Origin of the sequence: Mycobacterium sp. DL99 (assembly GCF_004762045.1) — a bacterium.
Taxonomy (GTDB): Bacteria; Actinomycetota; Actinomycetes; order Mycobacteriales; family Mycobacteriaceae; genus Mycobacterium.
Genome location: NZ_SJOM01000007.1, coordinates 5,416,228 through 5,528,040, shown reverse-complemented (window position 1 = coordinate 5,528,040; position 111,813 = coordinate 5,416,228). Strand labels below are relative to the sequence as shown.

General features: G+C 66.8%; 115 protein-coding genes, 1 tRNA gene and 1 pseudogene (1 of these 117 only partly in view). 63 read left to right on the top strand and 54 right to left on the bottom strand.

Going from position 1 to position 111,813, the window contains the following annotated elements:
* Window positions 1–909: the 5' end (the start) of an MMPL/RND family transporter gene (locus tag EYZ64_RS27000; RefSeq protein ID WP_135458378.1), read on the bottom strand. 1,995 nt of this gene lie to the left of the window's left edge; only the first 909 of its 2,904 coding nucleotides appear in the window; the start codon lies at window positions 907–909; the stop codon falls past the left edge of the window.
* On the bottom strand, window positions 906–1,331 hold the full coding sequence (locus EYZ64_RS26995; RefSeq protein ID WP_135458376.1) for an MmpS family transport accessory protein: 426 nt from the start codon (window positions 1,329–1,331) through the stop codon (window positions 906–908). Before EYZ64_RS26995 ends, EYZ64_RS27000 begins: the two co-directional genes overlap by 4 nt.
* A gap of 188 nt (window positions 1,332–1,519) precedes the next feature.
* Between EYZ64_RS26995 and EYZ64_RS26990 the strand changes: the two genes are divergently transcribed.
* Window positions 1,520–2,182, top strand: a complete 663-nt coding sequence (locus EYZ64_RS26990; RefSeq protein WP_135458374.1) for a TetR/AcrR family transcriptional regulator — start codon at window positions 1,520–1,522, stop codon at window positions 2,180–2,182.
* 57 nt (window positions 2,183–2,239) lie between these two features.
* Complete coding sequence (locus tag EYZ64_RS26985; protein WP_135458372.1) at window positions 2,240–3,100, top strand: GNAT family N-acetyltransferase; 861 nt, start codon at window positions 2,240–2,242, stop codon at window positions 3,098–3,100.
* Here the strand turns inward: EYZ64_RS26985 and EYZ64_RS26980 are convergent.
* The 3 genes from EYZ64_RS26980 to EYZ64_RS26970 form a co-directional block, all read right to left on the bottom strand.
* Window positions 3,094–3,708 carry a pyridoxamine 5'-phosphate oxidase family protein gene (locus EYZ64_RS26980; protein WP_135458370.1) on the bottom strand — a complete coding sequence of 205 codons (615 nt, stop codon included), beginning with the start codon at window positions 3,706–3,708 and terminating at the stop codon, window positions 3,094–3,096. The genes EYZ64_RS26985 and EYZ64_RS26980 overlap by 7 nt on opposite strands.
* 67 nt (window positions 3,709–3,775) lie before the next feature.
* Window positions 3,776–4,846 carry an o-succinylbenzoate--CoA ligase gene (gene menE / locus EYZ64_RS26975; RefSeq protein ID WP_210115703.1) on the bottom strand — a complete coding sequence of 357 codons (1,071 nt, stop codon included), beginning with the start codon at window positions 4,844–4,846 and terminating at the stop codon, window positions 3,776–3,778.
* A 65-nt stretch (window positions 4,847–4,911) separates the two neighbouring features.
* Window positions 4,912–5,274 carry a DUF3349 domain-containing protein gene (locus EYZ64_RS26970; protein ID WP_135458365.1) on the bottom strand — a complete coding sequence of 121 codons (363 nt, stop codon included), beginning with the start codon at window positions 5,272–5,274 and terminating at the stop codon, window positions 4,912–4,914.
* Between the two features lie 265 nt (window positions 5,275–5,539).
* On the opposite strand from EYZ64_RS26970, the gene EYZ64_RS26965 reads away from it, so the two are divergent.
* Genes EYZ64_RS26965 through EYZ64_RS26955 form a run of 3 tightly spaced genes read left to right on the top strand, consistent with a single transcriptional unit; the run spans window position 5,540 to window position 7,428 of the window.
* Entirely contained in the window at window positions 5,540–6,802 is a 1,263-nt protein-coding gene (locus EYZ64_RS26965; protein WP_135458363.1) for an inorganic phosphate transporter, read from the top strand.
* Between the two features lie 25 nt (window positions 6,803–6,827).
* Entirely contained in the window at window positions 6,828–7,112 is a 285-nt protein-coding gene (locus EYZ64_RS26960) for a hypothetical protein (RefSeq protein WP_135458361.1), read from the top strand.
* A gap of 7 nt (window positions 7,113–7,119) precedes the next feature.
* The gene (locus tag EYZ64_RS26955) at window positions 7,120–7,428 is read left to right on the top strand and encodes a DUF3349 domain-containing protein (protein ID WP_135458359.1); all 309 of its coding nucleotides are present in this window, start codon (window positions 7,120–7,122) and stop codon (window positions 7,426–7,428) included.
* A gap of 7 nt (window positions 7,429–7,435) precedes the next feature.
* Here the strand turns inward: EYZ64_RS26955 and EYZ64_RS26950 are convergent, their stop codons facing one another.
* From EYZ64_RS26950 to EYZ64_RS26935, 4 genes are all read right to left on the bottom strand, one after another.
* Entirely contained in the window at window positions 7,436–7,819 is a 384-nt protein-coding gene (locus tag EYZ64_RS26950) for a VOC family protein (protein ID WP_135458357.1), read from the bottom strand.
* A 47-nt stretch (window positions 7,820–7,866) separates the two neighbouring features.
* Window positions 7,867–8,706: a nucleotidyltransferase domain-containing protein gene (locus EYZ64_RS26945; RefSeq protein WP_135458356.1), complete on the bottom strand. Its 840-nt coding sequence runs from the start codon at window positions 8,704–8,706 to the stop codon at window positions 7,867–7,869.
* 104 nt (window positions 8,707–8,810) lie between these two features.
* Entirely contained in the window at window positions 8,811–9,278 is a 468-nt protein-coding gene (locus tag EYZ64_RS26940) for a GNAT family N-acetyltransferase (protein WP_353653695.1), read from the bottom strand.
* A gap of 127 nt (window positions 9,279–9,405) precedes the next feature.
* Window positions 9,406–10,782, bottom strand: coding sequence for a PucR family transcriptional regulator (locus EYZ64_RS26935; protein WP_135458354.1), 1,377 nt, complete (start codon window positions 10,780–10,782; stop codon window positions 9,406–9,408).
* Window positions 10,783–10,946: 164 nt separating this feature from the next.
* On the opposite strand from EYZ64_RS26935, the gene EYZ64_RS26930 reads away from it, so the two are divergent.
* The 5 genes from EYZ64_RS26930 to EYZ64_RS26910 all read left to right on the top strand — a co-directional run bounded on the left by EYZ64_RS26930 (window position 10,947) and on the right by EYZ64_RS26910 (window position 15,721).
* Window positions 10,947–12,443 carry an APC family permease gene (locus tag EYZ64_RS26930; protein ID WP_135458352.1) on the top strand — a complete coding sequence of 499 codons (1,497 nt, stop codon included), beginning with the start codon at window positions 10,947–10,949 and terminating at the stop codon, window positions 12,441–12,443.
* Window positions 12,436–13,134: an SDR family NAD(P)-dependent oxidoreductase gene (locus tag EYZ64_RS26925; RefSeq protein WP_135458350.1), complete on the top strand. Its 699-nt coding sequence runs from the start codon at window positions 12,436–12,438 to the stop codon at window positions 13,132–13,134. Before EYZ64_RS26930 ends, EYZ64_RS26925 begins: the two co-directional genes overlap by 8 nt.
* Window positions 13,131–13,892 carry an SDR family NAD(P)-dependent oxidoreductase gene (locus EYZ64_RS26920; RefSeq protein WP_135458348.1) on the top strand — a complete coding sequence of 254 codons (762 nt, stop codon included), beginning with the start codon at window positions 13,131–13,133 and terminating at the stop codon, window positions 13,890–13,892. The genes EYZ64_RS26925 and EYZ64_RS26920 overlap by 4 nt, the downstream gene beginning before the upstream one ends.
* Before the next feature lie 79 nt (window positions 13,893–13,971).
* Window positions 13,972–14,886: an agmatinase gene (gene speB, locus EYZ64_RS26915; RefSeq protein WP_450072078.1), complete on the top strand. Its 915-nt coding sequence runs from the start codon at window positions 13,972–13,974 to the stop codon at window positions 14,884–14,886.
* A complete protein-coding gene (locus EYZ64_RS26910) occupies window positions 14,879–15,721 on the top strand; it encodes a polysaccharide deacetylase family protein (RefSeq protein ID WP_135458344.1) in 843 nt (280 codons plus the stop codon). The genes speB and EYZ64_RS26910 overlap by 8 nt, the downstream gene beginning before the upstream one ends.
* On the opposite strand, the gene EYZ64_RS26905 is transcribed toward EYZ64_RS26910, so the two are convergent.
* Together EYZ64_RS26905 and EYZ64_RS26900 are read right to left on the bottom strand one after the other, a co-directional pair.
* Window positions 15,722–16,591, bottom strand: a complete 870-nt coding sequence (locus EYZ64_RS26905; protein ID WP_135458342.1) for an SDR family oxidoreductase — start codon at window positions 16,589–16,591, stop codon at window positions 15,722–15,724.
* Between the two features lie 127 nt (window positions 16,592–16,718).
* Window positions 16,719–17,714: an SDR family NAD(P)-dependent oxidoreductase gene (locus tag EYZ64_RS26900; RefSeq protein WP_135458340.1), complete on the bottom strand. Its 996-nt coding sequence runs from the start codon at window positions 17,712–17,714 to the stop codon at window positions 16,719–16,721.
* Window positions 17,715–17,787: 73 nt separating this feature from the next.
* Here EYZ64_RS26900 and EYZ64_RS26895 point away from each other — a divergent pair, with 73 nt between their 5' ends.
* Window positions 17,788–18,741 (top strand): AraC family transcriptional regulator, encoded by a 954-nt coding sequence (locus EYZ64_RS26895; protein ID WP_135458339.1) that lies wholly within the window; start codon window positions 17,788–17,790, stop codon window positions 18,739–18,741.
* On the top strand, window positions 18,738–19,232 hold the full coding sequence (locus EYZ64_RS26890; protein WP_135458336.1) for a pyridoxamine 5'-phosphate oxidase family protein: 495 nt from the start codon (window positions 18,738–18,740) through the stop codon (window positions 19,230–19,232). The genes EYZ64_RS26895 and EYZ64_RS26890 overlap by 4 nt, the downstream gene beginning before the upstream one ends.
* Before the next feature lie 69 nt (window positions 19,233–19,301).
* Here the strand turns inward: EYZ64_RS26890 and EYZ64_RS26885 are convergent, their stop codons facing one another.
* Complete coding sequence (locus EYZ64_RS26885; protein WP_135458334.1) at window positions 19,302–20,219, bottom strand: 1,4-dihydroxy-2-naphthoyl-CoA synthase; 918 nt, start codon at window positions 20,217–20,219, stop codon at window positions 19,302–19,304.
* A gap of 110 nt (window positions 20,220–20,329) precedes the next feature.
* Here EYZ64_RS26885 and EYZ64_RS26880 point away from each other — a divergent pair, with 110 nt between their 5' ends.
* On the top strand, window positions 20,330–20,608 hold the full coding sequence (locus EYZ64_RS26880) for a hypothetical protein (protein ID WP_135458332.1): 279 nt from the start codon (window positions 20,330–20,332) through the stop codon (window positions 20,606–20,608).
* A gap of 7 nt (window positions 20,609–20,615) precedes the next feature.
* Here the strand turns inward: EYZ64_RS26880 and EYZ64_RS26875 are convergent, their stop codons facing one another.
* From EYZ64_RS26875 to EYZ64_RS26855, 5 genes are all read right to left on the bottom strand, one after another.
* Complete coding sequence (locus EYZ64_RS26875; RefSeq protein WP_135458329.1) at window positions 20,616–21,059, bottom strand: nitroreductase family deazaflavin-dependent oxidoreductase; 444 nt, start codon at window positions 21,057–21,059, stop codon at window positions 20,616–20,618.
* 9 nt (window positions 21,060–21,068) lie between these two features.
* Window positions 21,069–21,758, bottom strand: coding sequence for an HAD family hydrolase (locus EYZ64_RS26870; protein WP_135458327.1), 690 nt, complete (start codon window positions 21,756–21,758; stop codon window positions 21,069–21,071).
* A 22-nt stretch (window positions 21,759–21,780) separates the two neighbouring features.
* A complete protein-coding gene (locus EYZ64_RS26865; protein WP_135460279.1) occupies window positions 21,781–23,007 on the bottom strand; it encodes an RNA polymerase sigma factor in 1,227 nt (408 codons plus the stop codon).
* A gap of 146 nt (window positions 23,008–23,153) precedes the next feature.
* Window positions 23,154–24,764 carry a fatty-acid--CoA ligase FadD8 gene (gene fadD8, locus EYZ64_RS26860; RefSeq protein WP_135458325.1) on the bottom strand — a complete coding sequence of 537 codons (1,611 nt, stop codon included), beginning with the start codon at window positions 24,762–24,764 and terminating at the stop codon, window positions 23,154–23,156.
* A gap of 207 nt (window positions 24,765–24,971) precedes the next feature.
* On the bottom strand, window positions 24,972–25,430 hold the full coding sequence (locus EYZ64_RS26855) for a YciI family protein (protein ID WP_135458323.1): 459 nt from the start codon (window positions 25,428–25,430) through the stop codon (window positions 24,972–24,974).
* Between the two features lie 166 nt (window positions 25,431–25,596).
* Here EYZ64_RS26855 and EYZ64_RS26850 point away from each other — a divergent pair, with 166 nt between their 5' ends.
* The 6 genes from EYZ64_RS26850 (at window position 25,597) to EYZ64_RS26825 (ending at window position 32,839) form a co-directional block, all read left to right on the top strand.
* A complete protein-coding gene (locus EYZ64_RS26850; RefSeq protein WP_135458321.1) occupies window positions 25,597–27,216 on the top strand; it encodes an amidohydrolase in 1,620 nt (539 codons plus the stop codon).
* A 29-nt stretch (window positions 27,217–27,245) separates the two neighbouring features.
* Window positions 27,246–28,811, top strand: a complete 1,566-nt coding sequence (locus EYZ64_RS26845; protein ID WP_135458319.1) for a long-chain-fatty-acid--CoA ligase — start codon at window positions 27,246–27,248, stop codon at window positions 28,809–28,811.
* A gap of 87 nt (window positions 28,812–28,898) precedes the next feature.
* On the top strand, window positions 28,899–29,861 hold the full coding sequence (locus EYZ64_RS26840; RefSeq protein ID WP_135458316.1) for an alpha/beta hydrolase: 963 nt from the start codon (window positions 28,899–28,901) through the stop codon (window positions 29,859–29,861).
* Window positions 29,862–29,884: 23 nt separating this feature from the next.
* A complete protein-coding gene (locus EYZ64_RS26835; protein ID WP_135458314.1) occupies window positions 29,885–30,856 on the top strand; it encodes an o-succinylbenzoate synthase in 972 nt (323 codons plus the stop codon).
* Window positions 30,857–30,901: 45 nt separating this feature from the next.
* A complete protein-coding gene (locus EYZ64_RS26830; protein ID WP_135458312.1) occupies window positions 30,902–32,047 on the top strand; it encodes an LLM class flavin-dependent oxidoreductase in 1,146 nt (381 codons plus the stop codon).
* Window positions 32,048–32,140: 93 nt separating this feature from the next.
* Window positions 32,141–32,839, top strand: coding sequence for an LLM class flavin-dependent oxidoreductase (locus tag EYZ64_RS26825; protein ID WP_286175151.1), 699 nt, complete (start codon window positions 32,141–32,143; stop codon window positions 32,837–32,839).
* Window positions 32,840–32,966: 127 nt separating this feature from the next.
* Here EYZ64_RS26825 and EYZ64_RS26820 read toward each other — a convergent pair whose 3' ends face one another.
* A complete protein-coding gene (locus tag EYZ64_RS26820; protein WP_135458309.1) occupies window positions 32,967–33,350 on the bottom strand; it encodes a type II toxin-antitoxin system HicB family antitoxin in 384 nt (127 codons plus the stop codon).
* A gap of 60 nt (window positions 33,351–33,410) precedes the next feature.
* Between EYZ64_RS26820 and EYZ64_RS26815 the strand changes: the two genes are divergently transcribed.
* From EYZ64_RS26815 to EYZ64_RS26795, 5 genes are all read left to right on the top strand, one after another.
* Window positions 33,411–34,406, top strand: a complete 996-nt coding sequence (locus EYZ64_RS26815) for a GlxA family transcriptional regulator (RefSeq protein ID WP_210115583.1) — start codon at window positions 33,411–33,413, stop codon at window positions 34,404–34,406.
* A gap of 12 nt (window positions 34,407–34,418) precedes the next feature.
* Window positions 34,419–35,144 (top strand): DJ-1/PfpI family protein, encoded by a 726-nt coding sequence (locus EYZ64_RS26810; RefSeq protein ID WP_135458306.1) that lies wholly within the window; start codon window positions 34,419–34,421, stop codon window positions 35,142–35,144.
* A gap of 62 nt (window positions 35,145–35,206) precedes the next feature.
* The gene (locus EYZ64_RS26805; protein WP_135458305.1) at window positions 35,207–36,007 is read left to right on the top strand and encodes an alpha/beta fold hydrolase; all 801 of its coding nucleotides are present in this window, start codon (window positions 35,207–35,209) and stop codon (window positions 36,005–36,007) included.
* Window positions 36,008–36,023: 16 nt separating this feature from the next.
* Window positions 36,024–37,661 (top strand): 2-succinyl-5-enolpyruvyl-6-hydroxy-3-cyclohexene-1-carboxylic-acid synthase, encoded by a 1,638-nt coding sequence (gene menD / locus EYZ64_RS26800; protein ID WP_167857983.1) that lies wholly within the window; start codon window positions 36,024–36,026, stop codon window positions 37,659–37,661.
* A gap of 32 nt (window positions 37,662–37,693) precedes the next feature.
* Window positions 37,694–38,179: a DUF3592 domain-containing protein gene (locus EYZ64_RS26795; protein WP_135460277.1), complete on the top strand. Its 486-nt coding sequence runs from the start codon at window positions 37,694–37,696 to the stop codon at window positions 38,177–38,179.
* Here EYZ64_RS26795 and EYZ64_RS26790 read toward each other — a convergent pair.
* Complete coding sequence (locus EYZ64_RS26790) at window positions 38,163–38,855, bottom strand: DsbA family protein (protein WP_286175150.1); 693 nt, start codon at window positions 38,853–38,855, stop codon at window positions 38,163–38,165. The two genes, EYZ64_RS26795 and EYZ64_RS26790, sit on opposite strands and share 17 nt — an antisense overlap.
* 89 nt (window positions 38,856–38,944) lie before the next feature.
* Here EYZ64_RS26790 and EYZ64_RS26785 point away from each other — a divergent pair, with 89 nt between their 5' ends.
* Complete coding sequence (locus tag EYZ64_RS26785) at window positions 38,945–40,072, top strand: glycosyltransferase family 4 protein (RefSeq protein ID WP_135458300.1); 1,128 nt, start codon at window positions 38,945–38,947, stop codon at window positions 40,070–40,072.
* Window positions 40,073–40,092: 20 nt separating this feature from the next.
* Here the strand turns inward: EYZ64_RS26785 and EYZ64_RS26780 are convergent, their stop codons facing one another.
* Complete coding sequence (locus EYZ64_RS26780) at window positions 40,093–40,917, bottom strand: SDR family oxidoreductase (RefSeq protein ID WP_135458298.1); 825 nt, start codon at window positions 40,915–40,917, stop codon at window positions 40,093–40,095.
* Between the two features lie 82 nt (window positions 40,918–40,999).
* Between EYZ64_RS26780 and EYZ64_RS26775 the strand changes: the two genes are divergently transcribed.
* Window positions 41,000–41,698 carry a demethylmenaquinone methyltransferase gene (locus EYZ64_RS26775; protein WP_135458296.1) on the top strand — a complete coding sequence of 233 codons (699 nt, stop codon included), beginning with the start codon at window positions 41,000–41,002 and terminating at the stop codon, window positions 41,696–41,698.
* Here the strand turns inward: EYZ64_RS26775 and EYZ64_RS26770 are convergent.
* Together EYZ64_RS26770 and EYZ64_RS26765 are read right to left on the bottom strand one after the other, a co-directional pair.
* Window positions 41,687–41,989 (bottom strand): hypothetical protein, encoded by a 303-nt coding sequence (locus EYZ64_RS26770; RefSeq protein ID WP_135458294.1) that lies wholly within the window; start codon window positions 41,987–41,989, stop codon window positions 41,687–41,689. The genes EYZ64_RS26775 and EYZ64_RS26770 overlap by 12 nt on opposite strands.
* Window positions 41,986–42,564: a hypothetical protein gene (locus EYZ64_RS26765; protein WP_135458292.1), complete on the bottom strand. Its 579-nt coding sequence runs from the start codon at window positions 42,562–42,564 to the stop codon at window positions 41,986–41,988. Before EYZ64_RS26765 ends, EYZ64_RS26770 begins: the two co-directional genes overlap by 4 nt.
* Before the next feature lie 230 nt (window positions 42,565–42,794).
* Here EYZ64_RS26765 and EYZ64_RS26760 point away from each other — a divergent pair, with 230 nt between their 5' ends.
* Entirely contained in the window at window positions 42,795–43,484 is a 690-nt protein-coding gene (locus EYZ64_RS26760) for a hypothetical protein (RefSeq protein WP_135458290.1), read from the top strand.
* 16 nt (window positions 43,485–43,500) lie between these two features.
* On the opposite strand, the gene EYZ64_RS26755 is transcribed toward EYZ64_RS26760, so the two are convergent.
* Genes EYZ64_RS26755 through EYZ64_RS26705 form a run of 11 tightly spaced genes read right to left on the bottom strand, consistent with a single transcriptional unit; the run spans window position 43,501 to window position 54,346 of the window.
* Window positions 43,501–44,172, bottom strand: a complete 672-nt coding sequence (locus EYZ64_RS26755; protein WP_135458288.1) for an oxygenase MpaB family protein — start codon at window positions 44,170–44,172, stop codon at window positions 43,501–43,503.
* A 32-nt stretch (window positions 44,173–44,204) separates the two neighbouring features.
* Complete coding sequence (locus EYZ64_RS26750) at window positions 44,205–45,110, bottom strand: oxygenase MpaB family protein (protein ID WP_135458286.1); 906 nt, start codon at window positions 45,108–45,110, stop codon at window positions 44,205–44,207.
* 38 nt (window positions 45,111–45,148) lie between these two features.
* On the bottom strand, window positions 45,149–45,766 hold the full coding sequence (locus tag EYZ64_RS26745) for an Rv1363c family protein (protein WP_135458284.1): 618 nt from the start codon (window positions 45,764–45,766) through the stop codon (window positions 45,149–45,151).
* Window positions 45,763–46,986 carry an MlaD family protein gene (locus EYZ64_RS26740; protein WP_135458282.1) on the bottom strand — a complete coding sequence of 408 codons (1,224 nt, stop codon included), beginning with the start codon at window positions 46,984–46,986 and terminating at the stop codon, window positions 45,763–45,765. The genes EYZ64_RS26745 and EYZ64_RS26740 overlap by 4 nt, the downstream gene beginning before the upstream one ends.
* A complete protein-coding gene (locus EYZ64_RS26735; protein ID WP_135458280.1) occupies window positions 46,983–48,038 on the bottom strand; it encodes an MlaD family protein in 1,056 nt (351 codons plus the stop codon). Before EYZ64_RS26735 ends, EYZ64_RS26740 begins: the two co-directional genes overlap by 4 nt.
* 6 nt (window positions 48,039–48,044) lie before the next feature.
* Window positions 48,045–49,157 (bottom strand): MCE family protein, encoded by a 1,113-nt coding sequence (locus EYZ64_RS26730; RefSeq protein WP_135458278.1) that lies wholly within the window; start codon window positions 49,155–49,157, stop codon window positions 48,045–48,047.
* Window positions 49,154–50,209 (bottom strand): MCE family protein, encoded by a 1,056-nt coding sequence (locus EYZ64_RS26725; RefSeq protein ID WP_135458275.1) that lies wholly within the window; start codon window positions 50,207–50,209, stop codon window positions 49,154–49,156. The genes EYZ64_RS26730 and EYZ64_RS26725 overlap by 4 nt, the downstream gene beginning before the upstream one ends.
* Window positions 50,210–51,262, bottom strand: coding sequence for an MlaD family protein (locus EYZ64_RS26720; RefSeq protein ID WP_135458273.1), 1,053 nt, complete (start codon window positions 51,260–51,262; stop codon window positions 50,210–50,212).
* Window positions 51,259–52,683, bottom strand: a complete 1,425-nt coding sequence (locus EYZ64_RS26715) for an MCE family protein (RefSeq protein WP_135458271.1) — start codon at window positions 52,681–52,683, stop codon at window positions 51,259–51,261. The genes EYZ64_RS26720 and EYZ64_RS26715 overlap by 4 nt, the downstream gene beginning before the upstream one ends.
* Entirely contained in the window at window positions 52,680–53,510 is an 831-nt protein-coding gene (locus EYZ64_RS26710) for an MlaE family ABC transporter permease (RefSeq protein ID WP_044519180.1), read from the bottom strand. The genes EYZ64_RS26715 and EYZ64_RS26710 overlap by 4 nt, the downstream gene beginning before the upstream one ends.
* A gap of 23 nt (window positions 53,511–53,533) precedes the next feature.
* A complete protein-coding gene (locus EYZ64_RS26705) occupies window positions 53,534–54,346 on the bottom strand; it encodes an MlaE family ABC transporter permease (RefSeq protein WP_135458269.1) in 813 nt (270 codons plus the stop codon).
* Between the two features lie 314 nt (window positions 54,347–54,660).
* Between EYZ64_RS26705 and EYZ64_RS26700 the strand changes: the two genes are divergently transcribed.
* From EYZ64_RS26700 to EYZ64_RS26685, 4 genes are all read left to right on the top strand, one after another.
* The gene (locus tag EYZ64_RS26700; protein WP_135458267.1) at window positions 54,661–56,445 is read left to right on the top strand and encodes a hydroxysqualene dehydroxylase; all 1,785 of its coding nucleotides are present in this window, start codon (window positions 54,661–54,663) and stop codon (window positions 56,443–56,445) included.
* A 44-nt stretch (window positions 56,446–56,489) separates the two neighbouring features.
* Window positions 56,490–57,431 carry a CobW family GTP-binding protein gene (locus tag EYZ64_RS26695; protein WP_167857982.1) on the top strand — a complete coding sequence of 314 codons (942 nt, stop codon included), beginning with the start codon at window positions 56,490–56,492 and terminating at the stop codon, window positions 57,429–57,431.
* Window positions 57,432–57,492: 61 nt separating this feature from the next.
* Entirely contained in the window at window positions 57,493–57,774 is a 282-nt protein-coding gene (gene ppnP / locus EYZ64_RS26690) for a pyrimidine/purine nucleoside phosphorylase (RefSeq protein ID WP_135458265.1), read from the top strand.
* A 134-nt stretch (window positions 57,775–57,908) separates the two neighbouring features.
* Window positions 57,909–58,391, top strand: a complete 483-nt coding sequence (locus EYZ64_RS26685; RefSeq protein ID WP_135458262.1) for a TspO/MBR family protein — start codon at window positions 57,909–57,911, stop codon at window positions 58,389–58,391.
* Between the two features lie 6 nt (window positions 58,392–58,397).
* Here the strand turns inward: EYZ64_RS26685 and menJ are convergent, their stop codons facing one another.
* The gene (gene menJ, locus EYZ64_RS26680) at window positions 58,398–59,618 is read right to left on the bottom strand and encodes a menaquinone reductase MenJ (protein WP_135458260.1); all 1,221 of its coding nucleotides are present in this window, start codon (window positions 59,616–59,618) and stop codon (window positions 58,398–58,400) included.
* Between the two features lie 21 nt (window positions 59,619–59,639).
* Here menJ and grcC1 point away from each other — a divergent pair, with 21 nt between their 5' ends.
* Window positions 59,640–60,647, top strand: coding sequence for a nonaprenyl/(2E,6E)-farnesyl/geranylgeranyl diphosphat synthase (gene grcC1, locus EYZ64_RS26675; RefSeq protein ID WP_167857981.1), 1,008 nt, complete (start codon window positions 59,640–59,642; stop codon window positions 60,645–60,647).
* Between the two features lie 74 nt (window positions 60,648–60,721).
* A complete protein-coding gene (gene htpX / locus EYZ64_RS26670; protein ID WP_135458258.1) occupies window positions 60,722–61,597 on the top strand; it encodes a zinc metalloprotease HtpX in 876 nt (291 codons plus the stop codon).
* Between the two features lie 64 nt (window positions 61,598–61,661).
* Here the strand turns inward: htpX and EYZ64_RS26665 are convergent, their stop codons facing one another.
* Window positions 61,662–63,827 (bottom strand): SulP family inorganic anion transporter, encoded by a 2,166-nt coding sequence (locus EYZ64_RS26665; protein ID WP_135458256.1) that lies wholly within the window; start codon window positions 63,825–63,827, stop codon window positions 61,662–61,664.
* A gap of 478 nt (window positions 63,828–64,305) precedes the next feature.
* On the opposite strand from EYZ64_RS26665, the gene EYZ64_RS26660 reads away from it, so the two are divergent.
* The 4 genes from EYZ64_RS26660 to EYZ64_RS26645 all read left to right on the top strand — a co-directional run bounded on the left by EYZ64_RS26660 (window position 64,306) and on the right by EYZ64_RS26645 (window position 67,610).
* Window positions 64,306–65,079, top strand: coding sequence for a response regulator transcription factor (locus EYZ64_RS26660; protein WP_135458254.1), 774 nt, complete (start codon window positions 64,306–64,308; stop codon window positions 65,077–65,079).
* Between the two features lie 7 nt (window positions 65,080–65,086).
* Window positions 65,087–66,604, top strand: coding sequence for a sensor histidine kinase (locus EYZ64_RS26655; RefSeq protein ID WP_135458253.1), 1,518 nt, complete (start codon window positions 65,087–65,089; stop codon window positions 66,602–66,604).
* A gap of 119 nt (window positions 66,605–66,723) precedes the next feature.
* Complete coding sequence (locus tag EYZ64_RS26650; protein ID WP_135458251.1) at window positions 66,724–67,044, top strand: hypothetical protein; 321 nt, start codon at window positions 66,724–66,726, stop codon at window positions 67,042–67,044.
* Window positions 67,045–67,094: 50 nt separating this feature from the next.
* Entirely contained in the window at window positions 67,095–67,610 is a 516-nt protein-coding gene (locus EYZ64_RS26645; protein ID WP_135458249.1) for a hypothetical protein, read from the top strand.
* A gap of 17 nt (window positions 67,611–67,627) precedes the next feature.
* On the opposite strand, the gene EYZ64_RS26640 is transcribed toward EYZ64_RS26645, so the two are convergent.
* Together EYZ64_RS26640 and EYZ64_RS26635 are read right to left on the bottom strand one after the other, a co-directional pair.
* The gene (locus tag EYZ64_RS26640) at window positions 67,628–69,067 is read right to left on the bottom strand and encodes an APC family permease (RefSeq protein ID WP_135458247.1); all 1,440 of its coding nucleotides are present in this window, start codon (window positions 69,065–69,067) and stop codon (window positions 67,628–67,630) included.
* Between the two features lie 18 nt (window positions 69,068–69,085).
* A complete protein-coding gene (locus EYZ64_RS26635; RefSeq protein WP_135458245.1) occupies window positions 69,086–70,231 on the bottom strand; it encodes a zinc-binding dehydrogenase in 1,146 nt (381 codons plus the stop codon).
* 153 nt (window positions 70,232–70,384) lie between these two features.
* Here EYZ64_RS26635 and EYZ64_RS26630 point away from each other — a divergent pair, with 153 nt between their 5' ends.
* Entirely contained in the window at window positions 70,385–70,954 is a 570-nt protein-coding gene (locus EYZ64_RS26630; protein WP_135458243.1) for a helix-turn-helix domain-containing protein, read from the top strand.
* A gap of 81 nt (window positions 70,955–71,035) precedes the next feature.
* Here the strand turns inward: EYZ64_RS26630 and EYZ64_RS26625 are convergent, their stop codons facing one another.
* Together EYZ64_RS26625 and EYZ64_RS26620 are read right to left on the bottom strand one after the other, a co-directional pair.
* On the bottom strand, window positions 71,036–72,061 hold the full coding sequence (locus EYZ64_RS26625; protein ID WP_135458241.1) for an NAD(P)H-dependent glycerol-3-phosphate dehydrogenase: 1,026 nt from the start codon (window positions 72,059–72,061) through the stop codon (window positions 71,036–71,038).
* 54 nt (window positions 72,062–72,115) lie between these two features.
* Window positions 72,116–73,327 (bottom strand): MFS transporter, encoded by a 1,212-nt coding sequence (locus tag EYZ64_RS26620; protein ID WP_135460273.1) that lies wholly within the window; start codon window positions 73,325–73,327, stop codon window positions 72,116–72,118.
* Window positions 73,328–73,426: 99 nt separating this feature from the next.
* Here EYZ64_RS26620 and EYZ64_RS26615 point away from each other — a divergent pair, with 99 nt between their 5' ends.
* From EYZ64_RS26615 to EYZ64_RS26545, 15 genes are all read left to right on the top strand, one after another.
* Window positions 73,427–73,756 carry an ArsR/SmtB family transcription factor gene (locus EYZ64_RS26615; RefSeq protein ID WP_135458239.1) on the top strand — a complete coding sequence of 110 codons (330 nt, stop codon included), beginning with the start codon at window positions 73,427–73,429 and terminating at the stop codon, window positions 73,754–73,756.
* 543 nt (window positions 73,757–74,299) lie between these two features.
* A complete protein-coding gene (locus tag EYZ64_RS26610) occupies window positions 74,300–75,169 on the top strand; it encodes an MlaE family ABC transporter permease (RefSeq protein WP_135458237.1) in 870 nt (289 codons plus the stop codon).
* A gap of 1 nt (window position 75,170) precedes the next feature.
* On the top strand, window positions 75,171–76,028 hold the full coding sequence (locus EYZ64_RS26605) for an ABC transporter permease (RefSeq protein ID WP_135458234.1): 858 nt from the start codon (window positions 75,171–75,173) through the stop codon (window positions 76,026–76,028).
* A complete protein-coding gene (locus EYZ64_RS26600) occupies window positions 76,029–77,468 on the top strand; it encodes an MlaD family protein (RefSeq protein ID WP_135458232.1) in 1,440 nt (479 codons plus the stop codon).
* A complete protein-coding gene (locus EYZ64_RS26595; RefSeq protein ID WP_135458231.1) occupies window positions 77,465–78,520 on the top strand; it encodes an MlaD family protein in 1,056 nt (351 codons plus the stop codon). Before EYZ64_RS26600 ends, EYZ64_RS26595 begins: the two co-directional genes overlap by 4 nt.
* Entirely contained in the window at window positions 78,513–79,586 is a 1,074-nt protein-coding gene (locus tag EYZ64_RS26590; RefSeq protein WP_135458229.1) for an MlaD family protein, read from the top strand. The genes EYZ64_RS26595 and EYZ64_RS26590 overlap by 8 nt, the downstream gene beginning before the upstream one ends.
* Entirely contained in the window at window positions 79,583–80,701 is a 1,119-nt protein-coding gene (locus tag EYZ64_RS26585; protein WP_135458227.1) for an MCE family protein, read from the top strand. The genes EYZ64_RS26590 and EYZ64_RS26585 overlap by 4 nt, the downstream gene beginning before the upstream one ends.
* Complete coding sequence (locus tag EYZ64_RS26580) at window positions 80,698–81,939, top strand: MCE family protein (RefSeq protein ID WP_135458225.1); 1,242 nt, start codon at window positions 80,698–80,700, stop codon at window positions 81,937–81,939. Before EYZ64_RS26585 ends, EYZ64_RS26580 begins: the two co-directional genes overlap by 4 nt.
* The gene (locus EYZ64_RS26575) at window positions 81,936–83,186 is read left to right on the top strand and encodes an MlaD family protein (protein ID WP_135458223.1); all 1,251 of its coding nucleotides are present in this window, start codon (window positions 81,936–81,938) and stop codon (window positions 83,184–83,186) included. The genes EYZ64_RS26580 and EYZ64_RS26575 overlap by 4 nt, the downstream gene beginning before the upstream one ends.
* Window positions 83,187–83,210: 24 nt before the next feature.
* Window positions 83,211–83,864: an Rv1363c family protein gene (locus tag EYZ64_RS26570; RefSeq protein WP_135458221.1), complete on the top strand. Its 654-nt coding sequence runs from the start codon at window positions 83,211–83,213 to the stop codon at window positions 83,862–83,864.
* A gap of 11 nt (window positions 83,865–83,875) precedes the next feature.
* Window positions 83,876–84,676 carry a DUF3298 domain-containing protein gene (locus tag EYZ64_RS26565; protein WP_167858182.1) on the top strand — a complete coding sequence of 267 codons (801 nt, stop codon included), beginning with the start codon at window positions 83,876–83,878 and terminating at the stop codon, window positions 84,674–84,676.
* Window positions 84,677–84,815: 139 nt separating this feature from the next.
* Window positions 84,816–85,847, top strand: coding sequence for an ABC transporter substrate-binding protein (locus EYZ64_RS26560; protein ID WP_286175339.1), 1,032 nt, complete (start codon window positions 84,816–84,818; stop codon window positions 85,845–85,847).
* A complete protein-coding gene (locus tag EYZ64_RS26555; RefSeq protein ID WP_135458217.1) occupies window positions 85,844–86,647 on the top strand; it encodes an ABC transporter ATP-binding protein in 804 nt (267 codons plus the stop codon). Before EYZ64_RS26560 ends, EYZ64_RS26555 begins: the two co-directional genes overlap by 4 nt.
* Window positions 86,640–87,497 (top strand): ABC transporter permease, encoded by an 858-nt coding sequence (locus tag EYZ64_RS26550; protein ID WP_286175147.1) that lies wholly within the window; start codon window positions 86,640–86,642, stop codon window positions 87,495–87,497. The genes EYZ64_RS26555 and EYZ64_RS26550 overlap by 8 nt, the downstream gene beginning before the upstream one ends.
* A gap of 14 nt (window positions 87,498–87,511) precedes the next feature.
* On the top strand, window positions 87,512–88,849 hold the full coding sequence (locus EYZ64_RS26545; RefSeq protein WP_135458215.1) for an LLM class flavin-dependent oxidoreductase: 1,338 nt from the start codon (window positions 87,512–87,514) through the stop codon (window positions 88,847–88,849).
* A 195-nt stretch (window positions 88,850–89,044) separates the two neighbouring features.
* Here EYZ64_RS26545 and EYZ64_RS26535 read toward each other — a convergent pair whose 3' ends face one another.
* Complete coding sequence (locus EYZ64_RS26535) at window positions 89,045–89,536, bottom strand: YajQ family cyclic di-GMP-binding protein (protein ID WP_135458213.1); 492 nt, start codon at window positions 89,534–89,536, stop codon at window positions 89,045–89,047.
* A gap of 109 nt (window positions 89,537–89,645) precedes the next feature.
* Here EYZ64_RS26535 and EYZ64_RS26530 point away from each other — a divergent pair.
* From EYZ64_RS26530 to EYZ64_RS26520, 3 genes are all read left to right on the top strand, one after another.
* Window positions 89,646–89,728, top strand: a tRNA-Tyr gene (locus EYZ64_RS26530).
* Window positions 89,729–90,044: 316 nt separating this feature from the next.
* Entirely contained in the window at window positions 90,045–90,629 is a 585-nt protein-coding gene (locus EYZ64_RS26525) for a HutD/Ves family protein (RefSeq protein WP_135458211.1), read from the top strand.
* Between the two features lie 48 nt (window positions 90,630–90,677).
* Entirely contained in the window at window positions 90,678–91,157 is a 480-nt protein-coding gene (locus EYZ64_RS26520; RefSeq protein WP_135458209.1) for a GNAT family N-acetyltransferase, read from the top strand.
* Here EYZ64_RS26520 and hutI read toward each other — a convergent pair.
* From hutI to hutU, 4 genes are read right to left on the bottom strand one after another with little or no spacing between them, the layout of a single operon-like run.
* Window positions 91,154–92,341: an imidazolonepropionase gene (hutI, locus tag EYZ64_RS26515; RefSeq protein ID WP_135458207.1), complete on the bottom strand. Its 1,188-nt coding sequence runs from the start codon at window positions 92,339–92,341 to the stop codon at window positions 91,154–91,156. The genes EYZ64_RS26520 and hutI overlap by 4 nt on opposite strands.
* Window positions 92,338–93,711 (bottom strand): formimidoylglutamate deiminase, encoded by a 1,374-nt coding sequence (locus tag EYZ64_RS26510; RefSeq protein ID WP_135458206.1) that lies wholly within the window; start codon window positions 93,709–93,711, stop codon window positions 92,338–92,340. Before EYZ64_RS26510 ends, hutI begins: the two co-directional genes overlap by 4 nt.
* Window positions 93,708–94,937 carry an allantoate amidohydrolase gene (locus EYZ64_RS26505; RefSeq protein WP_135458204.1) on the bottom strand — a complete coding sequence of 410 codons (1,230 nt, stop codon included), beginning with the start codon at window positions 94,935–94,937 and terminating at the stop codon, window positions 93,708–93,710. The genes EYZ64_RS26510 and EYZ64_RS26505 overlap by 4 nt, the downstream gene beginning before the upstream one ends.
* The gene (gene hutU / locus EYZ64_RS26500) at window positions 94,934–96,610 is read right to left on the bottom strand and encodes a urocanate hydratase (RefSeq protein ID WP_502703026.1); all 1,677 of its coding nucleotides are present in this window, start codon (window positions 96,608–96,610) and stop codon (window positions 94,934–94,936) included. The genes EYZ64_RS26505 and hutU overlap by 4 nt, the downstream gene beginning before the upstream one ends.
* A gap of 120 nt (window positions 96,611–96,730) precedes the next feature.
* Between hutU and EYZ64_RS26495 the strand changes: the two genes are divergently transcribed.
* Window positions 96,731–97,522, top strand: a complete 792-nt coding sequence (locus EYZ64_RS26495) for an IclR family transcriptional regulator (protein ID WP_135458199.1) — start codon at window positions 96,731–96,733, stop codon at window positions 97,520–97,522.
* 6 nt (window positions 97,523–97,528) lie between these two features.
* Here the strand turns inward: EYZ64_RS26495 and EYZ64_RS26490 are convergent, their stop codons facing one another.
* The 5 genes and pseudogenes from EYZ64_RS26490 to EYZ64_RS26470 all read right to left on the bottom strand — a co-directional run.
* Window positions 97,529–97,984: an acyl-CoA thioesterase gene (locus EYZ64_RS26490; protein WP_135460270.1), complete on the bottom strand. Its 456-nt coding sequence runs from the start codon at window positions 97,982–97,984 to the stop codon at window positions 97,529–97,531.
* A gap of 68 nt (window positions 97,985–98,052) precedes the next feature.
* The gene (locus EYZ64_RS26485; RefSeq protein WP_210115582.1) at window positions 98,053–99,303 is read right to left on the bottom strand and encodes an MFS transporter; all 1,251 of its coding nucleotides are present in this window, start codon (window positions 99,301–99,303) and stop codon (window positions 98,053–98,055) included.
* A gap of 26 nt (window positions 99,304–99,329) precedes the next feature.
* The gene (locus tag EYZ64_RS26480; RefSeq protein WP_135458195.1) at window positions 99,330–99,539 is read right to left on the bottom strand and encodes a hypothetical protein; all 210 of its coding nucleotides are present in this window, start codon (window positions 99,537–99,539) and stop codon (window positions 99,330–99,332) included.
* 56 nt (window positions 99,540–99,595) lie between these two features.
* Window positions 99,596–100,705, bottom strand: a complete 1,110-nt coding sequence (locus tag EYZ64_RS26475) for an aminotransferase class I/II-fold pyridoxal phosphate-dependent enzyme (protein WP_135458193.1) — start codon at window positions 100,703–100,705, stop codon at window positions 99,596–99,598.
* A gap of 116 nt (window positions 100,706–100,821) precedes the next feature.
* Window positions 100,822–101,457 (bottom strand): annotated as a pseudogene (locus tag EYZ64_RS26470) (carboxyl transferase domain-containing protein); the annotation flags it as partial.
* A gap of 26 nt (window positions 101,458–101,483) precedes the next feature.
* Between EYZ64_RS26470 and EYZ64_RS26465 the strand changes: the two are divergent.
* The 6 genes from EYZ64_RS26465 to EYZ64_RS26440 all read left to right on the top strand — a co-directional run bounded on the left by EYZ64_RS26465 (window position 101,484) and on the right by EYZ64_RS26440 (window position 108,203).
* Window positions 101,484–102,218, top strand: coding sequence for an enoyl-CoA hydratase (locus EYZ64_RS26465; RefSeq protein ID WP_135458191.1), 735 nt, complete (start codon window positions 101,484–101,486; stop codon window positions 102,216–102,218).
* A 1-nt stretch (window position 102,219) separates the two neighbouring features.
* Window positions 102,220–103,335 (top strand): MBL fold metallo-hydrolase, encoded by a 1,116-nt coding sequence (locus EYZ64_RS26460; protein WP_135458188.1) that lies wholly within the window; start codon window positions 102,220–102,222, stop codon window positions 103,333–103,335.
* An 86-nt stretch (window positions 103,336–103,421) separates the two neighbouring features.
* Window positions 103,422–104,981: a serine hydrolase gene (locus tag EYZ64_RS26455; RefSeq protein WP_286175338.1), complete on the top strand. Its 1,560-nt coding sequence runs from the start codon at window positions 103,422–103,424 to the stop codon at window positions 104,979–104,981.
* A gap of 28 nt (window positions 104,982–105,009) precedes the next feature.
* Window positions 105,010–107,502: a cation-translocating P-type ATPase gene (locus tag EYZ64_RS26450; protein ID WP_135458183.1), complete on the top strand. Its 2,493-nt coding sequence runs from the start codon at window positions 105,010–105,012 to the stop codon at window positions 107,500–107,502.
* A gap of 68 nt (window positions 107,503–107,570) precedes the next feature.
* Window positions 107,571–107,750 carry an antitoxin gene (locus EYZ64_RS26445; RefSeq protein ID WP_135458181.1) on the top strand — a complete coding sequence of 60 codons (180 nt, stop codon included), beginning with the start codon at window positions 107,571–107,573 and terminating at the stop codon, window positions 107,748–107,750.
* Window positions 107,751–107,753: 3 nt separating this feature from the next.
* Complete coding sequence (locus EYZ64_RS26440) at window positions 107,754–108,203, top strand: type II toxin-antitoxin system Rv0910 family toxin (RefSeq protein WP_135458179.1); 450 nt, start codon at window positions 107,754–107,756, stop codon at window positions 108,201–108,203.
* Window positions 108,204–108,274: 71 nt separating this feature from the next.
* Here EYZ64_RS26440 and frdD read toward each other — a convergent pair whose 3' ends face one another.
* The 5 genes from frdD to EYZ64_RS26415 are packed head-to-tail and all read right to left on the bottom strand — an operon-like array spanning window position 108,275 to window position 111,741.
* Window positions 108,275–108,634, bottom strand: a complete 360-nt coding sequence (gene frdD / locus EYZ64_RS26435; RefSeq protein WP_135458177.1) for a fumarate reductase subunit FrdD — start codon at window positions 108,632–108,634, stop codon at window positions 108,275–108,277.
* Window positions 108,631–109,005 carry a succinate dehydrogenase/fumarate reductase transmembrane subunit gene (locus EYZ64_RS26430; RefSeq protein WP_135458175.1) on the bottom strand — a complete coding sequence of 125 codons (375 nt, stop codon included), beginning with the start codon at window positions 109,003–109,005 and terminating at the stop codon, window positions 108,631–108,633. The genes frdD and EYZ64_RS26430 overlap by 4 nt, the downstream gene beginning before the upstream one ends.
* A complete protein-coding gene (locus EYZ64_RS26425) occupies window positions 109,002–109,745 on the bottom strand; it encodes a succinate dehydrogenase/fumarate reductase iron-sulfur subunit (protein ID WP_135458173.1) in 744 nt (247 codons plus the stop codon). The genes EYZ64_RS26430 and EYZ64_RS26425 overlap by 4 nt, the downstream gene beginning before the upstream one ends.
* 1 nt (window position 109,746) lies before the next feature.
* Complete coding sequence (gene frdA / locus EYZ64_RS26420; protein ID WP_135458171.1) at window positions 109,747–111,489, bottom strand: fumarate reductase (quinol) flavoprotein subunit; 1,743 nt, start codon at window positions 111,487–111,489, stop codon at window positions 109,747–109,749.
* 9 nt (window positions 111,490–111,498) lie between these two features.
* Window positions 111,499–111,741: a hypothetical protein gene (locus EYZ64_RS26415; RefSeq protein WP_135458169.1), complete on the bottom strand. Its 243-nt coding sequence runs from the start codon at window positions 111,739–111,741 to the stop codon at window positions 111,499–111,501.
* Window positions 111,742–111,813 lie beyond the last annotated feature (72 nt).

The window sequence follows — 111,813 nt, the reverse complement described above, 5'->3', positions numbered from 1 at the left end:
GTCGTAGTAGGCCGCTTCCTTGTCCTCGCCGGCTCTTCGTGCTTCCTGATATCGGCCGATCAGGAAGATCGCGTAGTCGGTGGCCGCGGCGATGGCCAGCGTCACCAGCATGTTGGTCGCGAACGTCGTGAGACCGAAGAAGTTCTGATAGCCCAGTAACGCGACGAGGCCACGGGCGCCGGACAATTCGAGCACGACCATCACCAGCACGATCAGCGTGGTGATGATCGACCGGTAGACGCCAAGCAGCATCACCGCGATGACACCGAAGGTGACGAGCTCGATCAGCTCCATGCTCTCGTCACCGACGATGTTCTGATCGGTGCTGGACGCCGCGGATCCGGTGACATACGCCTTCACACCGTCGGGTGCGGGGCTTTCGGTTGCGATGCGCCGCACCGCCTCGACCGACTCGTTGGCCAGCGTCTCGCCCTGGTCACCGGCGATGTAGACCTGCACGTAGGCGGCCTTGCCGTCGCGGCTCTGCGCGCCCTTGGCGGTCAGGGTGTCGCCCCAGAAGTCCTGCACATGCTGCACGTGGGTGGTATCCGCGCGCAGGTCGCGAACCATCTTGTCGTAGAAGACGTGCGCCTCGAGGCCCAGCGGCTTGTCGCCTTCGAGCACGACCATCACCGAGCTGCTGGTGTCGTACTCCTGGAACTTCTTGCCGACCTCTTTGATCGCGATCATCGACGGTGCGTCGTTGGGACTCATCGACACCGCGCGCATCTTTCCGACGACCTCGAGCTGAGGGACGACGGTGTTGAGCAGTGCGACGATCACGATCCACGCCAGGATGATCGGCAGGGCGAACGCTCGGATGAATCGCGGGAGCCGCGGGCGCGGAGGTGCCGCGTGGCGTCCCGTTGCGATGGCGTCGGTCGGGGCGTCGTCGGTCGGCGCGCTCATGCTGCCTTCACAAAGCAGAAGGTTTGTGCGTTCACTCCAGTAGCCGTTCTCTCTTCTTTGACCGCGTCATCGACGGTGACTCGGCAACTGATGCTGTGCCCGTCGCCTTGCGCCATGATGTTGGGCTGCACCGAGGGCAACGTGGTTTGCAGTGTCAAAGTCCATGGCAGCGGCACGGTTCCGGTGCGCTGGGGTTTGCCTTCAAGGTCCATGTAGTTGATGACGGCAGTGCCGCCCGTGCCGAAGATCTCGTACTTCACGAACTTGGGGTTGAAGTCCTCGGCGTTGTCCGACGTGGTTTCGGTGATGATGACCGGATGTGCGCCGAAGACTTTGCGGACGTTCATCACGATCAGCACGCCGGCCACCATGGCGATGACGATCAGTACGGGAAGCCATATCCGTCGGATTGCCTTGGTCATCGCGCCCGCCTTGGGGATCGGGCCGCGGCTGGCGGAGCGCTGACGGCTGTCATTGTGGGCCTCCCGACGTTCGATGCGTTCGCGACGACCTGTCAGTTAGGCGGCCTACGCAGTCCGAAGGGTAAAGTTAGTCGAACAAGTGGATAGGATCAATCCACTTATGACCCCGATCACTTAAGCTGAGAGATATGACCGAGGAAACACGTCGCGTGCTGCGTAGGGACGCAGAGCGCAACCGGCAGCGGGTGCTCGATGCCGCGCGGGAGCTGTTTGCCGAAAAAGGTCTTGAGGCGACGCTCAACGACGTGGCACATCACGCCAATGTCGGAGTCGGAACGGTGTATCGACGGTTCGCCACCAAAGAGGAGCTGCTCGAGGCGATCTTCGTGGACGGTATGGATCAACTCACCGCATTGGCTGAAATTGCACTGCAGCAAGAAGATTCATGGCAGGGGTTCTCGTGGTACGTCGAGAGCATGTGCAAGATCACGGCCACCGACCGCGGGTTGAGGGAGATCGCGTTCAGCAAATGCTATGGGGGCGATCGGGTCAAGGCCTGCCAGGAGCGGCTCGTCCCGGCGTTGACCAAACTTGTCGAGCGGGCGCAGAGCGACGGTTATCTGCGTCCGGAGGTGTCGTCCACGGACATGCCGCTCTTCGGGCTGCTGGCCGGCACCGTGAGTGAATACGCCGGGCATGTCGATGCCGACCTGTGGCGCCGGTATGTGGCCATTCTTTTGGACGGCATGCGTTACCACGACGACCAGGCACCGATTCCGGTGAAGGCGCTCGACAGCGATGAGCTCGATACGGCGATGCAGACGTGGGAACCCGCGGGGCCGCCCCGCTGACCGACGCCGGGGTTGGTACCCACGTTTCGGAAAAGCCTGTGCGGGCACAATATCGACGTGGCTACCAAAGGTGACTCAGACCAGGGCTCGGACCAATTGTTCTGCGGTGTCGATCTGGCCCGCCGCATCGAGAAGGCCGAGGCGGACCTGATCGCGGCGGCGACGCGCGCTGCCGGACACCGTGGCGCCGATGGGCTGCTCCTGCCCGTCGCCGGCGGGTACGCCTGTTTCGCCGAGGCGGAATCGCCCATGAACAAGGTGGTCGGCCTCGGCTTCGACGGGTTGCCCGATGAAGCGGTGCTGGGTGAGATCGAGCGCGCGTTCGCGGGCAGGGGCAGCTCCACGCGGGTGGAACTGTCCAACTTGGCCGACCCGGAGATCACCGAGTTGTTGTCCGGCCGCGGCTATCGCCTCGTCGAGTTCGAGAACGTGCTGGGCAGGCCGATTCACGACGAGCGCCCGCCGGCGTCAGACGTGCAGGTGCGCCGGGCCGACGATCTCGCCGCATGGGTGAACGTCGTGGTGGAGGGCTTCGCCCATCCCGATGCTGAGGGCCCCATCAGTCATGAGCAGTTCCCCGCTGACATCCTTGAGCGGGCCGAACGGGACATGGAAAAGGCCGGGGCCACCGCGTATATCGCGCTGTTGGACGGAGCGGTCGCCGGCGGCGGGATGATGCGACTGGCCGGTGGGGTCGCTCAGCTGGCCGGGGCCGCGACGGCGCCGGCCTACCGGCGCCGCGGGGTGCAGGCCGCGCTGCTGGCGGCTCGGCTGGCCGAGGCGGCCGACGCCGGATGCGAGATCGCCGTGGTGACAACGGCGCCCGGCTCGAAGTCCCAGCACAACGTGCAGCGCCGGGGCTTCCAGCTGCTTTACACGCGGGCGGTCCTGGTGAAACCGGCTGACGAAGTTCAGTAAAGGATCTTGCGCAGGTTGTCCTCGCTGTAATACGCGTCGAGTTCGGCCTGGCTCTGGTCGGGCTTGAACGCCTTGGCCATCTGTGCCACCGAGGGCACCGACGTCGGATTCCAGGTCTCGGGTTTCCATGTGTCGGAGCGCAGGAATGCCTTGGGGCAGTGGAAGAACACTTCTTCGACGGCGATCTCCAGCGCGAGGATCGGCCGCTTGCCGTCGACCACCATGTCCTCGAAATAGTCTGCATCGGAGAGGATCCGGGCGGTGCCGTTGATCCGCAGGGTGTCACCGCGGCCGGGGATGACGAACACCGTGCCCACGTGCGGGCGCTGCAGCACGTTGAGGAAACCGTCGACGCGCCGGTTGCCGGGCCGCTCCGGGATCGCGATCGTGGTGTCATCGATGATCTGGACGAAGCCCGGTGGGTCGCCCTTGGGGGAGACGTCGACGCGGCCGTGTGCATCGGTGGTCGCCACGAAGCCCAGCGGTGACTGCTTGAGCCAGACCTGCTGTGCTTCCGACAGTCGGTCCGTCACCTTCTTGGCGACGGCTGCGGTGGGTTGCCCGACGATGGCGCGCAGCTCATCCGCGGAGGTCACTTCTCGGCGCATGCCTCCATCATGCCCAAGCCGACAACTGAATTGTCTGACCAGGAATTCGCCGGCCGGCGCCCGGAGCTCAGCCGCCGTAGCGGGCGGCCAGCGTGCGCCGGTCGAGCTTGCCGATGCCGCGACGGGGCAACTCGTCGACGATGTGCACCTCCCGCGGGGCCGCGGTGGCATCAAGGGTCCGCGCCACATGGGCCCGCAACTCGGCCACATCGGGGACCGATGAACCCGGGGCCAGTACCAGTGCGGCGACCACGCGCTGGCCGAGCCGCTCGTCGGGGACCCCGAAGACCGCGCAGTCGGCGATCGCCGGATGGTCGGCCAGCGCCGATTCGACCAGTTGCGGCAGCACCGTCAACCCGCCGGTGCTGACCGCCTCATCGACCCGGCCCAGAACCCGCAACACGCCCGAATCATCCACGGTGCCAAGGTCATCGGTGCGGAACCACCCCGGCTCGGCGAAGGGGTCGGGGCTGATCGGGTTGCGATAGCCGCGGGCCACGGTGGCTCCGCCCAGCAGGATGCGGGAATTGTCGATACGCACCTTCACCCCGTCGAGTGCCACGCCGTCGTACACACAGCCGCCCGCGGTCTCGCTCATCCCGTAGGTGCGGACCACGTTCACCCCGGCCGACTCCGCGCGTTCGGCCACCCCAGCCGGCATCGGCCCGCCGCCGATCAGAACGGCGTCGAGCTGGGCCAGCGCGTCCGCGGCGGCCGGGTCACGCAAGGACTTGTCGAGCTGCACCGCCACCAGTGAGGCGTAACGACGTCCATTGCCCAGAGCCGCCACCGCAGAAGGCAATTCGGTCGGATCGAAGGACGCGGAGATGGTGACGGGCGTGGTGCCGGCCAGTGCACTGCGCACGAGGACCTGCAGACCCGCGATGTGATAGGCGGGCAGGGCGAGCAGCCACCGGCCGTCACCGCCCAGCCGGGCGTGCGTGGCCGCGGCGCTGGCCCGCAGCGCGTCGGCGGTCAGCAGCGCGCCTTTGGGCTCGCCAGTGGTGCCCGAGGTCGAGATCACCACTGCGACGTCGTCGTCGATGTCTTCTCCGGCGCGCAAATTGGTTGTCAACAAAGAACTCTGACGTTCGTCGTCGGCGGGGACGGGCAGGATCGCCGACCCGCGCCCGGTCAGGACGTCATCGAGGACCGCCGGCAAATCGTCCGTCGCGGGTCCGACGGTGACGGGGCGCAGGACGGCTATGCCGGGCCCCCTGACTCTTTCGGGTCGTCACCGTTCTGGCGGCCGGCGTCATCGGAGTCGATCGAGTCCTCGGCATCGCGCGGATCGTCCAACGGCCACCCCTTGGCCGCCAGTCGTTCCCGGACCCGTTCGACGTCTTCCGCGCGGGGCAGCTCGTCGGTGATCTGGGTGATGAGTACGCCGATGTCGATGTGATCGAAGTCACCGCGATCGATGAGATCCCGTGCGACGGCTTTGACTTCGTCGTTGGTGAGGCGCCGGGTCAGCAGCGCCAACAACGGCACCCGGTCTGGCCCAGGCACCCCCTCGGGGTACCCGGCGTTCAGCCAGGCCGCGATCTTCGCGAGAAATGCGTTCACTGTGCCTACTCCTGATGCACCCGAGCGAGGTTCCTCCGGACAAACGAGTTTGAGCCGGAAGACCGCATTGATGTTAGTGGTGCCAGCCGACTCTGGCTCGCAGTGAATTTATCGGCCGCTCGGGGATCGGCAAACCGCCCCGGCGAACAGCCCGGGGTGCGGAGATGAACACTCGGTGAACTCATTCGTAGCGTATTCGAATTCCCAGCTCAGCGAGGTGTTTCCGGCTGGTCAAAAACGCCAATGGTCCGACAGAATTACCGCCATGAGCGCTGAGCTGATCGTCCTGGTGCTGTTGATAGCAACTGCACTGGCTTTTGACTTCACAAACGGCTTTCACGACACCGGCAATGCCATGGCCACCTCGATCGCCACGGGGGCGTTGAAGCCGAAGACCGCTGTGATCCTGGCGGGTGTCCTCAACCTTGTCGGCGCGTTCCTCTCGGTCGAGGTGGCCGTCACGGTCACCACATCGGTGCTCAAGATCCAGGACAGCAAGACCGGGTCGCTGGTATCCGGCATCGATGCCTCGACGGGTCTCACGATCATCTTCGCCGGTCTGATCGGCGGCATCCTCTGGAACCTGCTGACCTGGCTCTTCGGTATTCCGTCCAGTTCGTCGCATGCGCTCTTCGGCGGGCTGATCGGCGCCGGGCTGGCAGCCATCGGCCTGTCCGGGGTCAACTGGTCCGGCGTGCTCCAGAAGGTGCTCATCCCCGCGATCGCGGCTCCCTTCATCGCCTGCCTCGTCGCCGCCACCGGAACCTGGCTCGTCTACCGCATCACTCGCAACGTGCTGAAGAAGCGTCGTGAGCAGGGCTTCCGCTGGGGCCAGATCGCCACCGCCTCGCTGGTCGCGCTCTCCCACGGAACCAACGACGCGCAGAAGACTATGGGCGTCATCGCGCTGGCCCTCATCACCACCGGCCACCTCACCGGGGACGTGAAGGAGAACGGCCTACCGATCTGGATCATCGCCTCTTGCGCGCTGGCCATCGGCCTCGGCACATACATCGGCGGCTGGCGCGTCATCCGCACGCTGGGCAAGGGCCTGGTCGAGATCGAATCCCCGCAGGGGCTTGCCGCTGAAGCATCCTCGGCTGCAATCATTTTGAGCTCCAGCGCGGCCGGCATGGCGCTCTCCACAACTCACGTCGCCACCGGCTCGATCCTCGGTAGCGGCGTCGGCAAGCCCGGCGCCGAGGTGCGCTGGGCCGTGGCCGGGCGCATGGCGATGGCTTGGTTGATCACCTTGCCCGCCGCCGGTCTCGTCGGCGCGCTGGCCTTCTGGCTGTCGCACGGTGTCGAGTCGCTCACCGGATCAGCGCTCGCCGGTGACGGCCTGATCTTCCTGGTCCTGGTCGCCCTGTCCGGGTACATGTGGTGGCGCGCCCAGCAGCAGAAGGTCGACCACAAGAACGTCAATGCCGATTGGGACGACTCCACCAACTCGGTGGTGCCGGCCGAGGTACGCGACGCCGCCACGCCCGCCAAGCCCGCCGCCACCGCCGACAAAGCCGCAGTCTGACCGGATCTAGCTAAGGAATCAGCTGATGATTTATGTGGACTCCATCTTCAAGGTGCTGGTTGTGGGGTTGATCCTCGGAGCCGGTCTGCCCGCGGTGTTCGCCACGGGCCTGGTGGCCTACTCGAACGGCGCCGGCGGTACACACGAGGACGGCACCGTCGTGGCGCCCAACCCCGCGCTGAAGGTCCTCGGTCTGGCGCTTTTCACCATCGTCGCCGCGGTGATCGTGATCGCGATCCTCTGGATCACCAAGACCACGATCATTCACCACTTCGGATTCAACCCCGTCCCCTTCATTCCGGGTAAGTGAGCTGAGCATGACCGAAACGACGAGCTTCCTGGACAACGTGCTGAGCTGGCTGCGGGCCGGCTATCCGGAGGGCGTGCCGCATAAGGATCAGTTCGCCTTGCTGGCGCTGCTGACCCGGTCGCTGACCGAGGACGAGGTGGTCCAGGCCGCCCACAACATCCTGCGGTCAAACAACGGGGACAGCCCGGTCACCGACGCCGAGATCCGTCTCGCGGTCCAGGACGTCATCGACAAGGAACCCAACCCCGAAGAGGTCAACCAGGTTGCCGCGCGGCTGGCCTCGGTGGGCTGGCCACTGTCGACACCGGTGCGCTGAATACGTTCTAGTCGCGGGTGTCCCGGCGCAGCGGATGGGTGTCGGGCACCTGGACGAAAATCAGGGTGATCCTGTCGGGATCGATCACGTGCATCTCGTGCAGACCCCATGGCTCTTGCGTCGCCGCCCGGGCGATCTTCACGCCCCGGCCTTCCAGCTCCGCCTGGGTGGCGTAGACGTCGCGCACCTGCAACCACAGCGCGCCGGGGAACACCCCGGATTCGGTCGGGCTGTGGTGACCGGCCAATTCGATCAGTGACTGCCCGGCGTAAAAGACTGTGCCCGCACCATATTCGCGGGCGATGGCCAGGCCGATCCCGTCGCGGTAGAACTCGACAGACTTCGGGTAGTCGACCGGCCGGATCAGCATCCGGCTGGCCAGGATTTCCATCTCCCTTGTCTACCACCGCGCGGTGTCACGACGAATCCGCGACACGGTCAGTCCTGGGATTGGTGCAGGTAGGCGCTCAGGGTCCGAGTTGCCAGCGCGTCGTCCAGGCCGAGCTCGAAGCGAGGTTTGTCAGCGTCGGTCGACCAAACTCGGTGGTCTTCCAGTAGCGAGACGGTGCCGAGCACCAGACGTTCGGCGGCAGCCGCGATGTCGTCGGTGTCCGAAGCCTCGCCCGAGAGGCCGAGGCAGCGCAGGAAATCCTCCCGATAACCCTGTGGGGCAACAGGAAATGACAGGGCGGCGTCGAGGGCTGCCCGGGCACTGGTTATCGGATCGGCAGGATGGCCGGGATTGACTGCCGCCAGTACCGAGGGGCAAAGAAGTGCGGCCGCTCGGGCTGCAAGCCGGACACCCAACTCGTCGCCGGCTCTGCGCGCATTGCGGAGCTTGCCAACGTCGGAAAAGAAGTCCTCCAGTTCGGGGTCCCCGGCGGGGCGGGGGAGTCCGGGCCCGCAATACCGTGCCGCCTCCTCCGGATCGTCCACCCAGAGCAATCGAAACACCTCAAGAGCAGCGAAACCGAACGACCATTCCGCCGGATCCTCGGCCTCATCCCACCATACGTCCCGAGAATGAACCGCGAGCGAAACATGGTGCAAGCGACCACCTTCGCTGTCGAACCATGCGGCATAACTGCTTTCGTCGGCTCCAGCCACCAGAACGTCCAGGTCGATATCGCTGTACGGGCCGGCGTCGCCGCGGACCAGGCTGCCCTTGAGGAGGATCGCCCGGGTGCCTGGGTAGTCGCGTCGAATGCGTTCGACCGCGCGCCCGAGGACAGCCTCGATTGCCGGATCGCACGAAGCGTGCTGGGCGGACTCGGGCATGGACAATTCCTATCAGAAACTGTTCGACCAAAGAGTTCGGCCAGGAGGCGCCGCGTCCAACGTCCTATCTCGACGGGCGACGCTCCCGTGTCGTGAAGGCGTCCTCACATCTCACGGCAGAACCGATGCATGCCGTCCTCGATGCCCTCGTGGCACCAGCCGATCGCGGGGAAGAATTCGACCGCTGTGGGATTGTCCACCTCGACGAACGCGATCCAACGTTTCGCCACCGGATGCCCAGCCCAGGCCACCGTCGCCGCGACTGCCTCACGCCCGATCCCCGAACGCCGAAGTTGAGGGTCAACCGCGAGGTCGGTGATCGCATGTTCGTCGCCCGACTGATCCCACACACATCCCACCAGCGCCGCGGGCCGCCCTTTGTGGTCCTCCAGGACGAGTTGCACCCCGTCGTGGTCGGAGAGAACGTGCTCCAGCCACTCTTCATCAATCGGCCCCAACCGGCGATCAAGCTCCGTGTCGCGAAACCAACCACATATCCAATGCCAATCCGAGCGCACCATCGGGCGTACGTGAAACCGATTCTCGTTGCGCTGAGCCGATTCCGGGTCCATCACACGCACCGATGACGCGGGCGCGGGCAACGACCACGTCGGGCGCGCTCACATCGTGTCGGCATTCGGTATCCCTCCATCACGTCGGCAACTTCCTCATCAGCTGTGGTCATCGGGCCCACGGGAGTCAGTCCGGTCGTCCGGGCATCCGCCGGGCGCGGTCGCTGGCGCGCAGTCCGATGGCGAACGCTGCCTGGTCTTCGAAGCTCATCGGGTTGCGCCCGGTGATCTCATGGATGCGGCCCAGCCGGTGACGCACCGTGTTGGTGTGCAGGAATAGTTCGCGGGCGGTGTCGATGAGTGACCCGTTGGTGGCCAGGAAGGTCCGAAGAGTCCGCACGTGCTGGGTGCCCCGGTCGTTGTCCAGGCGCTCGAGTGGGTCGATGAGTTGGTTCTTGAACGGGGCCAGCCGGCTCAGCGGCAAGCCCTCGAGCAGGCTGTCGAAGGTGCTCAGTTGATCGGGTCCGATGCTTCCGCCGTGCTGCTGGGCCAGGTCGAGGGCGATGCGGGCTTGAGTTATTGCCGCCCCCAGCTCGGCGAGCGGTACGGCTGCGGCGTGCCCCGAGGGCATCGAGAGTTCGGTGGCGGCCTGAGCGCGGGCGCCGGCCTCAAGAACCAGACAGATCTCGGGTGCGTCGCCGACCAGGGCATCGGGAAACGCCATCGACAGCACGGCGCCGGCCCCGGCCGGCCAGGCCGAGCAGGTCAGTTCGGGTGAGCTCAGCCCCGCCCAGTCCAACAGCTGATTGAGGGCGTCGGGCAGCAGCATGCGTCGCTCGATCAACGACAGCAGCTGTCCGACCCGTTCGCGGGTCAGCGCGGTTTCGATGTCGCGATCACCTTGGGCGGCCTGGGCGAATCGCGCGATCAGCTGCAGGACAGCGGTTTCGGGCGGGTCGCCGCTGCCCACCCAGGTCAAGGCGCCCAACCCGTCGACCACGGTGGTGGTGCCGGTGTCCTCGGGTGCCCCGTCAGGATCCAGCAGGAGGTAGCCGCTCAGCACCTCACCTGCTCGGTCCAACAGCTGCCTCACCGATTCGCGCCGTCGTTGTGACGAAAGTAGTTCGGGCATCAGCGAATTGGTGGCCCGTGCGACGGATATCTCACCGCCGACCTGGAAGTCGGCAACATAGCGGCTCACCGACGAGAACGGCACATTGGGAGGGGCGATGAGGATCGGCAGGCCGTCTCGGGCGGCCGAGGTGATCAGCGCGCCGGGGACCGTGTCGTGCACATCGCCGATGCCGAAGCACAGGCCGGCGGCCCCGGCCCGGGTCAACGACTCGACGAATGCCGCGCAGTCCTCGGCGGTCTGCAGGCTGATGCCCACCGTGCAGACCAGCTCGCCACCGTGCAGATACCGCGACGGGTCCCGCAACTCGGTGGTGTGCACCCAGCTGATCCGGCGGTCCAGGTCGCCGGTGGGTTCGTCGGGCGTGAGCAGCCCTCGGTGTGACTCAAGGAGATCGCGCAGTGTCGGGATGACGTCGCTGCGGTCCGACATGGGGTGAGCGTAACGCCGACGTCACATCCGTGCCGGCGGGCATTGTCGGATCCTCCAATGCCGTCGTGGGGCAACAGTGGGTTTGCAGCGTGTTCGCCGCGATCGCTTGGCGGTTGCACCACGGCGGCGTGATAGTTCCTGCAACCACGTCAGAGGGAGCACAGATGACTGCATCGCCGATCTCGGCGCCCGCGCACGACCCCGACGGACCCCATGTTCTACGGCGCGAATTCTCGCTGTGGTCAGCGTTTGCCTTCGCTTTCGCGTTCATCTCGCCGATCGTCGCGCTCTACGGAATCTTCGGTCTGGCACTGGCAGCGGCCGGCCCGAGCTTCTGGTGGGGCTTCGCGCTGGTGTTCGGCGGCCAGCTGCTGGTGGCCCTGGTCTTCGCGATGCTGGTGTCCCGCTGGCCGTTGGAAGGTTCCATATATCAGTGGTCGCGGCGGCTGCTGGGCACGTCCTACGGCTGGTTCGCCGGCTGGGTGTACATGTGGACGCTGGTGATCGCGATGGCGACGGTGGCGCTGGGCGCGGCCGGGTTCGTGGCCAACATCGCCGGGGTGGAATCTCCGTCCGGGGGCCTGCGGGCCGTCATCGCGCTGATGATTCTGCTCGGCGGGACTGCGATCAATCTGATCGGCCGCGGCGCGCTCAAGGTGTTCATGACCGCCAGCATCGTGGCCGAAGTGATCGGTTCCATCGGGCTGGGCACCTGGCTGCTGGTGTTCCATCGCAACAATTCGTTGTCGGTGCTGTTCGACGGAGGCGGTCCCGGGCTGGATACCTGGAGCTACCTGAGCGGGCCGTTCCTGATCGCGGTGGCCTTCATCGGGTTCTCGTTCGTCGGGTTCGAAAGCGCGGGCGCGATCGCCGAGGAGGTGCATGAGCCGCGGCGGGATCTGCCCAAGGCGGTGATCTTCTCGCTGGGGTTCATCGCGTTGGTGGTGGCCTACTCGAGCCTGGCGATCATCCTGGCGATCCCGGATCTCGATGCGGTGGTATCGGGTTCGGTGGCCGACCCGGTGTACGAAACTCTCACGGCGGCACTGGGACACGGCATCGCCAAACCGGTCGAGGTGCTCTTCGTGATCGGCTTCCTGGCCAGCTTCCTGGCCTTGCAGACTTCGGCCTCACGCGTGATCTGGGCCTACGCCCGTGACGGTGCACTGCCGGCCTCGGCCGCGCTGGCCCGGCTGCGCGGCAGGGCCCGGATCCCGGTGGTGGCGATCCTGGTCACCACGGTCGTCGGCGGGGCACTGTTCCTGCTCAGCACCGTGGCCGGCGACATCTATTCGCTCATGGTCAATTTCACCGCCGGTGGCTTCTATCTGGCCTTCCTGTTCCCGTTGATCGGGTTCGTGGTGGTGCTGGCCCGGCGCGGCTGGACGGACGGTGCGTTCAGCCTGGGCCGGGCCACGGTTCCCGTCGCGGCCGTGGCCGCGGTGTGGGCGATCCTGCAGACCCTCAACATCGCCTGGCCGAGGCCGGTTTTCGAGCAGCGCTACCTGGACTGGTCGGTGTGGATCGGGCTCGCGGTGCTGGGTGTGATCGGTCTGGGGATCCTGCTCAGTGTGCGCAAGCGGATCGTGAGCGCCGCGGCGATCGACGGGGCCGAGATCCTCGACGAGCGCGCCGACGTCAAGGCGGTGGCCGGTGACTGAGGCTCCTGTCGCCGTCGTCACGGGTGGCGCCAGCGGGATCGGTGCTGCCGTGGTCTCTGCTCTGCGCGACCGTGGCTACGTCATCGGAACGCTCGATCTGTCGGGCGCAACCGAGGCGGATCACGCTGTGGCAGCCGATGTTTCCGACGGCACCGCCGTCGCCGGCGCGGTCGCCGAGATCCGCGCCGAGCTCGGCCCGATCGCCGCGCTGGTGACCTCGGCCGGGTACTACGAGATGGCTCCGGTGAGCGAGATCAGCGCCCAGGCCTGGCAGCGCATGCTGCGGGTGCATGTGGGCGGGCTGTTCCACGCTGCCCGGGCCTGTCTGCCCGACATGCTCGATAAGGGCTCGGGTGCAGTGGTCGCGGTGGCCAGTGAACTTGCCGTCGGCGGCGGCGATCACGACGCCCACTACGCCGCGGCCAAAGGTGCCATCCTCGGTCTGGTGCGCAGCTTGGCCGCCGAGGTCGCCGATCGCGGTGTGCGGGTGAATGCGGTGGCTCCCGGGCCGACTGACACACCGCTTCTTGCCGATGATTCCCCTTGGCGCGCAGCAGATTATCTGGCCACTCTGCCGTTGCGGCGACTGGTCACCCCGGCCGAGGTGGCGCGTTGTGTGCAGTACCTGGTGTGCGATGCCACCTTCAGCGTCGGCGACGTCGTCAACGTGAATGCGGGAGCGGTGATATGAGCTCATTGCAGGGCCGGGCCGTGCTGGTCACCGGTGCGGCGCAGGGCATGGGTGCCGCCCACGCGCGCCGGCTGGCCGCGGCCGGAGCGAGGGTCGCGGTCAACGACATTCGTGGCGGTGCCGCGCTGGATGCGCTGGCTGCCGAGATCGGCGGCCTGGCTGTGCCCGGCGACGTCAGTGACCCGGCCACCTGTGTCGAGATCGCAGATGCGGTGGTGGCCGCGGCGGGCAGGCTCGACGTGCTGGTCGCCAATCATGCCTATATGACCATGGCTCCTCTGCTTCAGCACGACGAGGCGGACTGGTGGCGGGTCGTCGACACCAACCTGGGTGGCACCTTTCATCTGGTGCAGGCGGTGCTGCCGCACATGCGCCGGCTCGGTGCGGGGCGCATCGTCGTGATCTCCAGCGAATGGGGTGTCACCGGCTGGCCCGAGGCCACGGCCTACGCGGCGTCCAAGGCCGGGCTGATCTCGTTGGTCAAGACGCTGGGGCGGGAGTTGGCGCCGGAGGGGATCATCGTCAACGCGGTCGCGCCCGGAGTGACCGACACCCCGCAGCTGCAGGTCGACGCAGACTCCGCCGGAATCCCACTGACAGATATGCACAAGCGTTACGCCGAGTCGATTCCGTTGGGCCGCATCGGTTCCGTCGATGAGATCGCGGCCGCGGTGGGGTTCCTGGCCGACTTCGAGATGTCGGCGGTCGTCGGGCAGGTGATCGCCTGCAATGGCGGGGCGACCCGGACGAGGGCGTGACGCAGTGAGAGAAGGGAATCAGGTGGCAAGCCAGCCGTATGTGCGGTCGGAGACCGGAAATGTCGGTCAGGTCGATGCGATGGCGGTGCCGCGGTATGCGGGCATCGCCACCTTTGCCCGGCTGCCGCAACGCCACGAGGTCTCCGACTACGACATCGCGGTGGTCGGGGTGCCGTTCGACACCGGCGTCACCTACCGGCCGGGGGCCCGGTTCGGCCCGGCCGCGATCCGGCAGGCCTCGCGTCTGCTCAAGCCCTACCACCCGGCGCTGGACGTGAGCCCGTTCGCGCAGGCACAGGTGGTCGACGCCGGCGACATCGCGGCCAATCCGTTCGACATCGAGGCGGCGGTGGAGCAGGTGCGCGAGGGCATCGCCGACCTGCTGACCACACCGCGACAGCGGGTGGTGCTCCTCGGCGGGGACCACACCATCGCGCTGCCGGCACTGCAGGCGATGCATGCGGTCCACGGCCCGGTGGCGCTGGTGCACTTCGACGCCCACCTCGACACCTGGGACACCTACTTCGGTGCGCCCTGCACGCACGGCACCCCGTTCCGCCGGGCTTCCGAACAGGGCCTGATCGTCAAGGGCCACTCGGCGCACGTCGGGATCCGCGGCTCGCTCTACGACCGCGCCGACCTGCTCGACGACGAGTCATTGGGCTTCACGGTGGTCCACTGCCGCGATATCGACCGCATCGGTGTCGACGGGGTCATCGAGCGGATCCGCGACCGGGTGGGGGACCACCCGGTGTACGTTTCGATCGACATCGACGTGCTGGACCCGGCATTCGCGCCGGGCACGGGAACACCCGAGATCGGTGGAATGACGAGTCGTGAACTGGTGGCGGTGTTGCGGGCCATGCGCGGGTTGCAGATCGTCGGTGCCGACGTGGTGGAGGTCGCTCCGGCCTACGACAGCGGTGACGTCACCGCCGTGGCGGGGGCCAATCTGGCCTACGAGCTGGTTACGCTGATGGCTGACCATGGCTGAATTCTCTTGGCCGGAAGGCAAAACCGCGGCGGCGGCGTTCACGTTCGATGTGGATGCCGAGTCAGCCGTACTGTGGGGCAACGAGGGTGCCGCCGCGCGGATGAGCGTGATGTCCCACCAGGCCTACGGGCCGCTGGTGGGAATTCCCCGGATCCTGGAACTGCTGGAGCGCCACCAGATTCCGTCGACGTTCTTCGTCCCCGGTCACACCGCGCACCGGTACCCCGAGGCGGTGCGCGCGATCGTCGCAGCCGGGCACGAGATCGCCCACCACGGTTACCTGCACGAGCAACCGACTGCACTGACGCTGCAAGAGGAGATCGACGCGCTGGACCGCGGGCTGGAGGCGCTGGCCGAGGTGGCCGGCGTACGGCCGGCCGGCTACCGCGCGCCGATGTGGGACCTGTCCTGGCACACCCCGGCGCTGCTGGCCGAACGTGGATTCCTGTACGACTCCAGCCTCATGGACGCCGACTGCCCCTATGAGCTGGCCGTCGGTGACGGCTCGCTGGTCGAGATCCCGATCCAGTGGGCGCTCGACGACTGGGAGCAGTACTGCTATCTGCCCGACATCTCCGGATCCGGTCTGATCGAAAGCCCGCGCAAGGCAAGGGAACTCTGGCAGCTGGAGTTCGACGCGCTGCGCCGCGTGGGGGCCTGCTGGGTACTCACCAATCACCCCTTCCTCACCGGACGGGCTTCGCGGGCAGCCGAACTCGACGACCTCATGCGTTACGTGCTTGAGCACACCGATGTGTGGACCACCAACCTCGGGGCCATCGCCGAGCATGTGCGCTCACTCGGGCTCCAGCCGCGGAGCATCACCAAGCCGTGATCAGACGGGCTGGACCCGTTGCCGTTTCATCACGGCGTCGACCAGGCCGGGGGCCACGGTGTTGAGTGCCTTGGCGGTCACGGCCATGCGTGGGGCGATCTGCACCGGCCGGGTGCGGGCCGCGGTCAGCATCCAGTCGGCGGCCTCGGCCGCGGACAGTCCCGGCAGCCCGTCGTAGGCCCGGGTCGGGGCGATCATCGGGGTCTTCACCAACGGGTAGTACAGCGTCGTGGAATGCACGCCGACGGCGGCCCATTCGGTTTCGATGACCCGGCTCACCGCGGCCAGGGCGGCCTTGGAGGCGTTGTACACCGCGAACAGCGGCGAGGATTCGTTCATCACGCCCCAGGTGGCGACGTTGATGATGTGCCCGTCGCGGCGCTCGCGCATGCCCGGGGCCAAGCCGCGGATGAGCCGCAACGGCGAGTAGTAGTTGAGCGTCATGGTGCGCTCGACGTCGTGCCAGCGGTCCAGCGATTCGGCCAGCGGGCGCCGGATCGACCGGCCGGCGTTGTTGATCAGGATGTCGACACCGCCCAGATCGCGTTCCACGGTGGCGACCAGTTCGTCGATGGCGTCCATGTCGGACAGGTCCACCGCGTGGGCGCGGGCGTCGCCGCCCTTGGCGGTAATCCGCCCGACCAGGTCGTCGAGCAGTTCCTGCCGGCGGGCCACCGCGATGACGGTGGCTCCCTTCGCGGCGAACTTCTCGGCCGCGGCCTCACCGATGCCCGAAGAAGCACCGGTCAGCAGGATCCGCTTGCCGGCCACGTTGACATCGTCCCGGGCCTGCAGCCGCTCGGTCAGCGGCGGGCGCATGCTGGTCAACAGCAGCTGCTCGGAGATTCGGCGCAGCGGGTTCTTGCTCATGCCGTGAGTTTAGGAGACCTAGATTTTCCCCGGCGAGCGGACGTCGCGGCAGCCGTGACCTGGCATTCTCATGTACCGCTGCGTCTGCTCGCCGGGAAAAGTGTTCTGCGCGCCGTGAGCCGACGCGTCAGGCGGTCAATTTTTCACTGAGTTCCCACAGTCTCTGCGCGGATTCCGGGTCGACCGCGTACCGCGTGACGCCGACCGTCGTCTCCATCGGTCCGGCGGTGATGTCGAGCGTCAACGGTTCGGTGATGTCTTCCAGCGGTGCGACGTCGTTGTTCTGCAGGTACACGCCACCGAGGTCGTCGAGCCGCGGGCTGGTGGCTGCCCAAACGCTGGTCGACGCACCTTGTTCCGGAGTTTTGCGATCCCGTTCCGGATCGATCACCGGCTGTCCGTCGTCGTCGACCAGGCCCATGGCGCGCCAGCCGTCTTCCCCGAGCCACGGTGCGAGGTTGGTACTCACGATCCCACCGGGATGTAGTGCGTAACCGCGGATTCCTTCGCCGGCGAAGCGGCGGTCGAGTTCCACTGCGAACAACACATTGGCCGTCTTCGACTGGCCGTACGCCACCATGCCGTCGAACTCGCCGGTGTCGAAATGCGGGTCGTCCCAGTGGATGTCGGACAGATGGTGCCCCCAGGATGAAACCTCCACCACCCGGGCGCCCGAAGCTCCGCGCAATGCGGGGAGCAGACCCAGCGTCAGTTGGAAATGGCCGAGGTGATTGGTGGCGAACTGTGATTCGTAGCCGCGGGCGTCGCGAACCAGTTCACCGCCCATGATGCCGGCGTTGTTCACCAGGATGTGCAGTGGCTGACGTGAGTCGAGGTATCTGGCTGCGAACGTGTCGATTGATCGTGGGTCCATCAGGTCGAGCGGGTAGACCTCGACGCGGTCGATGCCGGCCAGCGCATGTGCCGCCCGTTCCGGGGAGCGCGCGCCGACCACCACCGAAGCTCCGGCCTGGCTCAGAGCCCGGGTGGTCTCGAGCCCGAGTCCGACATGACCGGCGGTGACGATGACGTTGCGTCCAGACAGGTCGATGCCTGCGAGCACGTCCGTTGCCGTCGAGGCGGCGGTGAATCCCGATCCGATGGGGCGTTGGTTCTGTGTCATGCCTCCACGATGTCTCCGCTAGGCCGGACTTTGAATGGTTGTGGGTCCACATTTTTTACGCGATAGTACGGATATGGTTCGTGATCAGCTCTCCGATGTCTTTGACCTCGTCGAGGTCCGTGGCCTGATTTCCGGGGGGTTCGCCGTGCGCGGAGACTGGCGAGCTCACGCGCCGATCAGGTATCCGCTCAAGTTGACCGCCGTGGTGTGCGGTCGTGTCCGGCTCATCACCGACGGCATGGATCAGCCCATCGAGTTGCTCGCCGGTGATGTGGCCATTCTCAACAGCCGCAAATGGGTCGCGTTGGAGGGTGGGCCGGGAACGGGGCCGCCGACCGAAATCGTCTTGCGCGAATCCGATCCGTTCGTGCGCGTCGACGGCGCCGATTGCGGCGACGCCGACGTGATCATCGGCGGGCACGTCGACGTCAACCCTGCCGGTGAGGCGCTGCTCCTGCATGCCCTGCCGCCGGTGGGACACGTCCGCGCCGCATCAGCACAGGCGGGCAGCCTGCACGGGCTGCTCGACCGACTGGTGGAGGAGGTGACCGGTGACCGGATAGGCGCGGCGTTCGCCATTCGCCAGCATGGCCAGCTGCTGCTGCTTGAGGTGCTACGGGCGTACATCGATCAGGGTGAACACCTGCCGCCGGGCTGGCTGCGGGTGCTGACAGATGAGCGATTGCGCCCCGCCCTTGCCGTGATGCATGACCAACCCGCGAAGTCCTGGCGGCTGGAGGAGCTGGCTCGTGCCGCAGCGATGTCACGGACATCGTTCGCTGAGCGGTTCCGTGCGGTGGCCGGGGTACCGCCGCTGACCTACCTGAACAACTGGCGAATGCTGCTGGCGCAGCGTGCCCTCCGCGATGACGACACCCGGGTCGGCGCACTGGCCGTCACACTGGGTTACTCCTCGGAAGGTGCGTTCTCCAACGCATTCAAACGCGAGGTGGGTATGTCTCCACTGCGCTACCGGGCGCACGTCCGCGATGAATCGGCGGCCGCTGACCGGTCGGTATCGGTATGACGATCACCGGCAAGCTTGACCAGCGCTTCAGCGAGGCGACCGAAGCGACGAGTTGGGAGTCCGCTGCGGCGGCCCTCGATGCCGCCGGGCTGTACTGGCTCACGACCGTGCGCGGTGACGGGCGACCGCACGTCACACCGTTGGTCGGTGTGTGGACCGACGGTGTGTTCGTGTTCTGCACCGGGTCCACCGAGCAGAAGGCCCGCAACCTTCAGGCCGGCGCGGGCGTCGTCGTCACCACCGGCACCAACGCGTGGAACGCGGGCCTCGACATCGTCGTCGAGGGCACCGCCGCACGGGTGACCGGCCTGCAGCGGCTGACCGCCCTGGCCGACACCTATCGGAGCAAGTACGGGGACGACTGGGATTTCGATTGCGACGACGAGGTTTTCGACCCGGACGGTGAGGCCGCGATCGTGTACCAGGTCACCCCGGCCAAGGTGCTCGCGTTCGCGAAGTCACCCCATGGCCAGACGGTTTTCCGCTTCTAGCCCTGCGTTCTAGCCCTGCGATTTGTGGAGTTTCAGCGGCGGTCAGCGCGGCTGAAACTCCACAACTCACTAGAAGTAGCGCGGGAAACCGCTCCAGTCCGGATCGCGCTTCTCCAGGAACGCGTCGCGGCCCTCGACGGCCTCGTCGGTCATGTAGGCCAGGCGGGTGGCCTCCCCGGCGAACACCTGCTGGCCCACCAGGCCGTCGTCGATCAGGTTGAACGAGAACTTGAGCATCCGGATCGCCTGGGGCGACTTGCCGTTGATCTCCGCGGCCCACTGCAGGCCGACGGACTCGAGCTCGGCATGGTCGACAACCTCGTTCACCGCGCCCATCTGGTACATGGTCTCGGCGTCGTAGGCGCGGCCCAGGAAGAAGATCTCGCGGGCGAACTTCTGCCCGGTCTGGCGGGCCAGGTAGGCGCTGCCGAACCCACCGTCGAAGCTGCCGACGTCGGCGTCGGTCTGCTTGAACCGGGCGTGCTGGCGGCTGGCCAGGGTCAGGTCGCAGGTGACGTGCAGGCTGTGCCCGCCGCCGGCCGCCCAACCGTTGACCAGGCAGATCACCACCTTCGGCATGAACCGGATGAGTCGCTGCACCTCGAGGATGTGCAGCCGCCCGGCCCGCGCCGGATCGACCGTCTCGGCGGTGTCTCCTGCCGCGTACTGGTAACCGGACCGGCCCCGGATGCGCTGGTCCCCGCCGGAGCAGAAGGCCCAGCCGCCGTCTTTTTGCGAGGGGCCGTTGCCGGTCAGCAGCACCACCCCGACGTCGGGGGACATCCGGGCGTGGTCGAGGACGCGGTACAGCTCGTCGACGGTGTGCGGCCGGAAGGCGTTGCGAACCTCGGGCCGGTCGAACGCGATCCGGACCGTGGGCTGCCGGGCGCCGTCGGCGACGTGGCGGTGGTACGTGATGTCGGTCAGATCGTCGAAGCCGGGCACCGGCTCCCAGACCGTCGGGTCGAACGGGTTGTCTGCACTCACGTGGTCGACTGTAGAGCGAGGGCGGCGGGAGGTTTCACAGGTACCGTCGCGGGGTACGAAACCCGGCGCGATGATGTGTACCGCGCACCACCAGATCAGAGGGGACCACGATGAAGCGCTCAGTGAGTGTGTTGTTGGCGGGATTGGCTACGGGCATGGTGCTCGTCGGATGCTCGCCCGCGATCACCGGTGGTGACACCAAGTGCAAGGACTTCATCGGGCAGGACGAGAAGACACAGAACGACGCGGTGGCCAAGATGCTCAAGGACGAAAAGGGCACCGATGCAGCGCAGCTGGAGATCACCGGAACCCGGTTGGCGGTGCAGACCTACTGCCAGACGGTCGGCAAGCAGGACTCCAAGATCAAGGAGGCCCCGCACCTGAGCTGAGCGCGGGCTAGATCGGGTCCAGCCGGAACACCGGGCATCGCCCGGCCAGGGCCTCGAACTCGTCGGGATTGGGCCCGGTCACCAGCCCGGCGTTGCGCATGAAACCCACACCGGTCGGCACCAGGATCGGGAACTGACGCAGCAGCGGCCGGGCCTGCTCGGCCGGGATCTCCACCAGCCGCACCCGCTGGTCACGGCGGCCGTGGTGCACGGTTGCCTCACCGGCGGCGCGGGCGTTGGCCGCCCAGTCGCCTTTCGGCAGCCCGCCGACGATGTAGCGGTGGCCGTCGATGGTCATCGGGGTGACCGGCGTCGAGCGGGGTTTACCGGACTTGCGGCCCGGCACCGTCAGCACCACAGGCCCCGTGCCGACGCCGAGCTTGTTCAGCCCGATCATCATCTTGTTGACGTACTTCAGCCACCACGGTGGCCGGATGCGATCGTCAGCCATGGCTCCACACTAGGCGCGGATGTCGACGCCCTGCAGGGCCGCGATCAGCCCGTCGGGCCGCTCTGTGGTGGGCAGTGGCTCGACCAGCGCGAACTGGCAACCCACTGCGCGGGCACCGCCGTCGGCCTCCTCGCTGTCACCGACCATCAGCGCGTCCTGAGCAGCCACACCCAGGCGGTCCAGCGCCGCGGTGAAGATTGCCGGGTCGGGCTTGACCGCACCGACTTCGAAGGACAGCACGAACTCGTCGACGTGCTCGGCCGTGCCGATCGCCGTGAACGCCGGACGTACGTCGAACGCGATGTTGGAGACGACGGCCGTCCGGATTCCCTGTGCATTCAGGTTTTTGAACACCCGCGCGGTGTCGGGATAGGCGGTCCAGCTGGCCGGATCGATCACCCGGTTGTACAGCGATTCGGCATGGTGGTCCGCCAATCCGGATTCCCGCAGCACATGCAGGTACGCCTCCCGGTGCAGGTGGGGTGCCAGGTCGCGGTTGGCCCAGGCCCGGTATTGCTCGTCGGTCATCGCCACGGACCGCCCGGTCGGGGCGGTGAGCCGGCGCATCAGTTCGGTTTGGACGTGGCCGTCGACCTCTTGTTCGTCGACGGCCATCCCGGCGAACCAGCTGTCCTGTTCCTCGAGGCGGAACAGAGTCCCGGAGAAGTCGAACAACACGGCCGACACCATGTCCGCCATCGTGCCATGAGGCGGGCAGGTATCAGCCGCGTTCGCGGATTGCCTTGTCCACCAGTACCTGTCGTTCGCGTTCGTTGTCAGTCAATTCGGCGGCCCGGTCGAACTGTTCGGCGGCGTCGAGGTTCCGGCCCAGTCGGGACAGCAGTTCGCCGCGGACGCTGGGCAGTAGATAGGAGCCGTCCAGACCCTCGATACCGTCGACGATCTCCCACGCCTCCTGCGGGCCCGAGCGCATCGCGACGGCCACCGCGCGGTTGAGCTGCACGACGGGGGAGGGCGTGATCTGCAGCAGGGCGTCGTAGAGCGCGACGATGCGGTTCCAGTCGGTGTCGGCTGCGGTCGGGGCCACCGCGTGGCATTCGGCGAGCGCGGCCTGCAGCGCATACGGGCCCCAACCCCGTTGCTGCCGTGCGGCACCGGAGCGCTGAAGGGCGGCGACGCCGCGTTGGATCTGCGCACGGTCCCAGCGGGCCCGGTTCTGGTCTTCCAGCAGGATGGGCCGGCCCTCGGCGTCGGTGCGGGCGGCAAAACGGGACGACTGGAACTCCATGAGCGCCACGAGGCCATGGACTTCGGGTTCGTCGGGCGCCAGTGCCGCCAGCACACGCCCCAATCTCACTGCTTCGGTGCACAATTCGTCACGGATCCAGCGCCGGCCGAAGGACGCGGAGTAGCCCTCGTTGTAGATCAGATAGATGACCGAGAGCACCGCCGACAGTCGCTGCGGGTATTCGTCGCGGGGCGGTACCTCGAAGGGTGGGTTGGCCTGGGCCAGAGCCTTTTTGGCCCGGGTGATGCGGGCGGCCGCAGTGGCGGTCGAGGTCAGGAAGGCCCGGGCGATCTCGTCGGTGCTCAGCCCGCCGACCATGCGTAGCGTCAGCGCGATCTGGGCCTCACGGGACAACACCGGGTGGGCGGCGATGAAGATCAGCCGCAGCACATCGTCGTCGATGCGGTCGGGGTCCCAGGCTTCCTCGACGTGTTCGGCCAGATCGCGGGCCAGCACGGCGTACTTGGCGTCGAGGTTCTCCGCGCGCCGCCAGTGATCGATGGCCTTGCGTTTGGCCACCGTGGTCAGCCAGGCGCCGGGATTGCGTGGCACACCGGTGTGGGGCCATTGCGTGAGCGCGTCGAGCAAGGCTTCGGATGCCAGATCCTCGGCCAGGGCGACATCACCGACCGCGCGGGTCAGGGTGGCCAGGATCTTGGCCGCTTCCATCCGCCACACCGCGTCGAGGGTGGCGTGCATGTCGGCAGCGGTTGCCGGGTCGTCGGGCACTCACCCATTCTGCCGAGCAGACGCGCGGGTACCCCAAATCGCGTGATTCCGGGTACCTACGCTGGGGGCCCCTCCCGCTTGCGGGGGACTGCTCGCGCAGGGAACGGCAGGGAGACTCAGCCGATCGCGCGGGCGGCGCCCTCCCAGAACTGAGCCCGGACGGCCTTCTTGTCGGGCTTGCCGAGTGCGGTCACCGGCACGGAGTCGACGACGATCACCTGCTTGGGCGATTGCACCGAGCCCTTGCGGTCCTTGACCGACGACTGGATCTCCGCGGTCACCTTGGCCACCGCCTCGTCGTCGGAGGCGGCGTCGGGCCGCAGCACGATCACCGCGGTCACGGCCTCGCCCCACTTCTCGTCGGGGGTGCCGATCACGCACACCTGCGCCACCGAGGGATGTTCGGCCACAACGTCTTCCACCTCACGCGGGAACACGTTGAATCCGCCGGTGACGATCATGTCCTTGACCCGGTCGACGATGAACCAGTAGCCGTCCTCGTCCTCGCGGGCCATGTCGCCGGTGTGCAGCCAGCCGTCCTTGAAGGTGTCGGCGGTGGCCTCGGGCAGCTTCCAGTAGCCGCCGGCCAGCAGTGGCCCGGACACACAGATCTCGCCGACCTCGCCCTGCGGCACGGGCTGGCCGGAAGCGTCCAGTAGCGCGGTCCGGGCGAACAGCGTGGGCCTGCCACAGGAGGTCAGCCGCTTCTCGTCGTGATCCTTCTTGCCCAGGTACGAGATCACCATCGGGGCCTCGGACTGGCCGTAGTACTGCGCGAAGATCGGCCCGAAGCGCTTGAGCGCCTCGGCCAGCCGCACCGGGTTCATCGCCGAGGCGCCGTAGTACACGGTCTCCAGCGAGGACAGGTCGCGGGTGTGCGAGTCCGGGTGGTCCATCAGCGCGTAGATCATCGACGGCACCAGCATGGTCGCGGTGATGCGCTGTTCCTCGATCACCCGCAGCACCTCGGCCGGGTCGAACTTGGTCAGCACCACCAGTTCGCCGCCCTTGACGATGGTCGGTGTGAAGAAGGCCGCGCCGGCATGCGACAGCGGGGTGCACATCAGGAAGCGCGGGTTCTCGGGCCACTCCCACTCGGCGAGCTGAATGGTCGTCATAGTGGAGATCGAGCGCACCGTGCCCATCACGCCCTTGGGCTTACCGGTGGTGCCGCCGGTGTAGGTCAGGCCGCCGACGTGCTCGGGAGCGAGTTCGGCGGCCACCAAGGGCGCCGGGGAGTACTTGGCGGCCTCGGCCGTGAGGTCGGAGACCGAGGCGCTGGAGGCGGCCAGGGCCTCGGGCACCGGTCCGATCGTCAGCACCTGCCGCAGCGACGGCACCTTCTCCAGCAACCCCAGGGCCCGCTCCACGAACGCCGGCGTGGGGTCGATGATGAGGGTCGTCACCTCGGCGTCGGACAGCACGTAGGCGTGATCGTCCAGCGAACCGAGAGGGTGTAGTGCGGTGCGACGGTACCCCTGGGTCTGGCCGGCGCCGATGATCATCAGCACCTCGGGGCGGTTCAGCGACAGCAGGCCGACGCCTTCGCCGGTGCCCGCGCCGAGCGCTTCGAAGGCCTGAATGTACTGGCTGATGCGTTCCGCGAGCTCGCCACCGGTCAGGGTGGTGTCGCCGAGGAACAGCACAGGCTTGTCCTTGTTGCGCTTGAGCGCGCCGACCGTGAGGTGGCCGGAATGGATGGGATGGTGCAGCAGCGCATCACTCATGGGGTCCAGATTAGAACGTGTTCCAGAAACCGTGGAGCCGATCCCCCGATGTCGGCGTAACACGAGGTCGCCGCGGAGCGATATACGGATCGAAATACAGGTAGCGCGCTACTCGTGTCGACCCTGTTGACGCTGCCTAATGTGACTGATTGTGGGGGTGGGAGCCAGGCCCCGGCGGGTTAGGGACCGCCGGGGCCTGTGCCCAGGTCAGCGGTTGGCGGCCTCGCGGGCCTGCTGGGCGAGCTTCTCTGCTAGTTCGGCCTTCCACTGGATCTCTTTCTGAACCCACTCGTTGTCCTGCGGAAACTCATCGGTTTCGCTGACCCGGCGGACCTCCAGCTTCACGCCGCAGCCCAGCGGGCACTTACGCGCCCACTGCTTGGCCTCCTCTTTGGAGGACACATCGAGCATCCAGAACCCGTTGAACAGCTCCTTGGCCTCGGTGTACGGCCCGTCGGTGACCACCGGGGGATCGGCATTGAAATCGACGACGAAGCCTTCGTCGGGGTCGGTCAATCCCTCGCCGGCCAGCAGTACGCCGGCCTTGATGAGCTCCTCGTTGTAGCGGCCCATCGACGCGATGATCTCGTTGAAGTCGATGTTCTGCTCGGCCATCGCAGTCTCGGCTTCGGGGGTGGACCGCATGATCAGCATGTAGCGCGACATTGTCTGTCTCCTTCTGGTGTCGGGAAGGGGCCCGTCCATTGTTCTTGAGTAGCCCTCGTTAGTACGTCGAACGGCACCCCGCGGAAATCGACAAGGCACCCAGAACTTTTTGAAGTTCTTTTGGGGACGCACCCGGGCAAACGTCACCACGCTCTAGCATCCGACCATGACCAGCCCCGCTGTGCCGGCCGATCTCGTCCTCTACGGAACCATCCTCACCGTCGACTCCGCGCGACCCACTGCCGAGGCGATCGCGGTGTCCGGCGGCCGCATCGTCGCGGTCGGGTCCCGGTCGGAGGTGGCTGCCTGGGTCGGCCCCGCGACCGACGTCCGCGAGGCCGACGGCTGCGTCATGCCGGGTTTCGTTGAGGCGCACGGTCATCCGTTGATGGAGGCGGTGGCTTTGTCAGGCCGCATCGTCGACATCCGTCCGGTCACGTTGGAGAACGCCGAGGCGGTGCTCGACGCGATCGGCGCGGAGGTGGCCAGACGCGGGGCCGAAGGTGCCTTCTTGAACGGCTGGGATCCGTTGCTGCAGCACGGATTGCCGGAGCCCACCCTGGCCTGGCTGGACACCACCGCCCCGGATACCCCGCTGGTGATCGTGCACAACTCGGGTCACAAGGCGTACTTCAACTCTGCGGCGGCGCGCCGCGCCGGACTGACGAAGAACACCCCGGACCCCAAGGGCGCCAAGTACGGGCGCGATGCCGACGGCAACCTCGACGGCACGGCCGAGGAGACCGGAGCGGTGTTCCCACTGCTGGGCGACGCCATCTCGGTGAGCGACTACCCGGCGATGCTGGCCGCCGAATGCGCCCGTCTGAACCGCGCCGGGCTGACGACCTGCTCGGAGATGGCGTTCGACCCGATGTTCCGGCCGCTGCTCGCGCAGCTGCACGACCAGTTGACGGTGCGGTTGCGTACCTACGAGATGTCCACCGCGGCCCTGCACACCGATGCCACCCCGTCCGAGGGGGACGACATCGTGCGCCAGGTCGGCATCAAGATCTGGGTCGACGGGTCGCCATGGGTCGGCAACATCGACCTGACGTTCCCGTACCTGGATACCGAGGCCACCCGGACCATCGGGGTGGTGCCCGGCTCCTGCGGGCACGCCAACTACACGAAAGAGCAACTCGCCGAGATCGTCGGCACGTTCTTTCCGCAGGGCTGGCAGTTGGCCTGCCACGTGCACGGCGACGCCGGGGTGGACACCATCCTCGACGTCTACGAAGAGGTTCTGCGGGCGCATCCCCGTGACGATCACCGGCTGCGGCTGGAACACGTCGGTGCCATCACGCCCGAGCAGTTGCAGCGTGCCCACGCCCTCGGAGTCACCTGCAGCCTGTTCGTCGACCACCTGCACTACTGGGGCGACGTGCTCGTCGACGGGTTGTTCGGGCCCGAACACGGCGGACGGTGGATGCCCGCCGGCTCCGCGGTGGCCACGGGCATGCGGATCTCCCTGCACAACGATCCGCCGGTCACCCCGGAGGAGCCGCTGCGCAACATCAGCGTGGCCGTCACGCGGACCGCGCCGAGCGGCCGCGTCCTGGCGCCCGAGGAGCGGCTGACCGTCGAGCAGGGGATCCGGGCGCAGACGATCGATGCGGCGTGGCAGTTGTTCGCCGACAACGTGATCGGTTCGCTCCAGGTCGGTAAGTACGCCGACCTGGTGATCGTGTCCGCGGACCCCCGTGAAACCGCCCCGGAGAGCATCGCGGACCTGGAGGTACAGGCCACGTTCCTGGCCGGGCGGCAGGTTTATCCGAAAGCTGGCTGACGGCTGGCGTGCCGTGGCACGCTCGGGGCATGTCAGATTTGCCGGCTCCGAAGTTTCTCGACGAACGTGTCGCCCACTGGGCAGTGACCAAACCTGACGAGGAGGCGGTCACGTATCTGGGCCGTACGTGGACCTGGTCGCAGTGGTACGACCGGGTCCAGCGGTTGGCCGGTGCGTTGAGTGCGTGGGGCGTCGGTCGTGGCGACGTGGTCGCGTTCCTCGACAAGAACCACCCGGCATGTGTCGAGATGACGCTGGCGGCCGCGTCACTCGGTGCGGCCAACGCCATCATCAACTTTCGGCTCGCCGCCGACGAGTTGGATTATGTGCTCAACGACTGCCGGGCGAAGGTACTGGTGGTCGGTGAGGAGCTCCGGGCGGGCATCGACGCGATCGCCGACCGCCTCACGTCCGTCGAGCACATCGTGACGGTGACCCCCGAGGGCGGTGACGGGGACGAGTATGAGGCGCTGCTCGCCGGTGCGTCGCCGGTCGGTCATGCACCGGACGTGCAGTCCGACGACGTGGCGATCGTCATGTATTCCTCGGGTACCACCGGCCGGCCCAAGGGCATTGCGCTCACCCACACCAACGTCATCGCCCACACCCTCAATGCGTTCGAGGGCTGGACGCTCGGCGACGGGGACAAGAGCCTGGTGGCCATGCCGCTGTTCCATGTCGGCGGGTCGTCGTACATGCAGTGGGGGCTGCACCACGGGGCGCCGAGTTACATGACGCGTGATGTTGACGGCATGGCGTTGGCCGGCGGAATTCTGGCCGGGGCGAACCGGACGTTCCTCGTGCCTGCGGTGCTGTCCAAAGTGTTCGATACCGGTGAGGACGCCGTGAAGCTGTTCGGTGCGCTGAAGACCTTTGCCTACGGTGCGTCGCCAATGCCGTTGCCGCTGTTGCGTTCTGCGTTGCAGGCGTGGCCCGAGACGGAGTTCATCCAGGTCTACGGGTTGACCGAGGTGTCCGGTGCGATCAGCCGATTGGGTCCGGACGATCATCGCGGCGCGACCGAAGCGCGGCTCATGAGTGCGGGCACCGTCGTCCCCGGCAGCGAGGTCAGGGTGGTGGACCCCGACACCGGTGCCGATGTGCCCGTCGGCGAACAGGGTGAATTGTGGTTCCGTTCACCGCAATTGATGAAGGGTTATCTCAACCGGCCGGACGCCACGGCGGAGTCGATCACGCCCGAGGGCTGGTTCCGCACGGGCGATATCGGCCGCGTGGACGACGGTGGGTACATCTTCGTCGAGGACCGGCTCAAGGACATGATCATCTCCGGTGGGGAGAACATCTACTCGATCGAGGTCGAGCGGGTGCTGGCCGAACATCCCGCGGTCACCGAGGTCGCGGTGATCGGCGTGCCCGACGAAAAATGGGGCGAGTCGGTGAAAGCCGTTGTGACACTGGACGGGGACGTCACCGAACGGGATCTGATCGCGTTCGCCCGGGAACATCTTGCGGCCTACAAGTGTCCCAAATCAGTGGATATCGTCGACGAATTGCCCCGAAATCCCACCGGCAAGATCCTCAAGAAAGACCTACGCAAGCCGTACTGGGAGGGCCGCGACCGCGCCACCGTGTAGGAATTGGCGCCCGATTTCTCTGTATTTCCCGTTCCGGGCGGAGTAGCTTCGGCTCCATACGTGTGCGTGGAGATGTGGGGTGCGGACATGGCACATGCGCATAGATTGAAGCGATTCGCTCGCGGGTTCGGGTTTCTGACTGCCCTGGCCATGGTGGTGACCGGCGGACTACTCGAGCCGCCACCGACGGCAAATGCCTGGTCAAGAGCGGGTTTACCGGTCGAGATGCTGACAGTGCCGTCAGGGGCGATGGGCCGCGATGTCAAAGTCCAGTTCCAGGGCGGCGGGTCTCACGCGGTCTATCTGTTGGACGGCTTGCGGGCCCGCGACGACTTCAGCGGGTGGGACATCGAGACTCCGGCATTCGAGTGGTTCTACCAATCCGGGCTGTCGGTGGTCATGCCGGTCGGCGGTATGTCGAGCTTCTACACCGACTGGTACCAGCCCGCCGCGGGCAACGGCGGGGTATGGACGTACAAGTGGGAGACGTTCCTGACCAGTGAGTTGCCGCAGTGGCTGGCGGCGAACAAGCATGTGTCCTCGTCGGGCAACGCTGTGGTCGGGCTGTCGATGTCGGGCAGCTCGGCGCTGATTCTCGCCGCGTACTACCCACAGCAGTTCCGCTATGCGGGGTCGTTGTCGGCGTTCCTGAATCCGTCGGCCGGCCCGTGGCCCGGGTTGATCGGGCTGGCGATGGGCGATTCCGGTGGTTTCTCGCCCACGGCCATGTGGGGCCCGCCCGGTGATCCGGCGTGGGCGCGCAACGATCCGACGCTGCAGGTGGGGCGACTGGTGGCGAACAACACTCGCATCTGGGTCTACTGCGGCTCGGGGACGCCGGGAGAGTTGGGCGGTAACGACGTCGCCTCGACCTTCCTGGAAAACACTGCGCTGCAGAGCAACTTCAACTTCCGCGATCAGTACGTCGCGGCGGGCGGGCACAACGCGGTGTTCAACTTCCCGCCCACCGGCACCCACACGTGGGGCTACTGGGGTGCGCAATTGAACCAGATGAAGCCCGACATCCAGCGGACATTGGGCGCCGGCTGACCGGTTTGGGCATCATTGACGGCGTGATTGACGCGACGCCGGCACTGGACGAGCTCCTGGAGCGTCTTCACGTCGTTTCCCTGCCGATGCGGGTTCGCTTCCGCGACATCACGGTTCGTGAGGTGGCGCTGATCGACGGCCCGGCCGGCTGGGGTGAGTTCGGCGCGTTCCCCGAATACGAGGCGCCGGAGGCGGCGGCCTGGCTGGCGGCCGGGATCGAGGCCGCGTACGGTCCGACGCCGGCGGTGTACCGCGACCGTGTCCCGATCAACGCCACCGTGCCTGCGGTGCCGGCCGGTCAGGTGCCCGAGGTTCTGGCGCGGTTTCCCGGAGCGCGCACGGCCAAGGTCAAGGTGGCCGAGCCGGGTCAGACGCTGGCCGACGACGTCGCGCGGGTCAACGCCGTGCGCGCACACGTTCCGGTGGTGCGGGTGGATGCGAATGCAGGCTGGACGCTGCGGGAGGCGGTGGCTGCCGCGACGGCGCTGACCGCCGACGGACCGCTGGAGTATCTGGAACAGCCGTGCGCGACGGTCGACGAGTTGGCCGCACTGCGCCGGCAGGTGGCGGTGCCGATCGCCGCTGACGAGTCGATCCGCAAGGCGTCTGACCCGCTGCGGGTGGTGCGGGCCCGCGCCGCTGACGTCGCGGTGCTCAAGGTGGCGCCGCTGGGTGGGGTGGCGCGGATGCTCGACATCGCCGCGCAGATCGATATCCCGATCGTGGTGTCCAGTGCACTGGATTCCGCGGTGGGCATTGCCCGGGGACTGTTGGCCGCCGCGGCGCTGCCCGAGTTGCGGCATGCCTGCGGGCTGGGCACGGGCGGACTTTTCGTGGAGGACGTCGCGGAGGCGCCCGCGCCGGTGGGCGGCTACCTGTCCGTCGGGGCGGTAGTGCCGGATCCTGCGCGGTTGTCTGCGCTGGCTGCGACGCCGCAGCGGCGGCAGTGGTGGATCGATCGGGTACGGGAGTGCTACCCGCTGATATTGGAGTAGGTCCCTACGCTAAGGAAACCGGCCCGCGCGTTCGACACTCGCTGAATGACTCGATTCCGCGTCGGCATCATGGATCCGACGATCGCCGCGCGTCCGGCGGTGGACACGTTCACCCGGGCCAATTACCTGAGTGCAGTGGCCGGGGGTGTGGACTCGTTCTGGGTACCCGACCACCTCAACGCGTTGTTCCCACGGACGCTGTGGCAACCGAAGTTCTGCGGCGGAGCCAAGTTACTGCCATCGGCCGATGCCTATCTGGAGCCGTGGACCATGCTGGGCAACCTCGCCGCCCGCAACCGGGTTGCACGTCTGCGGTTGGGAGTCGGGGTGACCGATACAGGGCGACGCAATCCGGCCGTCACTGCGCAGGCCGCCGCGACGATGAACCTGCTCACCAAGGGGCGGTTCATCCTCGGCATCGGCGCCGGGGAGCGTGAGGGCAACGAACCGTACGGCGTCGAGTGGGCGAGGCCGGTGGCTCGGTTCGAGGAGGCGATGGCCACGATCCGTGCCCTGTGGGAGTCGAACGGTGAACTGGTCAACCGTGATTCGCCGTTGTTCCCGCTGCACAACGCGATCTTCGATCTGCCCGCATATCGCGGACGCTGGCCCGAGATCTGGATCGCCGCGCATGGCCCGAGAATGCTGCGGGCCGCCGGACGGTACGCCGAGGGGTTCTTTCCCGCGTTCCCCCATGCGCCGCAGGAGTACGCGCAGCGCCTCGATGTCGTGCGGTCGGCGGCCTCCGACGCCGGGCGCGATCCGATGGTCATCACGCCTGCCCTCTGGATCATGGTCGTTCCGGGGCGCACGCCCGAGGACCTCGATGAGGCGCTGGAATCCGAGGTCATCAAGGCCGGCGCGTTGAACGCGCCCGACGACTTCTATGCCCGCCACGGCGCTCAGCATCCGCTGGGTGTCGGCTTCTCGGGTGCGCAGGACATCCTGCCGCAGGACTGGGATGAGGAGACGGCTCTGTCCTACATCAAGGCGGTTCCGACGTCGTTGCTTCGGGAGATGTACCTGTGCGGGACGGTGGACGAGGTTGTCGAGCAGGCGGCGGAGTGGCGCAATTGCGGTGTCCGGTATCTGGTGTTGGCGAATGTCGGGCCGCTGCAGCGCAAGCTCCGCAAGGGCCTGACGTCTCAGCTGCTGTACAGCCAGGTCGTCCGCAAGCTCAAGAAGCTCTGATCCCTATGGGCGGATTGCAGGTCGGCCTACTGGATTTGATCACCGCGAGCAAGCCGGCGCCGGACACCTTCACCCGTGCCAACTATCTGTCGGGTGGCCCGGTTCGAGGAGGCGCTGTGGAACTCGAACGGTGAACTGGTCAACCGTGATTCGCCATTCTTCCCGCTGCGCAACGCGATCTTCGATCTGCCGCCCTACCGGGGCAAATGGCCGCCGATCTGGGTGGCCGCGCACGGCCCCAGGATGTTGCGTATCGCCGGACGCTACGGCGACGGGTTCTTCCCGGCTTTCCCGTACTCGCCCCAGGACTATGCCCAGCGGTTGGACGTGGTGCGCGGGGCCGCGTCCGACGCGGGCCGTGACCCCATGGCCATCACCCCGGCGCTGTTGGTGATGGTGGTGGCGGCGCGCACCCGCGCCGAGGTCGACGACGCCCTGGAATCCGAAGTGATGCGGGCGGGCTGCCTCAGTGCGTCCGATGAGTACTTCGCGCAGCACGGCGCAGAGCACCCGTTGGGAGTGGGATTCTCCGGCGGGCAGGACATCCTGCCCCAGGACTGGGACGAGCAGACCGCGCTCTCGCACATCAAGGGCATCACGCCTGACCTGATGCGGGACATGGGGCTGATCGGCACGCCCGACGAGGTCCTGGACCGGGTTGCCGAGTGGCGGGAGTGCGGGGTGCGTCACCTGGTGCTGACCAATGGTGGCCTGATGCAGCGCAGCCTGCGGCGCGGAGCGGCGACGGTGCCGTCGTTCTACCGGGTGGTGCGCGGGATCAAGAAGCTGTAAGGCTCCGAGGCCACATCCGTCACACCAGTACCGCTCGGCCGCGTCACGTGTGCTCTCGAAATGTGGTACCGCCGGCGATACCAGGTTTCGAGATCGACTATGCCTTCGAGACCGGGCTCGACGGCGACTAGTACAGATCAGCCAGCGACACCGAAGGTCGACCGACAAGTTTCTGAACCACCCACTGGTTCAACGACACTCCCTGTTCGGCGGCCTCCACAACGAGCCTGGCGTGCAGCGACGGCGAGACCCGCGCCATGAACTTGCCGCTGTAGCGATGGTCGGTCAACGATTGCGGCGGGGTGTCGTCGGCGGCCCGAATCATCGCCAACTCTTCGGTGACCAACTTCTCGACGGCCGCAATCGCTTCGTGCGCCGTGAGGCCATTCGCCGACAGGTTGGGGAACTCAAGACACAACCCTTGGTACCAGCGATCCTCGTACGACCATTGAGCGCGGTACGTGTACTCCGTCATGCCGCCGATCATCGCGACGCCATCCGACAAGCTCATGTCCTGATTTGTGGGGTACAGGGCATAGACGCCATCGCCGAGGTCACGAACACTGGAGATGTGACGCGATCGGTGGTGATCCTGGGCTACCCCGGGGTGCAGGCCCTGGACCTGGCCGGGCCGTTCGACGTGTTCGCCACCGCCACGCTGGCCCTGGTCGGCCAGGGCCGATCCGACGACGGCTACGTCGTCACCCTGACCGCTGTGGACGGTCGGCCCGTCACCACGCTCACCGGGTTGGAGTTCGTCGCCGCGCCATTGCCTGACCCGCACGCTCCGATCGACACCATCGTCATCCCCGGCGGTATCGGGACCGACGCCGCCCGAGCCGACCCGGCAGTGGTCGACTGGATCAGCACCGCATCGCGCCACGCCCGCCGCGTCGTCAGTGTGTGCACCGGAGCGTTCCTGGCCGCTGAGGCCGGGTTGCTCGACGGCTGCGCCGCTACCACTCACTGGTCCTCGGCCCGTCGATTGGCCGATGAATTCCCTTCGGTGGCGGTAAATCCCGATCCGATCTTCGTGAGGAGCTCCGAGCGCGTGTGGACGGCGGCCGGCGTGACCGCAGGCATCGACCTGGCGTTGTCGCTGGTCGAGGACGACTACGGCACTGACATCGCCCAGACTGTCGCCCGGTACCTGGTGCTCTACCTTCGTCGGCCCGGCGGGCAGACTCAGTTCGCTGCGCCGGTGTGGATGCCACGGGCCAAGCGTGCTCCGATCCGCGAGGTGCAGGAATCCATCGAGGTCGAACCCGGTGGTGCGCACAGCATTTCCGATCTGGCCCGGCGCGCGGCGATGAGCCCCCGGCATTTCACCCGGGTGTTCACCGACGAGGTCGGTGAGGCGCCCGGTGCCTACGTGGAACGTATCCGCACCGATGCCGCGCGGCGTCAGCTCGAGGAATCCGATGACACCGTCACCGTCATCGCCGCCCGCTGTGGGTTCGGCACCGCCGAGACCATGCGGCGTAATTTCGTTCGGCGCCTTGGCATTTCGCCTGACCAGTACCGCAAGACTTCCGCGCACGCGAGGAGCGGAGATTTAACCGCCTGAAAGGAACAAACCATGCAGATCGCAATCGTGTTGTACCCCAGCTTCACCGCGCTCGATTTCATCGGGCCCTATGAGGTGCTGCGCAATCTGCCCGACACGGAAGTGCGGTTCGTCTGGCACGAGCCGGGCCCCGTCACCGCCGACTCCGGGGTGCTGATGGTGGGCGCCACCCACAGTTTCAACGAAACCCCTTCGCCCGATGTGGTGCTGGTGCCAGGCGGGCCGGGCACCACCATGGTGGCCCGCGACGAAAGGGTGCTCGACTGGGTGCGGCAGGTGTATCCGGGGACCACCTGGATGGCCTCGGTGTGCTCGGGTTCGGTGGTGCTGGCCGCGGCGGGCCTGCTGGATGGGAAGCGTGCCACCTCGCACTGGTCGGTGTTGAGCGCGCTGAAGCTGATGGGCGCCACCCCGGTGGGGGATCAGCGCATCGTGCGTGCCGACCCCGACGGGAAGGTGATCACGGCGGCGGGTGTCTCGGCGGGGATCGACCTGGCCATGTGGTTGGCCGGTCAGATCGGCGGCGAGGCGAAGGCCAAGGCCATTCAGCTGATGATCGAGTACGACCCGCAGCCGCCGTTCGACTCCGGGCACATGTCGAAGGCGAGCGCGGCCACCAAGGCCGGCGCCACCGCATTGCTGGGCAAGGACATGATCAAGCCCGAACCGCTCAAGGCCGGGGTGTTGCTGGCCTGGGATCAGGCGATCCGCAGGGTGCGGGGGCGCCGCAGCGCGTGAGCGCTGAGACGGCTGCAGCGCGTGAGCTGTTGCACTGACTGCCATCAAGTAGCGTCGGCCGGATGAACTTGGCTTATGACGAGCGAGGCAAGGGCGACCCGGTGCTGTTCATCGCCGGACGCGGGGGAGCCGGCCGCACCTGGCATCTGCATCAGGTCCCCGCGCTGCAGCGGGCCGGCTACCGCGTCATCACCTTCGACAACCGTGGGGTGGGCGCGACGGAGAACGCCCAGGGGTTCGGCACCGAGCAGATGGTGGCCGACACCGCCGAGCTGATCGAGAAGCTGGGTGCTGCTCCGGCGCACATCGTGGGTGTGTCGATGGGCTCGTTCATCGCTCAGGAACTGATGTTGGCCCGTCCCGAGCTGGTGCGATCGGCGGTGTTGATGGCCACCCGCGGCCGGCACGACCGGGCCCGCGAGTTCTTCCGTACCGCCGAACGCGACCTGGCGGCCTCGGGCGTTCAGCTGCCGCCGACGTTCGACGCCAAGCTCCGGATGATGGAGAGTTTCTCGCCCAAGACGCTCAACGACGACGTGCTGGTGCGCGACTGGAGTGAGATGTTCACCATGTGGCCCACCAAGCAGACACCGGGGCTGGTGGCCCAGTCCGACGCCGCTCCGGTGGGTAACCGGCTGCCGGCGTACCAGGCCATCACTGCGCCGGTGCTGGTCATCGGGTTCGCCGACGACGTGGTGCTGCCGCCGCACCTGAGTCGTGAGGTGGCCGACGCGATTCCCACAGCCCGTTACCTGGAGATCCCCGACACCGGCCATCTCGGCTTCATCGAGAGGCCCGACGCCGTCAACGCCGCGCTGCTCGAGTTCCTGGCCGGGCAGACCGGGCAGACCGGCCGGTACTGACGAATAAGGTGGAGTGGTGAACCCCTCGACGGCACAGGCGCGCGTAGTCGTCGACGAACTGATCCGCGGCGGTGTCCGCGATGTGGTGCTGTGCCCGGGCTCGCGGAATGCGCCGCTGGCGTTCGCGCTGTCCGACGCCGACCGTGCCGGCCGCATACGCCTTCACGTCCGCATCGACGAGCGCACGGCCGGGTACCTGGCCGTCGGTCTTGCAGTCGCCGAGCGGTCCCCGGTCTGCATCGCGATGACCTCGGGCACCGCGGTGGCGAACCTCGGCCCCGCGGTCGTCGAGGCCAACTACGCCCGGGTGCCGCTGATCGTGCTGAGCGCCAACCGGCCCTATGAAATGTTGGGCACCGGCGCCAACCAGACCTTTGAGCAATTGGGTTATTTCGGTACCCAGGTGCGGGCGAACATCAGTGTGGGTCTGGCGCCCGAACTCACCGGGGCGAAGCCGGGCGAACTCATTTCGCTCAACGCCCAGTGGCGCTCGGCGACCTGCCGGGTGCTTGCGGCGGCCACCGGATCGCGTACCGCCAACGCCGGGCCCGTGCAGTTCGACATCCCGCTGCGCGAGCCGCTGGTTCCCGACAGCGCGCACGGGGACGCGTCCTTCCCGCCGGGCCGCCCGGACGGCAAGCCCTGGACCTACACGCCGCCGGTGAGTTTCGACCAGCCGCTGGAGATCGACCTCACCCCGGACACCGTGGTGATCGCCGGCCATGGTGCCGGCGTCCACCCCAATCTGGCGGGGTTGCCGACGGTGGCCGAGCCCACCGCGCCGCTTCCGGAGAACCCGCTGCACCCGCTGGCGCTGCGCCTCGTGCACCCCAAACAGGTCATCATGCTGGGGCGTCCCACCCTGCACCGGCCGGTCTCGGCACTGCTGGCCGATCCGGCGGTGCCGGTCTACGCACTGACCACGGGCCCGCGCTGGCCCGACGTCTCGGGCAACTCGATGGCCACCGGCACCCGCGCGGTGACGACCGGCACCCCGGACCCGGCCTGGCTGAGCCGCTGCACCGAGCTCAACCAGCACGCCGTGGCGGCGGTGCGGCAGCAACTCGCGTCGCACCCGCTGACCACCGGTCTGCACGTGGCCGCGGTGGTCGCCGATGCGCTGCGCCCGGGGGATCAGCTGGTGCTCGGGGCGTCCAATCCGGTGCGCGACGCCGCCCTGGTCGGGCTGCGCACTGCGGGCGTCAAGGTGCGGTCCAACCGCGGTGTCGCCGGTATCGACGGCACGGTGTCGACGGCGATCGGTGCGGCGCTGGCGCACGATGGCCGGACCATTGCGCTGATCGGGGATCTGACCTTTGTGCACGACAGCTCGGGGCTGTTGGTCGGGCCCACCGAGCCGACGCCGCGCAACCTGACCATCGTGGTGTCCAACGACAACGGCGGCGGCATCTTCGAGCTGCTCGAACAGGGTGATCCACGGTTCGCCGACGTCTCGTCGCGAATCTTCGGTACCCCGCACGATGTGGATGTCGCGGCGTTGTGCCGCGCCTATCACGTGGACAGTCAGCAGGTGGAGGCTGACGCACTCGGCGCTGCGCTGGCCGAACCCTTCGACGGGATGCGGGTGCTGGAGGTGAAGGCCGACCGGTCGTCGCTGCGCGCCCTGCACGCGTCGATCAAGGCCGCCTTGTGAGGCCCGCGCAGATCGCGGCGCGTTTGCGGGCGATGGTGCAGCCGCTGATTCCGCACCTGTACGGCGAACCGGGCGAGACGCGGTCCCAGCGGATCATCCGCCGGGTGCGGATCGGCGTGGTGATCGCCGCGTGCCTGGTCACGTTGCAGTCGGTGCTGCTGGTGCTCGGCGCGTGGCGCAATGACCAGCAGATCGAGAGCAACATGGGCGTGGCCGCCGCCGAGGTGCTGAGTGCCGGACCGCGGCGCTCGACGATCGAGTTCGTCACGCCCGACCGCGTGACCTACCGTCCCGAGCTGGGCGTGCTGTATCCGTCCGAACTCGACACCGGGATGCGGATCTACGTCGAATACGACAAGAACAATCCCGATCTGGTGCGGGTCCGCGACCGCGATGCCTCGCTGTCGATCATCCCGGCCGGGTCGATCGCGGTGGTGGGCTGGTTGGTTGCGGCCGCGGCGCTGACGCTGCTGGCGTTCCTGCAGCGACGGCTGAGCCGGGTCAGCTCCGCGGCGTAGCCAGCAGTTTGGCCAGCCAGTCAGGGTCGCTGGTGTCGACAACCTGCTCGCCGACGAGGTCGTAGATCGCCGGGGTGGACACCTCATATTGGGTTTCGGTGAGCAGTTCGGCGTTGGCGTCGTTGAGCTGGTCGGCGTCGACGGCGTGCTCACCCGCGGCGATCTTTTCGGTCTGCTCGGCGCCGACCCCGCTGTCGGAGGCCATGGCGGCGATCTGGTCGTCGGTCGGGCCGGGCGAGCCCTCGGGTTCCTGGTGGCCCCACAGATCCTGCACGAATGCCTGGAATGCCGCCCCGGTGGTAGTCGGTCCCGCGGCCAGGAACAGAGCATTGGCCACGTGGGCCGAATACTCGGTGACCGAGCGGTCCAGGAAGGTCAGCGGCCGGTACGTCACCGCCAACTTGCCCTGACCGACGGCGTTGGCGATAGCGTCGCCGAACTCATGCTGCAGGTGTGCACATGCCGGGCACTGTGGTTCGGTGAAGAACTCGATCCGCGCGGGCGCATCCGGATAGCCGATCTGGACCCCCCAGCCGTCCTGGGTGATCGCGCTGCCGGGTTTGTCTCCGTTGGCCTGCGCGGTGCCGTCGACGAGCCGGGTGCAGCCCGTGGTGGACCCCGCAACGGACAAGGCCAGCACGGCCAGCATCGCTGCAGCAACGCGGGACAAACGCATGCCGCAACACTAGCCCCGCGCATCAGCTTTTAGCGTGTCGTATCCCCGGACGCTACCTAGGCGACAGGTGCCGCTGAGACCATTCCGGTGTGCGCGTTGCGATCGTTGCAGAGTCCTTCCTCCCGAATGTCAACGGCGTCACCAACTCGGTGCTTCGGGTGATCGAGCATCTCCGCCGCACCGGCCACGAGGTACTCGTCATCGCCCCGGACACTCCGCGGGGTCAGCCGCCCGCCGACCGCGTCCATGACGGTGTACGTGTGCACCGGGTGCCCTCACGGATGTTTCCCAAGGTGACCTCGCTGCCGCTGGGTGTGCCGCGGCCCCGGATAGTGAACGTGCTGCGCGGCTTCGACCCCGACGTCGTTCACCTCGCATCGCCGGCCCTGCTCGGCTGGGGCGGCGTACATGCCTCCCGCTACCTGGGGGTGCCGACGGTGGCGGTGTTCCAGACCGATGTCGCCGGTTTCGCCGAGAGCTACGGCGTCGGCGTCCTCTCGCGGGCCTCGTGGACGTGGACGCGGAGGCTGCACAGCAAGGCCGACCGCACGCTTGCCCCGTCCACCTCAGCGATGGAAAACCTTGAAGCCCACCGGATTCCCCGGGTTTTCAAGTGGGGGCGCGGGGTCGACATCACGGGTTTCGCGCCGTCGGCCCGCGATGAGCAACTGCGGGCGGCGTGGTCTCCCGAGGGCAGGCCGATCGTCGGGTTCGTCGGGCGGCTGGCGCCGGAGAAGCACGTGGAGCGGCTGGCCGCGCTGGCCGGGCGGGACGACCTTCAGCTGGTGGTGGTGGGCGACGGGGTGGACCGCGCCAAACTCCGAACAGTCTTGCCCACCGCCGTTTTCACCGGTGAACTGCACGGTGAGGCGCTGGCTGCGGCCTACGCCAGCATGGACGTCTTCGTCCACCCCGGTGAGCACGAGACGTTCTGCCAGGCCGTGCAGGAGGCGATGGCCTCCGGCCTGCCGGTGATCGCTCCCGATGCAGGCGGACCCAGGGACCTGGTGGCGCCGTACCGCACCGGGTTGTTGCTGCCCGTCGAGGAATTCGAGTCCGCCCTGCCCGCATCCGTGGAGCATCTGATCGCCGAGCGGTCGCGCTACTCGGTGGCCGCGCGTCGCAGCGTGCTGAGCCGCACCTGGCCGGCGATCTGCGATGAGCTGATCGGGCACTACGAGGCCGTGCAGGGCCTGCGTCAGTTGCGCGCTGCGTGACCTCTGCCCGGCGAGCGAACTCAGCCCTGTGCCAGGACCGACACCGGCTGCCACTGCTCCCACGTCGCCAGCCGGCTCTCGTAGTCGGCCTTGGCCAGCTGCAGCGGTAGTTCGCCGAAAAACACTCGCAGCGGCGGGTTTTCGGCGTCGACGATCTTCAGCACCGCCTCGGCCGAGGCCTTGGGATCGCCGGGCTTGGCGCTGCGCTGTGCCCGGGCGCGTTGTGCGGCGGCGCGGGCCTCGTCGTAATCGGCAAGCGGGGCAGCATGTCTGGCCGAGGATCCGGCCCAGTCGGTGGAGAACCCGCCGGGCTCGATCAGCGTCACATGGATACCGAACGGTGCGACTTCGGCGGCCAGCGACTGCGAGAACCCTTCCAGCGCCCACTTGGACGCGTGGTACATGCCGACCAACGGGAACGCGGTGATTCCGCCGATCGAGGACACCTGGATGATGTGCCCGCTGCCTTGCGCCCGCAGGTACGGCAGCGCGGCCTGGGTGACCCACAGCGCGCCGAAGACGTTCGTCTCGATCTGATCGCGGGCGTCGGCCTCCGACAACTCCTCGATGAACCCGAACTGGCCGTAGCCCGCGTTGTTGACGACGATGTCCAGCCGACCGAAGCGATCGTGGGCCGCTTTCACGGCGGCGAAGTCCGCCTCGCGGTCGGTGACGTCCAGCCGGATCGGCAGCAGCGCGTCGCCGTACTTGTCGGCCAGATCGGCCAGTGTCGCGGTGTCACGCGCGGTGGCGGCTACCTTGTCACCCCGATCCAGGGCAGCGATCGCCCACTCCCGTCCGAAGCCCCGCGATGCACCGGTGATGAACCACACTTTTTCGCTCATGATCAGGTTCAAGTCGTGCCGGTGGGCGCCAATTCCCGGTCGCAGGAAGTTCACAGCGAGGACTACGGGTACCGTCGGCGGCGTGAGTCGCGCGAGCCTGGAGAAGAACCCCCACGAAGTGGCATCGATGTTCGATGCCGTGGCACGGCGCTACGACCTGACCAACACGGTGCTGTCACTCGGGCAGGACCGGTTCTGGCGTCGGCAGACGCATGCAGCGCTGGGCATCGGCCCCGGCGACAAGGTGTTGGACCTGGCCGCGGGGACCGCGGTGTCGACGGTCGAGTTGGCGACATCGGGTGCCTGGTGTGTGGCCGCGGACTTCTCGGTGGGCATGCTCGCCGCCGGGGCGTCACGCCCGGTGCCCAAGGTGGGCGCCGACGCCACCCGGTTGCCGTTCGCTGACGGGGTGTTCGACGCGGTCACCATCAGCTTCGGGTTGCGCAACGTGGTCGACCACGTGGCGGGCCTACGTGAGATGGCCCGGGTGACGCGGCCCGGTGGCCGGCTGGTGGTGTGTGAGTTCTCCACGCCGACCAACCGTGCGTTCGCCACGCTGTACAAGGAGTACCTGATGCAGGCGCTGCCGCGGATGGCCACCGCGGTGTCGAGCAACCCGGACGCCTATGTGTATCTGGCCGAGTCGATCCGGGCCTGGCCGGATCAGGATGAGCTGGCGCGGCGCATCGGCGAGGCCGGCTGGTCACAGGTCAAGTGGCGCAACCTGACCGGTGGCATCGTGGCGCTGCACGCGGCGACGAAACCGTCCTCAGGTCAATAATCGCCAGACGATCATGCCCAGAGGACCAAGTACAAGCGCGGACATCAGGGCCATCTGGAGGTAATCGCGCACCTTGAGCCGGGTCAGATCCTGCGCACCGCGCCGCAGCGGCACCCACCGCTTGCCGGTCGGGGTCTGCATCTGTGCCTGATATGCGGCAGCCCATTGCGACGCGGCCTGGAGTGCCTGGTTGCGTTCTGCGCCAGAATCGAGTTGCGCCTGGGCTTCCCACAGCCGAGCATTGCGCAGCGCCACCAGAGCGTCGGGTGTGGGGCGCGGTTGCTTGGTCATGTGGCCCCTCCGAACAGCCCGGTGACCGGGCCCTGTTGGAGCCGTTCCTCGAGGTATTGGAGGAACAGCACTGCCAACATCAACTCGGGCAGTGGGTAAGGCTTTGGTTGTGGGCTGTCGAGCAGATAGTCGGAGAACGACCGGTGGGTGCTCTTATAACCGGTGGAGTACATCACTTGGCCGTGGATACGGCCGATCCGGGTCCCGGTGCAGTCGAAGATCGGTATGGGTTTGTCCGTTCTGCTTTGGTGTATCTCGGTGGCGCCCAACCACTGCCGGTTCGCCTCCAATCCCAATGTGCCACCGTGGCATCGGGAGAACTGCGCAACCGGAGCGGTGCGGCGGAGGCGTCCCACGAGATGACCACTCGCGTCAGTGACCTGCATCGCCAGGTCCGGCCCAGCGTGGGACCGCTCGTCGAACCAGCTGAGGTACAGCAGAACTGCCCCATCGGGACGGAAGATGGCGAAGTGCCGTTCGCCCTGCATCACAGCGAGGGGTTGGATCAGGGCCAACTGTTGGTCGAAGACGTTCTCGAGCGAACAGCAGATGCTGCGATCTTTGGGATCGGTCACGGCGCGCAGGTAGAGCAGAGGTTCGCCGAACGGGAATCCAGCAACGGGCCGGGCGTGCGGAGGCAATTGTGCCTGCGAGGCCGGCGATGGTGCGCTTTCGATGACGGTCCCCCTGGTGTACGTCTACCTGGCGACGATGCTAGACCAGAGTTGCGAGTGTGAATCCGCTGCGAGTAATGGGTACGACCCTAGGATCGCGATGGATCGCTGTGGTGACGAGAGGACCTTGCGTGTACCCACCTGCCGGCGGCCCTCACCAGGGGCCGCAGCCTAACCCGCCGCACCACCACGGCTACCCGCAGCATCTGCCGCCCCGCTACCCGATCGAGCCGATGCCGCCACCGCCGTGGCAGGACCCGTCCATCGCGCCACCGCAGAAACCGAAGGGGCGTGCCAGGTACCTGCCGATCGTCGTATCCGCGCTTTTCGGTGCGCTCTTGGTCACGGTCGCCATGGTGATGCTCCGCGGGGACACTGGTGGCTATTTCGACAGCGGTGATCGGGTGACACCGACGGCTGACGGGCACATGGTGTTCGCCAAAGAGAAGCACCTCGACGGAAAGCCGCCGAGTTCGGTGCGCTGTACCGCGATCACCGATGCCGGCGAGGAGTTGACGCTGCCCGCGCCGGATGAGGTCAAAACCACATCCCGCGGTGCCCGGCCCACAATCAGGTATGTGTCGGTGGCCGAATTGCCCAACGACCGAGGCCCTTTGGCGGTGACCTGCATCAGAGTCGGGTCGGATTTCAGCCCCGAACTGGTGCTGGGCAAGCCGGAATCGTCCACCAGCGTGCTGGTCTTCTTCGCCGGGTATGGGGCGCTGATGGTAGTTCTGATCGGCGTGGTGATCGTCGCGAACCGCAGGTACATGAACCGCTACCCGGCGCCGCAGGGCGATGGACAGCAATGGCAGGTTTGAGCCCCGGCTGAGATTCTTACGACAGCATCCGGCTGGTCAGCACGAACCGCCGCAGGGACCGGCGATCGCGGGGGCTCACCGAAGTGCCGGTCAACTCGGCCGCCCGCGGATGTTGCATGGCCCGGATCGCCCGGCGCGGCACCGCCCGCGGCCACCAGTCCGTCGGCGCGAACATCTGCCGGCGGAACGGCTCGAAGTGCTCGCCCGCGGACAACCGGGTACTGCACTCGTCCTCGAAGTACTCACAGAACTCGGGCCAGCTTCCCGGCACCGGTCGGGTGGATATGCCGTAGCGGCGGTACCACGCGCAGCACTCCTGGTAGAGCTGCTCGTGCTCACGCTCATCCAGCTTCCGGATGAAGGTATTGACCATCACCACAAGGCTTTCCACGTAGGTGGCGTGCTGGAAGTGGAAGACGTCGGGGTTCAGCGCGTGGTACTTCTGCCCGGCCGGGTCGCGGCCCTTGACCTCTTCGTGCGCGAACCGGATGTACGGCCGCATGTCGACTCCGGCGAAGGCGATCCTGATCGCCTGAGTCACCGTGCGTTTGTGGTGCAACCAGACTCGCCGGTGCAGCAGTGCGTGCTGCGAGATCCCGGTGGCGATCGTCGGATGCAGGGACTGCAGGCAGACCGCCCTCGGCAGGACGAACAGGAACCGCCGGTCCCGGAGATACTGCGACAGCATCGTGTCCGGGACCGGTTGGATCGCCGCCCTGCTCAGATCAGGGCCTTCCTACGGCGGATCCGGCGGCGCAGATCCTTCAACAGCACCGCGTAGTTGCCGGTGCGCAAGGACTTCGGCAGGAAGCGGTTGACGAACGCCACGAACAGGAAGAGATGCTCGAAGCGGCGCCGGTCGGTTTCGGTCCACTCCAGTTCCATGGCGTCGCGGAACACCGGCGCCAGGAAGCCGATGGTCAAGAACCGCAACAGCGGTGCCAGCATCATCCGCATCGGCCAGTTGATCATCCGCAACTCCACCAGAACCATGAGGTAATCCCGTACGAACGGGGTCATCTCGACGCGTTCGCACGCGGTGTTCCAGTACGCGTCGAAGTCGGTCCTGGTGGCCGGCCACATCTCCTCGAGCACCTGCAGAGTGGTGCCGATCGTCATGGCGCTCTGGTAGAAACCTTCGGCCTGCTCCTCGGTCATCTTGCCGTAGAGCAGCTGATGGGTGTCCTCGTAGAAGATGAAAAGGCATGCCGCCACCCACAACTGCAGTTCGCGGTTGAACGCGTTGTACTTGACCGGACTGTCCTCGGTGGAGCGAACCTGCCGGTGCGCGACGTTGACCGCCTCGCGATAGGCGTTCTTCTCCTCGTCGCTGCCGAGGATCGCGACGGTCAGGTACTGCGCGGTGGTGCGCAGCCGCTTCCACGGGTGATGCACCAAACTGCCTGATTCCACCCGGCTTTCGGAGACGCCGTAACCGACCTCTGGCCAGCTCATCTGCATGATGACGTTGGCCGCCGCCCCGGCCGCGGACCAGAAGTCCAGCGCGTCGGACAGGTCGACGTCCTTCTTCCTGATCCACCGCGGCACCCGCTGAGTGACGGTGATGCGGGTCTCGGCAGTGGTCAGCCGCGGCTCGGCGGCCAGATCCACGTATGTCGCTGGCATGGAACTCCTCTCAGGGACGAACTATGGCTAACAGTGGGTCACACGGTCTGCACGTCGTCGACGATCCAGCGGTCGCCGCTGCGTACGAGCTTGACCACCATCCGGTACTTCTGATTACTTCCCTGTGGCGCAGTCACATTGGTGACGTGTTGGTCGACGAACGCGACGACCGTCGCGGTGCCGCCGTCGAGCGAGTCGACGACGACGTGATCGGCCGTTGCGGTCGCGACGCCTTTGCTGGTCACCACGATGTCGCGAAGCGCCTTGACCATCTCGTCGTACTTGGCCGCGAACCCGGGGGTGGAGTTGGCCACGATGTGCTCACGGTTGGCGTCCATCTTCTGGTAGTCGAATGCGGCCATCGCCACCAGATAGTCACGCGACATCTGCACGGCCTCGGTGCGCAGCGATTCGTCCTGGCGGTGGTGGTACTCACTGATCGACAACACCACCATCGCGGTCGTGGCGGCCGCGGCCAGCAGCGCAACCAGGCCCGCCACTAGCCGGTGCTTGCGCCGGCCGGGCGCGGTGGTTTCGTCTACCTCCGCCTCTACGGCAGTCTCGGGTGCGTCGGCTTCGTCTGCTGTGTCTTCAGCGGGATCCTCCAACGTCAGCACCGATTCAATGCGCTGGTCGCCATCATCGGAATTGCTCACTGCGGGCCACCTTTCAGGATGCTGCGCCACTTGTAGGCCAGCTGGGCCAGGGTCGGGATCTGCACTGGGTCGTTGACCACTTCGGGTCCGATCGGATACCCCGGGGTCTGTGAGTTCTGCAGGCCGAGATCGTTGGGTCGGGGTGCGTTGACCGCACCCCGCATCAGCATGTCGGGTGCGGGTGGGCAGTACATCACCAGGTTGGGCTCTTTCGCGCTGACATCGCCGATGGCCCGGCGGTCGACGTCGTAATTGCACACCGGCCCCTGGGTGGCGATCAACGAGAAATCGGCACGGGTCTGGCCGGTGGCGTCGACCTTCACGATGGAGGTCAGATCCTGCAGGCCTTTGGGGATCGTCGACAGGCCGGTCTGCAGTGAGTCGGTGCGGTCCCCGATGATCGGGGTGACGGTGGCCAGGTTGGCCAAGGTGGCGCCGAACGTGCCCTGATAGGTGTCCAGAACCCGCTGCAGGGACTTCAGCGCAGCCGGTGAGCGGTCGGTCAGGTACAGGAAGGCCGGGCCGCTGCCGTCGAGCTGATTGGCCAGACGGGCGCTGGCGCCCATGCCGCGGACGAAGGGATCGCCCTGGCCGGCCATGGTGGTGACCAGCTCGGCGGTGCCGTCGATCAGAGGCTGCAGCTGGCCGGTCTGGTTGCGGATGCGGGTGGACATGTCCGACGCGTTGTCGATCAGCATGGCGAGATCGGGGCCCAGCCCGTCGAAAGCATTCGACAGTTCGGTGCCGACCGATTGAACCGCCTGGGTGTCAATGCCTTTCACCAGTTGCGCGGTGTCGCCCATGATGCGGTCCATCTGGATGGGTTGCCGGTCGGCCGGTGCGGCGATGGTGTCGCCCGAGGCCAGGTACGGCCCGGCGTCGGACTGCGGCATGATGTCGACGCTCTGAATACCCGCGGCCGTGCCCATCCCGACGGTCAGGATCGCGTCGCGCGGGATCCGGGTGTCCGGGTCGATCGCCAGCCGCACCATCGCAGTCCCGTCGGGGGCCAGCCACACATCGTCGACGGTGCCGACCTGCACGCCGCGTACGGTGACGCTGGTTCCCGCGGTCAGGCCGAACGCGTCGGTCATCGTCGCGGTCAGGGTCATCGGTGTCCGGAAGCCCTGGGGCCCGGCCACATAGCGGATTCCGAACGGGATGACGATCACGGCGATCACCGCGAAGATCGCCAGCTGAACCACTACCAGGCGTCTCAATTCAGACCTCCCGACAAGAACCCCTCCAGGGCCACGTCCCCGGTGATGGGGGTGCCGTTGACGATCAACCCTCCGGTGAGCAGTTTGTCGATGGTGCCCGGAATGTCCAGGGCGCCATCGAACATCAGGTAGTCGCCGTGGACGGAGTTGCCGAACTTCTCCAGGAAGGTGTTCATCGCGGTGAGCATCCCGCCGAGCCGGTCGTTGAAGGTGCCCATCATGCCGACGACGGTGCCCGCGTCGGTCACCATCGCGTTCAGGTCGGTCGACGACAGCGCACTGTTGGCCGTGGCGGCCAGCGCGGTGGTCGAGGAGAACAGGGTCTGCAGCTTGGCGCGCTGCACGTCGAGCATCGCGACCACCTTGGGTACGGCGTCGAGGTATCCCGCCACGGTTTTCTGCTCGCGGCCGAACTGCCCGGTGATGTTGGCGGCCAGGCTCATCGCCTGATCGAACTCGCCCTGGTGCTCAGAAGCCTTGTCGGCCAGCAGCGACATCGAGTCGATCAGCCCGCGCACCTTGTCGGCCCGGCCTCCGAACGCCTTGTCCAGTTCGGTGACGATGGTGGCGAGCTGGTCGACACCGCTGCGGGACAACAGCGCCCCGAAGGTGGCCAGCGCACTTTCGATCTGCGGCCCGAGCTCGGTGTGGCTGGGCGGGATCACGTCGCCGTCGCGCAGCGCACGCTGGGGTGCGAGCTGTGCGCTGCTGAGCCGGACGAACGGATTGCCCAGGGCCGATGGGAGTTCCACGCTGGCGACGGTTCCGGAGTCGAGGCCGTCGGCGTCGGCCAGGCTGAGCTGCACCGAGGCTCCCGAGGCGGCCAGGCTCATTCCGCTGACCCGGCCCACCACCTTCTGCCCGTTGCGGACGTCGGCGCCGATGGTGATGCCGTCGGCGGTCGGCAGCACCACCGTGACGGCCATGGTGTCGGTGGGGGAGGTGCGGCCCAGGGGAAGGTCCTGAATTCCGATATCGCTCAACGCCCATACGCCTGCGGCGGCCACGACCACCGCGCAGCCGGTCGAGAGGCGAACCAGGGATCTAGACATGACCGTTCACCTCGGGTACTTCGGGTTCGGCGGCGGGGTGTTGCCGGTGACCGCGGTGACGATGCCCAGCGGGTCCGACCGGCTGATCGGGTAGGAGATCGGGTTGGTGATCCCGGCCCCCACGCACATGGGCAACATGTTGCGGTCGCAGAAGTTCTGCGCCGCGGCGAACTGGGTCAGCACCGTGGACACGTTGAGCCGGATCCGGCCGCGCCGGTCGGGGCCGACGGTGTTGGACAGGTTCTGCATCATCAGCGGTACCAGGTCCATGAATTCGGCCAGCTGGGGTTGATTGGCGGTCAGTACGTCGCCGACGGCGTTGAGGTTGGCCGCGATGGTGCCGAGGTCGTCGCCGTGCTGGGTGACGAAGGTGTCGACCTGATCGAGCACGACCTTGAGATCGGCCATGGGCTGGGCGATGTCGACGTTGGCGTCGGCCCAGCTTCCGCCGACCTGGCCGAGTTCGTCGACCATCTGGTTCAGCGACACCTGCCGCTGGTTGAACGCGGCCATCAGCGTGCTGAGGTTGTCCACCACCGCGCCGATGTCCTCGGCCCGGGCGCCGAGTACGCCGCTGGCGGCGCTGAGGTTGCGCATCGCGGAGTTGAACAGCTTGCCCTGGTCGCGCCACTGTTCGGCGCCTCGGGTCAGCACCGCACCGATGTCGCCCTGTTGCGGGCCGATCGCCGAGGTCAGCGTGCTCAGGCTGCCGAGCATGCTGTCGAAGGTGATCGGGGAGTGGCTGTGGTCGGCCCCGATCACATGCCCGTCGGTCAGGGTGGGCCCGGTTCCGCTGTAGGCCGGGCCGAGTTCGACACTGCGGTCACTGATCAGCGCCGGGCTCACCACATAGGCGTCCGGTTCGGCGGGCAGCATGACGTCGTCGGGAAGGGTCATGGTGACCCGCACCGTGGTGCCCTGCGGCGTCACCGCGGTGACCCGTCCCACCGGCACCCCGAGCACGGTGACCTTGCTGCCCGGGTAGATGCCGTTGATGTAGCCGAAGTCGGCATGCACGGTCCGGGACCGGTCGGTGCGGCCGAACACGTACCAGCCGCCGGCGGCCAGACACAGGACCACGACGAGTACGAAAGCGATGCTCCGGTTTTTACGAGTCATCGGCACTCCCGCTGAACGTTGAGGAAGCACAACAGGTTGTCGGGCATCACCACGGACGGTGAGTTGACGTCGGCCCAGTTGCCGTTGCCGGTGGCGTTGGTGACGGCCCGGATTGCCGGGGGCATCTTCTGCAGGGTCTGGTCGATCCTGTCCACGTTGGCCTTCAAGTTTCCGGTGACCGCGGTGAGGCCGGCGATCAGACTGCTGAAATCGGCCTGCTTCTCGGTGTAGATCGCGGCCAGGTGCCGCATGATCGCGGTCAGGTTGTGAACGATGTCGGTCAGTGCCTGGCGCCGCGCAGCCAGTGAGGACACGATGTACTGCGCGTTGGCCGCGGTGTCGGCCAGTGAATCCGTCTGGTGGGACAGCATTTCGGTCATCGACCGGCTGATCCGCAGGATCTCGTCGATCTTGTCGCCGTTGTCGGCGAACGCCGAACTGGCCGCGCTGATCCCGGCCAGCGCCTTGCCGAGCTCGGTGCTGTTGCCCGGCATCGTCTCGGCCAGGGTGCTCATCATCGCCGTCAACGGCTGCTGGTCGATGTGCTCGGCGGTGTCGGCGGCCTTACGGCCCACCTCGTCGAGGCTGTAGGGAACGGTGGTGCGCGACAACGGGATGACGTTGGAGTCCAACCCGTTGATGGTCCCGGCGGGCATCACGTCGAGGAACCGCTTGCCCAGCACCGTCCGCAGTCGCACCGTGACGGTGGTGCGGTTGCCCAGCGCTTGAGCCTTGTCCAGCCGGAAACCGACGCGGACGCGGTCGCCGGCCAGGGCCACGTCCTCCACCCGCCCGGCCGGGACCCCGGCGACATACACCGGATCGCCGCCGGACAGTCCGCTCGCATTGGCCAGCTCGGCGACATACGCGTTGGTCCGTATGTGGTAGACGGCGCGGGGGATCCCGATCGAGACGACCATGATGGCGACCAGGGTGATCGTGCCGATCATGCCCAGCGCCAAGGGGATTGACGGGTTGTGCTTGCGCTGATCTTTGACGAAGAGGAAGATCACCGCGCCGACGAAGAGGTCGATCAGTTTGACGAGGAACATCTACAAACACACCTCGGAATGTCTGCTGCCGAAGATGTTGGCTTCGTGGCTGCGAATCTTGAGGGTGAAGTTGCACAGGTACAGGCTGACGAACCCGCCGTAGCTGGAAGTCCGGTTGATCGCATCGCCGAACTCCGGGAGCCGGGCCAGCAGCGTGGTGAACTGCTCGGTGTTGGGCTGCCAGGTCTGCAGCATGGAATTGAGATTGGTGATGGTGTCTCCATAGGCGGCGCTGGAGTTGTTCACCGTGTTGGCCAGAGTGGCCAGCACGGCGTTGCCCTGGTCGATGAGCATCTCGAACTGCCGGTCGCCGGAGGTCACCGCGGCGCTGAGCCGGTTGAGCCCGGTGAGCAACTGTTCCAACTGCGGCTGACGGGTGTTCATGGTCCGCATGAGTGCCGACATGTTGTCGATCAGCTGGGTGAAAATCCCAGCGTTGTTGGTCAAACTCGATGTCATGGCTGCGATCTGGGTGAGCAGCGTCGTCAAGGTCTGGGTCTGGCCGCTGAAGGTCTCGACGAATCCGCGGGTGAGGGTGTTGACCTGCTCGGGGGCCAGCGCGTCGAACAGCGGCTTGAACCCGTTGAGCAATGCGGTCAGATCCACCGCCGGCGAGGTCTGGGCCAGGGGGATGACGCCGCCGGCGGCCAGCCTGGCCGGCGGTTCGTCGGTGGAGACGTCCATGATGGCGCCGCCCGGGTCGGACAGGGCCACGTAACGGGCACCGAGCATGTCGCCGTAGCGCACCGCCGCGGTGACGTTGCCGGTCAGGGTGAAGTCGGAGTTGACCTCGATGTCGACGTCAGCCCGGCTGGTGCCGTCGGCGTTGGGGGCGAACCGGATCGAATCCACCCGGCCGATCCGAATACCGTTCATGGTCACCGGGTTTCCGACGTTGAGGCCCTCGACGCTGGTGAACTGCGCCTGGTAGGTGACGGTGCTACCGCGCACCGGCACCGACAGGGTGTTGATCACCAGCACCGCGCTGAGCATCCCGGCCGTGCCGAAGGCGCCCAGCTTGGCCCACGACTGCCAACCACCGTTGCGGTTCATGAGACCTGTACTTCCGTGCCGCGCACGAGCGGGCCCAGCATGAGCACCGTGGCGATGTTGGGTTGGGTCGAGGGGGCACCGGTCGGGGGGATCAGTTGGTCCTGCAGGACCGCCAGGGCATGGGCCTGGCGGTCGGCGTCGACGACGGCTGACGCGGGTGCGGCCCCTGGAACCGCCTCGGCGGGAAGCGGTTCCGTGGGGATCGGCGCCGACTGCGGCAACCCGGGCCCCGGCGGCAGGAACGAATTCGTGGGCAGGTGCGGGGCCGGCGGGGTAAAAGGATTGACGGGTAGGTCGGCGGCCGGGCGGGCCAGCACGTCGGCCGGCTGATCCGGCACCTCGCCCGACGGTGCGGATTCGGCGCAGCGCGCGCCCTGGGTGTTCCCGTAGACCGGACAGTCCTGCAGCGAGTACGGCATCGGTCCGGCGAAGGTCGCCACGGCGGTGATGTTGAACTTGCCCGTCGCGAACACCTTGGCGCCGGCCTCACCGAACGACTGTGCGCCGGCCAGGGTGTCGACCAGACCCAGTGGCTGGGCGGCGGTGGTCGCCATGATCTTCCCGGCCGAATCGACCACGGTGATCAACTGCTCGCGGTGATCGGACATGAACGAGGTGAGCACTGAAGAGAACCGGGCGAAACCGTCGATGGCCGAGGCGAACTTCTTCTGGTCGTCGACCATCCGATTGGACACCGACGTCGCCGCCGACAGCGTCGAGATGATGTCGGGGGTCGCGGTGTTCAGCGAGGCCATCACATCCCGGAACTGCGGTGTGGTGTCGAGGAATCGCACCAGCGACGGCGTGAGGACCTGCGCGCTGGCGCTCAGGTTGTCGATCGTGGTGCCCAGCTCGGTGCCGCGGTTACGCAGCGACTGGCTGATCGCGGTGAGGGCGGTCTGCATGCGTTCGGGTTTGATCTGCGAGAACAGTTCGACGATCTTGGTGAACACGTCGTATAGCGCCATCGCGTCGGGGCTGTCATCGATCGCCACGGTGTCTCCCGGCTTCAGCCCGGTTGCCGACCGGTTGCCTTGCGGGTCAACGAGTTGCAGATAGATGTCGCCGAAGAAGGTGCGGGGCACGATCCGCGCGACCGCCGAGGACGGGATGATGCCCAGGCTGTCGGGTTCGATCGCCAGCCGGACCCGTGACGTGCGGGTGCCCGACTCGATGTCGGCGATGCGCCCGACGTTGACACCGTGGTAGCGGACCGGGGATCCGCCGGTGATCAGCCCGGCCGACACCGGCACCCCAACGAACACATCGGCGCTGCGTTCCAGATGTCCCGAGGCCCGGGCCACCAGCACGGATGCCACGGCCATCGCCACGGCGGCCGCGGCCAGCCCGCGCAGCGCCAGACGTGCCCGGCTGGGGTCGGTGCGCCTGCTTCGCTTCCTGGATCTGCCTGGCCCGTTCACATTCCCATCCCGGGGATCTCGGGGACCAGGCCCCACAGCGCGAAGGTCAGCAGCACGTCAAGGATTCCGACCGCGAGGATCGCGGTGCGCAGTGCCCGGCCCGCGGCCTGCCCCACCCCGGCGGGCCCGCCCGAGGCGAAGTAGCCGTAGGTGCAGTGCACCAGCGCCACCACGATCGCGAACACGATCGCCTTGATGCCGGAGTAGAGCAGGTCTCGCGGGCCCAGGGCCAGGTGGAAGAAGTAGTCGTAGGTGCCGGGGGAGGCGCCGTTGAAGATCACCACCACGGTGCGGGTGGACAGGTAGCTCGCCAGCAGTCCGATCATGTAGATCGGGATGACGCAGACCACCGAGGCCAGCACGCGGGTGCCGACCAGGTAGGGGATGGAGCGCAGCGCCATGGCGTCGAGTGCGTCGATCTCGTCAGAGATCCGCATGGCCCCGATCTGGGCGGTGAATCCCGTTCCGACCTTGGCGGCCAACGCGATTGCCACCACCACGGGCGCCAGTTCGCGGGTGTTGGCGATCGCGGCGAGCATGCCCGAGAGCGTGTTCATCCCGACCAGATCCAGGCCGCGCTGGGTCTCGACGCCCAGCATCATGGCCGCGGCCAGCGACATGGCGAACACGATGCCGATGGTTCCGCCGCCGGACAGCAGCGAGCTGGTGCCGAAGGTGACCTCGCCGATCTGTCCCAGGGTGTGCTTGCGGTAGCGGACCAGGGCGTACGGCAGGGACCCCAGGACCTTGGCGTAGAACGTGACGTGCTGGCCGGCGACGGCGAGTGCGTCGTACCCGGCGACGGCGGGCCGCGAAATCCGGTGCAGGGCAGCGCTGCTGGTGATCGCGGTCACCGGTAACTGCCCACGGCCGGAACCACCACGGTGTACAGCGCCGACATCGTGGTGTTGAGGATGAAGACCAGGGCGAAGGCCAGCACCACGGCCTCGTTCACCGCGTTGGCCACGCCGCCGGCCCCGCCCTTGGTGTGCAGGCCCTTGAAGGTGGCGACCAGGGTGGCGGTCAGCCCGAACACCGCCGACTTGATCAGTGCCATAACGAAATCCGACACCTGCCCGTACTGGCTGAAGGTGGCCAGGAACGTTCCGGCGGGCAGGTGCTGCACGCTGATGTGGTACAGGTAGCAGGCCATCACGCCGCCGAAGGTGACGATCGAGCACAGGGCCAGCGCAACGATGACGGCGGCGACCAGGCGGGGCGCGACGAGGCGCTCGATCACGTCCAGGCCCATGACCTCCATCGCGTCGATCTCCTCGCGGATGGTGCGTGATCCCAGGTCGGTGCAGATCGCCGAACCGGCCACGCCGGCCATCATCAACGCGCACACCAGGGCCGCGGCCTGGCCGACGATGATGAACGCCACCACTGCGCCCGAGTAGCCCCCGGCACCGATGCGCCCGGCCAGCTCACCGACCGACACCGCGATGAACACGCCGATGGGCATCATCAGCAGCAGGGCGGGACCGGTGCACACCCGCCCGATGAACAGGGTTTGGGTGACGACCTCGTCGAGCACCAGGCGCCGGCGGACCACCGCGGTGACGACGCTGACGAGCGCCTGCACCGAGAAGCCGAGCACGTAGCCGCCCTGGACCAGGACATCCCGTACGGGACCCTTGGACGCCGGTAGCTCGTAGGTCATCGAGTTCCTTCCGCGCTCGTCGTGGCATGCGCGGGGCCGGCCGGTGGCACCGGCTGTGCTGAGCACCGTTTCGACCCCCCGGTCGTCTGTGGAGCATGTCACATTTCATGACGTCGCCGCAACAATTAAGTGAATGGTCATTCTCGAGTTGACGCGCCCGTCTTGTGCGGTCTGTAGTGGTTCAATCCCGGCGGATGTGATCAAGCGATCACATCAATGCGGACCGCATCCAGGTCGGCGTGTCGGGCCTGTTCGTTGGAGAATCGCCGTTAACTTAGCGCGCACAGGGGTTGCCGAACTGAGGTGGTGTCGGTATGTCGGGTGGGGTTGGGGAGCGTCATATTTCGCGGCGGTCGTTTCTGGCCGGCACGGCCACGGCTGGGGTGGCCGCGGCCGCGCTGAGCAGGCCGGGAGCCGCGCGCGCGGCACCGGGATCGACGGTGGCGGTATTCGGTGCCGGGGTGGCCGGCCTGACCGCCGCGCACGAACTGGCCGAGCGCGGGTACCGCGTCACGGTGTTCGAACGGAAAGCGCTGGGCGGCAAGGCAAGGTCGATCCCGGCGCCGAGCGCGTCCGGCAGTCCGCTGCCGGCCGAACACGGCTTCCGGTTCTTCCCGGGCTTCTACCGCAACGTCACCGACACGATGCGGCGCATCCCGTTCACGGGCAACACCTTCGGAGTTTGGCAGAACCTGACCCGGGCCACGTCGTATCTGCACTCGGGGCTGGGGCGGGCGGATCTGACCATCCCGCTGCCGTTTCCGATCCCGACGCTGCCCAACCCGATCACCCCGAAGGCGTTCACCGAGTCGGTGGCCGCGGTGTTCCAGACGTTGTTCCGGCTGCCGCCCCTGGAGGCGGTGTACGCCGCTCAGAAGCTCGCGGTCTACGTCACCAGTTGCGACGAGCGCAAGCTCGGCCAGTGGGACAACATGACGTGGGAGAGATACATCGGAGCGGACCGGAAGAGCAAGGAGTACAACCGGTATCTGGCCGACGGCATCATCCGGAATCTTGCCGCCTCCAAATCCAAAGACGCCAGCGCACATTCGATCGGGTTGGTCGGTGAGGCCTCGGTGTGGTCGATCCTGTTGTTGGGCAACGATATCGACAACAAGGGATTCGACCGGGTCCTCAACGGGCCCACCAGCCTGCAGTGGATCGACCCCTGGGTGGCGCACCTGCAGTCGCTGGGAGTGACGTTCCGGCTCGGGCAGGCGCTGGCCCGGCTGACTCCCAACGGCCGCCACATCGCCTCGGCGACGGTGGTCGACGGCAACGGGGTGGCTCAACCGGTGGTGGCCGACTGGTACATCTCCGCCGTGCCGTGCGAGAAGCTGGCGGCGGTGTTGACCCCCGACGTGATCGCCGCCGATCCCAAGCTGGCCTCGGTGGCCGCGCTGCGCACCGAGTGGATGAACGGCCTGATGTTCTTCCTGCGGGAACGCGTCGACGTCACCAAGGGCCACGTCAACTACGTCGACTCCGGCTGGGGGCTCACGTCGATCAGCGAGGCACAGTTCTGGAAACGGCCGCTGACGTCGTACGGCGACGGGACCGTCAAAGACTGTCTGTCGGCGATCCTCTCGGACTGGAGCACCCCGGGCAATTTCAACGGGCTCAGCGCCCGGCAATGCACGCCACCGCAGATCGCGGCCGAGGCCTGGGCGCAGATCAAGGCCCACCTCAACGACACCGGCATAGTGCTCACCGACGCGATGCTGCACTCGTGGTTCCTCGACCCGGCGATCATCGACTCGGGCACGCCGAATGTGCGCAACGACGAACCGCTGTTCATTCAGGACCCTGGGTCGTGGGCGCGCCGGCCGGAAGCCACGACCGGGATCGACAACCTGTTCCTGGCCGGCGAGTGGATCAAGACCGACCAGAACGTCACGACGATGGAGGGCGCCAACGAAGGCGGTCGCTACGCCGCCAACGGGGTGCTGCTGGCGTCGGGCTATGCGGGCCCGAAGGTGAAGATCGTCGAGCTGTTCCAGGCGCCGTGGTGGGCCCCGTTCAAGGCCGCCGACAAGGCGCGGTACCGGGCCAAGCTGCCCAACGTGCTGGACATCGTCGATGCCCGCTGGCCGACCTGACCTGCTCAGATGAAAACCATTCCCAATAACCCTACGATGGCCCGGTGACGTCGACCGGATCCGTACCCGTGCTCGCGGTCGCCGGGCACCTGGGCGCAGGCAAGACCACACTGCTGAACCACCTGCTGCGCAACAGCCGTGGGGTCCGCATCGGTGCGCTGGTCAACGACTTCGGCGCGGTCAACATCGACGCCATGCTGGTGGCGGGGCAGGTCGATGCGATGGCGTCGCTGTCCAACGGGTGCATCTGCTGTGTGGTCGACGGCGAAGAAGTGGGCGAGATGCTGGGCAAGCTCGCCGCCGTCAAACCCCGGCTGGATCTGATCGTGGTGGAGGCCAGCGGTGTGGCCGAACCGGCCTCCCTGGCCCGCACCATCATCACGGTCGACGATCCCCGCTTCCACTACGCCGGGTTGGCCCTGGTCCTCGACGGACTGCAACCCGACCTGAGTCACGGGCTGCCGGTCGCCGATCTGGTGGTGCTCAACAAGGCGTCCTCGTGCACCGACGTCGAGGGATTGCTGGCGCGGATCCGCGAGCTCAGTCCTCGGGTTCCGGTGCTGCCCACCGACTTTGCCCGCATCGACCCCGAGATGCTGATCGAACCGCCGAAGCGGGCGCCGCAGGCCCAGCTGTCCTTCGACGAGCTGCTGCACGACCAGCATGACCACGACCATCCCGAGTATCAGAGTGTCGAGTTCCGCACCGATGCCGCGGTCAACCCACGCTTGTTCATGGAGTTTCTGCGGGATCGCCCCGTTGGGCTCTACCGCGCCAAAGGTTTCGTCGACTTCGGCGCCCAGAGCTTCCTGCTACAGCTGGTCGGCAGCTCGCTGCGCTTCGAGAAGCGGCGCTCGGGTGCCACCGAGTTGGTGCTGATCGGCACCGGGATGGACACGTCGGCAGTGCTGGCCGCACTCGAGCGGTGCGCTGGTGAGCCGGCCGACGAGAACGCGATGCTCGGGGTGCTCAAGTACGTGGTGTAGCTGGTGGCGGGTGCTTTTCGCCCGGGTATTCTGACCGCTCACCCGACTTCAAGGAGCCGCATTGTTCAAGGTCAACGAGTACTTCGGTGGCGACGTCGCATCGATCGGCTTCACGACGCCGGAGGGGCCCGCGACCGTGGGCGTCATGGCCGTCGGCGAGTACGAGTTCGGCACCACCCAGCTCGAGATCATGCGGGTGGTTTCCGGTGCGCTCACCGTCAAGCTGCCCGGCAGCGAGGATTGGGAGACCTTCGCGGCCGGCACTCAGTTCACCGTGCCCGCCGACAGCAAGTTCCAGCTGCGCGTCGAGACCGAGACCGCCTACCTGTGCGAGTACCGCTGACGTTAGGCCGTTCTGCTCAATCGTCACCGTTTTCTACGCCAGGGTTGTTCAAGGCGCGAATCACGACCCGGGTGTAGAAATCGGCGAGCAGCACGTGGGTGTGCGCGCCACCCGATCGGGGTAACCACATCGGCATGCGACCGATCACCCTGGCCAAGACGGCCACTGCGGCATTGACCACCGCACTCGTCGGCGGGCTGGCCAGCGGGCCTGCGCAGTCGAACTGGTACGAGTCCTTGCGCAAGCCGTCGTTTCAGCCTCCGCGACAAGCCTTTCCGATCGTCTGGCCGATCCTGTACGCCGGTATCGCGGTGGTGTCGGCCCGCACGATCGACCGGCTGCGCACCGACGGGCATCAGGATCAGGCCCGCGCCCACACGGTGGCATTGGCCGGCAACCTCGCCGTCAACGCCGCATGGTCATGGGTGTTCTTCTCCCGCCGCCAACTCGGCGCCGCGGCCGTCACCGCCGCCGTGCTGACCGGCAGCAGCGCCGACCTGACCCGCCGGGCGGTGCAGGCGCAGGGCGCGTCGGGCGCGGCGCTGGCGCCCTATCCGCTGTGGTGTGCCTTCGCGACGGCGCTGTCCGCCCGGATCTGGATGCTCAACCGCAATTGACCGCGATCAGCTGAACGGCTTGCGCTGATCGAGTCGGCGCGAGGCGAGCCCGGCCGTGCGCCACACTCGTGCGACCCAGTCGTCGTCCTCCTCGGTCACGAGGTTGCCCATCACCCGCACGGCGATGTTCATCAGGAACGACGAGCGGATCGCCAGCGGGCCGGAGGCCGGTAGGAACCGGGGCAGCGTGAGTAGCAGGGCCAGCCTTCGGGCGATCGAGAACCCCTGGGCGTAGTGGTCCTGCAGTAGTGCGGGCCAGGCGTGTGAATAGTCGCCGGACCCCAGCAGTTCGGCCGCCAGCCGGCCGGTTTCCAGCCCGTAGTCGATACCTTCGCCGTTGAGCGGGTTGACGCACGCCGCTGCATCGCCGACCAGCATCCAGTTGGGCCCGGCCACCCCGGACACCGCGCCGCCCATCGGCAACAGCGCCGACAATGCGGCCCGCGGCTCCCCGGTAAATCCCCATTCCTCGCGGCGCAGCTCGGTGTAGTACGACAGCAGCGACCGCAGCGCGGCGTGGGCGGGACGTTTGGCCGTCGCCAGGGCGCCCACGCCGATGTTCACCTCACCGTTGCCCAGCGGGAAGATCCAGCCGTAGCCGGGCAGCACCTGGCCCTCGGGGGAGCGCAGCTCCAGATGCGAGGTGATCCACGGCTCGTTGGCGCGCGGTGAGGCGATGTAGCCGCGGATCGCGGTGCCGTAGACGGTTTCCTTGTGCCAGGTGCGGCCCAGCACGCGGCCCAGGGTGGAGCGGGCCCCGTCGGCCACGATCAGGTGCGTGCAACCGATCGTGGCGCCGTCGTCGAGCTGTACGGATTCGACCCGCCCACGCGAGTCGTAATTCACTCCAACGACTTTGGCGCCCAGGCGCATCTTCGCACCGTCGTCGGCGGCGACCGAGCGGATCCGGTCGTCGAGCTCGGTGCGTGGGACCGCACTTCCGGTGGACGGGAACGACGGCCCGGGCCACGGGACTTCGACGTCGGCGCCGAATCCCGACAGCCGCAGGCCGTGGTGCCGGATCCGGGTGTCGAGCCACGGGCCCATGCCGAGCCGCTCCAGCTCGGCAACGGCCCGCGGCGTCAGCCCGTCGCCGCAGGACTTGTCCCGGGGGAACTGTGCCGCGTCGACCACCTGCACGTCGCGACCGGCGCGAGCCGCCCATGCGGCGGCCGCCGACCCGGCCGGTCCCGCGCCGACGACGACCACGTCTGCCTTGATATCCATTGCTCCCAGTATGTTGGACGAATGAGGACACCAGCGACTGTGGTGGCAGGCGTTGATTTCGGGGACGCGGCGTTCGCCGCCGACGTCCGGGACAGCGTCGCCAGGATCGAACAACTGATGTCTGATGAGCTCGGCAAAGCCGATGAGCTCATGGCCGAGGCAGTCCAGCACCTGTTCCAGGCCGGCGGAAAACGGTTCCGCCCGCTGTTCACCGTGCTCTCGGCGTCCCTGGGCCCCCGGCCCGACGATCCCGAGGTCGCGATCGCGGCTGCGGTGATCGAGCTGGTGCACCTGGCCACGCTGTATCACGACGACGTGATGGACGAGGCCCAGATGCGACGCGGGGCGCCCAGCGCAAACGCCCGCTGGGGTAACAACATCGCCATCCTGGCCGGCGACTACCTGTTCGCCACGGCCTCGCGGCTGGTTTCACTGCTCGGGCCCGACGCGGTGCGTGTGATTGCTGACACATTCGCGCAACTGGTGACCGGTCAGATGCGCGAGACCCGCGGCGCGGCCGAGCATGTCGACTCCGTGGACCACTACCTCAAAGTGGTCTACGAGAAGACCGCGTGCCTGATCGCCGCCTCGGGGCGGTTCGGCGCGACGTTCTCGGGGGCCGACGCCGACCAGATCGACCGGCTCCACCGGTTGGGCGGCATCGTGGGCACCGCCTTCCAGATCTCCGACGACATCATCGACATCGACAGCGATCCCGACGAATCGGGCAAGGTCCCGGGCACTGACCTGCGTGAGGGCGTGCACACCCTGCCGGTGCTCTACGCGCTGCGCGACTCGGGCCCGGACTCGGACCGGTTGCGTGAGTTGCTGGCCGGCCCGGTCGAGCGCGATGAGGACGTCGCCGAGGCGCTGACGCTGCTGCGGCGGTCGACCGGTATGGCACGCGCCAAGGAGACCGTGGCCGAGTACGCGGCGCAGGCTCGCGACGTGTTGGCAGACCTTCCGGCCGGGCCGGGGCGCGACGCGCTGGCCACTCTCGTGGACTACACGGTCAATCGTCACGGCTGATTCCGGAACCACGGGCGGTAACTGAGCGTTTAATCAGCGATGGTTGCCGAGTAGTTGCCTAGGAGGAAACTGCGATGACGTGGAACCCGCACGCGAACCGGATCAAGACATTCTTCCTGCTGGTCGGAATGTCGGCATTTATCGTGTTCGTCGGTTCGTTGTTCGGCCGCAACGTGATGTACCTGGCCGTGCTGTTCGCCGTCGGCATGAACGCCTACGTGTATTTCAACAGCGACAAGATGGCGCTGCGCGCCATGCACGCCCAGCCGATCACCGAGGTACAGGCGCCCGAGATCTACCGGATTGTGCGGGAGTTGGCCACCACGGCGCATCAGCCGATGCCGCGCCTGTACATCTCCGACACCGCGAACCCGAATGCGTTCGCCACCGGACGGAATCCGCGCAATGCCGCGGTGTGCTGTACCACCGGCATTCTGCAGCTCCTCAACGAGCGTGAACTACGTGCGGTTCTCGGCCATGAGCTTTCGCACGTCTACAACCGCGACATCCTGATCTCGTGTGTGGCGGGCGCGATGGCGTCGGTGATCACCGCCCTGGCCAACATGGCCATGTTCGCGGGAATGTTCGGCGGCAACCGTGAGGGCACCAATCCTCTTGCCATGCTTCTGGTTTCGCTGCTGGGTCCCATCGCGGCCACCGTGGTGAGGCTGGCGGTGTCGCGTTCGCGTGAGTATCAGGCCGATCAGTCCGGTGCCGAATTGACCGGTGACCCACTGGCATTGGCCTCGGCGCTGCGCAAGATCTCCGGTGGGGTCGAGGCGGCGCCGCTGCCCCCGCAGCCCCAGTTGGCCGACCAGGCGCATCTGATGATCGCCAGCCCGTTCCGGGCCGGCGAGCGCATCGGCAAGCTGTTCTCGACGCACCCGCCGATCGACGACCGGATCCGCCGCCTGGAGGACATGGCCGGCCGCGGCCCGGGCCACTACTGACCTCTCTGCTTTTGCCCCGCGAGCGGGTGTGTCTGCTCCCTGACATGCCGCTCGCGGTGCTGAGTTATGCGGCGTCGGCGAGGGTCTCGACGTGCGTCGGCGTCACCCGCAGCACGCCGGCGCTGGCGATGTCGTAGAACAGGCCGATCACGTTGACCCGTCGCGCCAATGGATGTGCCTGCAGGGTCTGCACCTGGACTGCGATGTTGACCATCGACAGCTGATCCACCGTGCCGAAGCCTGCCTCAGCCGCCGACAGCGCCACCGGGTGACGACCCTCATCGAATGCATCGACGGATGGATTGCCATGGGCCAGCCAGGATTCCAGGTGTTTGTCGCCCGCGTCGGTCTTACCCATCATCGCGGTCATCGCGCCGCAGCTGGAATGTCCGCACACCACGATCGAGGAGACGTTGAGCTTGTCCACCGCGAACGCGATGGCCGCTTCGATCGAGGCGTCCGCCTGGCCGGCCGGCACCATGTTGCCGACATTGCGCACCGTGAACAGGTCTCCCGGACCGCTGCTGGTGATGACGTTGGGCACCACCCGCGAATCGGCGCACGTGAGGAACAGCGTCTCGGGCCGCTGCGCATGCGCCAGTTCCTGCATGTGCGGGCGCAGCATCGGGGCGGTGCGACGGTGATAGGCGGCCAGGCCGTGGAGTACCGAAGCCGACTCCTCGCGCTGCCAGGAACTCCACGGCACCACGCCGGAGCGTTTGTCGAACGGTGTGAAGCCCCGCATCGGCGGACCGGTGACGGCGCTACCCATCTCGACCACACCGACGTCGTGGATGTCGACCGTGCCACCGGTGGCCACGTGCTGGCGCTGCCATTCTTCGATGGTCTCGTGGGCGGCGTGGTCGATGAAGTCGACCGACAGCTCGACGGTCACCGCCGTACCCGACGGCACCTGCGCCAGCGCGCTGGTCAGTGTCGGCAGGGACAGGAACGTGCAGGAGCCCTCGATCGCGACCCGCCAGGTGTCCTTACCGGTGGGCTCGGCGACGATGTTGGTACGCACCACCCGCCACACGGTCAGTGCGACCGCCAGTGCCAGTCCGATCAGCACGCCTTCGAGCAGGTTGAGGAACACCACGCCGACCACGGTCACCGCGTACACCGCGAGATCACCTGTGCGCCGCGCTGTTTCGATGTGCGCGCGCTTGACCAACTGGCAGCCGATGACGATCAGCAGGCCGGCCAGGGCGGCGGTCGGGATCATCTGGGCCAGGCCGGCGAACGGCACGGCGAACGCCAGGATCCACACGCCGTGCAGGATTGCCGCGGCCCGGGTGCGGGCTCCGGCCGCGACGTTGGTGGAGCTGCGCACGATCACACCGGTGACGGGCAGCCCGCCGATGGCGCCGGAAGCGATGTTGGCGGCGCCCTGGCCGATCATCTCGCGGTCGAAGTTGGTGCGCGGGCCGGTGTGCATACGGTCCACCGACACCGCCGACAGCAGGCTCTCGACACTGGCGATCAGCGCGACGGTGAGCACACCGGCGGCGAACGCGCTCCAGTTGCCGTCGGGCAGGCTGGGCAGGGCCAGCGCGTCCAGCAGCGAGCCGTTGATCTGGATGCGGGTGACGTCACTGAACGGGGCCAGCAGCGACAGCGCGGTGACGCCGACGATGGCCACCAGCGGGCCGGGCACCTTCTTCACCGCTGCCGGTGCCCAACGCCACGCCACCAGGATCGCGATCACCAGTGCGCCCAGGATGACGCCGTGACCGTGGGCGTTGACCAGCTGACCTGGCAGTTCTGCGACGTTGGCCCAGGCCGAGCTGTTGGAGCTGCCGCCGAGCAGCACGTGGATCTGCTGCAGCGCGATGGTGATGCCGATGCCGGCCAGCATCGCGTGCACGACGACGGGGGAGATTGCCAGTGCGGCGCGCGCCACCCGGCTCAGGCCGAACAGCACCTGCAGCACGCCCGCGCACACCGTGATGGCGCAGGTGACCGCCCAGCCGAACTGTGAGATCAGTCCGGCCACCACGACTGTCAGCCCGGCCGCGGGCCCGCTGACCTGAAGCGGCGATCCGCCCAGGGCTCCGGCGATGATGCCGCCGACGATGGCGGCGATGATGCCGGCCAGTACCGGAGCGCCGGAGGCAACGGCGATACCCAACGACAACGGCAGGGCGACCAGGAAGACCACCAGGGAGGCGGGTACGTCGTACCGCAGAACGGCCCGGGCCCGTTCGGCGAGTTGGGTGGTTTGCTGCATGGCGCGCCTCCGTCTGGAGTTGGTGATGCGCGGACCCGCCTCGTTGCGGACCCGCACAAAGTTATTGACGTCGTTGTCGGTAAACAACTTCGAAAGGTGTTGGAGCACAGTGCGACACAAGTCGACTTATGGCTCAGTTGTAGCTCGGCAACACCCAATTACTGTGGGCGAGAGTATTTATCGCTGTGAGCGCGTGCAAGGAAGTTTGGGCCATGCATAGAGAACCCAAATGTTTCGGCGAAGTATCGAGCTGCATGAATATGCCTGGTGCGCAGGGCAAACCATTCAACAAATGGTTGCAGGCGGCACCAATTGTTCACCTACTCGTTTGAATCTGTATGTATCGCAATGTGTTTGATCTAGATCACCACTGGTCACGAACGTGACGAGAGTCATAGGGGAATCATAGAAACAGCATTCCCTTAGAACTCCATATGAACTCCGTGACAACACTCTGTGTACTCCGCACAATGGAAATATGACGACGATGTCCGTATCCCCCCGAGCCCAGCAACCCCGCCAGGCCATCCTCGGACAGTTGCCGAAGATCCACCGCGCCGACGGATCAGCTATCCGGGTGTTGCTGGTCGATGACGAGCCGGCGCTGACCAACCTGGTCAAGATGGCCCTGCACTATGAGGGCTGGGAAGTCGAAGTGGCCCATAACGGCCATGACGCGGTAGCAAAGTTCGACGAGATCGAACCGGATGTGGTGGTCTTGGACATCATGCTGCCGGATATCGACGGGCTGCAGATCCTGCAGCGGATGCGTGAGGCCGACGGCTACACGCCGACGCTGTTTCTGACGGCCAGGGATTCGGTGCTGGACCGGGTGTCCGGTCTGACCGCGGGGGCCGACGACTACATGACCAAGCCGTTCAGCCTCGAGGAGCTGGTGGCCCGGCTGCGCGGGCTGTTGCGCCGGTCCAGCCACACCACACCGCCGGCTGACGAAACCCTGAAGGTCGGCGACATGGTGCTCGACGGCGCCAGCCGCGAGGTCACCCGTGCCGGTGAGCCGATCAACCTCACCGTGACGGAGTTCGAGCTGTTGCGTTACCTGATGCGTAACCCGCGCCGGGCGCTGAGCCGCGCCGAGATCCTCGACCGGGTGTGGAACTACGGCTTCGGCGGGAAGTCCAGCATCGTGGACCTCTACATCTCCTACCTGCGCAAGAAGGTCGACACCGACCGCGAGCCGATGATCCACACCGTGCGCGGGGTGGGTTACATGCTGCGGCCCGCGTCGTGACCCGCTGATGCCGCCCAAAACCAAGTGGTGGTGGCCGCGCTCGCTACGCCGCCAATTGGTGCTGGGTGTCAGTGCGATCGTCACGGTGGCGCTGGCCGCGGTCGGCGCGTTGTCGGTGTACAGCCTGCACACCTATGTGTCGACGATGAGCGATGCCGAGGTGACGCGGTCGTTGGCGGCGTTCAGCCACTCCTATGAGAAGTGGCGAGAAGGCCAGACCGGGCACGTGCTCACCGCGGATGCCGAGGCGCTCACCGCGTTCGTCGGACAGGCGCCCGGCAACCTGATCGCGGTGCTACACGACGGCGAGGTGATCCAGTCGGCCGTGTTCTCCGACGGTGAGCCGCACCCGGCCCCGGTCTCGGTGACCCGCGCCCTCGACCAGTACGCCTGGACCGACGAGCACCCGCGCACGGTGAAGCTGCCGGTGCTCGGCTCGTATCGGCTGGCCAGCCAGCCTGCGGGCAACGGCGATGTGCTGGTGTCCGGGGTGTCCATGGAGAGCGCGAACCTGGTGATCGCCCGCAAGACGGTGACGGTCGCGGTGATGATCGTCGTTGCGCTGATCGCCACGGCATTGGGCACGGTCGCAGTGGTGCGTATCGCGCTGCGGCCGTTGCGCCGGGTCGCGGCCACCGCCGCCAAGGTGGCGACACTGCGGTTGGACGCCGGCGATCACCGCATCACGGCGCGGGTGCGTGACAAGGACACCGATCCGGACAACGAGGTCGGCATCGTCGGCGAGACACTCAACCAGCTGCTGTCCAACGTCGACAGTGCGCTGGCCGAGTTGGCGGCTTCCGATCGGCGCACGCGGCAGTTCCTCACCGATGCCAGCCATGAGCTGCGCACCCCGCTGGCGGCGATCCAGGGTTATGCCGAGCTCACCCGGCAGGACAGCGCGAACCTGCCGCCGACCACCGAATACGCGCTGGCCCGCATCGAGGCCGAGGCGCGCCGGATGACCGGGCTGGTCAGCGACCTGCTGTTGTTGTCCCGGCTCAGTGAGGGCCAGGACCTGGAGACCGACGACATCGACCTGAGCGATCTGGTGGTCGACGCGGTCAACGACGTGGCAGTGGGCGCACCCGAACATCACTGGGTGGCCGAACTGCCCGACGATCCGTTATGGGTGCGCGGCGATTTGGCTCGGCTGCACCAAGTGGTCAGCAATTTGTTGACAAATGCCCGGGTGCACACGCCGCCCGGTGTGACGGTCACCATTGCATTGACCGAGACCGATGAATTCGCGGAATTGACCGTTACCGACGACGGGCCGGGAATTGATGCGGAATTGTTGCCGAATCTCTTCGGCAGATTCGTCAGAGCCGATAAATCGCGGTCGCGAGAATTGGGTAGCACCGGGCTGGGCCTGGCCATCGTGGCGTCGATCATCGAGGCCCACCAGGGCACCGTGGCCGTCGCCTCGAAGCCAGGTGAGACGGTGTTTACCGTGCGTATCCCGCTGGCCGGCGAGTCCGCTCCGGACGCTGCCGGGCACCTGAAAAATATGAATTCCGCCTGAATATTCAATGCCCGGCAATTCATATGCGCTCATTCGTATGTGTTCAATATGAGTTGATGGACGCGGGTGAATTACCTGAATAGGCTGAAATCAATTCAGCAAGGAAGGCAGGTAGTTCAATGAGGAACACCGTCAAAAACACCGTTGTCGCCACCGTCGGGGCCGGTCTGGCCCTGAGCGCGCTGGCACTGGCCGGCCCGGCCGCGGCGGCACCGAGTGGCGCCGGATCGGCCCAGCAGACCATCAAGCAGTTGGAGGACGAGGGCTACCGCGTCATCTTGTCCCGAGTCGGCAGCGGCTCGATCGATGCCTGCAACGTCAAGGCGGTCCGTCCGGGTCGTGACATCACCGAACTCAAGGCGGCGCCTCGGGGCAACACCGAGGAGCGGGTCCGCTACACCACGGTGTACGTCGACCTCGCTTGCGGCCAGGGCAAGTAGCCGAACCCGGAGCGGTGGACCGCACTATCGCCCCGGGTTAGGGTGACGGCGTGCTGAGCAGAGTGGTGATTGGCCTGGTGAGCGCCGCGGGGGCGGCAGTGATGAGCGTGCCGCCGGTGGCGGCCGCGGAACCGGCGCCGGCTCCCGCCGTCCCCAACGTCAACGCGTACGCGCCGGTCAAGACCTCCGAGTACGCGGTGATGGACAACAACTGGTACGCGTTCGGCATCCCGGACGGCATCACCTGCGTACTACAGCGCTCCGGCACCTACGGCTGCAGCGGACCGATCCCGGCCGCACCCAACGGGGCCAATCTGGTCAGCGGCGGGCCCGGGGTGCCCGGGTTCGCCAGCTCGCCGGCGCCGGTGTTCGGCGTCGTCGAGAACCCCAAGCCGTTGCCGCCGAACTCGCGGATCAGCTACCAGACGATCAGCTGCGGCACCGACGGCGTGACGACCTCCTGCATCGATGGACGCAATCAGTCCGGCTTCGTGATCAGCCCGGCGGGCAGCTTCGTCATCGGTAAGCAGGAATCGGACTTCAAGCCCACCTTCACCATCGGCTGAGACCGCCATCGGCTGAATCAGCCGATTCCTTCGAGCGTCTCCATGTCGCTGGTGCCGATCTTCGCGATCACTTCCGGTGACCGGCGGCTCAGAATCCAGTACCAGGCCAGCGCGGCGGCAACCGTGGCCAGGAACAGCCACGGGATCACGTTGAGCGGGTAGGCCGGCACCGGATACACGTTGGCGTAGAACACATATGCCATTGATCCGATGGCCAGCGCGGCGGCCGGCCAGACCAGCGGGACGCGGACCTTGATGCTTCGCAGGAAGACGACGGCCGCGATCGCAGCGGCGGCGTACGCCACCATGTAACCGTAGGTCCCATAGGTGTCCACCCAGGTCACCACGTCCATCGCATCGACGCCGCCCAGGTACAGGACCACGGGCACCGCGATCACCAGTGGGCTGACCGAGATCAGGGCGCGGTGCGGGGTCAGGTGCGTCGGGTGGGTCCGGCCGATCGCCGACGGCACCACACCCTCTTTGCCCATCACGTACAGGATGCGGCCGATGACGTTCATCGGTGCGACCACCACGGCGAAGAACGATGCGGCGATACCGAAGTTGAGGATCGGGTTGAACCAGCCCGGCATGCCGACCAGGGTCGCGAGATCGTTGAGCGGCTGAGCGGATTCACCGAGGTCGGGTCCCAGCGCGGCCACTTGGGTGTAGGCGGCGAAGACGTACAGCACACCCACGCCGGCGGCGCTCCACATGATTGCCCGCGGCACCGCGCGGTAGGGATCTTTGGCCTCCCGGGCCAGGGCGTCGGCGCTGGAGAATCCGACGAAGCCCAGGATCGCCAGCACCATGCCCACCGCGATTCCCGACGGCTTGGCGCCGCTCAGGTCGAACTGGTCGGCGTCGAAGGCGTCCGCTCCCAGGTGCACCAGGGTGAAGACCAGCAGCAGGGTGATGATGGACACCGAAACCAATTCGAGCACAAGGGAAACCCGTGCGGAGAGGCGGATGCCGCGGATGGTGAACAACGTGGCCAGTGCACCGAGAACGGCGGCCAGCACGATCTGTGCGGCCACCCCATGGACCGGAATGCCGAGTTGGTTGAGCAGGGTGGCGGTGTAGGCCACCGAGCCGCTCAGTGAGCCTGCGGCGATACCGAAGCATCCGATGATCAGGCTGACGCCGGTCAGGTAGGCGCCGAACGGTCCCAGAGCGGTCGCGGCATAGCTGTACAGCGAGCCCGCGCTCGAACGGCGCTTGGCGAACTGCGAGATGCAGTACCCCACCGCGAGTATGACCACGGTGGCCAGCGCGAACGAGATCCAGGTGCCGTTACTGGCCGTGGTGTAGATGGCGGCAGCGGTGAACGCGATGACGGCGCTGGGTGCGATGTTGGCGATGGCCTGTGCGGCGAGTTCGCCGCCACCCATCACTCCGCGGCGCAGACCGGCATCCCCGTTCGGGGTCTCGGCCCGGGTCTGAAGATCTTCAGTCACTTGGGATCTCGATTCTTCTCAGGCGTTCGGGACGAGTAGTTGGCGCAGTGCGTGGCCGGCGGCCAGATCATCGAGGGCGGCCGCGGCTTCGGCCAGTGGTCGCCGGGCGGAGATCATCGAGGCCAGGTCGAGGTTGCCCGCCATCACCTCGTCGACCAGTTGCGGGATGTCCCGCTCGGGCACCGCCGAGCCGTAATTGGAGCCCAGTATCCGTTGATCGGCCTCGGCCAGCGCGAGCGGGTCGAAGCTGGCGCGTTCGCCGGCCGGTGGCAGGCCGACGATGACGGCGGCCCCGCCGAGGCCCAGCGCGGCGATGGCCTGTTCGGTGGTGGCGATCTTGCCGATGGCGTCGAAGATGTAGTCGTATCCGTCGGGCACCACCTCACGCAGGGCGGTCACCACGTCCTCGACCGCCGAGGCGTCGACGGTGTCGGTGGCTCCGAGTTTGCGTGCCAGGTCGAGCTTTTCGGCGACGACGTCGACCGCCACGATGCGTGAGGCGCCGGCCAGTCGGGCGCCCTGCACGCAGGCCAGGCCGACCCCGCCGCAGCCGATCACCGCGACGGTCGAATCGGGTTGTACGCCGGCGGTATTGCGCACCGCGCCCACTCCGGTGGCGATCGCACAGCCCACGATCGCGATGTCTTCCAGGGGTGCGTCCTTGCGGACCTTGACCGCGCCGCTGCGGGGAACCACGACCTGCTCGGCGTAGGAGGACACCCCGAGGTAGTGGTGGATCTGGCCGCGTTCGTTGGACAGCCGGGTGGTTCCGTCGTACAGGGTGCCGCCGGTGGCCACGACCGACGCGACCAGCGCGCATTGGGCCGGTCGGCCGGCCAGGCAGGCGCGGCATTCGCCGCAGCCGGGCACCCAGCTGAGCACCACATGGTCGCCGGGTTCGAGGTCGTCGACGCCGGCGCCGACCGCGGTGACCACGCCGGATCCTTCGTGTCCCAGCACCACCGGCGCCGGGACGTCCCAGGCTCCGGTGGTGACGTGCAGGTCGGAGTGACAAACGCCGGCGGCGGCGATCTTGACCCGCACCTCACCGGGGCCGGGGGCGGCCAGGTCGACGTGCTCGATGGTGATGGATCCGTTGCCGTCGAGTACGGCGGCCTGAATCCGCGTCGACTCGCTGTTGGGCTCGGTTGCAGGTGCAGACACCGCGTGCCTTTCTGTGCTTCGGGGGGCACCGCCACGTGTAGGGTTCAATGCCATAAAACGATGGAACGTGTTTTACACCACTAAACGAACGTGCGTCAACAGGAAGGGGAAGCTTCAGTGGGGGACGGCCAGCAGACCGGCACGGAGACCGGCATGGGGCGGGCTGGGGCACGGCTGCGCGAATTCCGTGGTCAGCGCGGATTGAGCCTGACCGAGGTGGCCGCCCGGGCCGAGGTGACCAAGGGTTTCCTGAGCCTGGCCGAGCGGGGGATGACGAATGTCTCGGTCCCGGTGTTGATCCGGATCTGCGACGCACTGGAGATCGGCATCGGCGACCTGTTCGAGTACCCCTCGGCGCCGGTGGTGCGCAGCGGGGCCGGGGCGCCGCTGGAGATGGGCGGCCACGGGGTCCGGGAAGAGTTGCTGACCCCGAAGTCCGAACACCATGTGCAGGTGATGCACACCGTCATGCGGCCGGGCGGAGGCTCCGGCGGGGCCTACCGGCTCGATGCCGCAACGATTTTCGTCTACGTGCTGAAAGGCGAGCTCAGCATCACCGTCGAGGGGCAGACCACATTGCTGAACACCGGCGACAGCATGACCTTCGGTGCGACCCAGCTGCACGACTGGCACAACCCGACCGAGGGCGAGGCCGAGGTGCTCTGGACCATCGCCCCACCGGTCGGGGCCGAGGACTTCCGCGCCGCGGTGCGGGGCGCCTGAGGGCACGGTTCCGCGAAAGTGACGCAGTGGTCGTCGTCAGCGAGGCGTAGCGACCAGAGCGTCACTCCCGGCGCTGAAGACTCAGAACCCTGAGCCGTGCACCTCGTGCCCCGGCTTCTCGACCATCAGGCCGTAGTACGCGTCCTCCACCTTCGCGCCGTGGTTGATCACGCGGTCCACCTCGCGGGCGATGGGCATGTTGAGCCCGTACTTGTCGGCGAATTCCATGATCACGCTGGCGGCCTTGACGCCCTCGGCGACCTGATTCATCGAGGCGATGATCTCGTCGATCTTCTTACCCGCGCCCAGTTGCTCGCCGACGTGCCGGTTGCGGCTGCGCTGGCTGGTGCAGGTGACGATGAGGTCTCCCATGCCGGCCAGGCCCGCGAAGGTGTCGCGGTGTCCGCCCATGGCCTCGCCGAGTTTGGACATCTCCCGGACCGCGCGGGCCATCACCATCGCGCGGGTGTTCTCGCCGATGCCCAGTGAATAGCCCATGCCGACGGCGATGGCGTAGACGTTCTTGAGCGCCCCGGCCATCTCCACCCCGATCACGTCGTCGGTGGTGTAGGTGCGAAATCGCTTGGTGCGGAACAACTGTGCGAGATTCGCCGCGAGGTGTTGGTCGGGCATGGCCAGCACGGCGGCGGCGGCATAGCCCTCGGCGACCTCGCGGGCGATGTTGGGCCCGGCCAGGATCCCGGCCGGATGCCCGGGCAGCACCTCGTCGACGATCTCGCTCATCCGCCGGTTGGTGCCCTGCTCCAGGCCCTTGACCAGCGAGACCACCGGCACCCACGGCCGCAGTTCACGGGCCAGCTCGGTGAGCACCCCGCGGAAGCCGTGTGACGGCACGCCCATCACGATCACATCGGCGCAGTTGGCCGCCTCACTGAAATCGTTTGTGGCCTTGAGGCTTTGGGGGAGTACGACTTCGTTGCCCAGGTAGCGCGTGTTGCGGTGGTTGTCGTTGATGTCCTTGGCGGTCTCCTCCGAGCGCACCCACTGCAGCGTCGGCCCGCGCCGAGCACAGATGGAGGCGACGGTGGTGCCCCAAGATCCTCCGCCGAGGACGACGACGTTGGGTTCGCGTTGCGCTGGTGCCATGGCGATCAGAGTATTGCCGCGACGCCGTTGCTGAGCCCAAGTTGTCGAACTGGGTCAGTCGGTGCCGGTTCCGCGTCGACTCAGTGCCCCGATGCCCGCGGCGGCCAGGCAGGCCGTCGCCACCGCGGCGGCGAACCACGGGAAGACGGTGGCCAGGTCCCAGCGGGTGGCGGCCCAGCCGGCCAGCAGTGTCGGGACGGCCATCGCGGTATAGGCCAGCAGGTAGAACGCGGACATGGTCTCGCCGCGCTGGTCGGCCGGGACGACGTGCGACAGGTGCCGCAGCGATCCGCCGAAGCCGAGCCCGAACGTCGCGCCCAGCATTGCTGCCGCCACGAACACCAGGGGCCAGGATTGGGTGAGCAGCACCGGAACGGTCAGGCCCAGGGCGATCGCCATTCCCACGTCGCCGGCGATCGCGGAGCGGTGTGCCGGGATGCGGGTGGCGGCCAGTTGGGCCATCGCCGCGGAGAACGCGGTGATGGCCACGACTCCGCCGCCGAACACCAGGTTCTCGATGTGCGTCTGGTGTGCGGCCAGCGACGGATACAGCGAGAGCAGCACACCCAGCACCGACCAGGATGCCATCGCACCGAGTGCGGCGAACCAGAAGTCGGACCGGATCTCCTTGGCCACAGCAGGTTTCGAGATTCGGATAGGGCCGGGGGAGCGGGTGGTGTGGGTTTCGCGCAGGGCGAGGACGCCGACGCCGACCAGGACGCAGATCACCGCCACCACGGCGTAGGGGGTGCGCAGTGGGTGTGGGGCGTATTGCGCCAGGACGGCGGAGCCGATGATCGCGACGGTCATGCCGATGTTGAATGCGACGCCGCTGAGCTGTCCCGAGCGCACACCGCGGTGCGGACGCAGGTCGAGCAGCGCGGCGGCGGCCACCACCACGATCGAGCCGACGGCCGCGCCGTGGATGGTGCGGGCCAGCAGGAGCAGGGCAATGTTGTCGGCCACCAGGAAGACGCCGAGTCCGATGATCATCGCGATGAGGGCGCCCACGAGCACGGGCTTACGGCCGATGACGTCGGATATGCGGCCGGACACGAGCACAGCGGCCAGCGCGGCCAGTGCGTAGACCGCGAAGACGATCGTGGTGGCCAGCGGAGTGAGGTGCCAGGCGGTTTCGTAGATCCCGTACAGCGGCGCGGGCAGACCCGAGACTCCGAGGGCGACACCACTGAGGATCAGTAGCAGCGGGTAGGCCCAACGCTGGTTGTCCGGGCCGAGCGAACCTTCCGCCGAAATCCCCGCCATCGTCATGCCCCGTCCGGTAGGTTTGACGTTCATCGAACCTGGCTGAGCTTACGCCCGGTTTGACGTTCATCAAACTTATTTTCCGGTGGCGGAGGGCGCATGGCAGAGGCTCCGGCGGTCGAGGCGCAATGTCCCGTCGGGGCGTTGCCTCAGTTGCTGGCCGCCCTCCAGGACCCGGTCCGGCTGGAGATGGTGCGTCGTTTGCACGAGGTCGGTGAGCCGGTGAAGTGCGCGGCGCTGTATGACGGCATCAACAAGTCGACGGCGACCCACCACTTCAACATCTTGCGCGACGCCGGGCTGACCGAGCGGGTGGTCAGCGAGGGGCACATCTATCAGCGGCTGCGCACGCGGGACGTGGACGCCGCTATGCCGGGCCTGCTGGATGCGATCGTGGCGCAGGCGAACCGGGAATCCGGCCGCCACTGAGCGGGTCCTGCCGGTGCGCGCACGAGATGTTCCGAAACCCGACTGACATCGCCTGTAGTCAGTAGACTTCGGCGCAACGGCGCGGCAGGGGTACCGGGCGCCACCCGTCAGCAAGATCTGGCAACTTTTTCCGCGGTTTCGACACGATCGGCAAAGTTAACGTGCATGCCGGGCACTGATTCCGTGGTGAGTTTGTCCGTGGGGCGCGAATCCCTGACCGTTCGGGGTGTGGCCCTTACGTCGGCGTCAATGCGAATGGCGCTCACTTTGGCCTGAATGCACTGCATTTACACGTGATACGGGAAGTGGCAAGTGATCGCCCGCACGTGGGAGCGGCGGTGGCGGTGCGCCGGCGGTGACGACGGATTTGCCGGAAATTGATGAGCCAATCTCGCTAAGTGAATGAGAATTCGGCAAAACATTGACGGGGGATGAGCGCCGACGCTACGGTGCCAACCACTGCGAGTTATCCGGCCGGCGGTGGCCATATCTCTGCCTGGGGAGGGATGGATCTGTGTTGGTTCTGCTGCTTAATGAGAGAGGATGACGGCGCCGCCCGAGAGCGTGGCTGATGGGGTCGACTCGGAACGGGGAATCGACGCCATCGAGAACTGGGCCACCGGCTATGCCAGGCGTCATCCGCTGGCCTCGCTCACCACGGTCGGGGACCAGTTCGTGCTCGGAGTCCGGACCGTTCAGATTCTCTTCCTCGACCTGGTGACGGGCCGCTTCCAATGGCAGGAGTTCGTCCGCCAGGGTGCCTTCATGGCCGGCACGGCCGTGCTCCCCACCGTGCTGGTGGCCCTACCGATCGGCGTCACCCTCTCCATACAGTTCGCCCTGCTGGCCGGGCAGGTCGGCGCGACGTCACTGGCCGGTGCGGCCAGTGGACTGGCCGTGATTCGGCAGGCCGCGTCGCTGGTCGCGGCCGTTCTGATGGCCGCCGCGGTCGGGTCGGCGATCACCGCCGACCTGGGTTCGCGGACCATGCGTGAGGAAACCGACGCCATGGAGGTCATGGGCGTCTCGGTGATTCAGCGGCTGGTCGTGCCGCGCTTCGTCGCCGCGATCATGATCGGCGTCGCGCTCACCGGGGTGGTGTGCTTCGTCGGCTTCCTGGCGAGCTTCCTGTTCAACGTCTACTTCCAGAACGGTGCCCCCGGCAGCTTCGTGGCAACCTTCGCCTCGTTTGCTACCACCGGTGACATGATCGTGGCTCTGTTGAAGGCGGTGATCTTCGGCGCCATCGTGGCCGTGGTGTCGTGTCAGAAGGGGCTGTCCACCAAAGGCGGCCCCACCGGCGTCGCGAACTCCGTGAACGCGGCGGTGGTGGAATCGATTCTGTTGCTGATGGTGGTCAACGTGGCGATCAGCCAGCTCTACATCATGTTGTTCCCCCGGGTCGGGCTGTGACATGACGGCCTCCACATTCGTCCCACCGTTGTTCGCGCCGTGGGTGCGGCTGTACAAACGGGCCTCCAAGCCGGTGATGCGCCTGGGTCACATGATGGTGTTCTTCGTCCGGGCACTGGCAGCGGTACCGATCGTGCTGCGGCACTACCGCGCAGAATTCGTCCGGCTGCTCTCCGACATCGCCTGGGGCAACGGATCACTCGTGGTCGGCGGCGGAACCATCGGGGTGGCGGTGGTGCTGGGCATCACCATGGGGGCGCTCGTCGGCATCGAGGGATACAACTTCCTCGACCTCCTCGGGCTCGGCCCGGCCACCGGCATCATCTCGTCCCTGGTGAACACCCGTGAACTGGCGCCGATCGCCGCCTCACTGGCCTTCGCAACACAGGCCGGATGCCGGTTCACCGCGCAGCTGGGGTCGATGCGCATCGCCGAGGAGATCGACGCGCTCGATTCCATCGCGATCCGCCCGATCCCGTACCTGGTCACCACCCGGCTGATGGCCGCGGTGGTCGCGGTGATCCCGCTTTACGCGCTCTGCCTGGCAGTGAGCTATCTGACCACCCAGTTGGTGGTCTTCCTGATCAGCGGCGGCTCGACCGGTTCCTACCTGCATTACTTCAGCCTCATGCTGTCCGGGCAGGACATCCTCTACTCGGTACTGAAAGCGGTCATCTTCGTCTGGATCGCCTCCACGGTGCAGTGCTACTACGGGTTCTACGCCTCGGGCGGGCCGGTGGGCGTGGGCGTGGCCGCCGGCCATGCCATGCGGGCCAGCATCACCGTGGTGGTCATCGTGAACATGCTGCTCACCATGGCGCTGTGGACGGTCGATTCAGGAGCGAGGTTCGGCGGCTAGATGGGCAACTCGCTGGAAATGGACGGGCGTGGCCCGACCGACCGTCAACTGCTCGGCTGTGGTGCCGCCGTACTTGTTGTAGCAGTACTGATTTCGACGTTCCTTCTGGTGAAGGCCACCGGGCGGCTCGACGCGCGGGTGCCGGTGGTGGCCGCCCTGGTCAACGTCGGCGACGGTCTGCCGCAGCGGTCCGACGTGAAGTATCACGGCGTGCTCGTCGGGATGGTCGACGACGTCGTCCCGGCCGCCAACGGCGATCCCAACTTCGTCCACATCGACCTCAACCCCGAATACGCGGGCGCCATTCCGAACACGGTGACGGCACGTGTGGTGCCCAGCAACGTCTTCGCGGTGTCGTCGGTGCAGTTGGTCGACCGCTCCGACGGACCGGCTCCGGCGATCTCCGCGGGCGCACAGATCCCCGAGGACACCGAACTGCCGACAGTGTTGTTCCAGACCACGATCAGCAAGCTGCGCGACGTGCTGGCCGCCACCGGGCGCGGTCGTGAGGACAAAACGGTGGGCATCCTGGCCGCGGTGAACGCCGCGACCGAGAACCGCCGAACCGAATTGCTCACCAGCGGAGCGCAATTGAACCGGCTGATCGATCAGCTCGACTCGGTGGTGGCCACCGAACCCGGCCAGACCACGGTCTCCGCACTGATCGACGCGACCCACGGGCTGCAGCAGACCGCGCCGGATCTGCTCGATGCCCTGCACAAGGCGGTGCAGCCGATGCAGACCCTGGTCGAGCAGCGCTCCCAGCTGAACACCATGATCAACGGCGGGATCAACACCGTGGGAACGACGCACACCGCGCTCGGCAACCACGCCGACCAGCTGGCGAAGACCACGTCGAACCTGACGCCGGTTCTGGGTGTGCTGGCAGACACCTCCAACAACTGGGTGCCGGCCTTCGTCAAGCTCAATCAGCTGTCGGGCAAGTTCTTCGAGCACGTCTGGATGTCCGACCATGACATCGGCAACATGCGGGTGAACCTCTCGTTGACGCCGAGCTACGCCTACACCCGTGCCGACTGCCCGCAGTACGCCGGGCTCAAGGGGCCCAGCTGCTTCACCGCCCCGCTGGTGCCGACCCGGCCCTCGCTACCGGATGTGCTGTTGCCGCAGAACTTTCAGCCACCGGCTGATCTGATGCCGCCTCCCGGAACGGCGCTGGGCGCCAATGGGAATCTCGTCGCGGTCGGTCCGCCGTTGGTCAATCCGAACCCCGACCTGTCCGACCCGAATCCGCCGCTGCCGCCGTGGATGCCGGCGTCCGGACCGGTGCCGGGAACGGCGAACCCTGCACTGATGCCGGCGCCGCCCCCGCAGGTGCCACTGTCGCCGGTCGCGCCGGTGGCCCCGGGCGGCCCGCTGCTGCCCGCGGAGGCCGCACCCGCCGCCGGACAACCCGTTTCTGGAGAGGGAGGCCGATGAGGTACCGCGGTGCGACGATCGGCCTGTCGCTGTTCATGGTGGTCGCGCTGGGGCTGACCTGGCTCGTCTATGTCACGCTGCGCCGTGACGTGGCCGGCAAGACCGTGCCGTACGCCGCCCTGTTCTCCGATGTGTTCGGCCTGCGTGAGGGTGACGACGTCCGGATGGCCGGGGTACGGGTGGGGCGCGTCGAGAAGATCGAACTGCAGGGCGCCCTCGCCAAGGTGTCGTTCGTGGTGCAGGACAACCAACCGATGTACGGCCGGACCGCCGCCTCGGTGACCTACCAGAACATCGTCGGGCAGCGTTATCTCGGCTTGTCGCTGGGCAATATCGGTGACCCCGGCCCGCTTCCGGCCGGGAGCGTCATCCCCGTCGAACAGACCGATCCGTCCTTCGACGTCGGGACGCTGCTCAACGGGTATGAGCCGCTGTTCAGCGTGCTCAACCCGCGCGACGCCGACAATCTCACCAAAGGAGTGATCGCCTCGCTGCAGGGCGACAATTCCTCGATCGTCGCGCTCGTAGACCAGACCGCGCAGCTGACGGATTCCTTCGCCGGACGGGACCAGGAACTCGGAGAGGTGATCAACAATCTGAACGCGGTGGCCAAGAACCTGGCCGAGCACAACGACAGTCTCGACGAGGTGATCACCCAAACCCGGGGAATGGTCGCCACATTCGACGCCCGCCGGCCTGAGATGGTGGACTCGCTGGGTTCGATCTCCAAAGTGGTGCGCCAGTTGTCGACCATCAGCGATCAGGTGTACCCGTCACTCAACGAGCTCGTGACCCGGGAACCCGGGTTCGTCTCGCACATGGTGGGCATCGAACCGCAACTGGCGTTTACCGGCGCGAATCTCCCGCTGCTGCTCAAGGGATTCGCCCGGATGACCAACGAGGGCGCGTACGCCACCACCTATGCGTGCGACCTGAATGCGACGGGATTCTTCCCAGGCCTCAACGACGTCACACCGATCATCGTCGACGCCGCCACCCCGGGGAACAAGGCGCAGTACACCCCCAAATGCAGGAATTTGGCCAATGGTTGATCAGCTGACGAAACCGGAGACACCGACGGTGCCGGAGGCACCGAAGAAACCGCGCCGTCCACTGGAGAGCTACAACCGGACGCGGCTCGGGATCATCGCGATCGCCGTGGTGGCCGTTCTGATCGGGGCGATGTTGATCGTCAAGGTCGCCGATGTCGGCTACCGGCAGTACACCGCGCGGTTCCAGCAGGCCGCTGCGCTCAAGGCCGGTAACCCCATCACCGTTGCCGGCATGCCGGTGGGCGAGGTCAAGAGCATGAAGCTGGCCGGCGACCACGTCGAGGCCAAACTCAAGGTGCGCGATGACGTTCCGCTCGGAAAGGACTCCCGGGCAGTCATCAAGATCACCACCATCTTGGGCTCGCGTTATCTGGCCCTGCAGCCCGCGGGCTCAGGTTCCCTGCCCGACAACACCTTTGACCTCACTCACACCGAGGTGCCGTATGACCTGCAGGAGGCGCTGGGGGACGTCACCACCACCTTTGAGCAGGTCGACTCCGACAAGTTCGCCCAGACGCTGAGCATCCTCGGCAAGCAGATGGAGGGCCTGCCGGCAGTGGTGCCGCGGGCGCTGCAGAACACCCACACCCTGGCGACCATCATCGCCGACCGGCGGAACCAGCTGGGTTCCCTGCTGGAAACCACTGACCTGGTCGGCAACACTCTGCGTCGCCAGCAGGCCACGATCGGCAGCCTGGTCAACCAGGGCAACGACCTGGTCGGCGAATTCGTCATGCGCCGGGCGTCATTTCAGGCCATGCTCGCGGCCCTGACCAATCTGGTCCAGACCCTCACCGGCATCGTGGTGGACGACCGGCCACAGCTCGAGCAGCTGCTGACGAACCTGCGCGACCTGTCGAACATGTTGGGTCAGCACGACGATCTGCTGCGCAGCGTCCTGCAGTCGGGTCCGGTGGCCCTGCGCGGACTCGCCAACGCCACCGGCAATGGCAATGCCGGGGAGATGCACGTCGGCAACGGGTTGCTGATCGACTCCTGGATGTGTGCGATCAGTGGCCGGGCCAAACAGTTCAACATGATCCAGTACTACAAGGACTGCAAATGAGGGTGCTCCGTAGCAAGGTGTTGGCCCTGTGCGCCGCCGGTGCGGTGCTGATCGCCGCAGTCGTCGGCACCGGCTGGTGGTTTGTGAAGGAGCGGACCAATACCATCACGGTGACGGCCCAGTTCGACAGCGCGGCAGGGCTTTACGAGGGTAATACGGTCGCCGTGCTCGGTATGAAGGTCGGCAGCGTCAACAAGATCACGCCCAAGGGCAACTATGTCGAGGTCGAGTTCACCGTCGACAAGGATGTCCAGGTGCCGGCCGACGCGCAGGCGGTCACCATCTCCAATTCGATCCTCACCGACCGCCAGATCGAGCTGACCCCGGCCTACCGGGGCGGGCCGACACTGCAGAATCACGACACGATCGGTCTGAATCGGACCAAGACGCCGGTCGAGTTCGCCCGTGTGCTGGATGTATTGGACAAGTTGTCCTCCTCGTTGAAGGGTGACGGCAAGGGGAACGGACCCATCGGGGACGTCGTCAATGCCAGTGCGGCGATCGCCGACGGCAACGGTCAGCAGATGAAGGACGCCCTCGGTGAACTGTCAGACGCGTTGCGGCTCAGTTCCGATCGTGGAGCGGTGACCCGCGACCAGCTCACTACGATTGTGCGCAACCTGAGCTCGCTGTTCGAGGCGGCCTCCCGCAACGACGCCACGCTGCGGGAATTCGGTTCGTCGGTACGTCAGCTCAGCCAGATCCTGGCCGACGAGAACTTCGGCAGCGGCACCACCGGCAAGAAGATCAACGAGGTGATCACCCAGGTGGGCGAAGTGCTGCAGACGCACCGCGACGAGGTCAAACAGATTGTCCTCAACGGGAATACCGCGCTGACCGCAACGGTGGACCAGCGGCGAGATCTGGCCGAGTTCCTCGATCTCGCGCCGCTGACGCTGGACAACATCTATAACATCGTCGACCAGACGAATGGCTCGGCGCGGGCCCACGTCCTGGTGGACAAGGTGCTTTTCGATTCGCAGACCGTCAAGGAGGTCTGCAACATGATGGGGCTGCGCCAGTTGGGGTGCAGCACCGGAACCGTGCAGGACTTCGGTCCCGACTTCGGGCTGTCCTACATGCTCGACGGCATGGCGGCGATGGGACAGAGATGATCAGACCGGTGCGCAAATACGTTCTGCCCGTGGTGATGACGGCCTGCCTGACGATCTCGGGATGTGCCTCCGAGGGCCTGGCCAGCCTGCCGTTGCCGGCGCCCGGCGTCGGCTCGGGCGGTTACAAGCTGACCGCGATATTCGCCAATGCCCTGAACCTGCCGGCCAATGCCAAGGTGAAGTTGGCCGGTGCCGATGTGGGCGAGCTCGAGTCGATGGTGGCCAGCAACTACACCGCGGTGACCACCCTGCGCATCATGGATGGTGTCCGGTTGCCCCATGGCACCGAGGCCGAATTGCGTTCGGCGACACCGCTGGGAGATGTGTTCGTCTCGCTCAGGCCGCCGACCCCGGTCGACCCGAACGCGCCACTGCTCAAGGACGGCGACACCATCGACCTGGATTCGACACAGGCCGCCGCGACCGTCGAATCGCTGCTGGGTTCGGCGGCGATCCTGGTCAACGGTGGTGCGGTCCGTAACTTCACCAACATCATCAACGGTATGGGTAAGGCCACCGGTGACCAGGGCCAGGCGTTCGGCAATCTGATCGCCAAGACAAACCACACGCTGGGCACCCTGAACGCCCGCTCCGACCAACTTTCGACCGCGATGACCGAGACATCGCGGCTGTTGCGGCAGATCGAAGACAAGAACCAGACCGTCAGTGAGTTGATGGATGCGGCCGGGCCGGCTACGAACACGTTGGCCGAGCACACCACCCAGATCGCGGATCTGATCACCCAGATCGGCGACACCTCGGCGCAATTGCGCAAATTCCCGTCTGTCGCGGGCACCGACACCAGCGGGCGCAGCGTGATCGCCGATGCCAACAAGGTGGCGGGCGCCTGGAATGATGTGGCGCTCGCTCCCGATGCCTCGCTGTACGCGCTCAACCGGATGATGCCGCCCTTGGTGAAAGCGACTTCCGGCAGTGGCCTTTCGGTGCGCGCCAGCATCGACCGACTGATTCTCGGGTCGATTCCCGATATCGGGTTCGCGGGTGATCCGGGATTGCACGGCCCCAAGCGGTACAACTGGCATCAGCTGGTCGGCTCATTGCAGTACACGTTGTTGCGCCTGCAGGAGCGCGTCGTCGGCCGCGGCCCTTCGGTGCCGCAGATGCCGGTGATCCCGAGCCCGACCGAGCCCGGCGCGATCGTTCCCGCACCCGAGGCTCCTGCCGGGCCACCGCCTGGGGAGGTTCCGGCACCGGCACCGGCGGAGGCGCCACGATGATCAACGCACTCGCGGATTTCGTGGTCGGCGTGGTCCGGGCCGGGTACCGGCGCCGAGCCTGGCTGTCGGCCGGCGCGCTGGTGATGACCCTCGTTGTGGCCGGCGCCTACCTGATGATCGGGGCGCTGAGGGTCAAGCCTTTCGACTCCAGCTACCGCATCACCATCGAGTTGCCGGAATCCGCCGGCCTGCTGCCCAATCAGGACGTCACCCTGCGCGGCGTGCGGGTCGGGCGGGTGGAGCGGCTCAACATCACACCCACCGGGGTCCAGGCGGTGGTGAACGTGAATTCGGCCGTGTCGATTCCGAAGTCCAGCGATGTGCGGGTGTCCGGGCTGTCCCCGGCCGGTGAGCAGTACGTCGACTTCGCGGCGAACACGGCAGACGGCCCGTTCCTGACCGACGGCAGCGTGATCGGCCTGGGCAAGGCCACGGTGCCGGTCAGCCTGGCCCAGTTGCTCGCCGATGCCGACGGCGCGCTGTCCCAGGTCGATGTCGGCAAGCTCGAAGTGATCCGCCGGGAACTGAGTATGTCGCAAGCCGGTCCCCGCAAGTTGGCCGACGTCATCGACGGCGGCACGTTCCTCCTGTCGACGCTGGATTCGGTGCTGCCCGAGACGGTGAGCGTGCTGCGCAACAGCCGCGTGGTCTTCAACCTGATGTCGGAGAAGAACGCCGGCGTCGCGGTGGCGTCGGACAATTTGAGTTCGACGTTCGACGGGATCAACAAGATGCGCGAGGGCTTCCGTCGCCTCACGAACCAGACCCCGGGAGCGCTGAACTCCGTCGACAACCTGTTCGCCGACAACTCCGACACCATGGTGCAGCTGCTCGGAAGCCTCGCCAGCACTTCGCAATTGCTGTACCTGCGGGTGCCGGCGTTGAACGCGCTGTTCCCGAACTACCGCACGTCGGTGCTCGACGCCCTGGGCAGTGTCATGCATGACAACGGGCTGTGGGCCACCGCGGACATCTACCCGCGCTACACCTGCGACTACGGGACACCGCGTCGGCCACCGGCGTCGGCCGACTATCCGGAGCCCTACATGTATACCTATTGCACCGACGATCATCCGGGCGTCCTGGTCCGCGGGGCCAAGAACGCGCCGCGCCCGGCGGATGACGACACCGCAGGGCCGCCGCCCGGGGCAGATCTCGCGCGCACCACCGACCCGACACCGCGGGGGCGCTACACCATTCCGACTCCCTACGGCGGCCCGACCCTGCCGATCGAACCGCCCCGCTAATCCACCCAACCTCACCCAAAGGAGATGACGGTGACTGTTACGACTGACAAGAAGGCCGACGAAGATCTGGCCGAGATCGTCGACGACGCAATTGGTATCGAAGAGACGGCCGACGAGATCGTCGAGCCCGAAGTCGAGTCGGATACCGAGGACAAAGAGGAAGCCAAGGCTGAGCCCGAGGCGGAGGCCGCGAAACCGGGCCGGCGCAAGTGGGTGCTTGTCGGCATTGTGGTTGCGGTATTCGTTGCCGTCCTGGCCCTTTCGGGCTTCCTGGGATGGACGGTGTTGCAAAACCAGCAGGTGGCACAGGCCGGCAAACAGGCCCAGGACGCCGCGGTGTCCTACGCCCAGATCTTGACGAGTATCGATTCCGACAAGGTCGACGAGAATTTCAACCAGGTGCTGGCGGGTGCGACGGGCGAGTTCAAGGACATGTACTCGCAGTCGAGCATGCAGCTGCGCCAGTTGCTCATCGACAACAAGGCCTCGGCGCACGGTGTGGTGATGGAGTCCGCCGTGCAGTCGGCGACCAAGGACAAGGTTGTGGTGCTGTTGTTCGTCGACCAGTCGGTGTCCAACAGCACCGTTCCCGATCCGCGGATCGACCGTAGCCGCATCAAGATGACGATGGACAAGGTCGACGGGGAATGGCGCGCAAGCAAAGTGGAACTCGCCTGAGCCGGCCCATGATGCGCATCGGCAAGCTGATCGGCGCGGCGGCCGTGGTGGCGGCGGCCATCACGGCCGCCCCGTCCGCCGCGGCGTCGGCGGCATCTTTCTGCGACGACCTGGGCGCCCAGTGGGATGGGCAGTCCTGCCACACATCGGTGACCTCGGACCGAAAGGCGGTTCGTGACATCAAGATGGCGCTGCCCGGCGATCTGGTGGAAAACCCCGTCATCCGGCAGTACCTGACCAACCTGATGAACAACTGGCGCAACGCCGCGCAGAAGATGGCCGCCGACAGCTTCGGCGAGGAGCAGTTCGAGATTTTCCAGCATGGTGACGCGATGACGGCCGTCTTCCATGAGATGTACTCAGGGACGGTCGGTACCGACGCCCTGTCACACCCGAACGCGCCTATCGTCAGCGACGCCTACCGCACCTTCACGTTCGCAGGCGGGCGGCAAGTGCAGCTGGCCGACCTGTTCAAACCGGGCGCCGATTACCGGGCCGAGATCCCGCGCCTGGGTGAGCCGTTCATCGTCGCCGCACTCGATGCCGCACCGCCGCCGCACCAGCCCGGCACCTATCCGTTCACCCCGGACCGCTGGACCCCGGACAACGTCTACTCGGGCGGATACAAGGCCTGGGCGCTGACACCGGACGAGCTGATCCTCTATATGCCGGACTATCCGGTCGGGCGGGACAGTCCGGTCGATTTCACCCCGGGCCGGATGCAGTGGGCGATGGACGGCGGCACGGTGCAGGCGCACATCCCGCTCTCGGCGCTGGCCCCGGTGCTGCAGCCGCAGTTCGGCGGGGCCTGACCCGGTCACAGTCGGCCCTTTCGATTCTTCGCGAGGCTAATGGGTTACCCGGCCTGAGTTTGTTGCCACCATGAGCCGCACCAATCAGTGCGACTCCATGGGGGACACGGCCATGCGCCTATTCAGTTCGGTACTCGCGATGCTCAGCGCACTCGTGGTGGTACTGACCGCGTGTGGCTCATCCGGTGAGTCGGCGCGCACGGAAGGCGGCAAGACCGTGGTGCGTTACCAGGGCTGGGCCGGTGAGGTTCGATTCCAGGAACTGGCCGAAGACCTCGGTTACTACCAGAAGATCAAGCTCGATTGGGTCGGGAACACCACCAGCGGTCCGCAGGACATCCAGTCGGTGGCCACCGGCGATATCGACGTGGGTGAGGCGTTCAACGGTGCGGTGGTCAAACTCAACGCCGCCGGCGCGCCGATCACCTCGGTGCTCAGCTCCTACGGCGCCGACGAGGGCGAGTACACCGGGTACTTCGTGCTGGAGAACAGTCCGATCCACTCAGCTCGAGACCTGATCGGCAAGAAGGTCGGGATGAACACCCTTGGCGCCCACCACGAATTCCTGACCCGGGAATGGCTGGCCAAGGAGGGGCTGACCAACGACGAGATCAAGACGGTGACCCTCACCGTGGTGCCGCCGGTCAACACTGAGCAAGCGTTGCGGGAGAAGCAGATCGACGTCGCGGCGCTCAACGGGATCTGGCGCGAAACCGCGCAGCAACGCGGGGGGATCCGGCCGCTGTTCACCGACAAGTCTCTGTTCGGGGCGTTCAGCTACGGCACCTACGTGGTCCGGGACGAATTCCTGGCCAAGAACAGGGATGCGGTGGCCGATTATGTCCAGGGCACCGCGCGGGCGATCCGCTGGACCCAGGTGACCCCGCGCGACGAGGTGGTGGCCAGGTTCCGAGAGATCATCAACAAGCGACAGCGCAACGAGGACACGCAGTCCATCGAATACTGGCGCAGCTCGGGCATTCCGGTTCCCGGCGCGGTGATCGCCGAACGCGAACTGCAGACCTGGATCGACTGGCTCGTGCGCAACGGTGAGCTCAAGGAAGGCCAGCTGAAGGCGAAAGACCTCTACACCAACGAGCTCAACCCGTACGCGAACGGCACTTACCCCGACGGCAGCGGCCCCGATGGGAAAGCGCTGGCACACAAGTGAGTACGCAACCCAAGCTGCGCCTGCGCAATGTGACCAAGCAGTTCCCGATCCGCAGTGAGAAGGCAAGTTTCACGGCACTCCAGGACATCAGCATCGACCTGGCGGCAGGGGAGTTCCTGGTGCTCGTCGGGCCGAGTGGCTGCGGCAAGTCGACGCTGCTGGACCTGCTCGGTGGGCTGACCCAGCCGACATCGGGGGAGATTCTCCTCGACGGCAAGCCCGTCACCGGCCCGGGACTGGATCGTGGCATCGTCTTCCAGCAATATGCCCTGCTGCCGTGGCGCACAGCCCGCAAGAACATCGAATTCGGCCTGGAAGCAAAGGGTTTACCCTCGGGCGAGCGGCGCCGGCGGGCCGAGGAGTACCTCGAGCTGGTCGGGCTGCAGGGCTTCGCCGATCGCTACCCGCACGAACTGTCCGGTGGAATGAAGCAGCGCGTCGCGATCGCCCGCAGCCTCGCGTTCGATCCCGAGGTGCTGCTGATGGACGAGCCGTTCGCCGCGCTGGACGCCCAGACTCGCGAATCCCTGCAGGACGAGCTGTTGAGGATCTGGCGGGCGACCGGCAAGACCATCCTGTTCATCACCCACGGCATCGACGAGGCGCTGTACCTCGGTCAGCGGGTCGCGGTGCTGACGTCGCGGCCCGGCCGGATCAAGCAGATCGTCGAAGTCGACATCGACCGCAGCACCGACGACATCCGCTCCAGCGAGGGATTCCGGGCGCAGCGTCACCGCATCTGGTCGCTGCTGCACGACGAGGTGCAACGCGCCCGGTCCGAGGAGGTTCAGCATGTCTAGCGCCATCGCGGTCGCACCCGTCGAGTCACAAGCCGAGATTCCAACCGAGACGCCGACGGCGCCGGAGCTCGAGCATCGCGGCCCCCGGTTGCAGGCCCTGGCCTGGCGTCTGTTGCGGCTCACGGTGGTTGTCGCCGCGTTCCTGGCGCTGTGGGAGGCGGCCCCGCGGATCGGGCTGGTGGACAAGGTCTTTCTGCCGCCGTTCTCCGAAGTCGTCAGCGCGTGGTTCACGCTGCTGGGCAACGGTCAACTGGCCGAGCATGTCTCGGCCAGCCTGTCGCGCGCCCTGGCCGGATTGGCGATCGCGATCGTGGTCAGCATTCCACTGGGGGTGGCGATCGCCTGGTACCGCCCGGTCGCGGAGTTCCTCAACCCGATCCTGGAGTTGTTCCGCAACACCGCCGCGCTCGCTCTGCTTCCGGTGTTCATCCTCATTCTGGGGATCGGGGAAACATCGAAAGTGGCGCTGGTGATCTATGCCGCGTCGTTCCCGATCCTGCTCAACACCATTTCCGGGGTGCGCACTGTGGACCCCCTTCTGATCAAATCGGCCCGCTCCCTCGGGCTTTCCCCGATCCGGCTGTTCCAAAAGGTGATCCTGCCCGCGGCGGTGCCGACCATCTTCACCGGTCTGCGCATGGCAGCGGCTTCTTCCATCCTGGTGCTGATCGCCGCCGAGATGGTCGGCGCCAAGGCGGGTTTGGGATATCTGATCACCGCATCACAGCTCAACTTCCAGATCCCCAACATGTACGCCGGCATCGTCACGATCGCCCTGGTGGGCGTCATCTTCAACGGCATCGTGGTGGCCATCGAAGGGCGGCTGTCGGGCTGGCGGGCCACCACCTAACCGAAGGACTTTCCATGACGCGACAACTTCATCTCAACGCCTTCCTCATGGGAGTCGGGCACCACGAGGCAGCGTGGCGGCACGAGCGCACCGATGTGCGGAACCTGACCGACGTCAAGCACTTCCAGCAGCTCGCGCAGGTGGCCGAACGCGGCAAGTTGGATTCGGTGTTCTTCGCCGACGGGTTGGCGGTGGGGCCGCGGGTGAAGCACAACACGCAGGCGATCTTCGAGCCGATCACGCTGCTGACCGCGATGGCGACGGTCACCGAGCACGTCGGTCTGATCGCCACCGCGACCACCGGCTACATCGAGCCCTACACCCTGGCCCGCAGCTTCGCCTCGTTGGATCACATCAGCGGCGGCCGGGCCGGGTGGAACATCGTCACCTCGGCCGGTGAGGACGAAGCGGCCAACTTCGGTGTCGAGGGCATCCCGGACCATGCCGGCCGCTATCGGCGGGCCGCTGAATTCGTGGATGTGGCAACGGAACTGTGGGACAGCTGGGAGGACGACGCTCTGGTCCTCGACGAGTCCACCGGCATCTTCGCCGACCCGGACCGGGTACACCGGATCGACCATGACGGCGAGCACTTCACGGTGCGGGGCCCGCTGAACTCGCCCCGGTCGGTGCAGGGCCGTCCACTGTTGGTGCAGGCCGGGTCTTCTGAGTCCGGCAAGGACTTCGCCGGGCGCTACGCCGAGGCGATCTTCACCGCGCAGCGCTCGGTCGACGAGGGCAATGCGTTCTACCGCGACGTGAAGGCCCGCGCGGTGAAATTCGGCCGCAGCGCAGATGAGGTGAAGATCCTGCCCGGCATCGTGCCGTTCATCGGTCCCACCGAGGAGGCCGCGCTGGAGCTGGAACAGCAATTCACCGACCTGATCTCGCCCGAGTACTCGTTGCGTCAGCTGTCGCAGATGCTCGGAGTGGACCTGACCGCGCATGCGCTCGACGCGCCGCTGCCTGCCCTGCCTCCCATCGAGCAGATCCAGGGCAACAAGAGCCGCTATCAACTGGTCAAGGATCTGGCCAGCAGTGAGTCACTGACCGTGCGGCAGCTGATCGCCAAACTCGGTGGCGGCCGCGGGCACCGGACCTTCGCGGGCACCGCCGAGCAGGTGGCCGACAACCTGGAGCTGTGGTTCACCGCGGGCGCGGCCGACGGCTTCAACATCATGCCGCCGTATCTGCCGGGCGGCCTGGAGGATTTCGTCGAGCAGGTGGTGCCGATCCTGCAGCGGCGCGGACTGTTCCGGACTGACTACACCGCGACGACGCTGCGCGGGCATTACGGGCTGGCGCACCGGCCCAGCCGTTACACGGTGACGGCGGCCGAAACCAGCGCGTGAGCGAGGGCGTCCCCGGGGTAATCCGGTGTGACGGCCGTGGACGTGTTGACGGGGGTAGGTAACGGGCTCGGCAACGGCGTGATCATGACGCTGGGTGCCGATGTGGCGCCCACTGTGCGCTGAGTGCGCCGACTGTGCGCTCAGATCGCGATTTCGTCGTCAGACGCGATCTGAGCGCACACTCGAAGGTCGGCCCTAGCGGTAGTTGACGAACTGCAGGGCCACGTCGAGGTCCGAGCCCTTGAGCAGGGCGATGATCGCCTGCAGGTCGTCGCGCTTCTTCGAGCTGACCCGGATCTCGTCACCCTGGATCTGCGCCTTGACGCCCTTGGGGCCCTCGTCGCGGATGATCTTGGTGATCTTCTTGGCCTGCTCGCTGCTGATGCCCTGCTTGATGTCGCCGGACACCTTGTAGGTCTTGCCGCTGGCCTGCGGTTCGCCGGCGTCGAAGGCCTTCATCGAGATGTCGCGGCGGACCAATTTCTCCTTGAACACGTCGACCGCGGCCTTGACCCGCTCCTCGGTGCTGGAGGTGAGTTCGATCACCTCTTCGCCCTTCCAGACGATGCTGGTGTCGGTGCCGCGGAAGTCGAACCGGGTGGACAGTTCCTTGGCGGCCTGGTTGAGCGCGTTATCGACCTCCTGACGGTCGACCTTGCTGACGACGTCGAAGCTGGAATCCGCCATTGGACGCCCCTCCTCTTTCCTCGCTGAATGCTGCCGGTTTGTAACTTGGGTACATCTTCGTTGTACCCTGCTAGTCGCACCAAACCGGAAACGGGGCGGCGCGAAACCAGGCAGATTGCCCGAGCGGCCAATGGGAGCGGACTGTAAATCCGTCGGCTTACGCCTACGCAGGTTCGAATCCTGCATCTGCCACCCAAGTCAGGCCCCCTTTCGAGGGGGCCTGTTTGGTTTGTGGGGCCCGATCGTCACGGCTTGTCACAGGCCGTGTTGATCTCGACGTCCACACCAATCGAGGGGCTGCGGTTGATGGGTGGTCGGCGCCGCCGAGGGGACATTCGTGGCGGTCGAGGCTGTGATCGCGGAGGGACGCGCCAACTGAGCAGGTAGTTCCGGGGTTCTAGGAGCAGGTTGCTCAGGATTCAACCGGAGCTGACAGCTTTCTCGGATCTCGGACTGATCTTGCCGCTCAGGTATTGGTGAGGCGACGTTTTGGCGCTGTGATGACAAGATGTCGATTTCAGCCTTGCCCGAAGTGGTGCGTTTCTCCGACTGCGCCGAGGAACCGTGGGCGAATGGCGGTGGGAGCACGCGAGTAATCGCTGTCGGTCCTGCCGATTCGATGGTCGGTGGATTCGATTGGCGCTTGAGCGTCGCGTCGGTCACAAGTAGTGCCTTCTCCCAGTTCCCTGGAGTGGACCGGGTGATCGTATTGGCCGAGGGGCCGACGATGACGTTGGTGATCGACGGTGAAGAGTTCGAGCTTGATTCGTTTCGTCCCAGACAGTTCGCGGGTGAGTCGGTCGTTGCGTGCGAGACATCGACGCTGTCTTTTGATTTCAATGTGATGACGCGCCGACAGGTGTGTCGAGCTGAAGTCAGCATTCGTGTGGGTTCGGGCCATATCGGCGCCCCGCATGATGGCCTGACGTTCATTGTGGTGCTGGCAGGGTGTGCGACTGTTCGGTCAGCGGACGGTGGCACGGTGAGACTCAGTCGCTTCGACAGCGTGAGGTTGTCGTCGGCATCTGAGCTATCCGTCGGGGCCAAGGGGCGGGTGGCTCTCGTGCGTATCAGGTACACCCATCACCCGTGACGGCGGGCGGCTAAATCAGGCATGGAAGACATGGAATAGTCGGCACGCATGGAATCGGTTGTGACGCTGTCGGTCAGAGATGCCGGTGAGCTGCTGACGTTGCAGCGTGCTGCGTATGTGACTGAGGCGCAGGCTCACGACGACCTGAGCCTTCCCCCGTTGATGCAGTCCCTTGACGAACTGACGACCGAGCTGGCCAAGCCCGCAGTGGCCGCGTTCGGGTTGCGCGATGACGCCCAACGTCTGATCGCTGCCGTGCGCGTGTATCTCTTTCCGGCGGACCCACACACCGCCGAGTTGGGAAGGTTGGTCGTGGCCCCGGACATGCAGGGCCGGGGCCGGGGCAGTCGATTGCTCGAACTCGTGGAAGGGCGGCTTCCCGAGCAGGTCACCGATCTTCGACTGTTCGCGGGGGAGCGGAGCCTCGGCAACCTTCGGCTCTACTCCCGATTCGGATACCAGGAAACGCACCGTACCCCGACTCCAGGTGGCTACGCGCTGGTCCACCTGACCAAACGAGTGCGTTAGCAGCACGTGCCGTGGTCTGGATGGCCTTGGCCGGCCACCACGGTGTGGGCGATCAGGTTGACACCCGGCCGGTACGCCAGATGCAGATAGGTCGGTGCGTGCAGCCGGACGAAGTCGGCGCGGTGACCGGGATACAGCGCGCCGATGTCGTTGCGGCGCAGTGCTGCTGCACCGCCTGCGGTGGCGGCCCACAGGGCTTCAGCGGGAGTGAGATGCATATCGCGCACCGCTAGGGCGATACACAGCGGCATGCTGGTGGTGTAAGAGCTGCCGGGGTTGCAGTCCGTGGCGAGGGCCACCGTGGCACCGGCGTCGAGGAACCGGCGTCCGTTGGGCCACTGAGCCCGGGTGCTGAATTCGGCGCCGGGCAACAAGGTGGCGACTGTCGATGACCCGGCGAGGGCGTCGATGTCCTCGTCGGTGGCGTAGGTGCAGTGATCCACCGAGGCGGCGTCGAGTTCGACGGCAAGTTTGATGCCGTCGCCGCGGCCGAGCTGGCTGGCGTGCAGTCGTGGCTGCAAGCCTCGGGCAACTCCGGCAGTGAGAATGGCGCGCGCTTCATCGACATTGAAGGCACCCCGATCGCAGAAGACGTCGATCCAGCGGGCATGCGGGGCGCACGCCTCGAGCATGGTGGTGCGTACCAGCTCGACGTAATCGTCGCGATGGGAGGCGTATTCGGCTGGCACGACGTGCGCTCCGAGAAAAGTTGTCTCGCTGGTGTAATTGGTCGCCACGCGCAGGCTGCGGGCTTCGTCGGTGACATTGAGCCCGTAGCCGCTCTTGGTCTCGAAGGTAGTGACGCCGGCGTCGCGCAGTTCCCGGCCCAGGCGCGCAACATTGGCGGCCAAGACATCGTCGGTGGCCTGTCGGGTCGCCGCGACTGTTGTGGCGATACCACCGCCGTCGTAGGGCTGCCCCGCCATGCGGGCGGCGAATTCGGCGGCACGGTCGCCATCGAAGACGAGGTGGGCGTGGCTGTCGACGAAACCGGGAATGACCGCCGCATGCCGGCAGTCGACGCGCTGGTCCGCGGCGGGAGCGTTGGCGGCCGGTCCGACCCAGGCGATCTGCGCATTGTCGACCAGAAGCGCGGCGTCGGTGAGGATTCCGAGCGGGCTGTGATCGCCCTGGGTGGGGTCGTTGGTGACCAGTTCGCCGATGTTGTCGTAGAGCACGGTCATGAGGAACTCCTGATCGGTTCCGCGTCCAGCAGTGCGGTAATGCTTTGGGCGAGTGTGGATGTGGGCTGTTCGATGCTGGTGTGACGGCGGTCGGTCACCACGCGGCGGCCGTCGATGATGACGTCGGTGACGTCGGCGGCGGTCGCGGCGAACACCGCGGTTTCTGCCGCCGCCGGGCTGCCGGCAGTACGGATGGAGTTCAGGTCGACGGCGATGAGGTCGGCGCGATGGCCGATCCGTAGGTGGCCGGCGTCGCTGAAGCCGAGGGCCTGCTGTCCGTTGACGGTGGCCGCGGTGAGCAGATCGGCGGCGGGGAACAGGCCGCGTTCACGGCGGGCGAGTCGTTCGTCGAGTTCGACGCCACGGGCTTCCTCGAACAGGTCGATGACGGCGTGGCTGTCGGAGCCCAGGCTGAACAGTCCGGCGGCCTGCATGAGGGCTGAGGCGGGGCCGATGCCGTCGCCCAGGTCGCGTTCGGTGGTGGGGCAGAAGCAGACACCGGTGATGGTGGTGTCGAGGTCGGTGATGTCGGCGTCGGTGAGATGGGTGGCGTGCACCGCGGTTGTGCGCGGCCCCAGCGCTCCGTGATCGCGCAGCAGCGCGGTGGGGGTGCAGCCGTGCACGGCCAGGCATTGGTCGATCTCGGCGGTCTGTTCCGAGGAGTGCACGTGCAGCGGGGCGTCGTGGGTGGCGGCCCACTCCACGACGGCGCCCATGTGCGCGGCGGGGACCCCGCGCACCGAGTGCAGGGCCGCGCCGATCACGACCGAGCTGTCGCCGGTGTAGTGCTGGTGCAGGGTTTCGACGCGTTCGGCCCACCGCAGTCCGGTGTGGTCGCCGAAGCGTTGCTGCGGTCCGTCGGCCAAGGGCGAACCGTCGACACCCGAGCTGAGATAGCAGGTGTCGAGCAGGGTGATCCGTAACCCGGCGTCGCGGGCGGCGGCGATCAGGGCATGGCCCATGGCGTTGGGATCGGCGTAGGGGGTGCCACGATCGTCGTGGTGCAGGTAGTGGAATTCGCCCACGCAGGTGATGCCGGCCAGGACCATCTCGGTGTACACGCCGCGCGCCAGCTGGTAGTAGGAGTCCGGGGTCAGCCGGTCGGCGGCCTGATACATCAGGTTGCGCCAGGTCCAGAACGTGCCGCGGTCACGCTGGGTGCGTGAGCGCAGCGCGCGGTGGAAGGCGTGCGAATGGGCGTTGGCCAATCCCGGCAGGACCAATCCGGTCAGCGCCGTGTCGCCGTCGCCGCGGACAGTGTCGGCGGTGACGGCGGTGATGTAGCCGTCGGTGACCTCGATGGTGACTCCGTCGGCGACGGTGTCACCGCCGAGCCAGGCGTGCTCGCACCAGAACCGAGTGGCCGTCATCCGGCGATCCAATCCGCCATGACGGCCGCCAGCGCATCGGCGCCGAGGCGGCAGTCGCTGATCTCGGCGTACTCGTCGGGTGAGTGGGAGACGCCAGTGGGGTTGCGCACGAACAACATCGCGGTCGGCAGCACCGCCGCGAGCACCCCGGCGTCGTGGCCGGCGGCGGTGGGCAATACGGGCAGCTCACCGAACTGAGGCGCCAGGATGCGCTGAATACGCTCACGCGGTTCGCCGGGGAAGTGCACGGCCGGAGAGACGGACTCGATTTCGATCTGTACCGAGGTGAGATCGGTTCCGGCGTTGCGCGTGGCGTCGGCGGTGATGTCGTCGACGAGGGCGCGCAAGGTGTCCTCGTCGGCGGCGCGGGCGTCCAACCAGGCCAACACCTTCGACGGAATGGCGTTGGCGCCGTTGGGCGTGACCTGTAGCTTGCCGAAGGTGGCGACCGCCTGGTGGGCGGCTGCGCGGGTGCGGGCGTCGTGCACCGAGGTGGCGAAGGTGAGCATGGGGTCGCGGCGGTCGACCAGCCGGGTGGCCCCGGCATGGTTGGCTTCCCCGCAGAACGAGAACTGCCAGCGGCCGTGCGGCCAGATCGCCGAGGCGACGGCCAGCGGCTTGTCCACGAGGTCGAGTGCGCGGCCCTGCTCGACGTGTAGTTCGACGTAGACCCCGACCCGCTGGGTCAGCGTCGGGTCGACGCCGACGTGGCGAGGGTCGCGTCCGGCGGCGCTCATCGCCTCGGCCAGGGAGGTGCCCTCGGCGTCGCGCAGTCCCAAGGCGCGTTCGGCGGTGACCGCACCTGCCGACAGTTGCGAGCCGACGCATGCCACGCCGAAGCGCGCGCCCTCCTCGTCGGAGAACGCGGCGACGGCCACGGGGCGATGCGGGGTGACATCGGTGTGCTGCAGGATGTCGATCGCGGCGAAGGCGGTGATGATCCCCAAAGGACCGTCGAATGCGCCGCCGTCGGGAACCGAGTCCAGATGTGACCCGGTGACGAACGCATCGCGCGGGTCACCGGTGTGGCCGGGCGGTAGCCACCAGGACCACAGGTTGCCGTTGCGGTCCTCTTCGACGCTCATGCCGCGCTGCTGGGCTTCGCCAGCGAACCATTCGCGCAGTGTCAGATCGGCTGTGCTCCAGGCGAATCGGCGATACCCGCCGCTGGCGGGGTCGCGGCCGACGTCGAGGATGGACTCCCACAGAGAGTCGAAGGTGCTCACTTGGTGTCCTGCATGGGGATGCGCACGCCACGCTCCTTGGCGACGTCGGCGGCGTGGTCGTAGCCGGCGTCGACGTGGCGGATGACGCCCATGGCGGGGTCGTTGGTGAGCACCCGCTCGAGTTTGCGTGCGGCCAGTTCGGTGCCGTCGGCCACACACACCTGGCCGGCGTGGATGGAGCGGCCGATCCCGACGCCGCCGCCGTGGTGCAGTGACACCCACGAGGCCCCGGAGGCGGTGTTGACCAGGGCGTTGAGCAGGGGCCAGTCGGCGATGGCGTCCGAGCCGTCGAGCATGGCCTCGGTTTCGCGGTAGGGCGAGGCGACCGATCCGGAGTCGAGGTGATCGCGGCCGATGACGATGGGGGCGGAGATCTCACCGCTGGCCACCATCTCGTTGAACTTCAGCCCTGCGCGGTGGCGCTCGCCGTAGCCGAGCCAGCAGATGCGGGCGGGCAGTCCCTCGAAGGCCACCTTCTCTCCGGCCATGGTGATCCAGCGCCGCAGGTGCTCGTTGTCGGGGAACAGTTCCAGGATGGCGCGGTCGGTGGCTTCGATGTCCTTGGGATCGCCGGACAGTGCGACCCACCGGAACGGGCCCAGGCCCTCCTCGAACTGCGGGCGGATGTAGGCGGGCACGAATCCGGGGAAGTCGAACGCGCGGTTGTAGCCGGCCTTGCGGGCCTCGTCGCGGATGGAGTTGCCGTAGTCGAACACCTCGGCGCCGCGGTCCTTGAATCCGACCATCGCCTCGACCTGACGGGCCATGGAGGCCTGGGCCTGCTCGGTGAAGTAGCCCGGGTCCTTGTCGGCCATCTTGGCCATGTCCTCGAATTCGATCCCGACCGGCAGATACGACAGCGGGTCGTGAGCAGAGGTCTGGTCGGTGACGATATCGATGGGAGCATTGCGCGAGAGCAGTTCGGGGAACACCTCGGCGGCGTTGCCCACGAGGCCGATCGACAGCGGCTTCTTGGCGTCGCGGGCCTCGATGGCCTGGCGGAGCGCGTCGTCGAGGTCGGCGGCCCGAGTGTCGAGGTAGCGGTGGGCGATGCGGCGGTCGATGCGGCTCTCGTCGCAGTCCACGCAGATGGCCACGCCCTCATTCATGGTGACGGCCAGCGGCTGGGCGCCGCCCATGCCGCCGACGCCAGCGGTCAGCGTGATGGTGCCCGCCAGGGTGCCGTTGAACCGCTTCTTGGCCACCGCGCCGAAGGTTTCGTAAGTGCCCTGCAGGATGCCCTGGGTGCCGATGTAGATCCATGATCCGGCCGTCATCTGGCCGTACATGATCAGCCCGGCAGCTTCCAATTCGCGGAAGTACTCCCAGTTGGCCCAGTCGCCGACGAGGTTGGAGTTGGCGATGAGCACCCGCGGGGCCCATTCACTGGTCCGCAGGATGCCGACCGGCTTGCCCGACTGCACAAGCAGCGTCTCGTCGTTCTCGAGGTCACGCAGGCTGGCCACGATCGCGTCGAAGGCCTCCCAGCTGCGTGCTGCGCGGCCGGTACCGCCGTAGACGACCAGCTTGTCGGGGTGCTCGGCGACCTCCGGGTCGAGGTTGTTGCTCAGCATGCGCAGGACAGCTTCTTGCTGCCAGCCCTTGCAAGACAGGGTGGCTCCACGGGCGGCGCGCACGGTGCGGGGGCCGGAATTCTGCTCGGTCACGGTGATTCCTTTGAGGGGCTGTGCGGGTGGTGGCGTTGTTGGTGTCCAGCACACCGCATCCGGTCGCATTGCTGCAGAGCCGTTTCCGCGATACTGTCTCGAATCCGAGACAGATGGGTGGGTTGGGTGTCGAGTGCCTCTCCGGCCGTGGGCCGCTCCCTGGAGTTGCTGCTAGCGCTGGCGGCGCGCACCGGTCCGGTCGGTGCGGCGACGCTGGCCCGCGAGCTGGGCATTCCTCGATCAACGGTGTATCACCTGCTCGAAGTGCTCATCGAGCATCACTTCGTCGTGCATCTGCCTGAGCAGCGCGGCTACGGGCTGGGCGTGGCCGCTTTCGAGATCGGTTCGGCCTACATGCGCCACGAACCGCTGGAATTGCTGGCACGGCCGGTGCTGCGCCGACTGGTCGACGCGATCGGCGAGACCGCTCATCTGGGCGTCCTGCATGGCGCGGAGACGCTGTATCTGATCAAGGAACAGCCCGCAGTCGCCCGTGTGCCGGTGACGTTGGTGACCGACGTCGGTGTCCGGCTGCCGGCTCATCTGACGGCCAGCGGGCGGTCGATTCTGGCACACCTGCCCGCCGCTCAGGTGCGCGCGTTGTTCCCGGCGAGCACAGGGTTCGTGATCCGGACCGGCCGTGGTCCGACGTCGCTGCCGCAGCTGCGGCGGCTGCTCGGGGTTGAACGAAGCCAGGGTTGGGCCGAGGAGGACGGCCTGATCACCGAGGGGCTGCACTCGGTGGCTGCGTGCGCGTTCGACCATTCCAGCCGCCCGGTCGCGGCGATCAGCGTGACGCGGCGCGCCGACCGATCCTCGGTGGCGGTCAGCGAGCTGGTTCGTGCGGTGCGTCATGCCGCCCAGCAGCTGACGTGGGCGATGTCGGGGGTAGCGCCGCCGGGCTGGTTCTCGCGTTGACGTTGGTCAGGCGCCGCATTCGCAGTTGTGTGGGCTCTCAAACTGCTGCCGTTGGGCCCTCCGCCGCCGGCGGGCCGATTCGTAACGTTGTGTGGCAACGGGATCGGCGGACTGCAACGCGGGTACGGAAATGGGCCGCCGTTCGGCATCGACGGCGACCATGGTGAAGTAGCAGCTGTTGGTATGGCGCGCGATTCCGGAGATGATGTCGAGGGTGTCGACGCGGATCCCGATCTCCATCGAGGTGCGACCGGTGTAGTTGACCGATGCCGAGAAGGTGACCAGATCGCCGACGTGGATGGCGTCGCGAAACAGGACGCGATCCACCGAGAGCGTCACGACGTAGCTTCGGGCGTAGGCGCTGGCGCACGCGTAGGCGACCTGGTCGAGGATCTTCAGGATCGCTCCGCCGTGGACGTTGCCGGAGAAGTTGGCCATGTCGGGGGTCATCAGCAAGGTCATGGTCAGGCTGCGGGCCGGTGAATCCGGCGCGCCAGTGCTTGCGGAGGTGGGTGTCGGTTCTGGGCCGGTCACGGGTGTGTCCTCACGTGTGGTCGGGTGCCGTCACCGCTGGTGGCGTTGCGGTGCAGGGTGTGGGTCAGCGTGGCGGCGATCAGCGCGGCGGCGGCGCAGATCAGCGCGGGCGCGGTGTAGCTGTGCGTGCTGTCGCGCAAGTAACCCGCCAAGGTGGGGCCGACCAGCGCGGCCAGCCCGACGCTGGTGTAAAGGGCGCCGAGGGTAGCGCCGATTCCGTTGTCACCGAACAGATCTGCGGTAACTGCTGGGTACAGGCTGACGCACCCGCCGTAGGCGAGGCCGAACAGGACGGCGAAGCCGATCAGTACGGGCAGGGCACTGCTGGCCGCCCATCCCAGGAACGAGAACCCGAGGATGGCGGTCAGTGCAGCCAGCACACGCAGGCGCCCCATCCGGTCGGCGATACCGCCGAGCCCGAACCGGCCCAGGATGTTGCCGACGCCGATCAGTGCGATCAGCAGGGTCCCCATCTGCAGGGAGTAGCCCTGGTCACGGGCGGCCGGCACGAGGTGCACGTAGGGGATGAAGGTGCAGATCGAGGCCAGCAGCACCGAGAGGTAGAACCGGGCGAACACCGCGGTGCGCAGGACCGGCAACAGGGGCCGCGACGTCGACGCTATCGCTGCCGGGACGGCACGCGGACGTCGCCGAACCAGCAGCGCCGCAGGCAATCCCGCGGTGGCGATGGCGGCGCCGAGGATGACGAAGCACGTGCGCCATCCCAGTGTCGGCAAGACGGCGCCGACGGCCATCGGCGCCACGACCGTGCCGATTCCCAGTCCCGCGGTGGCGATGCCCGCCGCTGCGGAGCGCTTGACGGCGAACCAGGTTTGCACGGCGGCCATCGACGGTACATAGAGCAGGCCGATGCCCAAGCCGACACCGAGGCCGTAGCAGGCGTAGAGAGCGCTGAGCGTCGGTGCGCGCGAGGCCGCCAGGTATCCGGTCGTCATCACCAAGACCCCAGCCACGCACATCAGGCGGATGGATACGCGGTCGGCAAGTCGCCCCGCGATGGCGCCGAACAAGTGAAAACCGCCTGCAGCCAACGAGAACACCAATGCCACCGCCGAACGGGAGGCGTGGAACTCGTCGGCCAAGCCGGGAAAGGCGGCGGAAAAGGAGTATGCCGAGCCGTAGGTGACAGCGGTCAAGGCATGTACGGCCCACACCACCTGCCAACCGGCCCGGGTATCCAACCCTCGTGTGTCGCCGTCTGCCTCGGTCGCCGTCGGCGATGCCACCGCGGCCGAATCAGGGTGGCCGCCGCTCATCGGCCCCGGTCGCAGCGCAGTGCTGCGGCGCGCCGTCGAGTGGCCTCGGCGAGTTGGTGTGCTCTACCGGCGTCCGGGCCGCCGTGGCCGGCGATGGTGCTGTGCAGGTCGGCCTTGGCGTCCAACCATGCGGCCAGTGCCTCGCCGTCGGCGTCGCTGCAAGGTTTCGTAACCGAGAGCGTCGTCAGCGTGCGCAGGATGCTCATGCCGGTCCTTTCGTCGGATTTGTCCCAGAACGCCAGCAACCTTGGATGGCGACTTGTCAGCGCGCGGGGGAGGGGGCGTGCGGACTGGCGGTGGCGGCCCAGTTGAGGCTGTCGATCGCGGCCAGCACGGCATCCTCGGCGTCACGGCCACCGACGGTGACCCGCACTCCTTCGCCGTCGAACGCCCGGACCGAAACACCTCGGGCAACACAGGCGTCCTGAAGCTCCACTGTGCGCGACCCGACGGGGAACCAGACGAAGTTCGCACCGCTGGCCGGGGTAGCGAGCCCGCGCTTCGCGGCCTCGCTACGCAGGTACTCGCGTCCGTCGCGGACCACCTTGACGATGTGATCGGTGTGATCGGTGTCGGCCCACGCGGCCCGGGCGCCGGCCTCGGCAAGCCGGCTCAATCCGAACGGTGGCGCGGCTGCGCGGATGTTGGCGGCGACCTCCGGATGGGCGACCATGTACCCGGCGCGTAGTCCGGCCAGGCCGTAGGCCTTGGAAAAAGTCCGGAAGACAACGACATTGGGGTATTGGTGGACCAGGCTGAGCCCGTCGACGTTGGTGCTGGCGAACTCCTGGTAGGCCTCGTCGAGCAGTACCAGCACGTTGCCTGGCGCCGAGGTGATGAGGCGCTCGATCTCGCTGCGGGGCAGTTCGGTGCCGGTTGGATTGTTGGGGTTGCACACGATGATCGCCCGGGTGGCCGGGGTGATTGCGGCCAGCATTGCGTCAATGTCGTGGGTGTGGGTGGCATCGAGGGAAACCGCGACCGGGGTGGCCCCGACGACACCGATGAGGATCGGGTAGGCCTCATAGCTGCGCCAGGCGTGCACGACCTCGGAGCCGGCCCCGGTGTAGGCGGCCAGCGTGTGCTGCAGCACCGCCAGAGATCCGCCGCCGACGACGATCTGCTCGGGGGCGACCTGCAACCGGGTGCTCAGATCGGCGATGAGCAGATCACCTTGCAGCGAGGGATACAGGTGAGCCTGCCCGGCCGCCTCCGCGATGGCCTGCTGCACACGCGGCGACGGCGGCACCGTCGATTCATTCGACGACGCGCGCCAGCGCACCTGGCTCAGGCCCGCGGCGCGCGAGTAACGGGGCAGCTCGGCCACCACGGGACGAGGCCGTACGGTCGGGCGGACGGGCTGATCGGGCACGGATGCTCCCAATGGGTGGGCGGGGACGGAGCGGGTCACTGCAATGCGCCGATCGCACTCTCGGCGGCTGCCACCAGCGCCCCACTGTGGGCCAGGTCGACGACGGCGCCGATCTCGGGGGACAGGTAGCGGTCGGCGCCCGGGCCCTCGATCACACCGTGGGCGTGCAGGTTCTCGGCGGTCTGCACGCCGGACGGGAAGGGTTCGCCGTACAGGTGCTCATAAACCCGTGGGCCGAGAAAGCCGATCAGCGCACCCGGCTCGGCGGCGGTGACGTGCCCCAGCGAACCCCAGGAGGCGAACACGCCGCCGGTGGTGGGGTGGCGCAGATACACCAGGTAGGGCAGGTGGGCCTGCTTGTGCAGTTCGACGGCCGCGGCGATCTTGACCATCTGCAGGAACGCCACCGTGCCTTCCTGCATACGGGTGCCGCCGGAGCTCGGTGAGGCCAGCAGCGGCAGCCGCTCGGCTGTGGCTCTCGTCACCGCGGCGGTGATCCGCTCGGCGGCGGCCACCCCGATCGACCCGGCGAGGAAGTCGAACTCGCACGCCACCACGGCCACCCGGCGGCCGAAGATGGTGCCTTCCCCGGTCAGCACCGACTCGTCGAGCCCGGTCTTCGCCGACGCATCGGCCAGTTCGCGCTGGTAATCCGCAGAGCGGGCGACCTCGACGGGCGGTGCGTCCCAACTGCGGAACGAGCCTTTGTCGAGCACTGCATCACGAAGCGCGCGGGCGCCGATCCGACTCACGGCGCCAGCCTATATAGGCTGGCCACATGATTGGTGTGACCAGAGACGGCAATGTCCTGACCCTGGAACTGCAACGCGAAGAGCGGCGCAACGCGCTGAACTGCGAGCTTGTCGACAGCCTGCGGGAAGCGGTCGAGAATGCTGCCGAGCAGGATGTCCGGGCAATCGTGCTGACTGGGGCCGGCTCGGTGTTCAGCTCAGGCGCGGACCTGACCGATGCCGCGGGCATGGCCGAAAAGCTCCCAGACAAGGCGCTGGCGCTGAACTTGGCGATCGACAGGACCCCGGTTCCGGTGATCGGCGCGATCAACGGCCCGGCGATCGGCGCCGGCGTCATCCTTTCGATGATCTGCGATCTGCGGGTCGTCGCCCCTGACGCCTACTTCCAGTTCCCCGTCGCAAGGTACGGCCTGGCCCTCGACAACTGGAGTATCCGCCGGCTGACCTCGCTGGTCGGCCACGGCCGGGCGCGGGGAATGCTGCTCGGCGCCGAGAAGCTCACCGCGGAGACCGCGCTTCAGACCGGGATGGCCAACCGCATCGGCACGCTGGCCGACGCGCAGAAGTGGGCCGCCGAGCTTGCCGGGTTCGCTCCGCTGGCGCTGCAGCACGCCAAGCGGGTGCTCAATGACGACGGTGCTTACGAGGAGTCGTGGCCGGCCCACAAGGAGCTGTTCGACAAGGCGTGGGGCAGCCAGGACGTCATCGAAGCCCAGGTGGCCCGGATCGAGAAGCGCCCGCCGAACTTCAACGGGGCCTGACGTGCTGCGCGCTGCGCTGCGGTTGGGCACCAGGTCGGCTTCAGTGCTGGCCGGCGGGTGGTTGGTGCGCGCGCTGAACGGGACCTATGCCTCGGTGGGGGCCCTGCCTCGCGACATCCGCCCGGCGGCGCAGCGGTCCACGCAGTACGCCGACGGTGTGTTCGTCAACGTCGAGCCGGCATCGCCCGGGATCAGCATGAGCTCCGAAGAGTGGCGCATGCTGATCGCCGAGATGTTCGCCCCGCGCTCGGCCAGCCGGCCGCCCGGGCCGATCCCGCTGGCCGAGCCGTCCGAAAATGCCGACGGGGAAGCCGCGGCCTGCGCGGTGTCCTGGTACGGGCACTCCACCGCGCTGGTCGAGATCGATGGCTACCGGGTGCTGACGGATCCGGTCTGGAGTCAGCGCTGCTCGCCGTCGCGGGTGGTGGGACCGCAACGGCTGCACGAGCCGCCGCTGCCGCTGGAGGCGCTGCCTGCCGTCGACGCCGTGGTGATCAGTCATGATCACTACGACCATCTCGACATCGAGACGATCCTGGGGTTGGTCCGCACGCAGCGGGCGCCATTCGTGGTGCCGCTGGGGATCGGCGCGCATCTGCGTAAGTGGCGGATTCCCGAAGACCGCATCATCGAGCTGGACTGGAACGAGAGCTACCGGATCGGCGAGCTGACCCTGGTGTGCACGCCGGCCCGCCACTTCTCGGGGCGGCTGTTCCAGCGCAACACCACGCTGTGGGCCTCGTGGGCTTTCATCGGGCCGCAACATCGGGCGTTCTTCGGCGGCGATACCGGCTACACCAAGAGCTTCTCCGAAATCGGTTCGGAATACGGGCCTTTCGACCTGACCCTGCTACCGGTCGGTGCTTACCACCCGGCCTGGCCCGACATTCACATGAATCCCGAGGAAGCGGTGCGCGCCCACCTGGACGTCACCGATTCCGGTCTGCTGGTGCCGGTTCACTGGGGCACGTTCCGGCTGGCCCCGCACCCGTGGGCGGATCCGGTGCGGCGGTTGCTGGCGGCGGCCGACCCGGCCGGGGTGCCTGTCGTGGTGCCGAAGCCCGGCCAGCGGGTCGACCGGGAATCTCCTGTGGTGGACCCGTGGTGGCAGATGTAGCCCCACTTGTAACCGCATTGCACCGAGCCCGGGCAGGTTTGCGGGCATACTCGCGTCCTGTGTCGAACCTTCGCGTCGTGACGCGTATCGCGGCAGTGGGCCTCGCGGTGGGTGTCGCCGCCCTGACGGGCTGCGCCAACGCCACCCAAACCGCCCAGCCGATCGCCGACCAGCCGCCGCCGCTGGTGCCCGCGATGCCGTTGCCGGAGAACGCCGTGCACAACGCTGTCGCCAGGCTGGACGGTATCGCCGAGGAGCTGGTGCGCGATGCGAAGATCCCCGGTATGGCCGTTGCCGTGGTGCATGGCGGAAAGACGGTGTACGCGAAAGGTTTCGGCGTCCGCGATGTGCGTGACGGCGACGCCGACGGCAACCGGGTGGACGCTGACACGGTGTTCCAGCTGGCCTCGCTGTCGAAATCGCTGTCGGCCACCGTGGTTGCCCAACAGGTCGGCGCGGGTGCTGTCGAATGGGATACCCCGATGGTTTCCAAGCTGCCATGGTTCGCACTGTCGGACCCCACCACCACCCGGCTGGTGACTGTGGGAGACATGTTCGCGCACCGGTCGGGTCTGCCCGACCATGCCGGGGACAAGCTCGAGGATCTCGGCTATGACCGGCGCTACGTGCTGGAGCATCTGCGCCGGCTCCCTCTGGAACCGTTCCGGATCTCCTACGCCTACACCAACTTCGGGCTCACCGCAGGGGCCGAGGCGGTGGCGGCGGGTGCCGGGAAGGACTGGGCGGACCTGTCCCGGGAGGTGCTGTACCGGCCGCTCGGGATGAGCTCGACGAGTTCGCGTTTCGCCGATTTCCAGGTCAGGGCCAACCGGGCCGTCGGGCACATCCGGATCGACGACCGATACGAGCCGCAGTACGTGCGGGATCCCGACCCACAATCGCCTGCCGGCGGGGTGAGCTCCTCGGTCAACGATGTCGCCCGCTGGCTGGCCATGGTGCTGGCCAACGGCAAGTATGCGGACCGGCAGATCGTCGACGAGAAGGCGCTGCTTCCCGCCCTCACCCCGCAGGCGGTGTCGAGCCGTGCGACGGAGCCCGCGATGCGGTCCGGGTTCTACGGTTACGGGTTCAACGTCGGGTCGACCTCGGCCGCCCGAATGCAACTCAGCCATTCTGGGGCTTTCGAGCTTGGGGCGGCAGCCAATTTCGTCGTCCTGCCGTCGGCCGATGTGGCCATCGTGGCGCTCACCAATGCCACACCGACGGGCGTACCGGAAACGCTGACCGCGGAGTTCGCCGACCTGGTGCAGTTCGGCGAGGTGCGCGAGGACTGGCGCAAGCGATTCGCCGACGCGTTCGCCGAGATGGATGCGCCGGAGGGCGAATTGGTGGGCAAGCAGCCGCCCGCGGATCCGGCACCTGCCAAGCCTCTTTCGGGCTACACCGGGGTGTATCGCAACGATTACTGGGGGCCGGCCACCGTGACCGAAAAGGACGGGAAGCTGAACCTGGCGCTGGGGCAGAAGCTCAGCGTGCCGCTTGAGCATTGGGACGGTGACGTGTTCACCTTCAGGTTCGTCACCGAAAACGCCCCGCCGGGGACCATCTCCAAGGCGACGTTTTCCGGTGACAGACTAACGCTGGAGTATTTCGACGAGGACGGGACGGGGGCTTTCGCCCGATGAGCAGCTTGCGCGAAGAGAGGCAGCCCCGATGACCATGACCACAGCAGCCGGTCTCAGCGAAGCCGAGGTGGCCCAGCGGGTTGCCGAGGGTAAGTCCAACGATGTCCCGACGCGTGCCGCGCGGACCATCTCCGAGATCATCCGCGGCAACGTGTTCACCCGGATCAATGCGATTCTGGGTGTGCTGTTCCTGATTGTGATATCGACGGGGTCGGTGATCAACGGCGCCTTCGGCCTCCTGATCATCGCCAACAGCGCGATCGGCATCATTCAGGAGATCCGGGCCAAGCAGACCCTGGACAAGTTGGCCATCGTGGGCCAGGCCAAGCCCACCGTGCGCCGCGAATCCGGTAGTCGCGCAGTGCTGCCCAGCGAGGTGGTGCTCGACGACATCATCGAACTCGGGCCCGGCGATCAGATCGTGGTGGACGGTGAGGTTATCGAGGAATCCAACCTTGAGGTCGACGAGTCGTTGCTGACCGGTGAGGCCGACCCGATCGTCAAGGAACTGGGCGAGGCGGTGATGTCGGGCAGTTTCGTGGTCGCGGGCTCCGGCGCCTACCGGGCCACCAAGGTGGGACACGAGGCCTACGCCGCCAAGCTGGCCGAAGAGGCCTCCAAGTTCACCCTGGTGAAATCCGAACTGCGCAACGGCATCAACAAGATTCTCCAGGTCATCACGTACATGCTGGTGCCGGCGGGGCTGCTGATCATCTACAGCCAGCTGTTCACCACCGACCCCGAGATGCTGGATTCGCTCAAGCAGACCTACCACGACATCGTCGACAACGAGGGTGGTTGGCGAGAATCACTGGCAATCATCATGAGTCAGATCTTCACCACCGATGCGGTGTGGCATGAACCGGTGCTACGCATGGTGGGTGCGTTGGTGCCGATGGTGCCCGAAGGCCTGGTGCTGATGACCTCACTCGCGTTCGCGGTCGGGGTGGTGCGGCTGGGCCGGCGCCAGTGCCTGGTCAATGAGCTTCCCGCGATCGAGGGCCTGGCCCGCGTCGACGTGGTGTGTGCCGACAAGACCGGAACGCTGACCGAAAACGGTATGCGGGTAAGTGATCTCAAGCTCTGCCAGCAGGGCCGCGAAGATGCTGTTGCGCAGGTACTGGCGCAGCTGGCCTCCGATGACGCCCGGCCCAACGCCAGCATGGTGGCGATCGCCGAGGCCTACGGCACGCCGCCGGGCTGGACGGCCACCGCGACGGCCCCGTTCAAGTCGGCCACCAAGTGGAGCGGCGCGTCTTACGGCGAGCACGGCAACTGGGTGATCGGTGCCCCGGATGTGTTGTTGGACTCCAGCTCACCGGTGGCCGAGCAAGCCGAGGAGATCGGTGCCAAGGGGCTGCGGGTGCTGCTGGTCGGGTCCTCCGATCTGGCGGTCGACGCGCCGCGGGCCCCCGGAACCGTCACTCCCGTCGCGCTGGTGGTGCTGGAGCAGCGGATCCGGCCGGATGCCGGTGAAACGCTCGATTACTTTGCTTCCCAGCATGTCTCGGTCAAGGTGATCTCGGGTGACAACGCGGTGTCGGTGGGCGCGGTGGCGGGCAAACTGGGCCTGCACGGCGAGACGATGGACGCCAGGCAGTTGCCCCACGAGCCGGAGCAGCTGGCCGACGCGCTGGAGGAGTACACCACGTTCGGCCGGGTGCGCCCGGATCAGAAGCGGGCCATGGTGCATGCCTTGCAGTCGCGCGGGCACACGGTGGCCATGACCGGGGACGGCGTCAACGACGTGCTGGCCCTCAAGGACGCCGACATCGGTGTCGCGATGGGTTCGGGCAGTTCGGCCTCGCGCGCGGTGGCTCAGATCGTGTTGCTGGACAACAAGTTCGCCACGCTGCCCTACGTGGTCGGCGAGGGCCGGCGGGTGATCGGCAACATCGAGCGGGTCTCGAACCTGTTCCTCACCAAGACTGTGTACTCGGTCCTGCTGGCGATCCTGGTCGGGTTGGCCGGGTTGTCGTCCAAGTTGTTCGGCACCGATCCGCTGTTGTTCCCGTTCCAGCCGATCCACGTCACCATCGCGGCCTGGTTCACCATCGGCATCCCGGCATTCATCCTGTCGCTGGCCCCGAACAATGAACAGGCCCATTCGGGTTTCGTGCGCCGGGTGATGACGGCGGCGCTGCCCTCGGGCGTGGTGGTGGGTACTGCCACGTTCGTCTCCTACCTGGTGGCCTATGAGGGCCGGGCGGCCGGCCTGGTGGGGCAGACGCAGGCCTCGACGGCGGCACTCATCACCTTGTTGGTGTCTTCGTTGTGGGTGCTGTCGGTGGTGGCCCGCCCGTACGAGTGGTGGCGCGTGGCGCTGGTCGCGGTCTCCGGGCTGGCGTATGTGCTGATCTTCTGTTTGCCGCTGGCTCAACGCCTGTTCATGCTGGATCCGTCGAATCTCAAGGTCACCGCAATCGCGCTGGGCATCGGCCTGGTCGGGGCCGCGTTGATCGAGGCGCTGTGGTGGGTCCAGGGCATGGTCCTGGGGGAGAAGCGCCGGTTGTGGAGATAGCTGGCAGCGGGGAGAATGCGGAGCGTTCGGTAGACACCGAGAAGGTATCGAGAAGATAGGGTGGGATGATGGGATTCCTGGACAAGGCCAAGGACCTTCTGTCGCAGAATGCTGACAAGGTCGAGCAGGCCATCGACAAGGCCGGCGACATCGTCGACGAGAAGACGCAGGGCAAGTACTCCAGCGTGGTCGATAAGGCGCAAGAAGCGGCGAAGAACGCCCTCGACAAGGAAGAACCGCAGCAGTAGCTTATGGCCAAATTGTCTGTCTCCGTCGATGTTCCGTTGCCGCCGGAGAAGGCGTGGGAGTACGCCTCTGATCTGTCCCGATACGACGAGTGGCTCAGCATCCACCGGGCATGGCGGTCGAAGTTGCCCGAAACCCTGGAAAAGGGCACGGTCATCGACTCGATCGTCGAGGTCAAGGGCATGCTGAACCGCGTGAAGTGGACGCTGGTGAATTACAAACCGCCGCAGTCCTTGACCCTCAACGGCGAGGGCCGTGGCGGGGTAAAGGTCAAGCTGATCGGAAAGATCACGCCGGCCGCCGTTGATGGGGGAGAGGGCGCGAAAGTGTCCTTCGATGTCCACCTCGGCGGACCTGCGCTGTTCGGGCCGATCGGCATGGTGGTCGCGGCCGCGCTCAAGGGCGATATCCAGCAGTCGCTCAACAAGTTCAAGGCGCTCTACGCGTCGTCGTAATTTCTCTCGCCGAGCAGACGCAAAACTGCCCTTTCTCTAGGGAAAACAGGCAGTTTTGCGTCTGTTCGCCGTTAGAGGGTGAGCAACACCCAGATCGCTGCGATCGAGCCCAAAGCGGCCGCGCCGTAACTGCAGACCGCGATCGCCCGGTCGAAGCGACCGAGTTTCAGGCCGTGCTCGAGCATGAAGCGGAACCTGTGGGCCCAGTGGAAGAGTCCCAGCACAAAGATGCCGGCGAGCACGATCCTGGTCAGCGGATTGCGCACCACGGCCAGCAGATGTGTTGGATCTGGGGCGTCGAGAAGGCCGAGTGGGAACACCACGCCGAACAGCAACATCAGCACCGGTAGCGTCAGCGCGGTCACCATACCGCCGGCCGAGAACAACAGCCAGAAGTACGGTTCCGGCGTCCGACGGGCCGGCGTGCTCATGTCAGCACCACCCATGCGATCACCGCCGAGACGACGAGCCATGCGAGGTAATGGCCGGCGAGCACCGCGCCCGCGGGCACCCGCCGGCCCCGCAGGTGCACGATCATCGCGCGTGGCGCCAGGCTGAACCAGGTCACGGTGTGCAACAACAGCAATGCCAGCGTCACCAGGTTCAGTGCGATCACCAGCGGGTGGCTGCTGAAATCCTGAAACCAGTCATTGCGGCCCGTGCCGAGCGCCCACACCAGCAATCCCAGATACACCACCGACCAGGCCACGGCCTTGCAGCTGGCCTCGCGGAGCATGTACCGCAGGTACGACGGTCGTTTGACCCACCACAACACGGGCACCGGCTGTCGATACGTCGTCACTGCGCGGCCCTCGGGAGAAGCAGGCTCTTCACCGAATGTGTTGCGGCCGTGAGCTTGTAGCGCTGGATCGCGCCGGCCGGATCGACACCCTTCGGGCAGGCCACCGAGCATTCACCGACATAGGTGCACGCCCAGGCTCCGTCCGCGGCGGCCAGCACATCGCGCCGGTCCTCCTCGCCTTCGTCGCGGGAATCCAGGTTGTACCGCTGGGCCAACGCGATCGCCGCCGGCCCCAGGAAGTCCGGGTCCAGCGCGTAGACCGGACACGCCGAATAGCACAGCATGCAGTTGATGCACATGCTGAACTTCTTGAACTCCTCCATTTCGGCTGGGGTTTGGAGGTATTCGGCATCCTCGGCCGGGGTGTCGCCGTCGCGGATGATCCACGGCTTGACCCGGGGGAGTTTGGTCATGAAGTCGCTGATGTCGACGACGAGATCGCGGATCACCGGGAAGTTGCGCATCGGCTCCACCCGCACCGGCCCGGGCAGATAGTCGACGAGAAAGGTGGCGCAGGCCAGTTTCGGGTCACCGTTGATGGTCATGCCGCAGCTGCCGCAGATCCCCATCCGGCAGGACCACCGGAAGCTCAGCGTGCCGTCGAGCCGGTCCTTGATGTAGTTCAGTCCGTCCAGGACCGCCCACTCCCGTGTGAGCGGAACATCGTAGGACTGCAGCACCGGCTCGGTATCGGTTTCGGGTCGATATCGAGCCACCTCCATGACAATTCGGTCTGCCATCTCATCTCCCGTAGACGCGTTCGCCCGGTGGCCAGCGGGTGATTTTGACCGGCATATAGTCGATCCGCGCTGAGCCGTCGGGCTCTCGATGGGCCATGGTGTGGGCGAGGAACTGCTCGTCGTCGCGGCTGGGGAAGTCGGTCCGCTGGTGAGCGCCGCGGGATTCCGTGCGGTGTGAGGCCGATTCGATGATCGTCTGGGCGATGTCGAGCATTCCCGACAGCTCCAGAAATGCCAGCAGCTCCGTGTTGAACGTGTGGCTGTGATCGTCGATGCCGGCATTCGCGAAGCGCGCCTGCAGTTCGCGCACCTGCTCGGCCGCCTTGGTCAGGGTGGGGCCGTCGCGGTAGATACCGGCCGCGGTCTCCAGCACGCTCTGCATGTCGGTGCGAATGTCGGCGATGCGTTCACCGCCGCTTTCGGCGCGCCGGCTCAGGTCGTGTTCCAGGCGCTGCTCCTCGGTGCGGGCCTGGGTCTGCACCGAGGCGGAGGCGGCACCGGCCCGGGACACGTACTCGGCTGCGGCGCATCCGGCCCGGGCGCCGAACACCAGCAGCTCGGGCAGTGAGTTCGAACCCAGCCGGTTGGCCCCGTTGATGCTGACGCACGCGGTCTCACCGGCCGCATAGAGACCGGGAAGTGTTGTGGCGCCGCTGATATCGGTGTGGACCCCGCCCATCATGTAGTGCACGACGGGTCGCACCGGCACCAGTTCGGAGACCGGGTCGATGTGCTGATAGTCGCGGCACAGTTCCCGGACGAACGGAAGCTTGGCGTCGATGAGCTTGGCCCCCAGGTGTCGTAGGTCCAGGTAAACAACCGGACCGTAAGGGGTTTCGTCAGTACGCCCTTTCTCCAGCTCGTGGATGAACGCCTGCGACAGCCGGTCGCGCGGACCGAGCTCCATGCTGCGCAGCTTGGGTTCGGGTGTGGGCGTGCCCAGGTCGTAATCCTGCAGGTACCGGTAGCCGTCCTTGTTGAGCAGCCATCCCCCCTCGGCGCGGGCGGCCTCGGTGATCAGGATGCCGGTGAACGGCAACCCGGTGGGGTGATACTGCACGAATTCCATGTCCTTGAGCGGTGCTCCGGCCCGGAACGCCAACGCCATTCCGTCGCCGGTCTTGATGTTGGCGTTGGTGGTGAACGGGAACACCCGGCCGCATCCGCCGGTGCACATGATCACCGCGTCGGCCAGGATGGTCTCGATGCGTCCGGTGGCCAACTCGATCGCGACCAGACCGCGTACCGCGCCGTCGTCGACCAGCAATGTGGTGGCGAACCATTCGTCGTAACGTGCGATGCCCGGATAAGAAAGCACCCGCTGGAACAAGGTGTGCAGCAGGTGGAATCCGGTCTTGTCGGCGGCGAACCAGGTGCGCAGGTTCTTCATGCCGCCGAAGGCGCGGACGGCGATGTGCCCGTCCGGGGTGCGGCTCCACGGACAACCCCAATGCTCGAGCTGCATGAGCTCACGGGGTGCCTCGGCGACGAACGCCTCGACCGCATCCTGATCGCAGAGCCAGTCCCCGCCGGAAATCGTGTCGTAGGCATGCTCGTCGATGCTGTCGTCGGCTCCGGCCACGGCGGCCGCACCGCCTTCTGCCGACACCGTGTGGCTGCGCATCGGGTACACCTTCGACACGATCGCAACGGACAGACGCGGGTTCGCCTCGGCGATGGCGATCGCGGCGCGCAGACCGGCGCCGCCCCCTCCGATCACCACTATGTCGTGTGAGGCCGTCATCGGCGGTTCTCAAACTTCGAAAGCCTCATGTTCGCCGCAGCGCTCGTCTCTCAGGACTTTGCCGTCGTGCCTGATGGTGCGGATGCTGACGCAGCCGTCGTGGTAGGTGTGTCGAATATCGCGGCAGCCGCAGGCGAACGTGAAGTCGTCGAAGCTCAGGCCGTCGTCGTCATTCTCGATGTGGTGGTCGCCCTGTGTGGTTCGTCCACAGGGCGCCTTCTGGCTGGGGAAATGCGTCGTTGTGGCGGTCATCGTCCCGCCTCCTCGGGTCCGGCGTAAGTGATCCAGATCACCTCAGCGTATGCCTGTCGCAACCCACCCGTC

Excerpts from the sequence above, each read along its gene's own strand:
- EYZ64_RS26995 (WP_135458376.1), bottom strand. The coding sequence starts at position 1,331 with ATGACCAAGGCAATCCGACGGATATGGCTTCCCGTACTGATCGTCATC.
- EYZ64_RS26990 (WP_135458374.1), top strand. The coding sequence starts at position 1,520 with ATGACCGAGGAAACACGTCGCGTGCTGCGTAGGGACGCAGAGCGCAAC.
- EYZ64_RS26980 (WP_135458370.1), bottom strand. The coding sequence starts at position 3,708 with ATGCGCCGAGAAGTGACCTCCGCGGATGAGCTGCGCGCCATCGTCGGG.
- EYZ64_RS26965 (WP_135458363.1), top strand. The coding sequence starts at position 5,540 with ATGAGCGCTGAGCTGATCGTCCTGGTGCTGTTGATAGCAACTGCACTG.
- EYZ64_RS26960 (WP_135458361.1), top strand. The coding sequence starts at position 6,828 with ATGATTTATGTGGACTCCATCTTCAAGGTGCTGGTTGTGGGGTTGATC.
- EYZ64_RS26955 (WP_135458359.1), top strand. The coding sequence starts at position 7,120 with ATGACCGAAACGACGAGCTTCCTGGACAACGTGCTGAGCTGGCTGCGG.
- EYZ64_RS26950 (WP_135458357.1), bottom strand. The coding sequence starts at position 7,819 with ATGGAAATCCTGGCCAGCCGGATGCTGATCCGGCCGGTCGACTACCCG.
- EYZ64_RS26945 (WP_135458356.1), bottom strand. The coding sequence starts at position 8,706 with ATGCCCGAGTCCGCCCAGCACGCTTCGTGCGATCCGGCAATCGAGGCT.
- EYZ64_RS26940 (WP_353653695.1), bottom strand. The coding sequence starts at position 9,278 with ATGGACCCGGAATCGGCTCAGCGCAACGAGAATCGGTTTCACGTACGC.
- EYZ64_RS26935 (WP_135458354.1), bottom strand. The coding sequence starts at position 10,782 with ATGTCGGACCGCAGCGACGTCATCCCGACACTGCGCGATCTCCTTGAG.
- EYZ64_RS26930 (WP_135458352.1), top strand. The coding sequence starts at position 10,947 with ATGACTGCATCGCCGATCTCGGCGCCCGCGCACGACCCCGACGGACCC.
- EYZ64_RS26920 (WP_135458348.1), top strand. The coding sequence starts at position 13,131 with ATGAGCTCATTGCAGGGCCGGGCCGTGCTGGTCACCGGTGCGGCGCAG.
- speB (WP_450072078.1), top strand. The coding sequence starts at position 13,972 with ATGGCGGTGCCGCGGTATGCGGGCATCGCCACCTTTGCCCGGCTGCCG.
- EYZ64_RS26910 (WP_135458344.1), top strand. The coding sequence starts at position 14,879 with ATGGCTGAATTCTCTTGGCCGGAAGGCAAAACCGCGGCGGCGGCGTTC.
- EYZ64_RS26905 (WP_135458342.1), bottom strand. The coding sequence starts at position 16,591 with ATGAGCAAGAACCCGCTGCGCCGAATCTCCGAGCAGCTGCTGTTGACC.
- EYZ64_RS26900 (WP_135458340.1), bottom strand. The coding sequence starts at position 17,714 with ATGACACAGAACCAACGCCCCATCGGATCGGGATTCACCGCCGCCTCG.
- EYZ64_RS26895 (WP_135458339.1), top strand. The coding sequence starts at position 17,788 with ATGGTTCGTGATCAGCTCTCCGATGTCTTTGACCTCGTCGAGGTCCGT.
- EYZ64_RS26890 (WP_135458336.1), top strand. The coding sequence starts at position 18,738 with ATGACGATCACCGGCAAGCTTGACCAGCGCTTCAGCGAGGCGACCGAA.
- EYZ64_RS26880 (WP_135458332.1), top strand. The coding sequence starts at position 20,330 with ATGAAGCGCTCAGTGAGTGTGTTGTTGGCGGGATTGGCTACGGGCATG.
- EYZ64_RS26875 (WP_135458329.1), bottom strand. The coding sequence starts at position 21,059 with ATGGCTGACGATCGCATCCGGCCACCGTGGTGGCTGAAGTACGTCAAC.
- EYZ64_RS26870 (WP_135458327.1), bottom strand. The coding sequence starts at position 21,758 with ATGGCGGACATGGTGTCGGCCGTGTTGTTCGACTTCTCCGGGACTCTG.
- EYZ64_RS26865 (WP_135460279.1), bottom strand. The coding sequence starts at position 23,007 with ATGCACGCCACCCTCGACGCGGTGTGGCGGATGGAAGCGGCCAAGATC.
- fadD8 (WP_135458325.1), bottom strand. The coding sequence starts at position 24,764 with ATGAGTGATGCGCTGCTGCACCATCCCATCCATTCCGGCCACCTCACG.
- EYZ64_RS26855 (WP_135458323.1), bottom strand. The coding sequence starts at position 25,430 with ATGTCGCGCTACATGCTGATCATGCGGTCCACCCCCGAAGCCGAGACT.
- EYZ64_RS26850 (WP_135458321.1), top strand. The coding sequence starts at position 25,597 with ATGACCAGCCCCGCTGTGCCGGCCGATCTCGTCCTCTACGGAACCATC.
- EYZ64_RS26845 (WP_135458319.1), top strand. The coding sequence starts at position 27,246 with ATGTCAGATTTGCCGGCTCCGAAGTTTCTCGACGAACGTGTCGCCCAC.
- EYZ64_RS26840 (WP_135458316.1), top strand. The coding sequence starts at position 28,899 with ATGGCACATGCGCATAGATTGAAGCGATTCGCTCGCGGGTTCGGGTTT.
- EYZ64_RS26830 (WP_135458312.1), top strand. The coding sequence starts at position 30,902 with ATGACTCGATTCCGCGTCGGCATCATGGATCCGACGATCGCCGCGCGT.
- EYZ64_RS26820 (WP_135458309.1), bottom strand. The coding sequence starts at position 33,350 with ATGAGCTTGTCGGATGGCGTCGCGATGATCGGCGGCATGACGGAGTAC.
- EYZ64_RS26810 (WP_135458306.1), top strand. The coding sequence starts at position 34,419 with ATGCAGATCGCAATCGTGTTGTACCCCAGCTTCACCGCGCTCGATTTC.
- EYZ64_RS26805 (WP_135458305.1), top strand. The coding sequence starts at position 35,207 with ATGAACTTGGCTTATGACGAGCGAGGCAAGGGCGACCCGGTGCTGTTC.
- EYZ64_RS26795 (WP_135460277.1), top strand. The coding sequence starts at position 37,694 with ATGGTGCAGCCGCTGATTCCGCACCTGTACGGCGAACCGGGCGAGACG.
- EYZ64_RS26790 (WP_286175150.1), bottom strand. The coding sequence starts at position 38,855 with ATGCGTTTGTCCCGCGTTGCTGCAGCGATGCTGGCCGTGCTGGCCTTG.
- EYZ64_RS26780 (WP_135458298.1), bottom strand. The coding sequence starts at position 40,917 with ATGAGCGAAAAAGTGTGGTTCATCACCGGTGCATCGCGGGGCTTCGGA.
- EYZ64_RS26770 (WP_135458294.1), bottom strand. The coding sequence starts at position 41,989 with ATGACCAAGCAACCGCGCCCCACACCCGACGCTCTGGTGGCGCTGCGC.
- EYZ64_RS26755 (WP_135458288.1), bottom strand. The coding sequence starts at position 44,172 with ATGCTGTCGCAGTATCTCCGGGACCGGCGGTTCCTGTTCGTCCTGCCG.
- EYZ64_RS26750 (WP_135458286.1), bottom strand. The coding sequence starts at position 45,110 with ATGCCAGCGACATACGTGGATCTGGCCGCCGAGCCGCGGCTGACCACT.
- EYZ64_RS26735 (WP_135458280.1), bottom strand. The coding sequence starts at position 48,038 with ATGTCTAGATCCCTGGTTCGCCTCTCGACCGGCTGCGCGGTGGTCGTG.
- EYZ64_RS26730 (WP_135458278.1), bottom strand. The coding sequence starts at position 49,157 with ATGACTCGTAAAAACCGGAGCATCGCTTTCGTACTCGTCGTGGTCCTG.
- EYZ64_RS26725 (WP_135458275.1), bottom strand. The coding sequence starts at position 50,209 with ATGTTCCTCGTCAAACTGATCGACCTCTTCGTCGGCGCGGTGATCTTC.
- EYZ64_RS26720 (WP_135458273.1), bottom strand. The coding sequence starts at position 51,262 with ATGAACCGCAACGGTGGTTGGCAGTCGTGGGCCAAGCTGGGCGCCTTC.
- EYZ64_RS26705 (WP_135458269.1), bottom strand. The coding sequence starts at position 54,346 with ATGACCTACGAGCTACCGGCGTCCAAGGGTCCCGTACGGGATGTCCTG.
- EYZ64_RS26700 (WP_135458267.1), top strand. The coding sequence starts at position 54,661 with ATGTCGGGTGGGGTTGGGGAGCGTCATATTTCGCGGCGGTCGTTTCTG.
- EYZ64_RS26685 (WP_135458262.1), top strand. The coding sequence starts at position 57,909 with ATGCGACCGATCACCCTGGCCAAGACGGCCACTGCGGCATTGACCACC.
- menJ (WP_135458260.1), bottom strand. The coding sequence starts at position 59,618 with ATGGATATCAAGGCAGACGTGGTCGTCGTCGGCGCGGGACCGGCCGGG.
- grcC1 (WP_167857981.1), top strand. The coding sequence starts at position 59,640 with ATGAGGACACCAGCGACTGTGGTGGCAGGCGTTGATTTCGGGGACGCG.
- htpX (WP_135458258.1), top strand. The coding sequence starts at position 60,722 with ATGACGTGGAACCCGCACGCGAACCGGATCAAGACATTCTTCCTGCTG.
- EYZ64_RS26665 (WP_135458256.1), bottom strand. The coding sequence starts at position 63,827 with ATGCAGCAAACCACCCAACTCGCCGAACGGGCCCGGGCCGTTCTGCGG.
- EYZ64_RS26660 (WP_135458254.1), top strand. The coding sequence starts at position 64,306 with ATGACGACGATGTCCGTATCCCCCCGAGCCCAGCAACCCCGCCAGGCC.
- EYZ64_RS26655 (WP_135458253.1), top strand. The coding sequence starts at position 65,087 with ATGCCGCCCAAAACCAAGTGGTGGTGGCCGCGCTCGCTACGCCGCCAA.
- EYZ64_RS26650 (WP_135458251.1), top strand. The coding sequence starts at position 66,724 with ATGAGGAACACCGTCAAAAACACCGTTGTCGCCACCGTCGGGGCCGGT.
- EYZ64_RS26630 (WP_135458243.1), top strand. The coding sequence starts at position 70,385 with ATGGGGCGGGCTGGGGCACGGCTGCGCGAATTCCGTGGTCAGCGCGGA.
- EYZ64_RS26625 (WP_135458241.1), bottom strand. The coding sequence starts at position 72,061 with ATGGCACCAGCGCAACGCGAACCCAACGTCGTCGTCCTCGGCGGAGGA.
- EYZ64_RS26620 (WP_135460273.1), bottom strand. The coding sequence starts at position 73,327 with ATGGCGGGGATTTCGGCGGAAGGTTCGCTCGGCCCGGACAACCAGCGT.
- EYZ64_RS26615 (WP_135458239.1), top strand. The coding sequence starts at position 73,427 with ATGGCAGAGGCTCCGGCGGTCGAGGCGCAATGTCCCGTCGGGGCGTTG.
- EYZ64_RS26610 (WP_135458237.1), top strand. The coding sequence starts at position 74,300 with ATGACGGCGCCGCCCGAGAGCGTGGCTGATGGGGTCGACTCGGAACGG.
- EYZ64_RS26605 (WP_135458234.1), top strand. The coding sequence starts at position 75,171 with ATGACGGCCTCCACATTCGTCCCACCGTTGTTCGCGCCGTGGGTGCGG.
- EYZ64_RS26600 (WP_135458232.1), top strand. The coding sequence starts at position 76,029 with ATGGGCAACTCGCTGGAAATGGACGGGCGTGGCCCGACCGACCGTCAA.
- EYZ64_RS26595 (WP_135458231.1), top strand. The coding sequence starts at position 77,465 with ATGAGGTACCGCGGTGCGACGATCGGCCTGTCGCTGTTCATGGTGGTC.
- EYZ64_RS26590 (WP_135458229.1), top strand. The coding sequence starts at position 78,513 with ATGGTTGATCAGCTGACGAAACCGGAGACACCGACGGTGCCGGAGGCA.
- EYZ64_RS26585 (WP_135458227.1), top strand. The coding sequence starts at position 79,583 with ATGAGGGTGCTCCGTAGCAAGGTGTTGGCCCTGTGCGCCGCCGGTGCG.
- EYZ64_RS26580 (WP_135458225.1), top strand. The coding sequence starts at position 80,698 with ATGATCAGACCGGTGCGCAAATACGTTCTGCCCGTGGTGATGACGGCC.
- EYZ64_RS26575 (WP_135458223.1), top strand. The coding sequence starts at position 81,936 with ATGATCAACGCACTCGCGGATTTCGTGGTCGGCGTGGTCCGGGCCGGG.
- EYZ64_RS26570 (WP_135458221.1), top strand. The coding sequence starts at position 83,211 with ATGACGGTGACTGTTACGACTGACAAGAAGGCCGACGAAGATCTGGCC.
- EYZ64_RS26565 (WP_167858182.1), top strand. The coding sequence starts at position 83,876 with ATGCGCATCGGCAAGCTGATCGGCGCGGCGGCCGTGGTGGCGGCGGCC.
- EYZ64_RS26560 (WP_286175339.1), top strand. The coding sequence starts at position 84,816 with ATGCTCAGCGCACTCGTGGTGGTACTGACCGCGTGTGGCTCATCCGGT.
- EYZ64_RS26550 (WP_286175147.1), top strand. The coding sequence starts at position 86,640 with ATGTCTAGCGCCATCGCGGTCGCACCCGTCGAGTCACAAGCCGAGATT.
- EYZ64_RS26545 (WP_135458215.1), top strand. The coding sequence starts at position 87,512 with ATGACGCGACAACTTCATCTCAACGCCTTCCTCATGGGAGTCGGGCAC.
- EYZ64_RS26535 (WP_135458213.1), bottom strand. The coding sequence starts at position 89,536 with ATGGCGGATTCCAGCTTCGACGTCGTCAGCAAGGTCGACCGTCAGGAG.
- EYZ64_RS26525 (WP_135458211.1), top strand. The coding sequence starts at position 90,045 with ATGTCGATTTCAGCCTTGCCCGAAGTGGTGCGTTTCTCCGACTGCGCC.
- EYZ64_RS26520 (WP_135458209.1), top strand. The coding sequence starts at position 90,678 with ATGGAATCGGTTGTGACGCTGTCGGTCAGAGATGCCGGTGAGCTGCTG.
- hutI (WP_135458207.1), bottom strand. The coding sequence starts at position 92,341 with ATGACCGTGCTCTACGACAACATCGGCGAACTGGTCACCAACGACCCC.
- EYZ64_RS26510 (WP_135458206.1), bottom strand. The coding sequence starts at position 93,711 with ATGACGGCCACTCGGTTCTGGTGCGAGCACGCCTGGCTCGGCGGTGAC.
- EYZ64_RS26490 (WP_135460270.1), bottom strand. The coding sequence starts at position 97,984 with ATGACCTTGCTGATGACCCCCGACATGGCCAACTTCTCCGGCAACGTC.
- EYZ64_RS26480 (WP_135458195.1), bottom strand. The coding sequence starts at position 99,539 with ATGAGCATCCTGCGCACGCTGACGACGCTCTCGGTTACGAAACCTTGC.
- EYZ64_RS26465 (WP_135458191.1), top strand. The coding sequence starts at position 101,484 with ATGATTGGTGTGACCAGAGACGGCAATGTCCTGACCCTGGAACTGCAA.
- EYZ64_RS26450 (WP_135458183.1), top strand. The coding sequence starts at position 105,010 with ATGACCATGACCACAGCAGCCGGTCTCAGCGAAGCCGAGGTGGCCCAG.
- EYZ64_RS26445 (WP_135458181.1), top strand. The coding sequence starts at position 107,571 with ATGGGATTCCTGGACAAGGCCAAGGACCTTCTGTCGCAGAATGCTGAC.
- EYZ64_RS26440 (WP_135458179.1), top strand. The coding sequence starts at position 107,754 with ATGGCCAAATTGTCTGTCTCCGTCGATGTTCCGTTGCCGCCGGAGAAG.
- frdD (WP_135458177.1), bottom strand. The coding sequence starts at position 108,634 with ATGAGCACGCCGGCCCGTCGGACGCCGGAACCGTACTTCTGGCTGTTG.
- EYZ64_RS26425 (WP_135458173.1), bottom strand. The coding sequence starts at position 109,745 with ATGGCAGACCGAATTGTCATGGAGGTGGCTCGATATCGACCCGAAACC.
- frdA (WP_135458171.1), bottom strand. The coding sequence starts at position 111,489 with ATGACGGCCTCACACGACATAGTGGTGATCGGAGGGGGCGGCGCCGGT.
- EYZ64_RS26415 (WP_135458169.1), bottom strand. The coding sequence starts at position 111,741 with ATGACCGCCACAACGACGCATTTCCCCAGCCAGAAGGCGCCCTGTGGA.